Origin of the sequence: Pseudomonas palmensis, from assembly GCF_017848315.1 — a bacterium.
Lineage (GTDB): Bacteria > Pseudomonadota > Gammaproteobacteria > Pseudomonadales > Pseudomonadaceae > Aquipseudomonas > Aquipseudomonas palmensis.
In genome coordinates this window covers 1-111274 of the sequence record NZ_JAFKEC010000005.1, presented here as the reverse complement: position 1 = coordinate 111274, position 111274 = coordinate 1, and the positions used below count along the sequence as shown (strand labels likewise).

Sequence of the window (111274 nt, the reverse complement as noted above, 5' to 3'; positions counted from 1 at the left end):
TGCTCGAAGCGGTTTTCGGTGCGCATCTCCAGCGTGTCGCGAAAACCTTCGGTGGTGATGAACGCAGTGCGCGCGCCGCGGCGCTCGATCAGGGCGTTGGTGGCCAGGGTGGTGCCGTGGATCAGCTGCTCGATATCCGACAGCTTCAGGCCTGCCGCGTCGACGACCGCCTGCACACCCGTGAGGATCGCACGCTCGGGCAATGCGTAGTCCGTCAGAATCTTGGTCGAGTGCAACACCCCGCCGACATCCAGCGCGATATCCGTAAAGGTCCCACCTATGTCCACGCCGACTCGGCATGCTGTAGCAGTCATCGTCGTTCCCCTGAATTCTTGTGCTTGTCACACCCGACTGGTTGGCGGGCTTAATGTAAGTTATATGTTGTCTTACAGGTGGTCAAGCACTAACACCACGCTTTTCCACCCTCGCCCGGGCTGGCGTGCCGATGCGCCGTGCGCACCGGCACCGCCTGCCTCAGCCGAGCGTCTTGACCATCCGCGCGCCGCCCACGGCCTGGGCCGTGGGGAACACCTCCAGACGCGAAACGTCCACCTGCTCGGGCAGGCGCAAGGCCGCCAGCAGCAGCTGGGCGATGTCCTCGGGCATGATCGAGGCGTAGCCGTCATACAGCTCGCTGCCCGCGGCCTGCATGCCCATGGCGGTGCGGTACAGCTGGGTCTGCACGCGACCCGGGGCGATTTCGGTCACCCGCACCCCGCTGCCCAGCAGGTCGCAGCGCAGCGCGTCGCAGAACAGGCTGATGCCGGCCTTCGACGAACCATACACCGCCGCCCCGGGGTGCGGCGCACGCCCGGCACTCGAGCCGATGAAGAACAGGTGGCCATGGCCGCGCTGCACCATGCCCGGCAGCACCTGACGGGTCAGGTGCAGGGGCGCCTTGAGGTTGATGTCGAGCATGGTGTCGATCTCGGCCGGGTCCATGTCCTGGAACGCGGCTCGGCTCGACAGCACCCCGGCATTGTTGACCAGCACGTCCACCGGGTACTGGCTCAGCACCTGGGCAAAGGCGTCGGCCTGGCGCACGTCGGCCTCCACCGTCACCACGCCCTGCTCCTGGCCCAACGCCTGCAGCGCCTCACGGCTGCGGCCCACGGCAATCACCTGCAGGCCGGCATCGCGCAGGGCCAGCACGATGGCCTTGCCGATGCCGCTGGTGGCACCGGTCACCAGTGCACAGCGGTAGGACGCCGGTAATGCGGTTGCTTCAGGCATAGATGTAACCCCCGCTGACAATCACGTTCTCACCCGTGGCATAGCTGTTGCGGCTGCTGCCCATCATCACGATCCATTCGGCGATCTCTGCAGGTTCCGCCGCGCGGCCCAGCGGGTTGGCGGCGGCCAGCTCGCCGAGAAAACCCAGCTGGCGGGCGCGCTCGGTGGCAAAGCCGGCCGGCGCCACCGAGTTGACCAGGATCTGGTCCTTGGCACAGGCCTGGGCGAAGGATTTGGTCAGGCTCACCACCGCCGCCTTGGTGGCGGCATAGTGGGCGTTCTGCGGGTGCGCCTTGAAGGCGTCCACCGAGGTCACGTTGACGATGCGCCCGGTCACCTGCGGCGCCGCGACGAAGCCCTGCATGTGGCGCACGGCGGCGACCATCATGTGGTAGGTGCCCTTGATGTTGACCGCGTTTTCCAGGTCCCACTCTTCGTCGGTGATCTCGAAGATGTCCTGGCGCGGGTAGATCGCCGCACTGTTGACCAGGCAGTGCACCCGCCCCAGTGCCTCGACGACCTGCCCGAAGGCTGCATGGGCGCTGGCCTGGCGCGAAATGTCCGCCGCCGCCGTGGCCACCTCGCAATCCAGGGCGCGCAAGGTGCTTGCCGCCTCGGCCATCAACTGCTCATTGCGATCGATCAAGCCGATTTTTCGTGCCCCACGCTTGACCATCAACCTGGCGGTTTCCAGGCCCAAACCCGAAGCACCGCCAACGATTACGACCGTCTGACCTTCCATAACCACCTCCGCGCATTAGTCTTTACGTAAGATGCCTGTTGTCTTACATTTGGTCAAACCGAATTTGCCCCGTTCGATGCCCATACAGGACTGCGCCATGCCCGCTGCCGCTACTGCCTGCTCGCCCCGGGACCGCCTGCTCGACGCGGCCACCGAACTGTTCGCCACCCGCGGCTACCAGGCCATCGGCCTGCGCGACCTGGCCAGCCATCTGGGCCTGCGTGCCGGCTCGCTGTACCACCACATCGAGAACAAGCAGTGCCTGTTGTTCGAGCTGATCGAGTCGACCCTGGCCGACCTGGTGTTCGACACAAAACGCTGCATGAAAGGCGCCAGAACCCCCGAAGAACGCCTGCAGCGCTTCGTCCAGGCGTTTGTGCGGTTCAACCTGGCCCACGCCCATCGCGTGCAATTGGTGACTCGCGAGTACGTCAACCTGTCCCACGAACAGCAGTTGCAGATCGACGCGCTCAACCGCAGCCATGCGTCGATCCTGAGCGGCATCATTGCTAGCGAGTGTGCACGCGACGGGCGCCAGGGAGGCGCGATCGGCCTCGTCACCCATGCCGTCATCGGCATGCTGTACGGGCACGCGCAGTGGCGCGGGGTGCAGGTCAGCGAACAGGGCCTGACCCAGGCCCTGATCACCTTCGTCACGGGCATCATCGAAAGCGCCAAGAACAATTCCAACATGGCCTGATCTACATGCACCCACAGCGCAAGACCTTGCACAACGAGCTGCACGCCCGCCCCTCGCTGTACTTCGACGAGCCCGCCCACGTCTACCACCTGGCCTTTCTCAGCGACGACGCACGCTGCGAGGCGCTGCTGCAGCAGTGCTGCCCGGAGCCGGTGAGCCCCGGCGCCGTGCAGGGCATCACCCGACTGCAAGGCCACGCCCTGAAATGGGAACGGCACGCCGAGTTCGTCACCCTCACCCTGGTGGTCACCACCACCGAGCAGACGCCGGCCTGGCAGCCCCTGCCCGCGCTGCTGATGGACAGGGTCGATGCCTTTTTGCCGTACCTGATCAATGCCGTGCAGATCATGGTGCACAACGACGCGGCATTTGCAGGCGAGCTGTCGCGCTACGGTTTCAAGGACCCGTGCGGCTCGTGCATTGGCGGGGGCGATGCGCGGGTATGGAGCGATTTTCGCCTGGGCGAGGACGGCACCAACCGCTTCCTGTTCGTCAACAGGCGCCTCAATGCCTACCGCCAGGGCCGCATGATCCGGCGCCTGCTGGAGATCGAGACCTACCGCATGATGGCCTCGCTGTCGCTGGACACCGCCAAGGCCCTGAGCGTGGAGCTCAATGCCTACGACAGAACCCTGGTGAGCCTGTCCGAGCGCAACGCCGACCCGCAGCCGGGCAACGCCAAGGCACTGCTGGGCGACATTGCCGGGCTGTCGGCGCAGATGGTGCGCAGCGCCGCGAAGACCCGCCACCGCTTCAGCGCCACCCAGGCCTATGCGCAACTGGTGTTCGAGCGCCTGGGCGAGCTGCGCGAAAGCCACCTGGGCGATTGCCAGCGGTTGGGTATCTTCATCGAACGGCGCTTCAAGCCCACGGTGCGCTACTGCGCCGTGACCGAACAGCGCCTGGACCAGCTGGCCAAGAGCGTGGCCAACCTGGGCGACCTGCTGCAGGCACGGGTGCAGGTGGAAATGGAGGAGCAGAACGCGGAGATCCTCAAGAGCCTGAGCACCCGCGCCGACACCCAGATCAAGATCCAGCGCGCAGTGGAAGGGTTGTCGATCATCGCCATCACCTACTACCTGCTCAACCTGTTCAAGCTGATCTATTCAGGCCTGACGGTGATGGGGCTGCAGGTCAGCGCACGGGACGCACTGCTGGGCATGGCGCCGCTGGCCATCGGCGTGCTGGGGTTGATTCTGGTGCGGGTGCGCAAGGTCAAGCACAACGATCACTAGCCCTGCGGCCAGCGCTTGAACCTGCATTGCTTAAACCGAGCGCCATGGCCTGCATGCCTTGGCGCCGCTGGCCCGGCAGCGAAACGCAACACGAACGGAAGCCGACCGCAATCAAGCAGCTTTTGATAGTTGGGGAAGGTTGATACGAGAAAAAATGGCAGGGGCGGCTGGATTCGAACCAACGCATGGCAGGATCAAAACCTGCTGCCTTACCGCTTGGCGACGCCCCTGTGATGCAACTGGAAGCCCATGAAAGGCCTCGGCAGGAATGAGCGGAAATGTACCAACTTTCGCTTCGCCAGGGAAGCCCCCACGCTAAAAAATAACGAAAAAACAGGTGGTTACCGCATGGCTTACGGCATATCCGGCTTTTGCGGCCCATTCACGCAGCCAAATCGCGTCTCCTTCGACGGGCCGTACCCATAAAAAGAGGTGTAGCACTTGCTGAAATGGCTGGGCGAAACAAAGCCGCACGCCAGGGCCACATCGATCAACGCCAGGTCCGAGTGCTGCAACAACCGGCGACTCTCGGTAATGCGCAACTCCAGGTAGTAACGGACCGGCGTGGTCCCCAACTGCGACTGGAACAGCCGCTCGATCTGACGCCGGGACAACCCCACATACTGCGCCAACTGCACCTGGCTCAGCGGCTCTTCAAGGTTGGCCCCCATCAGCTTGATCGCCTCGCGCAGCGGCGCACTCATGTTCTGGTGCACGGTCGGCTGCACCCGGCGAAAGCGCGAGGCCTCGTAGGCCAGGATATCGACCACGGCATCCACCAGGCCACGCCCATGACGCTGGCCGATCCATTCCAGCACCATGTTGAACGCCCCCGCCGGGCTGCCCGCCGTCAGGCGGTCTCGGTCCACCGTGTAGCTCTCCCCTGTCACCTGGCTATGCCTGGCCAGCTCGGCCAGCGCCGCACGGTTCTCCGGGTGCACCGCACACTGGTAGCCATCGAGCAGGCCGGCCTGGGCCAGAAACCAGGCACCATTCCACAGCCCCGCCAACGCCACCCCCGCCTGCGCAGCCCGTTGCAGCAACAGGGCCAGCTCCGGCAGCGGGCGCAGCACGGTGCGCAGGCCACCGCACACCACCAGCAGGTCCAGGCCTTCGAGCGTCTTCAGCCCCAGCGGCGCATCCGGGCAGATCACCAGCCCCAGGTCGCTGACCACCGAGGCACCGTCAAGGCTGAAGGTGGTGGTGGCGAAGGCATCGGCCTGGATCAGGTTGGCGGTGACCAGGGTATCGAGCGCCTGGGTGAAGGCCGGCAACGAAAAATGTTCGAGCAGCACAAAGCCCACCCGCGCCCGGGGCCCGCTGCCGTGACCCTGCCCGCCTACAAAACGCAGGTTCGAGCCCTGCAGGGCACCGCTGAACTGCCGCCGTTGCACCACGTTCTGCCTCTTCTGGTTGTTCTGGTAAAGCGTGCAGAGCACGCCGGGTGGCACGGCAATATGCCTTCAAATGCCCCCGCCGCGATAGTCGTCGCCACACTCGACAGTTGAAACTTTCTGCGCGCGCCCCCGGTCCAGACCTCTGACTATCACTTGTAAACGTGAGGGATCGAATGACGACGACAGTGGGCGACTTCCTGGTTGAGCGGCTGTATCAATGGGGCGTGCGACGTATCTACGGCTACCCTGGCGATGGCATCAACGGCGTGTTCGGCGCGCTCGACCGGGCCCGGGGCAAGATCGAATTCATCCAGGCGCGGCACGAGGAAATGGCCGCGTTCATGGCCGCAGCCCATGCCAAGTTCACCGGCGAGCTGGGGGTATGCATCGCCACCTCCGGCCCCGGCGCCTCGCACCTGCTCACCGGTCTCTACGATGCGCGCATGGACCACATGCCGGTACTCGCCATCGTCGGCCAGCAGGCCCGCACCGCGCTGGGCGGCCATTACCAGCAGGAACTGGACCTGTTGTCGATGTTCAAGGACGTGGCCGGCGCCTTCGTGCAGCAGGCCTCCGAACCCTCCCAGGTACGCCACCTGATCGACCGTGCCGTGCGCACGGCGGTGGGCGAGCGCCGCGTCACGGCGGTGATCCTGCCCAACGACCTGCAGGACCTGCCCTATAAAGAACCCGCCCGCGCCCACGGCACCCTGCATTCGGGCGTCGGCTACAGCAAGCCCAGGGTGGTGCCCTACGAGGCCGACCTGCAGCGCGCCGCCGACATCCTCAATGCGGGCAGGAAGGTCGCCGTGCTGGTCGGTGCGGGCGCGCTGAACGCCACCGACGAGGTCATCGCCGTGGCCGAAAAACTCGGCGCCGGCGTGGCCAAGGCGCTGCTGGGCAAGGCCGCCCTGCCCGACGAACTGCCCTGGGTCACCGGCGCCATCGGCCTGCTCGGCACCGAGCCCAGCTACAAGCTGATGCAGGAGTGCGACACCCTGCTGATGATCGGCTCGGGCTTCCCCTACGCCGAGTTTCTGCCCAAGGAGGGCCAGGCCCGCGCGGTGCAGATCGATATCCAGCCCGACATGCTCAGCCTGCGCTACCCGATGGAGGTCAACCTGGTGGGCGATGCGGCCGAAACCCTGAGCGCCCTGCTGCCGCTGCTCGACAGCAAGACCAGCCGCAGCTGGCGCAAGAAGGTCGAAGGCTGGCGCGCCCGCTGGGACAAGACCCTGGAAAAACGCGCACTGGTCAGCGCCAACCCGATCAACCCGCAGCGGGTGGTGCACGAGCTGTCCCCGCGGCTGCCCGACCAGGCCATCATCACCAGCGACTCGGGTTCGTGCGCCAACTGGTACGCCCGCGACCTGAAGATCCGCCGCGGCATGCAGTGCTCGCTGTCCGGCGGCCTGGCCTCGATGGGTGCGGCCGTGCCCTACGCCATCGCGGCCAAGTTCGCCCACCCCGAGCGCCCGGTGATCGCGCTGGTGGGCGACGGCGCCATGCAGATGAACAACATGGCCGAGCTGATCACCGTGGCCAAGTACTGGCGTCAGTGGCAGACCCCGAACTGGATCTGCGCGGTGTTCAACAACGAGGACCTCAACCAGGTCACCTGGGAGCAGCGGGTAATGGAGGGCGACCCCAAGTTCGAGGCGTCGCAGAACATTCCCGACGTGCCCTACCACCTGTTTGCCATCTCCATCGGGCTCAAGGGCATTTTCGTCGAGCGTGAAGAAGACGTTGCCGCCGCCTGGGAGCAGGCCCTGGCCAGCGACTGCCCGGTGCTGATCGAGTTCAAGACCGACCCCAACGTGGCGCCCCTGCCGCCGCACATCACCGTGCAACAGGCGAAGAACTTCGCCACCACCCTGCTCAAGGGCGACCCCGACGAAGCCGGCGTGATCACCCAGACCGCCAAGCAGGTGCTCAGCGCGGTGCTGCCCAAGCGCAAGCGCTGATTGCATGCCCACGCCACTTCGCTGAGGCGGCGTGGGCGTGGGCAGTGTGCCTTCATCCAAACTGCATGATCCGGTGGCCGTTTCGGGCAATTTGCAAGCCTGACGCTGCCCATGCGCTGGCGACGCCGTTGATTCAACGAGGTTTTTCCAGCGGTGCAGGCTGGCATCGTTGATGCAACGACTACCGAGGCGAACACGCCACCGTACCCGCCACCGGAGATCACCATGAATGCCATTGAACTGCTCGAAGCCGATCACAAGCGCGTAAAGGCCCTGTTGGCAAAACTGAGCGCATCCACCGAGCGCGGCGTCAAGACGCGCACCCAGCTGCTTGCCGAACTGGAGATGGAAATCACCGTGCACACCGAGATCGAGGAGCAGATCCTCTACCCGGCGTTCAAGCAGGCCGGCGGCAAGGAACAGGACGTGATGTACTACGAGGCCAAGGAAGAGCACCGCACCGTCGACTCCCTGGTGCTACCCGACCTCAAGACCACCGACCCGTCGACCCCGGAGTTCACCGGCCGCGTGAAGGTGGTGAAGGAGCTGCTCGAGCACCATATCGAGGAAGAAGAGTCCGAGATGTTCCCGCAGGCCCGCAAGCTGCTGAAAAAGGCCGAACTCGAGGCCCTTGGCGAACAGATGCAGGCGTTCAAGGCCAACTACATGAAGGCCCTCAAGAATACCACCAGCCACTGATCCCTTCCCCAGGCCCGCCGCCGGGCGGGCCCGTCCCACCTTTGGTCGTGCCCTTGGCAGTCACCTGTCACTTGCCTTGAACTCTGCCGCCACGTCCATCGTCATCCGCCTGAGAGTCCGTAAAACAGTGCTTGGCAATCAGCGCAGTGTGCCCGGCGTTTATCCGAACGTAAGGGAGAACCACAATGAACGGGACTGATCAGTCGGCCCACGGCGACGCCTCGCAGTCGCCCCAGGGCACCCCGCAGGAACACCTGCACACCCTGGCCGAAGACGCCGGGGCATTGCTCGACGACGCCAGGGAACACGGCGCCAGACAGTACGAGCAGTATCGCGACCTGGCCGCCGAACAGCTCGACTCGCTGGTCGAAGGCGCCCAGTCGGCAGCCTCGGCCCTTGAAGGCAAGGATTCCCTCGGGCTGGCCCAGTACATGGCGCAACTGGCCAGCGGGCTGGGCGATTTTGCCGACCAGGTCCGCGACAACAGCATCGAGGACCTGGTGCACAAGGGCGCGCAACTGGCCCGCGACAACCCCACGCTGTTCCTGGCCGGCAGCGTCGCCATCGGCTTTGGCCTGTCGCGCTTCCTGCGCGCCAGCAGCAGCCACCCGACCGCGTCGGGCACCCCCACGCAGGCCTACGGCGCCAGCACGCCCTACCAGAGCTCGGTACCGCCGCTGCGCGACAACCCCGTGCCCGCCGACCCGCTGGGCCGCACCCTGGCCGATGGCCCCAACACCCAGGACAGCTTCAAGGGAGGTGTGTGATGGAACGCGACCCACTCGATACCCTGCCCCCCGCGCCACCGGGCGAGCACGACAACACCAGCATCGGCAGCCTGCTGCGCCAGCTCACCCGTGAAGTGCCCGAGCTGTTCACCAAGGAGCTGGCACTGGCCAAGGCCGAACTGCAACGCAGCCTGACCACCCTCAAGGCCGGTACAGCCGCCGTGGCCGGCGGCGCCATGGTGCTGCTGGCGGGCCTGATCATCCTGCTGATGGCGGCGGTGTACGGCCTGGCCTACGTGGTCGCGCCCTGGCTGGCGGCGCTGATCGTGGGCGCGGTGACCCTGGTCATCGGCTTCGTGATGCTGCAGGCCGGCAAGAAGCAGTTCGACCCGTCCAACCTCACCCCTGACCGCACCCTGCATGCTCTGCAACAGGACAAGGACGCACTGAAGAGGAAAGTCTCATGAGCACCTCATTCGAAGCCGAATCGCACAAGAGCCCGGAAACCCTGGAGCAGGAGATCGACGCCAAGCGCGCCAGCATCAGCCACCTGGTGGACTCGCTGGAACACCGCCTCACCCCCGGCCAGCTGATCGACCAGGGCATGGCGTACTTCAAGGGCAACGGCGGCGAGTTCTTCCAGAACCTGGGCACCACACTGAAGCACAACCCGGTGCCCACCGTGCTCACCGGCGTGGGCCTGGCGTGGCTGGTGCTGAACCAGAACCGCCCCTTCTCACCCGGCTCGCCGACCTTTGGCGGCAGCGGCCTGGCCGACACGCTGGGCGACGCTGCCAGCGGCATCAAGGGCGCCATGGCCCAGGCCGGCGAGCACCTGCACCACGCCTCGGACGTGGCCCACGACAAGGCGCGCGACGCCGGCGACAGCCTGGGCAGCTCGGCCGACAAGGTGCGCCAGGCCGCGCACCACGCCAGCGACCGGGTGCAGGCCCAGGCCGCGCAGCTCAAGGGCCAGTTCGACCACCTGCTCAAGGACCAGCCGCTGGTGCTGGCCGCGATCGGCATCGCCCTCGGCGCGGCCCTGGGCGCGGCATTGCCCGGCACGCGCAAGGAGGACGAACTGATGGGCGAAACCCGCGATGCCCTGGCCGACAAGGTGACCCGCACCGGCAAGGCGCTGTACGCCGACGCCACCCAGGCCGTGCACAACGCCGACGCCAGCGCGCCGGCAGCTGCCGCGCAGGCCCCCCGCGAGGGGCCTGCCGACCGGTCCGACGGCCTGGGCTTCAGGCCCTGAGTGTCGCCCCGGCGCCCTGTGCGCCGGGGCACGCCCCTCTGTGTTGCACCTACCTACGCGAAGCTGGAGAGACCATGAGAGCACTCACTTACCACGGCGCCCACGACGTCAGGGTCGATACCGTAATCGACCCCATTCTGGAAGAACCCGACGACCTGATCCTGCGGGTGACCGCCACCGCCATCTGCGGCTCGGACCTGCACCTGTACCGCGGCAAGATCCCGGCGGTCGAAGACGGCGACATCTTCGGTCACGAGTTCATGGGCGTGGTCGAGGAAGTCGGCACCGGGGTGACCGCGGTGCAGCCGGGCGATCGCGTGGTGATCCCGTTCGTGATTGCCTGCGGCAGCTGTTTCTTCTGCCAGCAGGACCTGTTCGCCGCGTGCGAGACCACCAATACCGGGCGCGGCGCGATCCTCAACAAGAAGCTCATCCCCTCTGGCGCAGCGCTGTTCGGCTACAGCCACCTGTACGGTGGCGTACCCGGCGGCCAGGCCGAGTACGTGCGCGTACCCAAGGCCAACACCGGGCCGTTCCGCGTGCCCGGCACGCTGAGCGACGAGAAGGTGCTGTTTCTGTCCGACATCCTGCCCACGGCCTTCCAGGCGGTGAAGAACACCGAGATCGGCCAGGGTTCGAGCCTCGCCATCTACGGCGCGGGGCCGGTCGGGCTGCTGTGCGCGGCGGTGGCGCGGATGCTCGGCGCCGAACGCATCTTCATGGTCGACCACCACCCCTACCGGCTGGCCTATGCGCAGCAGGCGTATGGCGTGATACCGATCAATTTCGACGATGACGACGACCCGGCCGATACCATCATCCGCCAGACCCCGGGCATGCGCGGGGTGGATGGTGTGGTCGATGCGGTGGGCTTCGAGGCCAAGGGCAGCACCACCGAAACCGTGCTGGCCGCGCTCAAGCTCGAGGGCAGCAGCGGCAAGGCCTTGCGCCAGTGCATCGCGGCAGCCCGGCGCGGCGGTGTGGTCAGTGTGCCGGGGGTGTATTCGGGGTTCATCCACGGCTTCCTGTTCGGCGATGCGTTCGACAAGGGCCTGACCTTTCGCATGGGCCAGACCCACGTGCAGCGCTACCTGCCCGAACTGCTGGGCTACATCGAAACCGGCGCGCTCACGCCGGAAACCATCATCACCCACCGCCTGTCGCTGGAACAGGCGGCCGAGGGCTACAGGATCTTCGACAAGAAGGAGCAGGAGTGCCGCAAGGTCATCCTCACGCCTGGCGACAGCAGCATCGAGTTGCCGATGGCCATCGTCGACGACGGCGTGGTGGCCTGAGCCCGTGACGCTGGCCGGCGGCCTCGCCGGTCAGCGTCGGGCGGGTTCAGTGGTGGGCGTGCAGCGCTTCGATCAGCTGCGCCTTGGTCATGCTCGAGCGCCCCTTGATGTCCTTGCTGCGCGCCTCCTTGAGCAGGCTTTGCTTGGTCTGGCTGGCCAACGAGGTGGTGGAGGTGCGCGCGTGGCCGGCGCGGGTGCTGGCGGCGCGTTTGGCCGAGTCGGAGGCAGCGGCGTGCTTTTCGCCGGCCGGGGTGCTGCGACCTGAGCCGCCCTTTTTCTCGCCCCCGCCAGACTGCTTGTTCACCGTGGCCCAGGCACGCGCCTCGGCCTCGGCTTTGGGCGTGCCTTTTTGCTCGTAGCTTTCTTCGATGTGCTGCGCCTTGCGTTTCTGCTCGGCGGTGTACTTGGCTTTGCTTCCCTGGGGCATGGTGCTCACCCTCGATCCGGTTGAATGCGGGCCCGTGTCACGGGCCATTCAGGGGGTTTGAGGGCGCGCGTGCGCCAGGGTGCGATTGGGTGGATGAATGGCAGAGGAGCGAAGACCACCGGCCTCTTCGCTGGCACGCCAGTGAACGAGCGCGAAGCGCTCGCCACCTGTCCTACTGGGTAGCCCCGGCCATCTGCCCCGCCGGCTCATCCGCCCCGCCGATCGGCGCCTTGAGCAACAGGAAGTACGCCAGCGCCGAGCACAGCGCCACCACCGCACTGATCATGAACGCGGTATTGAACGAACCCGAATACTGGATGCTGAACCCGGTCACGATCGGCGCCACGGACCCTGCAATGTAGCCGCCAAAGTTCTGGATCGAACCAAACGAGGCCACCCGCGGGCTGTCGACGATGGTGTTGACGATCATCCACGCAGTGGCACTGGCCATGTTGATGCTGAACAGCGCCAGGCACAGCAGTATCACGCACCCGGTCAACCCGCTCACATATGACAGCGGCAAGGTGAACAGCGCCGCCAGCACCAGCCCGGTGATCACGCTGAACTTGCGGCTGGCCAGCACGCTCATGCCACGCCGTACCAGCAGGTCGCAGAACCGACCCGCCACGATGGTGCCCACCGCGCCGAAACCATAGGCCAGCGATACCACCCACGCGGTGTCATACAGGTTCAGCCCATGCTCGCGCTCGAAGTAGCCCGGCAGCCAGGTCAGATGCAGCCACAGCATGTAGATCACGCCCATGAAGCCCAGCACCGCGCCCCAGGTGCTGCGGTGCTTGAACAGGTCGAGCCAGCCGGCAAAGTACGACGCCTTGGGCGCCTGCACCGCGTCAGCCCGCGGCGCCGGCTGTTCGCTTGGCAGCGCCTGGCCCTGCGCCGCCAGTTCGGCCAGGTACCTGGCCTTGCTCTTGTAGAACGACAACCAGCACAGCGCCAGCACGATGCCGATCACGCCGGTGATGATGAACATCCCGCGCCAGCCGAAGTTGACCATGAACAGCGTCAGCAACGGTGGCGCCAGACACGGCCCCAGGCAGGTCGACGACCACACGATGCCGGTCGGCGTGCCCCGCTCGTTGGCGTCGAACCATTCCGACAGCGCCTTGGCCGCCGAGGGGAACATCGGCGCCTCGCCGATCCCCAGCAGCACCCGCAGGCCCATGAAGCCGCCAAAGCTGTTGACCAGCCCGCACAGCGACTGCGCCACCGACCAGGCCAGCAACGAGGCGCCCAGGGCGATCTTGCTGCCCAGTCGGTCGATGATCAGGCCCAGTGGCAACTGCGCAAAGGCATAGGCCACGGAGAAGGCCGACAGCAGGATGCCCATCTGCGAAGGGCTGATGAGCATGTCGCGCTGGATCGAGGTGTTGGCAATCGACAGCGCGCTGCGGTCCAGGTAGTTGACGATGCCGATCAACAGCAGAAACACGACGGTGATGCGTTGGTACTTCTTCAGTGCGTTCATCTGATGGCCTTTATTATTGTTGTTGCAGCGTCAAACGCCGAGGCGATCCTTCATCCACACGTCATCCCTGGAATACGCACGCCCGCTCAGGGCTGGCGTGCAGTCACTGCCACCTCCAGCAAGCCACGACGGCTCAGGCTTTCGATCAGCGCACGCAGGCCGAATGCCCATTGTGGTGCCTGGTCGCTGGTGGTCACGCGGTTGCACAGGCTGCCCAGCAGCGGGTTGCTGATGGTGACCACATCGCCCAGCTTGTGGGTGAAACCGCTGCCGGGCTGGTCACGGTCCTGCTTGGGCGCGAACAGGGTACCCAGAAACAGCACCAGGCCGTCGGGGTACTGGTGGTTCTCGTTGAGGGTCTGCTGCACCAGGTCGACCGGGTCGCGGCTGATCTGGCGCATCGAGCTGCGCCCCTGCAGCACGAAGCCATCCCGGCCTTCGACGCGCAGGTCGACTTCGGCGGCGCGCACGTCCTCCAGGCTGAAGGTCTCGTCGAACAGGCGCAGCAGCGGGCCGAGGGCGGTCGAGGCGTTGTTGTCCTTGGCCTTGGACAGCAGCAGCGCGCTGCGCCCTTCGAAGTCGCGCAGGTTCACGTCGTTGCCCAGCATGGCGCCGTGGATGGTGCCGTTGCTCGACACCGCCAGCACCACCTCGGGCTCGGGGTTGTTCCAGCTGGACTTGGGGTGCAGGCCGATATCGGCGCCGTGGCCGACCGCCGACAACGGCTGGGCCTTGGTGAACACTTCGGCGTCCGGGCCGATGCCCACTTCCAGGTACTGCGACCACATGCCCTGCTCCACCAGCAGCACGCGCAGTTCTTCGGCCTGGGCCGAGCCGGGCACGATACGCGACAGGTCGGCGCCGATGCGGCTGACCAGGGTGTCGCGAATCGCGTCGGCCTTGGCCGGGTCGCCCTTGGCCTGCTCTTCGACCACACGCTCCAGCAGGCTGGCGGCGAAGGTCACGCCGGCGGCCTTGACCGCCTGCAGGTCGATGGGGGCCAGCAACCATGGCAGGCGCGCATCGCGCTGCTGCGGGTCGCTGTTGGCCAGCAGCGCGGGCAGCTCGATCAACGCCTCGCCCAGCGGCAGTGCGCGCAGGTAGGCGGCCGGGTCGGGTTGTTCGAGCAGGGCCGAGACGGTGGCCACATGCGCACTGATGTCATGCACCGCGCCGGCCCTGACCAGCACCACGGCCGGGCCCTGCTCGGGCAGCCACACCCGCCCTACCCAGCTGCCGGTGGCGAACACGGCGAGATCGTTGCTCAGTGCGAGAGGCGCGTGCGCCTGGTTCTGGTTGGTCATGTGTGCACTCTTGTTGTGGTGGTCGGTCATTGCGAAAGCGGCGCAAGTTGCAACTGCGCAGCGGTCTGGTTCAGCGCATCGAGCACCGCCGGCGACAGGCCCAGGCCCTCGCGCAACGCCTGCTCGCGCAGTTTCAGCCCGGCCTGGCCCGGCAGGCGCACCGGGCGCTGCGGGTCGAGCGGACGGCTGGCCAGCACCAACTGGCCAAGGAAGCTGCTCTCGGCGGTAAAGGCCTCAAGCCCGCCGAAGAAGCGCGGGTCGATCACCACTGCGGTGGCCGAGGCGCCCCACTGCTGCGGCGCGTCCTTGCGCCCGTGCCCGGCCAGGCCCGAGGTCAGCGCCTCGACCAGCAGGGCCAGGGCAAAGCCCTTGTGCCCGAAGGCCTGCCCGCCCAATGGCAGCAGGCTGCCCTGGGGCGTGGTGAAGAAGTCGCGCGGGTCGTTGCTCGGCGTGCCGTCGTTACTCATCAGCACGGCGTGAGGCAAGGTGGTGCCGGCATCGCGGCACTGGCCCACCAGGCCCAGGGTGACGCTGGACATGCTCACATCCAGCAGGATCGGCTCGCCCTGGGTCGGAATACCCGCGGCAATCGGGTTGGGGGTGTAGATCGGGTCGATGCCGCCCTGGGCGCACACCAGCCCCACCGACGGGTCGGAGGAATACAGCAGGGCCACCAGGCCACGGTCGGTGTAGGGCTTGAGGTAGGCCGCCAGGCAGCCGATGTGCGAGGCACGGCGCACCACCGAGATGCCGATACCCTGCGCCTGGGCACCCTGCGCGGCGCATGCCAGGGCACGCTCCACGCAGTACGGGCCCAGCACGTAGTGGCCGTCGAACAGCGTGGCGATGCCGCTGCCCTGCAGGTGTTCGAGGTCGGCGGCACGTGCCTTGACCTCACCGCGCTGTACGCCACCGACATAGCGGCTGACCAGGTTCAGGCCGTGGGTGCGGTGCCCCAGCAGCTCGCCCTCGAGCAGCACGCGGGTCACCACCCGGGCCACCTCGGCGTCGGCCCCGGCACCCTCGAACAACTGTTCGACGAACCGGGTCAGCGTGGCCGTGTCGTAGCGCCGGGCTTCAGACATCGCTCAGGCCCTGGCGACTGTACTGGCCATCGACCAGGCGCTGGATACCCAGCGGGTTGGCGTCCTTCAGGGCATCCGGCAGCAGCGCGTCGGGCACGTTCTGGTAGCACACCGGGCGCAGGAAGCGGTCGATGGCCAGGGTGCCGACCGAGGTGCCGCGGGCATCGGAGGTGGCCGGGTACGGGCCGCCGTGCACCATCGCGTCACACACCTCCACACCGGTGGGGTAGCCGTTGACCAGCACGCGGCCGACCTTGTCTTCGAGCACGCCGAACAGCTGGGCGAAGGCCGGCAGGTCGTCACCGTCGGCCAGCAGCGTGGCGGTGAGCTGGCCACGCAGGGCGCTGACGGCGCGCAGCAGCTCGGCGTCGTCGGCCACCTGGATCACGATGGTGCAGGGGCCGAACACCTCTTCCTGCAGCAGTTCGTCGTGTTCCAGCAGCAGGCTGACATCGGCGCCGAACAGCTGCGCCTGGGCCTGGTTGCCGGCTTGTGCCTGGCCGCTCAGGTGCTGGATGCCGGGGTGCGCCAGCAGTGCCTGCAGGCCCTTGCCATAGCTGGCCAGGGTGCCGGCGTTGAGCATGGTCTGCGGCGCCTGTTCGGCCAGGTGGCCGCCCAGTTGCTCGATGAAGGTGGTGAAGGCCGGCGAGCGGATGCCCAGCACCAGGCCCGGGTTGGTACAGAACTGGCCACAGCCCTGCACCACCGAGGCGGCCAGTTCCCTGGCCATCTGCGCACCACGGCTGGCCAGTGCCTGCGGCAGCGCCAGTACCGGGTTGATGCTCGACATCTCGGCAAATACCGGGATCGGCTGCGGCCGCGCCGCCGCCATGTCGCAAAGGGCACGGCCACCCTTGAGCGAACCGGTGAAGCCCACGGCCTGGATGCCGGGGTGCTTGACCAGCGCCTCGCCCACACCGCCACCGAAGATCATGTTGAACACGCCGGCCGGCATGCCGGTTTTGTCGGCCGCACGCAGCAGCGCTTCAGCCACGCGCTCGGCAGTGGCCATGTGGCCACTGTGGGCCTTGAACACCACCGGGCAACCGGCTGCCAGCGCTGCGGCGGTGTCGCCGCCAGCGGTGGAGAATGCCAGCGGGAAGTTGCTGGCGCCGAACACCGCCACCGGGCCCACGCCGATGCGGTACTGGCGCAGGTCCGGACGTGGCAGCGGCGTGCGCTCGGGCAGCGCCTGGTCGATGCGCGCACCGTAGAAGTCGCCACGGCGCAGCACCTTGGCGAACAGGCGCATCTGGCCGCTGGTGCGACCGCGCTCCCCCTGGATGCGTGCGCTTGGCAGCGCGGTTTCGCGGCAGGTCAGCGCCACGAAGTCCTCGCCCAGCGCGTCGAGTTCATCGGCAATGGCGTCGAGAAATTCGGCCCGGCGCACGGCCGGCAGGCTGCGAAACAACGGGAAGGCCGCGCTGGCACCGGCAACGGCGCTGTCGACTTCGCTCAGGGTGGCCTGGTGGAAACCGCCCGGCAGGCGTTCGCCGGTGTGGGCGTCGACGCTGTAGACCAGGGTGTCGCCCAGGGCGCTGCGCTGGCCTGCGATGAAGTTGTGTCCGGAAAAGCTCATGTGCATTTCGCCTCTGTAAGGGTGCGGAAAGGTCAATCAGGTCACGGCGCCGATCTGCCACGGCACGAACTCGTTCTGCCCGTAGCCGTGTTGCTCGCTCTTGCTGCGCTGGCCCGATGCGATGCGCAGCATCTGTTCGAAGATGTAGGCGCCGCGTTCTTCAATGCTGGTGGAACCGTCGGCAATGCCGCCGCAGTTCACGTCCATGTCTTCTTCCTGGTGCTCGAACACCCGGTTGTTGGTGGCCAGCTTGATCGACGGCGCCGGGGCGCAGCCGTAGGCCGAACCGCGACCGGTGGTGAAGGCGATCAGGTTGGCGCCGCCGGCGACCTGGCCGGTGGCCGACACCGGGTCGTAGCCGGGGGTGTCCATGAACACCAGCCCCTTGGCGCGCACGGCCTCGGCATACTGGTACACGTCCACCAGGTTGCTGGAGCCGGCCTTGGCCACGGCGCCCAGGGATTTTTCGAGAATGGTGGTGAGGCCACCGGCCTTGTTGCCGGCCGAGGGGTTGTTGTTGAGCTCGGCGTTCATGCGCTGGCAGTAGTCTTCCCACCAGTGGATGCGCGCGATCAGCTTCTCGCCCACTTCGCGGCTGACCGCACGGCGCGTCAGCAGGTGCTCGGCGCCGTAGATTTCAGGGGTTTCGGACAGGATCGCGGTGCCGCCCGCAGCCACCAGGCGGTCTACCGCATTGCCCAGCGCGGGGTTGGCGGTGATGCCCGAATAGCCGTCGGAACCGCCGCATTGCAGGCCCACGATCAGGTGCCGGGCGCTGACCGGCTCGCGGCGCACCTGGTTGGCGTCGGCCAGCAGCGCCTTGACCTGCTCGATACCGGCGGCGATGGTCTTGGAGGTGCCGCCAATGCCCTGGATGGTGAACGCGCGCAACTGGGCGCCGGCGGTCAGCCCCTGGGTCTGCATCAGGCTTTCGATCTGGTTGGTCTCGCAGCCCAGGCCGATGATCAGCACGGCGGCGAAGTTGGGGTGCACGGCATAGCCGCCCAGGGTGCGGCGCAGCAGGCCCAGGGCTTCGCCGCTGGGGTCGACCGCGCAACCGGCACCGTGGCTCAGGGCCACCACGCCATCGACGTTGGGGTAGTCGGCCAGCGCCTCGGGGTGGATATCTCGGCGAAAATGGTCGGCCACGGCACGGGCAACGGTCGCCGAGCAGTTCACCGAGGTCAGGATGCCCACGTAGTTGCGGGTGGCCACTCGCCCGTCGGCACGCACGATGCCTTCGAAGAAGGCTTCCCTGGCCGGCACGCTGTGGGCGTCTTCGCCAAAGGCGTAGTCACGGGCGAAGTCGCCCATCTCCACGTTGTGCACATGCACGTGTTCGCCGGCCTCGATGGGCTGCGAGGCAAAGCCGATGATCTGGCCATAGCGGCGCAGCGCCTCGCCCTGCTCCACGCGCTGGCTGGCCACCTTGTGTCCCGAAGGGATCGACTGGCGCACGGTGACCGCCTCGGCGTCCAGATGCAGGCCCTCGGGCAGCACCTGGCGGGCAATCAGCACGTTGTCCAGCGGGTTGAGGCGGATGACCGCAGGGTCTTCGCTGCTGCGGGTTCTGGCAATCAGGTGCATGGGACCTCTCAGGGCGCTACGGCAAGCTTCTTGTTATGGCATCACGCCCGTCTTGTGCGGGCGAATCTGCACCAACTGTAAGGAGCCGGCCGGCGTATTCCCAATGAGATGATCCGATCACGCGATAACCCTGGGTTATCGAAGTGCGAATTCTTGTTTCATTTATAGATCGTTTTATGACCCTCGGCCTGACGGCGCTGGCGGGCGAAGTCCAGCAGGATATCGGCGAACACCTGCGCCGAGCCGGTCAGCGGCTGGTCCTTGCGGGTGATGATGCCGTACTCCAGCGGTGCCAGGTGCAGCGGGGTCTGCAGCTCGCGAAACTGACCGCTGGCCAGCTGCGCCGCCACCATCGAGCGCGGCAGCATGGCGATCATCGGCCCCGACTGCAGCAGTTGCAGGAACATCGGCATCGAGATGGTATCCACGCTGTCGGCGGGGGTGGCGATGTTGGCAGCGCGAAACGCCCGCTCCAGGCGGTCGCGGATCGGCGTGCCGACCGGGTACAGCACCCACGGCCAGTCGCCCAGGGCCTCCAGCGGCGTGACCTCGAGCTGGTTGAGCGGGTGGCTGCTGTTGACCACCAGGCAGAAGGGCTCGGGCTCCAGTGCCTGAAAGTCGAACAACTGGGCGAAACGCGGTTCGGTGAAGCGCCCGATCATCAGGTCGAGCTTGTTCTGTTCGAGCATCGCCAGCAGGTAGTCGCTGGACTGCTCCACCACTTCTATCGACAGCAGCGGGCTGCGCGCCTTGATCGCGGCAATGGCCTGGGGCAGCACCACCGAGGTGGCGGCGAAGATGCCGCCCACCTTGATGAAGCCGTGGCCGCCCTTGCGCAGGCGATTGACCTGGTCGACGAAGGTGTGCGAGTCGGCCAGCGCGTTCTGCGCATAGCGCACCACGTACTCGCCCAGCTCGGTGGGCGGCATGCTGCGCGGCAGGCGTTCGAACAGGGCAAAGCCGAACTGCTCCTCGAGGTCGCGCAGCATCTTGCTCAGGGCTGGCTGGCTGAGGTTCATGCGCGAGGCGGTGGCGTGCATGTTGCGCGTGCGCGCCAGGGTGTCGATCAGCACCAGGTGCTTGAAGCGCACCCAGTTGCAGAAGCTGGAATGGGTAATGTCCGAGGGCATCGGCTCAGTGCCTCCTGAAGGTGGCGGCGCAGGTCATGTCATTGCGCCCGCAGGTAATGCAGCAGGGTGTTCAGCGCCACCGAGCGTGGGCGCGAACGCAGGGTCAGCAGGCCCAGGTTGACCATGCTGATGGGCAGCTCCACCGGCAGGATGGCGACCATGCCATAGCGCGCATAATGCTCGGCCACGTCGTTGGGCACCACCGCGATCATGTCGGAGGCTTCGAGCATGGCGGTGGTGGCCAGGATCGAGGCGGTCTCGACGATGTCCAGCGACTGCACCATGCCGCCGGCCTGCAGCGCGCTTTCCACGCGCCGGCGCATGGGGCTGCCGAGCGGGTGCAGGATCCAGGTGAGGCTCACCAGGTCGGCCAGTTGCAGCGCCGCAGCGCCGGCCAGCGGGTGCCCTGCCCTGGCGATCACGCGCATCTGCTCGCCGATGTCGAACAGCTCGATGTCCAGGTCCTGGCTGTCACCCTGGTCGGGCAGGCGCCCGAGCACCACGTCGAAGTCGCCGCGCAGCAGCGCCGGCAGCAAGGTGTCGCTGGTGCCCACCTCGATGCTGATGCGCACCTTGGGGTGGTCGCGCTTGTAGGCCAGCACCGCGCCGGTCAGCAGGCGCGGCACCGGGCCCATCACCGTGCCCACCCGCACCAGGCCCATGGCACCGCGGGCCAGTTCGGCGATCTGCGCCTGGGCGTGCTCGAACTCGTGCAGCGCGCCCTGGGCATAGCGGATCATCACCTCGCCATACAGAGTGGGCTGCATGCCCCGGGGCAGGCGCTCGAACAGGCGTACGCCCAGGCGCTCCTCCAACTGCTGCAACAGCAGGCTCGCCGCCGGTTGGGTGGTGTGCATCGCCGCTGCGGCGCGGCGCAGGTTGCCGAACTCGCCCAGGGCGTTGAGCAAGGTGATCTGGCGGCTGGAAATTTTCAGCGCGCCGAGGCTGCGTGGCAGCAGCGGATCGGCTTCAGGGCTCGCAGACATATCGAATTCGGTATCCCTGGTTAGGAAACCGCGATTATGCACGTATCGCTCGGCAACCTACAGTCGGGTCTCCAAGTGGTCACCGAGAACAAGAGCCCGCCATGAGCATTCGAATTACCCACCTGAGCGTTCGCGATATCCGTTTCCCTACCTCGCTGTCGCTCGACGGCTCCGACGCGATGAACAGCGCACCGGACTATTCGGCGTCCTACGTGGTGCTGCACACCGACAGCCCCCTGGAAGGCCACGGCCTGACCTTCACCATCGGCCGCGGCAACGAGATCTGCGTGGCCGCGATCCAGTCGCTGGCACCGATGGTGGTGGGCCTGACCCTGGAAGAGATCACCGCCGACATGGGCGCCTTCTGGCACAACTTCACCGTGGGCGACAGCCAGCTGCGCTGGCTGGGCCCGGAAAAAGGCGTGATCCACCTCGCCACCGCCGCCATCATCAATGCCGTGTGGGACCTGTGGGCCAAGCACGAAGAAAAACCGGTGTGGAAGCTGCTGGCCGACATGAGCCCCGAGCAGCTGGTGCGCTGCCTGGACTTCAGCTACGTCACCGACGTGATCACCCCCGAGGAAGCCATCGCCCTGCTGCGCCGCAATGCGCCGGGCAAGGCCGAGCGCGAGGCGCAGATGCTGCGCGAAGGCTACCCGGGCTACACCACCGCACCGGGCTGGCTGGGCTACAGCGAAGAGAAGATGCGCCAGCTGACCCGCGAGGCCGTGGCCGATGGCTGGACCCACGTGAAGCAGAAGATCGGCGCCAACCTGGAAGACGACATTCGCCGCGCCGGTATCCTGCGTGACGAGCTGGGCTGGGAACGCACCCTGATGATGGACGCCAACCAGGTGTGGGGCGTGGACGAATCGATCGAGAACATGCGCCGCCTGGCCGCCTTCGCACCGCTGTGGATCGAGGAGCCGACCAGCCCCGACGACATCCTCGGCCATGCCACCATTCGCCAGCGCATCGCGCCGATCGGCGTGGCCACCGGCGAGCACTGCCACAACCGGGTGATGTTCAAGCAGATGTTCCAGGCCGGTGCGCTGGACTTCTGCCAGCTCGACGCGGCGCGCCTGGGCGGGCTGAACGAGGTGCTGATCGTGCTGCTGATGGCGGCCAAGTACGACGTGCCGGTGTGCCCGCATGGCGGGGGTGTGGGTTTGTGCGAATACGTGCAGAATATCGCGCTGTTCGACTACATCGGCGTTTCGGCCTCGCTGCACAACCGCGTGCTGGAATACGTCGACCACCTGCACGAGCACTTCATCGACCCGGTGGTGATCCGCCGCGGCCGCTACATGCCACCGCTGCGCCCCGGCTACAGCATCGAGATGCACGCCGACACCCTGGAGCGCTACCAGTACCCGAACGGCCCGGTGTGGCTGGACATCGCCCGCACCTGATCGACACCCAAGCCCGCCGCCGCGCCCTGCGCGTCGGCGGGCCGCACCATCAATACCGGGGTTAACAATAATGACAATCCTCAATACCGCGACAGCGGCGGCCGCGCCCGCCGTGCCTGCCGAACAACGCCTGAACAGCCTGCTGCTGCGCAAACTGCTGCCGCTGCTGGTCATCGTCTACGTGATGAGCTTTCTGGACCGCACCAACATTGCCCTGGCCAAGGCCAGCATGGGCATCGACCTGGGGCTGTCGGCCGCTGCCTACGGCCTGGGCGCCGGGCTGTTCTTTCTGACCTACGCGCTGGCCGAGGTGCCGAGCAACCTGATCATGCACCGGGTGGGCGCACGTTTCTGGATCACCCGCATCATGATCACCTGGGGCCTGCTGTCGGCGGGCATGGCGTTCGTGCAGGGCGAGACCTCGTTCTACATCATGCGCCTGCTGCTGGGCGTGGCCGAGGCCGGGCTGTTCCCGGGGGTGATGCTGTACCTGACCTACTGGTTCGACCGCGAACAGCGGGCACGCGCCACCGGTTACTTTTTGCTGGGCGTGTGCCTGGCCAACATCCTCAGCGGGCCGCTGGGCGGTGCGTTGCTGCAGATGGACGGCTTGCTGGGCTGGCATGGCTGGCAGTGGCTGTTCGTGATCGAAGGCCTGCCGGCGGTGGCGCTGGCGTATGTGGTGTGGAAGAAACTGCCTGACGGGCCGGCCTCGGCCAAATGGCTGTCGGAGGCCGACAAGCGCGATATCGAGCAGCGCCTGAGCGCCGAAAAAGCCGCCGCACCGCCACAGACCCGCCTGAGCCAGATGTTTCGCGACAAGCAGATCTGGCTGGCGATCGCGGTGTACTTCGTGCACCAGATCACCATCTACACGGTGATCTTCTTTCTGCCGGGCATCATCGGCACCTATGGCAACCTGTCGCCGTTCCAGATCGGCCTGCTGACCTCGGTACCGTGGATTGCCGCCGCCATTGGCGCCGCGACCTTCCCGCGCCTGGCCACCACCCCCACCCGCTGCCGGATGATCATGTTCTTCGGCTTGCTGACCATGGCGGCGGGGCTGGTGATTGCCTCGTTCTCCAACTCGTTCATCGGGCTGGTGGGCTTTTCGCTGACGGCGCTGATGCTGTTCGTGGTGCAGTCGATCATCTTCGTGTTCCCGTCCAGCCGCCTGAGCGGCAGTGCACTGGCGGCGGGGCTGGCGTTCGTGACCATGTGCGGGCTGTTCGGCGGGTTCGTCGGGCCGTCGGTGATGGGGTTGATCGAGCAGACCACCGGTAGCACGCGCAACGGGCTGTGGGTGATCGCCGGCCTGCTGGTGCTGGCGGCGCTGATCAGCACGCGGTTGCGTCAGGGGCAGGAGGAGAAGGTTAAGGCCTGATCGGGTATCGGTAACGCGCTCATTCGCCGGCAAGGCCGGCTCCTACGGGTTGTGCATCTGCATGTAGGAGCCGGCCTTGCCGGCGAATGGCGTTCATATCATTCCGAATGATAGTTACCTTCGCCCCATTCGATTCGTTGTTAATAGTTACAAATCGCAGAATCCGCCCACTCTCAATACATTGGCGGATCTATCCATGGAACACTCACTCAAACCCTTGCGCTATCCCCTTGCTGCCCTGGCACTGGTGGTGATGAGTGCCTGTGGTCGTACCCCGGAGGCCCCGCAAGCGCCCGGTGCGCCGAAAGTCACGGTGGCCAAGGTGCTGGAGCAGCCCATCAACGAATGGGACGAGTTCACCGGCCGCCTCGAAGCCCCCGAAACCGTCGAAGTACGCCCGCGCGTTTCCGGCCAGATCGACCAGGTAGCCTTCACCGAAGGTGCCCAGGTCAAGAAAGGCGACCTGCTGTTCCAGATCGATCCGCGCCCGTTCCAGGCTCAGGTACGCCAACTTGAAGCCCAACTGCAACAAGCCCGCGCCACCGCCACCCGCAGCCAGACCGAAGCCCAGCGCGGCGAGCGCCTGCGCAGCAGCAATGCGATTTCCGCCGAACTCGCCGAGTCGCGCACCAGTGCCGCCGCCGAAGCCCGCGCCGGGGTGGCCGCGATCCAGGCGCAACTGGACCTGGCCAGGCTGAACCTGAGCTTCACCCGCGTGACCGCGCCCATCAGCGGCCGTGTCAGCCGCGCCGAGTTCACCGCCGGCAACATCGTCACCGCCGATGTCACCGCGCTCACCAGCGTGGTGTCCACCGACAAGGTCTACGCCTACTTCGACGCCGACGAGCGCGTGTACCTCAAGTACACCCAGCTGGCCCGCGACGGCCAGCGCGGCCAGAGCACCCCGGTGTACCTGGGCCTGTCCAACGAAACCGGCAACCCGCACCTGGGCCAGATGAACTTCGTCGACAACCAGGTCAACCCCAAGACCGGCACCATTCGCGGTCGCGCGGTGTTCGACAACAGCGACGGCCAGTTCACCCCCGGGCTGTACGCGCGCCTGAAACTGGTCGGCAGCGCCACCTATTCGGCCGTGCTGATCAACGACGAGGCCGTGGGCACCGACCTGGGCAAGAAGTTCGTGCTGGTGATGGACAAGGACAACAAGGCCGATTACCGCGCCGTGGAGCTGGGCCCCAAACTCGAAGGCCTGCGTATCGTGCGCAGCGGCCTGAGCAAGGAAGACCGCATCGTGGTCAAGGGCCTGCAGCGTGTACGCCCTGGCTCGCCGGTCAGCCCTGAAGAAACCCCGATGGCCAGCGACACCACCCTCGCCGCCCTCGCCCAGCAACGCCAGGCCCTGGAAGCCAGCACCCCGAGCAAGCCGGTCACGGTCAAGCTCGCCAGTGCCGCGGCACCACGCGGTTAAGGGACCAGACCGATGAATTTTTCCCAGTTCTTCATTACCCGGCCGATCTTCGCCGCCGTGCTGTCGCTGCTGATCCTGATCGCCGGCAGCATCTCGCTGTTCCAGCTGCCGATCAGCGAATACCCCGAGGTGGTACCGCCCACCGTGGTGGTGCGCGCCAACTTCCCCGGTGCCAACCCCAAGGTGATCGGCGAAACCGTGGCCGCGCCGCTCGAGCAGGCCATCACCGGTGTCGAGAACATGCTGTACATGTCCTCGCAGTCCACCGCCGACGGCAAGATCACCCTGACCATCACCTTCGCCCTGGGCACCGACCTGGACAACGCGCAGGTGCAGGTGCAGAACCGTGTGACCCGCACCCAGCCCAAGCTGCCCGAGGAAGTCACGCGTATCGGTATCACCGTCGACAAGGCCTCGCCCGACCTGACCATGGTGGTGCACCTGACCTCGCCGGACAACCGCTACGACATGCTCTACCTGTCCAACTACGCGATCCTCAACATCAAGGACGAGCTGGCTCGCCTGGGTGGCGTGGGTGACGTGCAGCTGTTCGGCATGGGCGACTACTCGCTGCGCGTGTGGCTGGACCCGAACAAGACCGCCTCGCGCAACCTGACTGCCAGCGACGTGGTGGCTGCCATTCGCGAGCAGAACCGCCAGGTGGCCGCCGGCCAGCTCGGTTCGCCGCCCGCCCCCGGGGCCACCAGCTTCCAGCTGTCGGTCAACACCCAGGGCCGCCTGGTGAGCGAAGAGGAATTCGAGAACATCATCATCCGCTCTGGCGCCGACGGTGAGATCACCCGCCTCAAGGATATCGCCCGGGTGGAGCTGGGCTCCAGCCAGTACGCACTGCGTTCGCTGCTCAACAATCAGCCGGCGGTGGCGATCCCGATCTTCCAGCGCCCTGGCTCCAACGCCATCGAGATCTCCGACGAAGTACGCGCCAAGATGGCCGAGCTGAAGAAGGACTTCCCCGAGGGCATGGACTACAGCATCGTCTATGACCCCACCGTGTTCGTGCGCGGTTCGATCGAAGCGGTGGTGCACACCCTGTTCGAGGCGCTGATCCTGGTGGTGCTGGTGGTGATCCTGTTCCTGCAGACCTGGCGCGCCTCGATCATCCCGCTGGTGGCGGTACCGGTCTCGCTGATCGGCACCTTTGCGGTGATGCACCTGTTCGGCTTCTCGCTCAACGCGCTGTCGCTGTTCGGGCTGGTGCTGGCCATCGGTATCGTGGTGGACGACGCCATCGTGGTGGTGGAGAACGTGGAGCGCAACATCGAGCTGGGGCTCAACCCGCTGGAGGCGACCAAGCGCGCCATGAGCGAAGTGACCGGGCCGATCATCGCCACCGCGCTGGTGCTGTGCGCGGTGTTCATCCCGGCAGCGTTCATCTCCGGCCTGACCGGGCAGTTCTACAAGCAGTTCGCCTTGACCATCGCGATTTCCACGGTGATCTCGGCGTTCAACTCGCTGACCCTGTCGCCGGCGCTGGCTGCGGTGTTGCTCAAGGGCCATCACGCCCCCAAGGACCGCTTCTCGAAACTGCTCGACCGCCTGCTCGGCGGCTGGCTGTTCAAGCCGTTCAACCGCTTCTTCGAGCGTGCCAGCCATGGCTACGTGGGCACCGTGGGCCGCGTGATCCGCAGCAGCGGCATCGCCCTGTTCGTGTACGCCGGGCTGATGGTGCTGACCTGGATGGGCTTTGCCGCCACCCCGACCGGTTTCGTGCCCGCACAGGACAAGCAGTACCTGGTGGCCTTCGCGCAACTGCCGGATGCGGCCAGCCTTGACCGCACCGAATCGGTCATCAAGAAGATGAGCGAGTTCGCCCTCAAGCAACCGGGTGTGGCCGATTCCATCGCCTTCCCGGGCCTGTCGATCAACGGTTTCACCAACAGCCCCAACAGCGGCATCGTGTTCGTCGCACTCAAGTCGTTCGACCAGCGCAAGGACCCCAGCCAGTCGGCCGCGGCGATTGCCGCCACGTTGAACGCGCAGTACGCCGACATCCAGGAAGCCTACATCGCGATCTTCCCGCCACCGCCGGTTCAGGGGCTGGGTACCATCGGCGGTTTCCGCCTGCAGATCGAAGACCGTGGCAACCTGGGCTACGAGGCGCTGTACAAGGAAACCCAGAACATCATCGCCAAGAGCCACAACGTGCCGGAGCTAGCCGGGCTGTTCACCAGCTACCAGGTGAATGTGCCGCAGGTGGATGCCGCCATCGACCGTGAGAAGGCCAAGACCCACGGTGTGGCGATCAACGATATCTTCGACACCCTGCAGATCTACCTGGGCTCGCTGTACGCCAACGACTTCAACCGCTTTGGCCGTACCTACCAGGTCAACGTGCAGGCCGAGCAGCAGTTCCGCCTGGATGCAGAGCAGATCGGCCAGCTCAAGGTGCGCAACAACCAGGGCGAGATGATCCCGCTGGCGACCTTCATCAAGGTCAGCGACACCTCCGGGCCCGACCGCGTGATGCACTACAACGGCTTCATCACCGCCGAGATCAACGGTGGCGCAGCCCCCGGCTACAGCTCCGGCCAGGCCGAACAGGCCATGGCAAAACTGCTCAAGGAAGAGCTGCCCAACGGCATGACCTTCGAATGGACCGAGCTGACCTATCAGCAGATCCTGGCCGGCAACACCGCGCTGTTCGTGTTCCCGCTGTGCGTGCTGCTGGCGTTCCTGGTACTGGCTGCCCAGTACGAGAGCTGGAGCCTGCCGCTGGCGGTGATCCTGATCGTACCGATGACCCTGCTGTCGGCCATTACCGGGGTGATCCTGTCCGGTGGCGACAACAACATCTTCACCCAGATCGGCCTGATCGTACTGGTGGGGCTGGCGTGCAAGAACGCGATTCTTATCGTCGAGTTCGCCAAGGACAAGCAGGCCGAAGGGCTCGACCCGCTGGCTGCGGTGCTGGAAGCCTGCCGGCTGCGGCTGCGCCCGATCCTGATGACCTCGTTCGCCTTCATCATGGGTGTGGTGCCGCTGGTGTTCTCCTCCGGGGCCGGCGCCGAAATGCGCCATGCCATGGGTGTGGCGGTGTTCTCCGGGATGATCGGGGTGACGATTTTCGGCCTGTTGCTGACCCCGGTGTTCTTTGTGTTGATCCGTCGTTATGTAGAGCGCAGCGAGGCCCGCAAGGCGGCCCGCCAGTTGCAGCTGGAGAACCAGGCATGAACCACTTGAAACTGTGGGCACCGAGCCTGCTGGTACTGGCCCTGGCCGCCTGTGCGGTCGGCCCGGACTACCAGGCCCCGCACACCGACGCCGCGCACCTGGCGGCGGCCGATGCGCAGGAGGCCAAGGCGGCCTTCGACCGCACCCGCTTCGATGCGATCTGGTGGCGTCAGTTCGACGACCCGGTCCTCAACCAGCTGGTGAGCCAGTCGCTGGCCGACAACCGCGAGCTGCGCGTGGCGTTTGCGCGCCTGAAAGCGGCGCGGGCGATTCGTGACGATGTGAGCAACGATGCACTGCCCACCGTCACCAGCCGCGCCAGCAGCGACCTGGGCAAGGGTCAGATACCTGGCCAGACCGACCGCCGGGTCAACAGCGAGCGCTACGACCTGGGCCTGGACATGGCCTGGGAGCTTGACCTGTTCGGCCGCATTCAGCGCCAGCTGGAAGCCAGCGAGGCGCAGGAGGCCGCGGCCCAGGCCGACCTGCAACAATTGCAGGTGAGCCTGATTGCCGAGCTGGTTGATGCTTATGGACAACTGCGCGGTGCGCAGTTGCGCGAGAAGATAGCCCTGGCCAACCTCAAGACCCAGCAGGATTCGCGCGGCATTACCGAAACCCTGCGTGATGCAGGGGTTGGCAACGAACTGGACGTGGTGCGCGCCGATGCGCGCCTGGCGGCGGTAGAGGCCAGCGTGCCGCAGCTGCAGGCCGAGCAGGTGCGTGCGCGCAACCGCATCGCCACCTTGCTGGGGCAGCGGCCGGATGCGTTGAGTGTCGACCTGTCGCCGGCGCAGTTGCCGGCGATTGCCAAGGCCCTGCCGATTGGCGACCCGGGCGAACTGCTCAAGCGTCGCCCGGATGTGCGCAGTGCCGAGCGCCAGCTGGCGGCGGCCACGGCGAATGTTGGGGTGGCCACGGCCGACCTGTTCCCGCGGGTGAGCCTGAGCGGCTTCCTGGGCTTTACCGCAGGGCGTGGTTCGCAGTTGGGGTCGAGTGCGGCGCAGGCGTGGGCACTGGGCCCGAGCATCACCTGGGCGGCGTTCGACCTGGGCAGTGTGCGGGCGCGTCTGCGCGGCGCGAATGCCGAGGCCGAGGGTGCGTTGGCGACCTATGAGCAGCAGGTGCTGCTGGCGTTGGAAGAGTCGGAGAATGCGTTCAGCGATTACGCCAAGCGTCAGCAACGGCTGATGGCGCTGCTGCGCCAGAGCGAGGCGAGCCGCAAGGCCGCGGACCTGGCGTCGATTCGTTACCGTGAAGGTACGGTGGATTACCTGGTGCTGCTGGATGCCGAGCGTGAACGGCTCACTGCCGAGGACGCGCAGGCGTTGGGCGAGGTGGACCTGTATCGCGGGATCGTGGCGATCTACAAGGCACTCGGTGGTGGCTGGCAGACCGACAGCGTGGCTGCGGCGAACTGATTCAGAGCTCCTTTGGTTGGTTAGCACCGACCACTTTGCCCCGCCATTGGCGGGGCTTTTTTTTGTGGCCTGAACGCAGTTTGCCTGTCGCCGTACGGCAAATCGCGGGTCAAGCCCGCTCCCACAACGGCTACGGTGATCCTTGTGGGAGCGGGCTTGACCCGCGATTGGGCATAACTGTCAGTAGTAGGCGTTTTCTTTCTGCGAATGGTCGGTCACGTCACGCACGCCCTTGAGCTCCGGAATGCGTTCGAGCAAGGTGCGCTCGATGCCTTCGCGCAAGGTAACGTCGGCCTGGCCGCAACCCTGGCAACCACCGCCGAACTGCAGCACCGCAATACCGTCCTCGACCACTTCGATCAGGTTGACCTGACCGCCGTGGCTGGCCAGCCCCGGGTTGATCTCGGTTTGCAGGTAGTAGTTGATGCGCTCGTTGATCGGGCTGTCGGCATTGACCATCGGCACCTTGGCGTTCGGCGCCTTGATGGTCAGCTGGCCGCCCATGCGGTCGGTGGCGTAGTCCACCACCGCATCCTCCAGAAACGGGATGCTGACCGCATCCAGGTAGGCGGTGAAGGACTTGAGCCCCACCGCTTCGTCTTCCGGCTTTTCTTCACCTGGCTTGCAGTAGGCAATGCAGGTTTCGGCGTAGTTCGTACCCGGCTGGGTAATGAAAATGCGAATGCCAATGCCTGGGGTATTCTGCTTTTCCAGCAGATCGGCCAGGTAATCGTGCGCGGCGTCGGTAATCGTTATGGCGCTCATGTAAGTTCCTCACAGACTTGTGCGCAGTTTACGCCAACACGGCCGGCGAACAAAGTCCTAGTAATTCTGTCGGGAAAGTGCCACCGGCACCGCCGGGCCCAGGCGCGCCTCGAACCAGCCACTCATGCGCCGGTACAGGCCCTTTTCCAGCCAGCGGTAACTGGCCCACGACGCCCCGCCGATCAGCGGCACGCACAGCGCGAACACCAGGTAGGGGTTGAGCCCCAGACGCTCGCTGGCAAACCAGCCGCCGTACAGCACCAGCACATGGATCAAGTACACCGAATAGGAGCAGTCGCCCAGGGCCTTGAGCACCCGGTTGCCCTTGAAATACGGCTCCAGCGAGATGCACGCCAGCACGATCAGCGCGCTCGGCAGGCCCCAGTGCAGCAGGCGTGACGAGGCATCCAGGCGGTAGATCGCCACCGATGCGGCCGCCAGGGTCAGCAACGGCAGCCACAGCCCCTGGGCAATCCAGCCGCGTCGGTAGAGCACGCCGATGGCTACGCCCAGCAGGAACTCGTAGATGATGTTGTTGCTGTAGAACCGCCCCAGCACGCCCAGGCCGGTGAGCACCTCGCTGACCGCGAACAGCGCCAGCGCCACCAGCCACAGGTGATGGCGCTGGCGCACCAGGAACACCAATGAGAACAGCAGGTAGAAGAACATCTCGTAGTTCAGCGTCCAGCCCACGTTGAGCGTGGGGTACAGGCCGTAGCCGCCGGGGTTTTCCGCCGGAATGAACAGCAGCGACAGCAGCAGGTGCGACAGCTCCAGGGTCTGATGCGGCATCCACTGGCTGGCCACCACCAACAGCAGCGCCATCAGGCCGGTATAGAACCAGTAGGCCGGCACGATGCGCAGCACCCGGTTGAGCAGAAAGCGCCGGGGCGCCATGGGTTTGTCGCGGGTCGAGAGGTAGATCACCAGCCCGCTGATGACGAAGAAGATGTCCACCCCGACCGCACCGCGATCGGCCAGAAACTGCCCTACCGGGCCGCTGGCCTTGAAGTCGAAGAAGATCTGCATGAAGTGGTGACAGACCACCACCCAGGCGGCGAGCGCCCTCAATGCCTGAAGCGAAAACAGCATGTCGATTCCCGTCTCTCGTTACCCCACCCTGGCCCCGCACAAATCGGGACCGCTTGCGGGTGGGACTACGAAAGGCCGGGAAAGATCAGCCCGATCTGCCCGGCGGTTGCTTCAGAGGTTCTCGTAGCGGTTCATGTCGAGCACGCCGGCCTCCACCGGATCGGTCTGCTGGATGTAGCGGCTCAGGTCATGAAAGTACTGCCAGAACTGCGGGTGGCTGCGGCGCACGCCCCAGCGCATGACGATGCGCTCGAAGCGGGCCGGATCGTCCCGCGCCGCCTCCATGTCCTCGACCCACTCGGGCACGTCGCTGGCCGGAATGTTGAACATGAAGTTGGGGTAGCTGCTCATCACCCCCGGGTAGAGGGTCAGGGTGTCCAGCCCCGGCTGGTAGCGGTAGGCCTCGCCGAGCATGAACGCCACGTTGCTGTGGGCGCGGTTGCGCAGCAGGCTGTAGACCTTGCGCTGGCCGCCCTGCCCTTCGATGCGCAGCATGGTCGCCTCGGGCAGCTGGCCGATCACCTTGAGCCCGGCCGCCGGGCGCGAGGCCAGCCGGCTCAGGGCCTGCTCCACGTCACGGAACTCCTCGCTGCCGGGCAGCGAGCAGTACGCGCCCTGGCAGCGGTTGATCGGGTCGGGCGCGGCGTTCAGGCTGCCGGTGCGCTCCACCAGCTTGAGGCCGAAGTCGCGCTTGGGGTCGCGCGGGTCGAGCTTGAGGGCGGTCGGGGTCTTGCTGTCGATCGCCTCGTAGTCCAGCCACATCTTGACCTTGCCGCTGTTCTGGTACCAGTCGCCGAGGATGTCGCTGCGCTGCTTGGCCGGCATCAGGCGCAGGAAGTTGACCTCGGCCCCGTTGCGGATCAGGTCGAAGTACAGGCGCGTCTGCGCCTGGTGCGAGACGTTGCCGTACACGTCGAAATTCACCGCCAGCTGGTAATAGGTGCGCTCGAACAGCGGGTAGTCGAACAGCCACAGGGTCTTGGGCACATCACCGATCAGGCCCTTGCTCACCGAGGCGCTGTCGAAGTGGCGGAAGATGGTCAGCAAGGCATTGTCGTTGCCGGCCCACAGGCTCGACCAGCTCGGTGGCGGCAGGTCGGCATAGGCGTCGCGGCGCAGTTTTTCGTACTCGTTGCGCTTGTCGCGGTAGGCGTGCCACAGGGTCAGGATGCTGCCCACGTCGTCGATCTGACCGGGCATCGCCAACAGGGGCGTGGCCTTGCCGCGGTACTCGGCATCGGTGATGTAGCGGTCGTGTGCCGGCTCCTGGAACAGGGTCCAGAAGTTGTCGCGGATCACGTCGGTGGCGATCTGCCCACGGCATACCGGGCCGCGAATGAAGGTGCGCACGAAGTACTCGGCGTTATCGAGCATGAACTGGTAGCGCGCTATCGCCGGGATCGCCTCGAAGGTCTCGAACGGGTTGGCGCGGTGGCGCGGGCCGTAGCCAGGCAAGGCCGTGGCATGCCAGTCGCCGCTGTAGAACAGCTGCTTGACGCGCTTGAGCTTGTTCGGCCCCATCGGGTAGGTGATGTGGGTCTTGTGCACGATCACGCCCTGCACGGGCATCAGGCGGTAGTAGAAGTCGGTGCCGGGCGGATCGTTGGGGCGGCGTGTGGCGATCAGGTCGATCGGCTGGCCGCTGGGCGTGCGCGAGCGCACCCACTGGAAGAAGTGGCCCTGCTCGCCGCCGACAAAGTAGATGTGCGCCAGGAACAGGTGCTCGTACAGCCAGCGCCCCACCAGCGCCTCGGTGGACCCGGGGCGGTTGAGCAGCGCCTCCCATTCGGTGATCTGCGCGGCCTCGCTGGCACTTGGCTGGATCGGGTTGTACTCCACCGGCGCACCGGCGGCGAACCAGCGCTGCAGGGTCTGGTACTCGGCATCGGTAAGGCCGGTGACGGCCAGCGGCATGCCCTCCCTGGGGTGGGCGCCGGCGTAGGCGTCGAACTCGCCGGGCAGCGGGCACATGTTGTTGCGGTTGAGCCCCAGCACGATCTCCTCGGGCAGCTTGGCATTGGGGGTGAGCGGCGTGTTGTGGCCCAGCTCGAGCATGCGCGCCATCAGCGCGGCCTGGCTGCCCTGGCTGTCGAGCACCGAACTGAAGCCCTTGCGCTGCCAGGCCTCGACGCTGTGCGCGTCGTAGAAAAGCCGGGTCGGCGCGACCGCCGTACTGCGGTCGCCCTGATACACAGGCACCTTGGAGGCACCGCGCGCGGCGCCCTCGGCACTGCCCAGGTTCAGCTGGCAGGCCGCGTCGTTGCAGGCATGGCAGGCAACGCACTTCTCGGTGAAGATCGGTTGGATGTCCCGGGTATAGGAAATAGCCGGGCTTGTGACGGGGGCTTGTCCGAGCGCCGCGCCGCTGATGAGCAGTGCGAAGGCGCCGGCAAGTAAACGATGCACCATGTGCCGAATGTCCTGGGTATTGATAGCTTCACGATTCTACCGGTGGCGGCAGCGTGCCAACATGAATCAAATTCATGCAAACCGGCAACACGCCTAAAAACCGCGCAGGTTTGTTATTATTCCGCAACTTTTGTATTTGCCCGACCAGGTAGTCCTATGTCTGACCGCAGCGCCCGTTACCAAGCACTTCAGCAAGCCCTCAAAGAGCGCATACTGATCCTCGATGGCGGCATGGGTACTATGATCCAAAGCTACCGCCTGGAGGAACACGACTATCGTGGCACGCGCTTTGCCGACTGGCCTAGCGACGTCAAGGGTAACAACGACCTGCTGCTGCTTTCGCGCCCCGACGTGATCGCGGCCATCGAGAAAGCCTACCTGGATGCCGGCGCCGACATCCTCGAAACCAACACCTTCAACGCCACCCAGGTATCCCAGGCCGACTACGGCATGGAATCGCTGGTGTACGAACTCAATGTGGAAGGTGCGCGCATCGCCCGCCAGGTGGCCGATGCCAAGACCCTCGAAACCCCCGACAAGCCGCGCTTCGTCGCCGGGGTGCTGGGCCCCACCAGCCGGACCTGCTCGATCTCCCCGGATGTCAACGACCCCGGCTACCGCAACGTCACCTTCGACCTGCTGGTGGAAAACTACATCGAGGCCACCCGCGGCCTGATCGAGGGCGGCGCCGACCTGATCCTGATCGAGACCATCTTCGACACCCTCAATGCCAAGGCGGCGATCTTCGCCGTGCAGCAGGTGTTCGAGGACGACGGCATCGAGCTGCCGATCATGATCTCGGGCACCATCACCGACGCCTCGGGCCGTACCCTCTCGGGCCAGACCACCGAGGCGTTCTGGAACTCGGTGCGCCACGCCAACCCGATCTCGGTGGGCCTGAACTGCGCACTGGGCGCCAAGGACCTGCGCCCCTACCTCGAAGAGCTGTCGAACAAGGCCGGCACCCACGTTTCGGCGCACCCCAACGCCGGCCTGCCGAACGCCTTCGGCGAGTACGACGAGACCCCGGCCGAAACCGCCGCGGTGATCGAAGAGTTCGCCGCCAGTGGCTTTCTGAACATCATCGGCGGTTGCTGCGGCACCACCCCGGGGCATATCCAGGCCATCGCCGAGGCAGTGGCCAAGTACCCGCCACGGGCGATCCCCGAGATTCCCAGGGCCTGCCGCCTGTCGGGCCTGGAGCCGTTCACCATCGACCGCAGCTCGCTGTTCGTCAACGTCGGCGAACGCACCAACATCACAGGTTCCGCCCGCTTCGCGCGGCTGATCCGTGAAGAGAACTACACCGAGGCGCTGGAAGTGGCGCTGCAGCAGGTCGAGGCCGGCGCCCAGGTGATCGACATCAACATGGACGAAGGGATGCTCGATTCCCAGGCGGCCATGGTCAAGTTCCTCAACCTGATCGCCGGCGAACCCGACATCTCCCGGGTGCCGATCATGATCGACTCCTCCAAGTGGGAAGTGATCGAGGCCGGCCTCAAGTGCATCCAGGGCAAGGGCATCGTCAACTCGATCTCGATGAAGGAAGGTGTCGAGGCGTTCAAGCACCATGCCCGCCTGTGCAAGCGCTACGGCGCCGCCGTGGTGGTGATGGCCTTCGACGAGGTCGGCCAGGCCGATACCGCCGCCCGCAAGCGCGAGATCTGCAAGCGCAGCTACGACATCCTGGTCGATGAGGTGGGCTTCCCGCCCGAAGACATCATCTTCGACCCGAACATCTTCGCCGTGGCCACCGGCATCGAGGAACACAACAACTACGCGGTGGACTTCATCGAGGCCTGTGCCTACATCCGCGACCACCTGCCGTATGCACTGACCTCCGGCGGGGTATCCAACGTGTCGTTCTCGTTCCGTGGCAACAACCCGGTGCGCGAGGCGATCCACTCGGTGTTCCTCTACCACGCGATCCAGAACGGCCTGACCATGGGCATCGTCAACGCCGGCCAGCTGGAGATCTACGACGAGATCCCGGCGCTGCTGCGCGAGAAGGTCGAGGACGTGGTGCTCAACCGCACCCCCGACGGCACCGATGCGCTGCTGGCGATTGCCGACGACTACAAGGGCGGCGGCGCGGTCAAGGAGGTCGAGAACGAGGAGTGGCGTTCGCTGCCGGTGGACAAGCGCCTCGAGCACGCCCTGGTCAAAGGCATCACCGCGTTCATCGTCGAGGACACCGAGGAGTGCCGCCAGCAGTGCGCGCGCCCCATCGAGGTGATCGAGGGGCCGCTGATGAGCGGCATGAACGTGGTGGGCGACCTGTTCGGCGCAGGCAAGATGTTCCTGCCCCAGGTGGTCAAGTCGGCGCGGGTGATGAAGCAGGCGGTGGCTCACCTGATCCCGTTCATCGAACTGGAAAAAGGCGACAAGCCCGAGGCCAAGGGCAAGATCCTGATGGCCACGGTCAAGGGCGACGTGCACGATATCGGCAAGAACATCGTCGGCGTGGTGCTCGGCTGCAACGGCTACGACATCGTCGACCTGGGCGTGATGGTACCGGCCGAGAAGATCCTGCAGGTGGCGCGCGAGCAGAAGTGCGACATCATCGGCCTGTCGGGGCTGATCACCCCGTCGCTGGACGAAATGGTGCACGTGGCCCGCGAGATGCAGCGCCAGGACTTCCACCTGCCGCTGATGATCGGGGGGGCAACCACCTCCAAGGCGCATACCGCGGTGAAGATCGAGCCCAAGTACAGCAACGACGCGGTGGTCTACGTGACCGACGCCTCGCGTGCGGTGGGCGTGGCCACGCAGTTGCTGTCCAAAGAGCTCAAGCCGGCCTTCGTGCACAAGACCCGCGAGGACTACGTGGAGGTGCGCGAACGCACCGCCAACCGCAGCGCGCGCACCGAGCGCCTGAGCTATGCGCAGTCGATCGAGGCCAAGCCGAAATACGACTGGTCTGCCTACCAGCCGGTGGCACCAACCTTTACCGGTACCCGCGTGCTGGAGAACATCGACCTCAAGGTGCTGGCCGAGTACATCGACTGGACGCCGTTCTTCATCTCCTGGGACCTGGCTGGCAAGTACCCGCGCATCCTCAACGACGAGGTGGTGGGCGAAGCGGCCACCGCCCTGTTCGCCGATGCACAGGAAATGCTGGCCAAGCTGATCGACGAGAAGCTGATCAGTGCCCGCGCGGTGTTCGGCTTCTGGCCGGCCAACCAGGTGGCGCACGACGACATCGAGGTGTACGGCGATGACGGCCAGCCCCTGGCCCTGCTGCACCACCTGCGCCAGCAGACGATCAAGCCCGACAGCAAGCCCAATTTCTGCCTGGCCGACTTCGTGGCGCCCAAGGACAGCGGCATCACCGACTACGTGGGCGGCTTCATCACCACCGCCGGCATCGGCGCCGAGGAAGTGGCCAAGGCCTACCAGGACAAGGGCGACGACTACAGCTCGATCATGGTCAAGGCCCTGGCCGACCGCCTGGCCGAGGCCTGCGCCGAGTGGCTGCACGAGCAGGTGCGCAAGGAGTACTGGGGCTATGCCAAGGACGAGCACCTGGACAACGAGGCGCTGATCAAGGAGCAGTACGCGGGTATCCGCCCTGCCCCGGGCTACCCGGCGTGCCCGGACCACACCGAGAAGGAAACCCTGTTCCGCCTGCTCGACGGCACGGCGATCGGCGAGACCGGCCCGAGCGGCGTGTTCCTCACCGAGCACTTCGCGATGTTCCCGGCGGCGGCGGTCAGCGGCTGGTACTTTGCCCACCCGCAGGCGCAGTACTTTGCCGTGGGCAAGGTCGACAAGGATCAGGTCCAGAGCTACACCGCGCGCAAGGGGCAGGACCTGGCGGTAACCGAGCGCTGGCTGGCGCCCAACCTGGGGTACGACAACTAAGCGCTGGTGAGGTAAGGGTCTACACTGAGCTGAAGCCTTTTACAGGAGCAGATCATGGAAGACCCGGCCAAACACAAACCGCCGACCTTCTGGCAAATGCTGCACAGCGTGCTGGCTGCAGCCTTTGGCGTGCAGACCGGCAAGAACCGCGCCCGCGACTTCACCCACGGCAAGCCCGCGCACTTCATTGCGCTGGGCACGGCCTTCACGCTGGTGTTCATCCTGGTGCTGATAGGGCTGGTTCAGCTGGCGATGCACCTCACCGCCCGCTGAGGCGACCGCGTTGGCGCCTTCGCCGGCAACGCCGGCTCCTACAGGTCATGTGTGGCCCTGTGGGAGCCGGCCTTGCCGGCGAAAAGGCCGGTACAGCCTCAGGGCTCCAGCCCGATCCCCCGCAGTATCACACTGGTCACCGTCTGCAACGCCCGCTCGAACTGCGGTTCGCTCAGCGGCTGGTGCGCGTTGAGCAGGTTCACCTGGTGGCTGAAGTCGGCATAGTGCTGGGTCGAGGCCCAGATCATGTACAGCAGCCCCGAGGGCTCCACCGGCAGAATCCGCCCGTCCTCGACCCACTGGCGAATCTTGCCCTCCTTGAGCTTGGCCCATCCGTACAGGCTGTCATCCAGCGCCGCCCCCAGGTGCGGCGCACCGTGGATGATCTCGTTCGCCCACACCTTGGAGCCGTGCGGGCGGGTCCAGGAATGGTTCATCTTGGCGCGGATATAGGTGCTGAGCACGATGCGCGGGTCATCGTAGAGCTCGAAGCACAGGGCGTCCTGCTTCCACACTTCCAGCAAGCCGAACAGCACCGCCTGGTACAGCTCGGCCTTGGTGCTGAAGTAATAGTGCACGTTGCTGCGCGGCAGCGCGGCGGCCTCGGCGATGTCGGCCATGGCCGTGCCGGCAAAGCCCTTCTCGGCAAAGACCTTTTCTGCTGCCAGCAGGATGCTGTCGACATTGCGTTGGCGAATGCTGTGCTTGTGCGCGGCCATGGGCGGGTCCGTTGCGGATGACCCTGCAAGGCTACCACCGCCAGGGCGATTCGTGCCGCACGCTCAAAAAAGTTGTGCCGCGGGCGGTGTTTTTCAGCGCCGTGCGCTGTCCGATACTGCGCCTCACCGCATTACATCCCAAAGAAGAGGACGCACTCCATGACTATTCCCCTGCTCGGCCTGGGCACCTTCCGGCTCAAGGACCAGGTGGTCATCGACTCGGTCAGCCAGGCCCTCGAACTGGGCTATCGGGCCATCGACACCGCGCAGATCTACGGCAACGAGGCCGACGTCGGGCACGCCATCGCCGCCAGCGGCGTTGCACGCAACGAGCTGTTCCTGACCAGCAAGATCTGGACCGAGAACCTGGGCGCCGACAAGCTGATACCCAGCCTGAAAGAGAGCCTGCACAAGCTGGGCACCGACTATCTGGACCTGACCCTGATCCATTGGCCGTCGCCCAAGGGCGCCGTGCCGGTGGCCGAGTTCATGGGCGCCCTGCTCGAAGCGAAGCGCCAGGGCCTGACCCGCCAGATCGGCGTGTCCAACTTCACCATCGCCTTGCTGCGTCAGGCCATCGAGGTGGTGGGCGCCGAACAGATCGCCACCAACCAGATCGAGCTGCACCCCTACCTGCAGAACCGCACCCTGGTGGATTTCATGCACGAACAGGGCATCGCGGTGACCTCCTACATGACCCTGGGCTATGGCAAGGTGCTGCACGATCCGCTGATCCAGCAGATCGCCGAACGCCATGGCGCCACCCCGGCGCAGGTGGCCCTGGCCTGGGCGATGCAGCTGGGCTATGCGGTGATCCCCTCCTCGACCCGGCGTGAAAACCTGGCCAGCAACCTGAAGGCAGCGCAGCTGCGCCTGAGCGAACAGGACATGGCGCAGATTGCCGGCCTGGACAAGGGCGAGCGCCTGGTCGACCCCGAGTCGCTTGCACCCGCCTGGGACTGATCAACCGCGGTCGGTGCACACCTTGGCCAGTTTCAGGTACTGCACGGTGTGCTGCCGGCCGGCAGAGTCCACGTAGGTCATGTACGCCTTCACCACGTCGCAGACCTCGGTGGCCGGCTCGTCCAGTTGCACCACGCGCGCCACGTCCAGTGGCATGCCGTACTGATAGACCGTGGTCGTCTGGGCCTGGGCGGCACCGGCCAGCAACAGCGCCAGGGGCAGCAGCGTTCGCAGCGTCATGACAGTTCTCCCGTGAAATGGAAGGCACGCCCGGCACCGGCGCGCGCCGACCCTTTCAGTGTGGTGCCATGCCTGCCCTGGCGTCGCTTTCGCGGATCAACGGCATGCCCATCGCCTGCGCATAGCCGCTGGGGGCGAAGCGCCAGGTCACCAGCAGCATCAGCAGCACCGTCACGCTCAGCAGCAGCCAGGAGGCCTGGAAGTCGCCGCTGACGTCGCGCAACCAGCCGGTGACGTAAGGCACGATGCCGGTGATGATGAAGCCCACGCCCTGCACGAACGCCGCCAGCGCCCCCGCACTGGCGGGGGCCTTGAGGTGCTCGAGGGTCAGCGTGAGGCTGAGGCTGAAGCACGCGCCCAGGCCGAAGCCGATCAGGGCCACCCATAGCCCGGCGATTGCCGGGGCCAGCAGCAGGCCGACAAAGCCTGTCAGTTGCACGGTCAACGCCAGCCACAGGCCGGGGCGCCGATCCACCAGGCGACGCAGCAGCAAGGGCAGCCCGAGGGCGCCGGCCACCTGGAACACGGTCATCAGCCCCACCAGCTCGCCACCGCCCTGGGCACTGCCGCCGACCTGCTGGTAGTAGGCCGGCAGCCACGCCACCATGCTGGTGTAGCCGCCATTGATCAGCCCGAAATAGACCGCCAGCAGCCATGCCCGACGGCTGCCGAACAGGTGCCCGCTGGCACCTGCGCCGCCGACCGCCGCTTCGAGCTGCGGGCGCACCCAGGCCCATACCGCGAACGCCAGCAAGGCCGGCAACAGCCAGATGCCCAGGCCTGCCTGCCAGTGCGAGAACTGCTCGGCCACCCGCGGCCCGAGCACGGCGGCGGCCCCGCCGCCGCTCATCAGGGCTGCCGAATACACACCCATGGCCATGGCCAGGCGGTGAGGAAACCAGCGGTTGACCAGCCCCGGCATCAGCGCCTGAATGCAGGCCACCCCAAGCCCGGCCAATGCTGCGCTGGCGATCAGCGCAGCGGCGGAGTCGAGGGTCAGGCGCCAGGCGCAGGCCAGCGCGATGGCGGCCAGCCCGGCGAGCATCGCGCCCTGCTCGCTGACCCAGCGGCGCAACCAGGGTTGCAGCAAGGGCACCAGCCCCATGCACAGCACGGGCAAGGCGGTCAGCAGCGCGGCCTGCTGGTAGCCGATGCCGGTGCTCTGGCGGATGGCCTCCAGCAATGGGCCGATGCTGGTGAGGATGGGGCGCAGGTTCAGCGCCATCACCACCACCAGCAACAGCAGCAAGGTACTGCGAGCCTGCTCGCGCATCACCCCTGCACCTGCCGCCAGGCGGCGTACAGGCCCTGCTCGCCGGCTGGCTTCAGGGGTGCCAGGGGCAGCGACTGCTGCTGCGGCGGGCGTGCCATCTGCGCGTACACCGCTGCCGTCGACAGGCCATAGGGCTCGCCGTCTTCGTTGCTGTAGGCGAACCAGGCGCGCTCGATACCGCACAGGTGCATGGCGGCCAGGCACATCGGGCAGGGGTGGCCGGTGGCGTAGATTTCGCAGCCCTCCAGGCGCGGGCTGCCGAGCACCTGGCTGGCCAGGCGGATGGCCTGGAGTTCGGCGTGGGCGGTCGGGTCCTGGGTCAGGTGGATCTGGTTGACCGCCTCGGCGATCACCCGGCCCTGGTGCACCAGCACCGCCGCGAACGGGCGGCCGCCGGCCTGGATGTTCGCCCGGGCCAGCCCCAGCGCTTGCTGCATGAAATGTTCGTTGGCCATGGTCAGGCTCCTGTCAGGTTCAATGGGCATCGTGGGCCAGCAGCAACTCGACGATCCGCTGCTGGCCGCGTTCCCGGGCGTGCTGCAGGGGCGTCACGCCCTGGCGGTCGGCAAGGTTGACGTCGGCACCGGCGTCTATCAGCAGTTGCACGATGGCCTGGTGGCGCGGGCCGCCATCGCTGAGCAGGATGGCTTCGAGCAGCCCGGTCCAGCCCAGCGAGTTCACGTGGTCGGGTGCAACGCCGGCGGCCAGCAGGCGAGCGACCACCTCGACATGGCCGCGCTCGCATGCGGGGATCAGCGCCGTGCCGCCATAGCGGTTGGTGCTCTTGAGGTCCGCGCCATGGGCCAGGGTCATCTCCAGGATCTGCAACTGGCCTTCGGCGCCCGCCAGCAGATATGGGCTGTCGTGCATCCAGTTGCTGGCGTTGACGTCGGCGCCGGCGTCGATCAACCGGCGCGCCGCCGCCACATGCCCCCCGGCGGTGGCCAGCAACAGCGGCGTATTGTTGCGCGAGTCGCGCTGATCAACGTCGGCGCCCTGGGCCAGCAAGACGCCGACGCGGGTTGGGTTGCCGTTGGCGGCGGCTTCGAGCAAGGTGTCGGCCGCCCCGGCGGCCCCGGCGATGCCGAGGCTGGCGCACAGCCCGGCAACCCCGTACATCCAGTGTCTGAGCAATGACATGGCGCCTCCTTTGGTGCAATGAAGCGGGATTATCCGAGGCTTGGGGTGTAGCATGAAATTAATTGATTTCATGCATACCAGTGGGTAATCGAATGCTTGACCCCGTACTGCTGCGCAGCTTCGTGACCGTGGTGGAAACCGGCAATTTCACCCGCGCCGCCGAACGCCTGCACCTGACCCAGTCGACCATCAGCCAGCAGATCATTCGGCTGGAGCAGCACCTGGGGGTGCGCCTGCTGGATCGCAGCCAGCGCCAGGTGTGGCCGACCGAAGACGGCGAGCGCCTGCTGGGGTATGCCCGGCGCCTGCTGCGCCTGGACGAAGAGGCGCGCCAGGCGTTCAGCCCGGTGCAGGCGCAACGGGCGCTACGCCTGGGGGTGCCGGAAGACCTGGCCGGGGAAGTGCTGACCGAGCCATTGAGCCAATTCATCGGCGAGCGCCCGCATGTGCGCCTGGAGGTCGAGAGCGGGCTGAGCAGCCCGCTGCTGCGCCTGTACCGTGATGGCGAGCTGGACCTGCTGCTGGTCAAGCAATGGGGCGCGGACCGCGACCGCCATGCCGGCTGGCACGAGCCGTTGTCGTGGGTGTGCAGTGCCGGGCAGACGCAGCTGGCCGACCCGGTGCCGCTGGTGGTGTTTCCGGTGGGGGCGCTGTACCGGCAGGAAATGATCAATGCGCTGGAAGCCCGTGGGCGCAGCTGGCGTATCAGCTATTCGAGCACCAGTCTGGCCAGCCTGGGGGCGGCGGTGAGTGCGGGGTTGGGCGTGAGCCTGATACCGACCCGCAGCGTGTTGCCGACCCATCGGGTGCTGGGTGAAGCGCAGGGGTTTACCCCGGTCCAGGGTCTGGAGCTGGCGTTGTACGGGCGCAAGGGGCTGGATGCCGATGGCCTGGCGCTGCGCGAGCTGCTGCAGGCCCTGTGCGAGCAGCGCGCAGGGTGTCGAGGGGGCCAGCCCCCTACTCCCCCGCCACCCGCGCGCGGTAGCTCCCCGGGCTCTCCCCCGTCCATTTCTTGAACGCGCGATGAAACGCGCTGGGCTCCTGGAAGCCGGTCTGCTCGGCAATCTGCGCCACGCTCAACACACCATCGCGCAGACACTCGAACGCCAGTGCACGGCGCACCTCGTCCTTGATCTGCTGGTACGAACACCCCTCACGCTCCAACTGCCGGCGAAAACTGCTCGGGCTCAGGCCCTCGGCTGCCGCCATGCCCAGCAAGGTTGGCCACTGCCCGTACTGACGCCCGCGCAGATGCCGGTATACCCGCGCCGCCAATCCGTTCTGGTTGCGGTAGCGCACCACCAGCCACTGCGGCGCACTGCGCAGGAAGGTCTTGAGCGCACTCAGATCCTGCACCACCGGCAAGCGCAGGTAGTGCGCCGAGAACTCGACCTGGGTGCGGCCACTGCCCAACTGCAGGTTCGGCCCCCACAGCAACGCGTCGTCCTCCAGCACCGCACGCCCGTCGCGCAGTTCGGTACGGTCGATGGCGATGCGCCGCCCCCCCAGCCAGCACAGCAGGCTGACCACCAGCACCAGGAAGGTCTCCTCGGCATATACCCGAGTCTGCGCATCGTCGAAATGCGACTCCAGGCTGATCACCGCACGCTGCCCGCGCACCACCAGGCGCCCGCGCACGTCACGCAGGAACAGGCCGAAGTTGCTCAGGCACTGGCGCAAGGCCTTTTCCAGCGTCGGCTCCTGGATCAGCCCACGACAGATCAGGGCGAAACTGCCCAGCGGCATGCCGTGGCTGTCGAGGTTGAAGAATTCGTCGCCCAGGTCTTCAATGAGCAGCAGCCACAGCCGTGCGAACGCCCTGGCCGGCACCCGTGCATCGGGTGCGCCCACCACTGCCGGGTCGATGCCCGCCTGCACCAGCAACGCACTGGCGCGCGCCGGCTGTTGGCGCAGTGTGTGCAGCATGATGTGCACGAAGTACACCGCGACCGAATCGTTTTCCCGCATGACTGTTTCCGCTATGCAGCGTAAGAATATGGCAAAAAGTGCCAGCCTCGCTGGGCAGTTATGGCATAGGCCCAGGCGTGGCCTTTGCCTAGACTCGAACCCATCCCGAGCGTGGCCCCGGGCGCCATTCTGGCAGAGCCAGGCAGCGCCCCGCCACGCTTTCGCACACTGGAGTCGCGTATGAACACCCCGCAAATCTATGTAGTGAGCGCCGTTCGCTCGGCCATCGGCACCTTCGGCGGCTCGCTCAAGGACCTGCCCCTGGCCGACCTGGCCACCCAGGTGACCCGCGCCGCCATCGAACGCTCCGGCATTGCCCCCGAACAGATCGGCCACATGGTCATGGGCAACGTGATCCCCACCGAGCCGCGTGACGCGTACCTGGGCCGCGTGGCCGCGATGAACGCCGGCGTACCCAAGGAAACCCCGGCATTCAACGTCAACCGCCTGTGCGGCTCGGGCCTGCAGGCCATCGTCTCGGCCGCGCAGAGCCTGCTGCTGGGCGAGGCCGAGGCGGTGATTGCCGCCGGCGCCGAATCCATGAGCCGCGGCCCGTACCTGCTGCCGCAGGCGCGCTGGGGCGCGCGCATGGGTGACCTGAAGGGTGTCGACTACATGCTGGGCATTCTGCAGGACCCGTTCGAAGGCTTTCACATGGGCATCACCGCCGAGAACGTGGCGGCGAAAAACGGCATCACCCGCCAGATGCAGGACGAGGTGGCCCTGACCAGCCAGCAGCGCGCCGCCCGCGCCATCGCCGAAGGCCGCTTCACCAGCCAGATCGTGCCCATCGAGATCCCGAGCCGCAAAGGTCCGGTACGTTTCGAGGTGGACGAGCATGTGCGTGGCGATGTGAGTGCCGAGCAACTGGCCGGCATGAAGCCTGCCTTCAAGAAGGACGGCACCGTCACCGCCGGCAACGCCAGCGGCCTCAACGACGGCGCCGGCGCCCTGGTGCTGGCCACCGGCGAAATGGTCGAGCGCCTGGGCCTGCGCCCGCTGGCGCGCCTGGTGGCCTATGCACATGCAGGCGTCGAGCCCGAGCTGATGGGCCTGGGCCCGGTGCCGGCCACGCGCAAGGTGCTGGAAAAGGCCGGCCTGAGCGTCGCCGACCTGGACGTGATCGAGTCCAACGAAGCCTTCGCTGCCCAGGCCTGCGCCGTGTCGCGGGAACTGGGCCTGGACCCCGAAAAGGTCAACCCCAACGGCTCGGGCATTTCCCTGGGCCACCCGGTGGGAGCCACCGGGGCCATCATCGCCACCAAGGCGATCCATGAGCTGCAACGTATCCAGGGCCGCTACGCGCTGGCCACCATGTGCATCGGCGGCGGTCAGGGTATCGCCGTCGTGTTCGAACGTGTTTGAGTCGGAGTTAACCGTGAGTATTGAAAACATCGCCGTGATCGGCGCCGGCACCATGGGCAACGGGATTGCCCAGGTGTGTGCAGTGGCCGGCTACCAGGTCACCCTGATCGACGTGTCCGAGGCCGCGCTGGAGCGTGGCCTGGCCACCCTGCGCAAGAACCTGGAGCGCCAGGTCAGCAAGCAGACCCTGCAGGCCGAACAGGCCGAGGCAGCCCTGACGCGCATCGCCACCAGCACCGATTACGCGCAGCTCAAGGGCGCGCAGCTGGTGATCGAGGCAGCCACCGAGAACCTCGCCCTGAAGGTGAAGATTCTGCAGCAGGTGGCCGCCAGCGTGGCCGACGACTGCGTCATCGCCACCAACACCTCGTCGCTGTCGATCACCCAGCTGGGCGCATCGGTGAGCCAGCCCGAACGTTTCATCGGCGTGCACTTCTTCAACCCGGTGCCGATGATGGCGCTGGTCGAGATCATTCGCGGCCTGCAGACCAGCGATGCCACCTACGCCAGCGCCATGGCCCTGACCGAGCGCGTGGGCAAGACCGCCATCAGTGCCGGCAACCGCCCGGGCTTCGTGGTCAACCGCATCCTGGTGCCGATGATCAACGAGGCAATCATGGTGCTGCAGGAAGGCCTGGCCAGCGCCGAGGACATCGACACCGGCATGCGCCTGGGCTGCAACCAGCCCATCGGCCCGCTGGCCCTGGCCGACCTGATCGGCCTGGACACGCTGCTGGCGATCATCGAGTCGTTCCACGACGGCTTCAACGACAGCAAGTACCGCCCCGCTGCCCTGCTCAAGGAAATGGTCGCCGCCGGCTACCTGGGGCGCAAGAGCGGCCGCGGCTTCTTCACCTACTGAGGTACGGGCATGCCGCAGACCTGCGCCGAACGTTGCGCCAACTTTGAAGAACGTCGGGACAAGGCACTCGAACTCTTTGCGGTCAAGGGGTTCGGCCAGGTCAGCATGCGTGAACTGGCCAGCCACCTGGGGCTGACGGCGGGCTCGCTGTATCACCACTTCCCGAGCAAGCAGCACCTGCTGTTCGACCTGATCGAAGAGCTGTTCGAGGAGTTGCTGGCCACCCTGCAGCCCCGTGGGCGCGGCAAGCCCGAGGCCACGGCGTTGAGCCGGGTGATAAAGGCGCACTGGGCGCTGCATGCCGAGCGCCCGTTGCAGTTTCGCCTGGCCGAACGTGACCTGTGCTGCCTGAGCGAGGAACAACAGGCACGCATCGCCCAGCTGCGCCGTGAATACGAAACCCACCTGTTGCAGCTGATCGCCCCTCACGCGGCCCTGCCGCCGCCAGCCCGGGAGGCGACCGGCCATGTCATCGCCACGCTGCTCAACAGCCTGCCCGGCTGGTTGCAGGCCTCACCGCTGGGGCAGCCACAACGCCTGGCGCTGATGGAAAACATGCTGCTGGGGGCGATAGAGCGCACCCTGCAGACCGGTGCGCTGGTCGCTGCCGCTTGAACTCACGCCAACGTCAGGCCTATTTCAGGAGTTCCTGAATCTGGTCGCGCAAGCTGTCCAGGTCGAACGGCTTGGCCAGGATCGGTGCCTTGAACGCGATCGGGCTGCCCGACTCGCGGATCTCGGCCGGGTAGCCACTGATGAAGATCACCTTCAGGTCCGGGCGCAGCTTGACCGCAGGTTCGGCGATCTGTACCCCTGAAATGCCGCCCGGCAGGCGGAAGTCGGTCACGATAAGGTCCAGGTGCGGCTTGCTGGCCAGGATCTTGAATGCCTGCTCGCCATCTTCGGCCACCAGCACGTGATAGCCCTCGCCTTGAAGATAGTCCTTCAGGATCATGCGAATGACCGGTTCGTCTTCGACGACCAGTACTACATCTTGCGCATCTTCACTCATGCCAATGCCTTCAACTCGTATTTGATTCATGGGGGATCGCTATACGACCCCGGCCTCACGCAGAGGTTGCCTGCTGCGCGCCACTTTCTTGCGGGCTGCGTACCAGTGGCAGGCGCACGCTGAATGTCGCGCCCTGGCCCTCGGTACTGCTGACCGTGATGCTGCCGCCATGGGCCAGCACGATCTGTTCGGAAATATACAGGCCCAGCCCCAGGCCGGCACTGCTCTGGTTGGAGCATACCCGCTCGAACTGCTGGAAGATGCGCTGCTGGTTCTCGGCACTGATGCCGATGCCATGGTCGCGCACCTGCACGCAGGCCATGCCCTGTTCCTCGAACACGCGCACCTGCACCGGCGACTTGGCGCCATAGCGCAGGGCGTTGGTGAGCAGGTTGGCGATCACCTGCTCGATACGAAACTCGTCCCAGTAGCCGACCAGTTCGGCGCCGGCCTGCAGGCTGATGCTCGAGTCGACCGCAGCCGCCTGGGCGGCGAAGTTCTCGACCAGGCCGCTGACCAGCTGGCACAGGTCGAACGATGCGGGCCGGATCGACAGCTTGCCGGTACGGATGCGCGACACGTCGAGCATGTCTTCGATCAGCCGGATCAGGCTGTTGATCTGGCGCTCGTCACGCTCGACCATGGCGTGCATCTTGTCCAGGGTGAAGGCATCGGCGTTGTTGCGCGCCAGGTGCAGCTTGCGCAGCTGGGTCTCCAGTATCAGACCGTTGAGCGGTGTGCGCACCTCGTGGGAGACGATCGACATGAAGTCGTCGCGCATGCGTACCGCGTGTTCCAGCTCGCTGCGCGTGACCTGCAGCTGCGCCAGCAGCAGCTCCTGCTCCTGGCGGCTGCGCTCCAGGGCCTCCAGCTGCTGGCCGAGGGCCTTGCGCTGGCGGTACAGGTCGATGAACACCGCCACCTTGCTCTTCACCGCCTGGGTGTCCAGCGGCTTGTGCAGGAAGTCCACCGCGCCGCTCTCGTAGCCCTTGAAGGCGTAGTTCATCTCGCGCGCCGCAGCGCTCACGAACACGATGGGAATGTTCTTGGTCTTTTCCGTACCGCGCATCATCTCGGCCAGTTCGAAACCGTTCATTCCGGGCATCTGGACGTCGAGGATGGCCAGCGCGAACTCGTGCTCGAGCAACAGCGACAACGCATGGTCGGCCGATTGCGCCTGGTACACGTTGCGGTCCGGCCCCTTGATCAGCGCCTCGAGCGCCAGCAGGTTTTCCGGCAGGTCGTCGACGATCAGCAGGTTTGCTTGGATATGGCTTAGCATGCACGTGGTTCCAGCTTGGCGAGCAATTGCCCGATGCCATTCAATGGGAGTATGTGGTCGGGCCGGTGCAGCGCCAGCGCCGCCTCGGGCATGACCGCGACTTGCGCCTCATGCGGGTCTTGAATCAGGGTAGTACCGCCGTGCTCCTTGATGCGCGCCAGCCCGCGCGCACCGTCTTCGTTGGCGCCGGTCAGCAACACGCCGACCAGGCCGTCGCCATAGGCATCGGCGGCCGACTCGAAGAGGATGTCGATCGAGGGCCGGGAAAAGTGCACGCGGTCCTCCTGGCTCAGGGACAGGCTGCGGTCACGCTCCACCGACAGGTGATAGCCGGGGCCGGCCACGTAGATCATCCCCGGCACCACGCTTTCCTTGTCGCGGGCCTCCTGCACGGGGCGCTGCAAGCGGCGGCTGAAGACTTCGGCCAGCTGGCTGTGGCGGTCGTCGGGCAGGTGCAGCACGCACAGCAGCGCAATGGCGTAGTCGGCGGGCAAGGCGGCAAACACCGTGAGCAGCGCCGACACGCCCCCGGCTGAAGCCCCCACCACGATCGCATCGGTGCCTTTCATGACTTTCGGTAGATCCGTTCTGGCTTGACCAGCGCGTCGAAGCGGTTGGCGTAAGCGGAAAAATCCAGGGTTTCCTTGCTGCCCAGCACCAGAAAGCCACGGTGGCACAGCGAGTCGTGAAACAGGCCGAAGGCCCGGTCCTGCAGGGTCTTGTTGAAGTAGATGAGCACGTTGCGGCACGAGATCAGCTGGGTTTCGGAGAACACGCTGTCGGTGGCCAGGCTGTGGTCGGCGAAGGTCACGTTTTCGCGCAGGCTGCTGTCGATGATCGCGTTGCCATAGGCGGCAGTGTAGTAGTCGCTGAAGGCCCGGCGCCCGCCGGCCTTCTGGTAGTTCTCGGTGTACTCGCGCATGTTCTGCATCGAGTAGATGCCCTGCTTGGCCTTTTCCAGCGAGCTGGGGTTGATGTCGGTGGCGTAGATGATGGTGCGTTCGAGCAACCCTTCTTCGCGCAGCAGGATGGCCATGGAGTAGACCTCCTCGCCCGTGCTGCAGCCGGCAATCCAGATCTTGATCGAGGGCCAGGTCTTGAGGTGCGGAACCACCTCCTCGCGCAGCGCGAGGAAGTGACCGGGGTCGCGAAACATCTCGCTCACCGGGATGGTGAGGTACTGCAGCAACTGCATGAACACGCTCGGGTCGTGCAGCACCCGTTCCTGCAGGGCCGACACCGTGGCGCATTCGAACTGGCGCACGGCATGCAGCACCCGGCGCTTGATCGAAGCGCCGGAATAGTCGCGAAAGTCGTAGCTGTACTTGAGGTAGATCGCCTCGATCAGCAGCCGGATTTCAATGTCGGTGTTACGTTCGATACTCAAATTCGCTCCAGTTGCGGCAGCCATACCCGAATCAGGGAGAACAGCCGGTCCAGCTCTATCGGCTTGGCCAGGTAGTCGTTGGCGCCGGCCTGCAGGCAGCGCTCCTGGTCATCCTTCATGGCCTTGGCGGTGACGGCGATGATCGGCAGCTTGCGCCAGCGCGGGTCCTTGCGAATGCGCCGGGTGGCTTCATAGCCGTCCATCTCCGGCATCATCACGTCCATCAGCACCAGGTCGATATCGCTGACCTGCTCGAGTTTTTCGATGGCCTCGCGGCCATTGCGACCGATCTCCACGATCGCGCCCTTGTGCTCCAGCGCACTGGTGAGGGCGAAGATGTTGCGCACGTCGTCGTCCACCAGCAGGATCTTGCGCCCCTCGAACACCTTGTCGCGGCTGCGCGCAGTCTTGAGCATGCGCTGACGTTCATGGGACAGCGTCGACTCGACTTTGTGCAGAAACAGCGTGACTTCATCCAGCAACCGCTCGGGTGAACGCGCGCCCTTGATGATGATCGAGCGCGAGTACTTGAGCAGGTCGGCCTCTTCGTCGCGGGTCAGGTTGCGCCCGGTGTAGACGATCACCGGCGGGAACGAGCGGATATCGTCGGCGGTCATGCGCTTGAGCAGCTCGTTGCCGAGCATGTCGGGCAGCTTGAGGTCGATGATCATGCAGTCGTAGATGTTCTCGCGCAGCAGCTCCAGGGCTTCCTGAGCCATGCCCACCGCGGTGATCTTGATGTCTTCGTCGCCGATCAGGCGGGCGATGCTTTCGCGCTGCAGGTCATCGTCTTCCACCAGCAGGATGTGCTTGAGCTTCTGGGTCAGCTTGGCTTCCAGGCGGCCGAACACGGCCTTGAGCTCCTCGCGGCTGGTGGGCTTGACCGCATAGCCGATCGCGCCCATGTGCATGGCCGCCTCGACACGGTCCTCGACCGAGATGATGTGCACCGGTATGTGCCGGGTGGACGCCTGCTCCTTGAGCCGCTGCAGCACGGTTAGGCCGGAATGGTCGGGCAGGCGCATGTCCAGCAGGATGGCGTCGGGAATGTAGCTGGCCGCCAGTTCGAAGCCTTCGTCGGCGGCCTGGGCCACCAGGCAGCTGTAGCCCAGTTCGTGGGCCAGGTCGAAGAGGATGCGGGCAAAGTTGGGCTCGTCCTCGATCACCAGGATGCAGCGGTTGCTGAACGGTGCCAGGTGACGGTCGTCGGCGAAGCTGGCCGCCGGCCGCGGGGCTTCGGCGGCCGGCAGCACGACGGGGGCCGCCACGGGCAACGGCGCGGCGGCGCGGGCCACCAGTGCCAGCGGCTGCGCCTCGACGCTCGGCTCGTACGACTCGGGCAGTATCAGGCTGAACACGCTGCCCTGGCCCAGTTGGCTTTCGACACGGATCTGGCCGCCCAGCAACTGCGCCAGGTCACGGGAAATCGACAGCCCCAGGCCCGTGCCGCCGTAGCGCCGGTTGGTGGTGCCGTCGGCCTGGTGGAAGGCTTCGAAGATGCTCTGCTGCTGGTCGTCGGCAATGCCGATGCCACTGTCGCGCACCGAGAACACGATGCCGGTGCCGGCCTGGTAGCCGATGGTCAGCGCCACCTGGCCGCGCTCGGTGAACTTCAGCGCGTTGGACAGCAGGTTCTTGAGGATCTGCTCCAGGCGCTGTCGATCAGTGAACAGGGTGGACGGCACCTGCGGCTCTACGGTGACGCTGAAGGCCAGCTGCTTCTGCTGCGCCAGCGGCTCGAACAGGCTGCGCAGGCCTTCGGCCATGCGGCTGATGTGGGTGGTTTCGGCGCGTACATCGAGCTTGCCGGCCTCGACCTTGGCGATGTCGAGAATGTCGTTGATCAGGTTGAGCAGGTCGTTGCCGGCCGAATAGATCGACTCGGCGAACTTGACCTGCTCGGCGCTGAGGTTGTCCTGCGGGTTCTCGGCCAGCAGCTTGGCCAGGATCAGCGAGCTGTTGAGCGGGGTGCGCAGCTCGTGGGACATGTTGGCGAGGAATTCGGACTTGTACTTGCTCGAGCGCTGCAGTTCCTCTGCACGCTCCTGCAACTCGACCTGCACCCGGTTCAGCTCGCCGTTCTTGCGGTCCAGCGCATCGCGCTGCTCGGCCAGCGCGTCGGTACGCTCGGCCAGTTGCTCGTTGGTCTGCTCCAGCTCGGCCTGCTGCGTCTCCAGATGGGCCTGGGACTCCTTGAGCACCCGGGACTGTTCCTCGAGCTCTTCGTTGGCGGTCTTGAGCTCTTCCTGCTGCACCTGCAGCTCTTCGTTGAGCTGCTGGGTTTCGGCCAGCACTTCCTGCAGGCGCTGGCGATAGCGCGCACTCTCGATGGAGGTGCCCAGGTTGTCGGCCAACCGCTCGAGAAACTCGATGTCGCGGTCCTCCACTGCGCGCAGAAAGCCCAGCTCGACCACGCCATTGACCTGGCCGTCGTTGATCGCCGGAATCACCAGCACGTTGCGCGGGCACCCCTCGCCCAGCCCGGAGCTGACCTTGAAGTAGTCCTGCGGCACCTCGTCCAGGCGCATCAGGCGACGCTGCGCCACGGCCTGGGCAAGGATGCCCTCCTGGGCGCCGACGACCTGCTCCTGCCCCTGCTGCTCGCGGGAGAAGCCGTAGCTGGCCACGCGGCGCAGGCTGCCATGCTCGTCGCGCACGTACACGGCCGCCACCACGCTGCCCAGGTAATGGGCGAAGAACTGCAGGATGTTGTTGCCCAGCATCGGCAGGGTCAGTTGCCCCAGCACCTGCTCGGCCAGACGCGATTGCCCGGCGCGCTGCCAGGCCTGCTGTTCGAGGCGCTCGGCAGCGCGCTGCTGAGCCTCCAGGTTGGCCGCGTAGTTGCTGGACAGGTTGAGCAGGTCGCGGCGGCCGATGTAGGCCAGCAATGCGCTGAGCAGCACCACGAAGGCCAGGTAAAGGGAAATGGACCACTTCGTGGTGTTGCTGACCTGATCGTTGCGGGCAAGACGCAGCTGTTGCTCCATCGCGACGAAATCGTCGAACTCCTTGCGGATCTCGTCGGTCAGGCGCTTGCCCTGACCGAGCTTGATGGGCGTGCGGTAGTCGTCATTGGCGCGGCGCAGGGCGATCATGTCCTTGCCGAAGTTGTTCCAGGCGGCCTGCAGGGCTTGCAGGCGGCTCAGGCGGTCGACCTGCTGCGGGTTGTCGGCCACCAGTTCCTTGAGCGTCTCGAGTTCGGCCTGTATGCGTGGCTTGGCCACTTCATAGGGGTCGAGGAACTGCTCGTCGCCAGTGAGCAGGAACCCGCGCATGCCGGTTTCCATGTCGATGGACAGCTTGACCGCCTCGTTGGCGTTGTTGATCACCCGGTCGGTGTGGGCGACCCACTGGATGACCGACAGCAGGTAGGCAATCACGGCGACGAAAACCACCGCACTGATCAGACCGACCCCCAGGGGCAGGCCGATGTTGCGGCTCAGCAGCTTGCGAAAGCTCTGCTGATCGGTCGAGGCTGGTTGACTCATTGGAAAGGCCCGAGCAAGTAGACGAACGAAAGAGTGTGACGGATTTTCGAGCAATTGTTCCAGTTTTCCGCCAGTTCAATGCCCGTAGCGTGGCGCCGTGCCCGTGTTGGCCGGGCGTCGAGCCCGTATTTGAGCCAGTGCTGCGCCAAACGTTCCCTGTTTGGCCAGAGCCCGCTATGCTCACTGGCTGGTACGTTTGACGATCCAGGGAACTAAGCACCGCGTGCTGTTTACAGATAGTGTGTCACCCATTTTCACAGGATCCTGCCATGCCCGATAATCACCCTCTTCTGGTCGTCGAAGACGACGCCATCGTGCGCATGCTGATGGTGGATGTGCTCGATGAACTGGGTTACCAGGTGGTGGAGGCCAAAGATGCCGAACAAGCGCTGCAAGTGCTGGGCAACCCGGACAAACCCCTTGCCCTGATGATGACCGATGTCGGCTTGCCCGACATGGACGGCAAGCAACTGGCGGGCAAGGCCCGCGAACTGCGGCCGCTGTTGCCCATCCTGTTCGCCAGTGGCTATGCCGACAGCTTCGATGTGCCCGAGGGCATGCACATGATCGGCAAGCCGTTCAGCATCGACCAGCTGCGCGACAAGGTGACCTCGATTCTGGCCCTCTAGGCGCGCCAGCTCCCGCACCGCTGTACCTGCGGGAGCCGGCCTGCCGCCGAAGAGGCCGAAACGGGTGGCCTGGATTCTGGTTTAATACGCCTTTTTTGCCCAAAGGCCCGCCCTCCCCATGCACCCAACCGCCCTCCACGTCCTGGTCATCGGCTATGTCTGGCCCGAACCCCGCTCCTCGGCCGCCGGCGGGCACATGATGCAGCTGCTGGAGTGTTTTCTGGAGCGCGGCTGGCGCATCACCTTCAGCAGCCCCGCAGCCATCGGCGAACACAAGGCCGACCTCGCGAACCTGGGCATCGCCGAGCAGGCCATCGAGCTGAACAACGCCAGTTTCGACCGTTTCATCGCCGACCTTGCCCCCGACGTGGTGCTGTTCGATCGCTTCATGATGGAGGAGCAGTTCGGCTGGCGCGTCGAGAAGCATTGCCCAGCGGCCCTGCGCGTGCTCGAGACCTCCGACCTGCAGAGCCTGCGCGATGCCCGTCATCAGTTGCTGCGCCGGCGCCTGGCCGAGGGCCTGGACAGCAACGACTTTCGCGCGCTGTTCAACACCTCGGGCCCCGACCTGTATCGCCAGATGGCCGGTGCCGACCTGGCCCAGCGCGAACTGGCGGCGATCTACCGCAGCGACCTGAGCCTGATGATCTCGGATGTCGAGATAGACCTGCTGGTCAATGGCTTCGGCGTGCCCGAGGCGTTGCTGCACTGGTGCCCGCTGATGCTGGCGCCGCCCACCGAAGCCTTCAGGCCGTTCGCGGAACGCGAGCACTTTCTCAGCATCGGCAACTTCCGCCACGCGCCGAACTGGGATGCGGTGCTGTGGATGAAGCACAGCCTGTGGCCGATGATCCGCCGTCGCCTGCCCAAGGCGCAGTTGCACATCTATGGTGCCTACACGCCGCCCAAGGCCACCGCGCTGCATAATGCTGCCGAAGGGTTTCACGTGATGAACTGGGCTGAGGACGCCCTGCAGGTGATGAGCGGCGCACGGGTGTGCCTGGCCCCGCTGCGCTTTGGCGCGGGCATCAAGGGCAAACTGACCGATGCGATGCTGTGCGGCACGCCCAGCGTGACCACCCCGATTGGCGCCGAGGCCATGCACGGCGACCTGCCCTGGCCAGGCCTGGTGGCCGACACTGCCGAAGGGTTGGCCGATGCCGCGGCGCGGCTCTACAGCGAGCAACCGCGCTGGGAGCAGGCCCAGCGCGACGGGCGCCAGCTGCTGAGCGCCCGCTACGACAGGCGCTGGCACGGCCAGGCCCTGGTGCAGCGCATCGAACACACGCTGGCGCACCTGGATGAACAGCGCCTGTACAACTTCACCGGGGCCATGCTGCGCCACCATCACCACAAGAGCACCCAGTACATGGCCCAGTGGATCGAGGCCAAGAACCGGCCTAGCGGCGGCGCAGCAGATACGTGTCCATGATCCAGCCCTTGCGCGCGCGGGCCTGCTCGCGCTGCGCCAGGATCTGCGCCTTGACCTGCATCAGCGGCCCCTCGATCAGCAGCTCGTCGGCAGTGCCCAGGTAGGCGCCCCAATAGATGTGCAGGTGCGGATCGTCCAGTTCGGCAAAGGCGCATTGCCCGTCCAGCATCACCACCACGTTGTCGATGCCTGACTCATCAGCCAGGCGTCGGCCCGGCAGGATATGCAGCGGCTCGCCGATACGGTTCAGTGCAATGCGGTGAGCGGCCGCCAGGGCCTGGACGCTGCTGATGCCGGGGATGACTTCAAGGCTGAACGCCGGCTGCGCCACCCGCTCCAGAATGCGCAGTGTGCTGTCGTAAAGCGTCGGCTCGCCCCACAGCAGGAACGCACCGCATTGCCCCTCGGCAAGCTCGTCGTGCAGCAGGCGCCCATACAGCGCAGCGCGCTGGCGGTGCCAGTCCTCCACGGCACCGACGTAGTCTGCAGCCGCCGCGTCGCGTTGCGGGTCTTCGACCTGCACCAGGCGATAGGGCCGGGTGACGTGGCGCTCCAGCAGCTCCTTGCGCAGGCGCAGCAGGTCGTCCTTGGCCGCGCCCTTGTCCAGCACGAAGAACACGTCGGCGCGGTTCAGGCTGTCGATGGCTTCGAGGGTGATCTGCCGGGGGTTGCCCGGGCCTATTCCAATCAGCAGCAGGTGTTTCATCGCAAGCTCTCCCTGGGGCGCGCGGCCATTGTCGGCCGGCCCGCGCCACTTGGCAAAGCCTGCGCCTACAGTACGGAGAAGTTGTAGCTGACGATCACCCGGGTCTCATCCATGTCGCGGGCGAATTTCTCGTAGTTGCTGCGGTAGGTTGAGTTGCGCAGGCGCACGCTGACGTCCTTGAAGGTGCCGCTCTGCACCTGGTACTTGAGTTCGCTGTCGCGCTCCCATTCCTTGCCCTGTGCCGGGCTGCCCGGCACCTTGACGTGATCGCCGCTGATGTAGCGGGTCAGGAAGCTCAGGCCTTCGAGCCCTACTGCCTTGAAGTCGTAGTCGTAGCGCACCTGCCAGGACCGCTCCTGGGCCGCAGCGAAGTCGTTGACCTGGGCGTAGTTGACCAGGTAGGGGTTGCTGCCATCGAGGTACGGCATGGCGTTCTCGCCGTACATGCGCTGCCAGCCGGCGCTGAGCTTGTGCCCGCCCAGGCTGTAGCCAAGCATGGCGCTGAAGGCACGGTGGTCGATGTCGCCGGCACGGGCACGACCGATGTCGTCGCTCTTGATCAGGCGCAGGTCGGCCGAGAGGCGGCCCACGCTCAAGGGCTGGCTGGCCACCAGCCCGAGGAAATGCTGGCGATAGATGTTTTCGAGCTTGGCCACCTGGTACTGCGCGCTCAGGTGCTCGTTGAAGCGGTACTCCAGCCCGGCCGTGTCGAAGTGGTCGGCGCGGGTGTCGCAGGCATAGCGCTTGTTCTTGCAGTGCACGCGGATATCTTGCTGGTCGGTCGAATCGCGGGCGGTGTACTTGTCGAGCCGCGCGGCGCTGAAGGTGAGGTTGTCGACCTCTCTGGACGTCAGCATCGCGCCATGGAACATGGTGGGCAACAGGCGCCCGTCGTTGTACTTGAGCAGCGGCATGTCCGGCAGCATGGCACCGTATTTCAATACGGTCTGCGAGTAACGCACCTTGCCGGCCACACCCAGTTTTGCGTACTGATCGGCCGAATGGCGCGGGTTGTGGCCGCTGGAAGGCAGCAGCCCGCTGTTGCTGTCGGCCGGGCTGGAATCGAGTTTGAAACCCAGCATGCCCAGCGCATCGATACCAAAGCCCACGGTGCCCTGGGTATACCCGGACTGCGCGTTGAGTATGAAGCCCTGCGCCCACTCTTCACGTTTCGACGCGCCCTGGGAGGAGGCGGTGTGACCGTCACGAAAGTCACGATTGAAATACACATTGCGCGCCTCGATGTTGACACTGCTGTCTTGCAGGAAACCACTGGCCTGGGCCGAAACAGTAACGAAGGACAACAACGCGCCGACCACCGGGCGTTGGGCAATGAAGGGAGTTGGGGCACGCATGAAAAGCAGTATCCAGAACGAAGGGCAAGGTATCCATCAGCCCCGACGGGGCTGGGCAAGGGCCGCTGCACACAACTAGGCAGCGACCGCTTATTGTCTCCAAAGCGCTCTGGCACGGGCCATTGGACCATGGTCTAGAACAGATGCCGATGCGGTAATTAATTCTTTAGTGTGGCGAGCACTGTGCAATAAGAAAGTTCCGTAGTGTGTTGTCGTAAAAGTTTGATGTTTATCGCAGGGCGATTGACTACACTCTTTTTACTGTGTTGTTTGTTTTCTACCCGGTGACGCGGCATCAATAGCGGCCTCAAGCGGTTGCGCCGCGCACGGCCCTTACCGACCAACAGGAGAGATGACAGTGTCCAGACTTGCAGAGTTTCGTGCTGCCGAAAAAGCCCTTCAGGAACAGCTTGCTCAACTGGAGGCACTGAAAAAAGACGCCGGCCTCAAACGGGAAATCGAATTCGAGCAGAAACTTGTCAGCCTGATGAAAACCTATGACAAGGGCTTGCGCGACATCATCAATATTCTCGACCCGGCGGCCACTACGCGCCGGCCTGCCAGCGCGCCCAAACAACGCCGTGCGCGCGTGGTGAAAGTCTATGAAAACCCGCATACCGGCGAGCTGATCGAAACCAAGGGCGGCAATCATCACGGCCTCAAGGCATGGAAGCAGGAGTACGGCGCACAGACAGTCGACAGCTGGTTGCGCAAGTGAAATAGTACTTCACACTTTTTTCACATGTACTGGCTCAGGATGAAGACTGCTAAAGGATTAGCGCCCCATACGCCCGCTTCGGCGGGCTTCTAATTCTTGCGCCCCGTCAGGCCTGGCCGACGGGGCGCAAACCGTTTGCGCAATCGCTTCAGTTCCGTATCATTGCTCCCTGACTGTTTTGCTGGCGCGCCAAGCGCCGGCCCTATCTGCGGAGTGCCCATGAGCCTGCAAAACCTCGACACCCTCCCCGGCGTCACCGCGCAACCGGATGCCGCGACCCACAACTTCGTGTTCAACCACACCATGCTGCGGGTCAAGGACGTCGCCAAGTCCCTGGACTTCTACACCCGCGTTCTGGGCTTCAGCCTCGTGGAAAAACGCGACTTCCCGGAAGCCGAATTCAGCCTGTACTTCCTGGCGCTGGTGGACAAGGCGCAGATTCCGGCCGACCCGGCCAAGCGTACCGAGTGGATGAAGTCGATCCCGGGCATCCTCGAACTGACCCACAACCACGGCACCGAAAACGATCCCGCGTTCGCCTACCACAACGGCAACACCGACCCGCGCGGTTTCGGCCATATCTGCATTGCCGTACCGGACATCCGTGCGGCCTGCGAGCGCTTCGAACAACTGGGCGTGAACTTCCAGAAGCGCCTGAGCGACGGGCGCATGAAGCACCTGGCCTTCATCAAGGACCCGGACGATTACTGGGTAGAGATCATCCAGCCGACCGAGTTCTGACAGCGGCCCCGGGGGCGCGCTCGTCGGCGCGCCGCCCCGGCGCACCTGGCTGTGGTATACCGGAGCTGATACCGGTTGAAGCCACCACAGCGAGGTAGCGCTCATGCACACCCTTGAATGTGTCCACCGCAACTACACGGTCACGGCAAACGTGGTTCCGCATGCCGGCATTCCCCTGCCGTTCGAAGTCGGATGCCGCATCACCTCCCCAGACAAGCACAGCACCCGGCGATTGTGTGCCCACGCGCCGCTGTTTCTGGCCGACCTGGAAAACGCCCAGCGCGCGTCGATTGCACTGGGCAAGTCGCTGGTCGACCAGCAACTGGACAAGGGCCGGTCGCTGTTCGAATAGGCCACGCAAAAGCCCTGACAGGCTGACCTGTCAGGGCTTTTGCGTTGTTGCACCGTCACAGGCCGGCAAGGCCGGCGATGCGCCTCAGGCCGGAGCGCTGGTACGGATCAGGTGGTCGAACGCTGCCAGCGACGCCTTGGCCCCCTCACCCACCGCGATCACGATCTGTTTGTAGGGCACCGTGGTCACGTCACCAGCGGCAAACACGCCCGGCACGCTGGTCTGGCCCCGCGCATCGACAATGATCTCGCCACGGGGCGACAGTTCGAGGGTGCCCTTGAGCCAATCGGTGTTGGGCAGCAGGCCGATCTGGACGAAGATCCCTTCCAGCGCGATGTCATGCTGCACGTCGCTGTTGCGGTCCTTGTAGCGCAGCCCGTTGACCTTCTGGCCGTCGCCCAGCACTTCGGTGGTCAAGGCGCTGGTGATCACGGTCACGTTGGCCAGGCTGTGCAGCTTGCGCTGCAGCACCGCGTCGGCACGCAACTGGCTGTCGAACTCGATCAGCGTGACATGGGCGACGATGCCGGCCAGGTCGATGGCCGCCTCCACACCGGAGTTGCCACCACCGATCACCGCCACACGCTTGCCCTTGAACAGCGGGCCGTCGCAGTGCGGGCAGTAGGCCACGCCACGGCTGCGGTACTCCTTTTCGCCCGGCACGTTCATCTCGCGCCAGCGTGCGCCGGTGGCCAGGATCACGGTCTTGGCCTTGAGCGTGGCACCGTTGGCCATGCGCACCTGGTGCAGCGCGCCGTCCTGGCCCGGCACCAGCGCATCGGCGCGCTGCAGGTTCATGATGTCGACGTCGTACTGCTTGACATGCTCTTCCAGCGCCGTGGCCAGCTTCGGCCCTTCGGTCTCCTGCACGGAGATGAAGTTCTCGATGGCCATGGTGTCCAGCACCTGCCCGCCGAAGCGCTCGGCAGCCACGCCGGTGCGAATGCCTTTGCGGGCCGCGTAGATCGCTGCTGCCGCGCCTGCCGGCCCACCACCGACCACCAGCACGTCGAAGGCGTCCTTGGCGTTGAGTTTCTCGGCCTGGCGCTCGCTGGTGCCGGTGTCGAGCTTGGCGACGATCTCCTCCAGACCCATGCGGCCCTGGCCGAACACCTCGCCATTGAGGTAGACGCTGGGCACTGCCATCACCTGGCGTGCCTCGACTTCGGCCTGGAACAGCGCGCCGTCGATGGCCACATGGCGCACGCTGGGGTTGAGTACCGCCATCAGGTTCAGCGCCTGCACCACGTCCGGGCAGTTCTGGCACGACAGCGAGAAGTAGGTTTCGAAGTTGAACTCACCCTTGAGCCCGGCGACCTGTTCGATCAGCTCGGCGCTCGCCTTGGAGGGGTGGCCACCGACTTGCAGCAGCGCCAGCACCAGCGAGGTGAATTCGTGGCCCATGGGGATGCCGGCAAAGCGCAGGCTGATATCGCCCCCCGGGCGATTGAGCGAGAACGACGGGCGACGGGCGTCGGCACCGTCCTCGCGCAAGGTAATCAGATCCGACAGGCTGGCGATTTCCCGCAGCAGGTCGTGCATTTCACGGGACTTCGCGCCGTCGTCGAGGGAGGCAACGATCTCGATCGGCTGGGTGACCCGCTCCAGGTAGGCTTTCAACTGAGTTTTAAGCGTGGCGTCCAACATACGGGCGATTCCTTTTCAAACGGTAGAAAAAACAACGCCCGGGCAGAGTCGCCCGGGCGTTTTGCGGGGCGGGACAGACTTCAGGTGCGGTGGCCCGCCCTCGGCTGGTTCACGGTCTTAGATCTTGCCGACCAGGTCCAGCGATGGCGCCAGGGTAGCTTCGCCTTCTTTCCACTTGGCCGGGCAGACTTCGCCTGGGTGGGCAGCGACGTACTGGGCAGCCTTGACCTTGCGCAGCAGCTCGCTGGCATCACGGCCTACACCGCCGTCGTTGAGTTCGACGATCTTGATCTGGCCTTCAGGGTTGATCACGAAGGTACCGCGGTCGGCCAGGCCGGCTTCTTCGATCAGCACGTCGAAGTTGCGCGAGATGACGTGGGTCGGGTCACCGATCAGCGGATACTGGATCTTGCCGATGGTTTCCGAGGTGTCGTGCCAGGCTTTGTGGGTGAAGTGGGTGTCGGTCGACACACCGTAGATTTCCACGCCCAGCTTCTTGAATTCAGCGTAGTTGTCGGCCAGGTCGCCCAGTTCGGTCGGGCAGACGAAGGTGAAGTCGGCCGGGTAGAAGAACACCACGGACCACTTGCCCTTCAGGTCGGCTTCGGAAACAGGGACGAATTCGCCGTTGTGGTAGGCAGTAGCGTTGAACGGTTTGACCTGGCTGTTGATGATAGGCATCGGTGACTCTCCTCAGGGTTGAAAAACTTGATGGGAGAATCCTAACCATTCATCGCCGATAGCGCTCATTGGCAAAGCTGATGCTGGTGATTGGTTTTGGCTATAAAGCTCAGTACAGATAGACGATTTATGTTGATGCGATCGCGGGCCAAGCCCGCTCCCACAAAGACCGTTGCAATCGCTGTGGGAGGGGGCTGGACCCGCGCTGGAAGCACCGCTTAGCGCGTAGGCGTACGCAGGGTCACGAACTCCTCCGCGGCTGTCGGGTGCACACCGATGGTTTCGTCGAACTGCTGCTTGGTCGCCCCGGCCTTGAGCGCGATGCCCAGGCCCTGGATGATCTCGCCGGCATCCGGCCCGACCATGTGACAGCCCAGCACGCGGTCGGTGTCGGCATCGACCACCAGTTTCATCAGGGTCTTCTCCTGCACGTCGGTGAGGGTCAGCTTCATTGGCCGGAAGCGGCTTTCGAAGATCTGCACCTTGTGCCCCGCCTCCAGCGCCTGCTCCTCGGTCAGGCCCACGGTGCCGATCGGCGGCTGACTGAACACCGCCGTCGGGATGTTCCGGTAATCCACCGGGCGATACTGCTCCGGCTTGAACAGGCGCCGCGCCACGGCCATGCCTTCGGCCAGGGCCACCGGAGTGAGCTGCACGCGGCCGATCACATCGCCAATGGCCAGAATCGACGGCTCGTCGGTCTGGTACTGGTCATCGACCTGCACGTAGCCGCGCTTGTCCAGTTGCACTTCGGTGTTCTCAAGCCCCAGGTTGTCGAGCATGGGGCGCCGGCCGGTGGCGTAGAACACGCAGTCGGCAATCAGCTCGCGACCATCCTTGAGGGTCGCCTTGAGGCTGCCATCGGGCTGCTGGTCGATACGCTGGATGTCGCTGTTGAACTGCAGGTCGAGACCGCGTTTTTCCAGCTCTTCCTTCAGGTGCGTGCGCACTGCGCCATCGAAGCCGCGCAGGAACAGGTCGCCCCGGTAGAGCAAGCTGGTCTTGGCGCCCAGCCCCTGGAAGATTCCGGCGAACTCCACCGCGATGTAACCACCCCCCACCACCAGCACACGCTTGGGCAAGGTCTTGAGGTAGAACGCCTCGTTGGAACTGATGGCCAGCTCGCGCCCGGGGATGTCCGGAATCTGTGGCCAGCCGCCGGTGGCGATCAGGATGTTCTTCGCGCTGTAGCGCGTGCCGTCCACCTCGACCTCATGGGGCCCGGTGAGGCGGCCGTGGCCTTCGAGCAGGGTCACGCCACTGTTGACCAGCAGGTTGCGGTAGATGCCGTTGAGCCGCTCGATTTCACGGTTCTTGTTGGCGATCAGCTGTGCCCAGTCGAACTGTGCATCTTCCAGCGACCAGCCGTAGCCTGCCGCCTGCTCGAAGTCATCGGCAAAGTGCGCGCCGTACACCAGCAGTTTTTTCGGCACGCAGCCGACGTTGACACACGTGCCGCCCAGGTAGCGGCTTTCGACCACCGCCACTTTTGCGCCGAAACCGGCAGCAAAACGTGCTGCACGCACACCGCCGGAACCGGCGCCAATCACGAACAGATCAAAATCGTAGGCCATATCAGTCTCCTTGGCAGGCCGCCAGCATACCGCCAGCCAGGCCCATAAACAAAAAAGCCACCCGAAGGTGGCTTTGTGACGCAACCGACCGAGTGAACTCAGTAGGCCTTGCCGGTCTTGTAGAAATTTTCGAAACAGAAGTTGGTCGCGTCGATGTAACCCTCGGCGCCACCGCAGTCGAAACGCTTGCCCTTGAACTTGTAGGCAATCACGCAGCCGTCCTGGGCCTGCTTCATCAGGGCGTCGGTGATCTGGATTTCACCGCCCTTGCCCGGCTCGGTCTCTTCGATCAGCTTGAAGATGTCCGGGGTCATGATGTAGCGGCCGATGATCGCCAGGTTCGACGGGGCGTCTTCCGGCTTTGGCTTCTCGACCATGTTGCGTACACGGTACAGGTCGTCGCCGATCAGGTCGCCGGCGATCACGCCATACTTGCTGGTTTCCTGCGGGTCGACTTCCATGATCGCAACGATGGTGCAGCGGTACTGCTTGTACAGCTTGACCATCTGCTTGAGCACGCCGTCACCGTCGAGGTTGACGCACAGGTCGTCGGCCAGCACCACGGCAAACGGCTCGTCACCGATCAGCGGGCGACCGGTCAGGATCGCGTGGCCCAGGCCTTTCATTTCGGTCTGGCGGGTGTAGGAGAACGAGCACTCATCGAGCAGGCGACGAATACCGACCAGGTACTTTTCCTTGTCGGTGCCCTTGATCTGGTTTTCCAGCTCGTAGCTGATGTCGAAATGGTCTTCCAGAGCGCGCTTGCCGCGGCCGGTGACAATGGAGATTTCGTTCAACCCAGCGTCCAGCGCTTCTTCAACGCCGTACTGGATCAGTGGCTTGTTCACCACTGGCAGCATTTCCTTTGGCATGGCTTTGGTTGCTGGCAGGAAGCGGGTGCCGTAACCGGCTGCCGGGAACAAGCATTTCTTGATCATAAACGTCCTTAACAAGGGGCTGTGCAGTACGAAATTCGGCGCAGTCTAATCAGGCGGCGATGCGCTTACAATGCCCCCGTGGCCCGGCCGAATGAATGATAGAGAAAAACTCAGTGTAGATAGTTCCCGCAGGTTGCAAATAATCCGCGTATCCAGGCCCGCAGGCAGGCCTGGATACGCGGATGGGCGAGCGTTCTAGCCGCCTGTGCCCTGCCCGATCAGCACCCCGTCGACCTTCTGGCCATAGAGGTTGACGCCGTCATTGGCGTGGAACTTGAGCCGGGTTTTTTCCACCGAGCCTTCGACCAGGCGCGGGTCCTGAGGGCGCTCATGCGCGTTGATGAAGGCCGCCACGTCCCAGGCCTGCTGGTCGGTCAGCGTGCCTGGCTTGCCCAGCGGCATGTTGTGCTTGATGAACGAGGCCGCCGTGTTGATGCGGTGCATGCCGGCACCCCAGTTGTAGGAGTCCTTGCCCCACAGCGGTGGCATCACATAGTCCTTGGCCACCTTCTGGCCCTGGCCGCTGTCGCCGTGGCAGATGGCGCACTGCTGCTGATACACCTGGGCACCGCGCTTGATGTCATAGCCCTGCGCAGGCTTGTCGACCTCCGGGTAGCCACGCCCCGGTGTCTCGACGCCGATCGGTGCCTTGCTCGCCAGCCAGTAGGCATACACCGACAACGCCGTCATCTCGGGGCTGTCGGCCGCCGGCGGCTTGCCGTTCATGCTGAACTGGAAGCAGCCCTGGATACGCTCGGCAAAGGTGTTGACCTTGTCGTTTTTCTTGCGATAGGCAGGGTACATCGGGTAAGCCCCCCACAGCGGCGCCGAATGCGCCAGCCGTCCCTGATCCAGGTGGCAGTTGCTGCAGTTCAGGCCGTTGCCCACATACTCGGGGGCCAGGCGCTTGGTGTCGACGAACAGCGCATAGCCGTCGCGCACCATCTTGCCGAAGGCGTTGTCGGGCAACTCGCTTTCGGCGGGGGGCTTGAAGCTGGCCGGCGTGCTGGCCGGCGCCACTTTCAGTTGCGACTGGTCTTCCATGGCGATCGGGGCCGCCTGAACGCCGCCCATGAACAGGGTCAGGGTAGTGAGTAGCAAGCGATTCATTTGGCGGCCTCCTGGCTGGCGCGGGTGGCAAAGTATTCAGCCAGCGCCTTGACCTCGGTATCGGTCAGGGCCTTGGCGACACCGACCATCAACTGGTTAGGGTCGTTGCTGCGCCGGCCGTCGCGCCATGCGTCAAGTTGCCCGGCCAGGTAGCTGGCAGGCTGGTGGGCCAATGGCGGAAAGTGCTCGCCTACCCCCACACCACCCGGCCCGTGACATTGCACGCACCCGGGGATGCCTCGGCTCCAGTCGCCGTAAAGCGCCAGCGACTCGACCGGGTCGGTTGCCATCTGCTGGCGACGGGTATCAGGGGTGGGCGGTACCGGCATTGCCGCCAGCGTGGCGCTGATGGCGCTGATCTCGGCGTCGCTCAGGGCCTTGGCCAGCGGCTCCATGATCGGCTGCTTGCGGCTGCCGTCACGAAAGTCCTTGAGCTGTTTGCTCACATAGGCGGCCGGCAGGCCAGCCAGGCGTGGGAAGCCGGCGGCGGCCATGCCCAGGCCATCGGGGCCATGGCAGCTCATGCAGGCCATGGCAGAGGGGTTCTCCCCTCCCTGGGTGAATATTTTCTGGCCATCGGCGGCAGTGGCGGCTTGCATTGAAAGCAACAGCAGGCTGCCTATCAGGATTCGATCCAGTGGGATCATCACGGACTCCATTTTTCTTGTTATAAGCTTAGACTTATAAAATATAAGCCTACCGATACTAGGCCTATCCGGCCAGCGCTACAACGCGGGCAGGCACAGAAAAATGCAGGGACAACCACTGAATCGTTTAAACGCGGCTCACGCAATCACTTGGAGATGCACACGCTCACAGCCGCTTTGACATCCCCCGGGCGCAGGGGAAAATTGCTCAACCGCTCATGCAACTTGACCGCGCTGCCACTCGAGCGCTCGCTGATCTCCAGCACTGCAGCCGGGGACTTGTCCGAGAGCTTCTGCGGAACCACCACGCGCAGGCCGCTACCCCGCTCCTCGATGGTCAGCGGGCCACGGCTATCAGCCAGTTTTTGCTGAACGCAGGTGGCAAACTCGCGTGGCGACTTGCCCGAGATCACGCTCATGGTCTCGGGGCTCTGTTCGATTTCGGCTACATTGGCACAACCGGTCAGCGCAACTGCCAGCGCTGGTACAACCCATTTCATCGGTACCCCTCCATAAAAAACCGTTGGACCATGGCCAGGCCGATTTGCTCCCTGGATTGGCAGTTTTATCTCTGGCCTTGGCACTCAGCCCCACAGTGTAACCCGACATCGTGCTATCGTTTTGATTTGCCAAAAGATCCCTTGCGGAGAGCGACATGAAATTCGTACACCAGCGCGAGCACCTCAATGAAGACGACATCGTCGTCATCCACTGCTCCCAGCGCTGCAATATCCGCCTGATGAACGATGCCAACTTCCGCAGCTTCAAGAATGGCGGCCGGCATACCTATCACGGCGGCGCCTTCGTCGACTTCCCGGCGAAGATCACCGTGCCCAGCGACGGCTTCTGGAACATCACCATCGACACCGTCGGCCCGCGTGCCCTGTCGGCGGTAAGCAAGCCGACCTTCACCCACACGATCAAGATCATCCGCCGTTCGTCGTCGAAGCTGAGATAACCCCATGAGCGAAAACATCAAGTACGTCATCAAGTACAACCTCGACGGCGAGCGTCGTTTCGACTTCGCCGTGCTCAGCAGCACGGCGCCACAGCAGCTCGAGGAAGCCTTGCGCAAACTGCACGGCGAAGACTTCAGCAAGATCACCGACATCAAGGTAAGCAAGGCGCTGTAACCCACGCCCACACAAGGAGCCCCGCGATGAGCCAATGGCCGGACCCACGTATCCTCGACCTGCTCGGTATCGAGTTGCCCATCATCCAGGCACCGATGGCGGGCGCCACGGGGTCGGCCATGGCCATCGCGGTCAGTAACGCCGGGGGGCTGGGCTCGCTGCCATGCGCGATGCTCACCCCCGAGCAGATACGCCAGGAAATCGCGACCTTCAGCCAGGCCAGTCGCGGCCCGCTCAACCTCAATTTCTTCTGCCATCGGCCACCCGCCGCCGATGGCGAACGTGCAATCCGCTGGAAGCAGGCACTCAAGCCGTACTACGAAGAAGTGGGTGCCGACTTCGGCGCCACCACCCCGGTCTCCAATCGCGCGCCCTTCGACGCGGCGGGCTGTGCGCTGGTGGAAGACTGCAAGCCTGCAGTGGTGAGCTTTCACTTCGGCCTGCCTGCGCCCGAACTTCTGGCACGGGTCAAGGCCAGCGGGGCCAAGGTACTGTCCAGTGCCACCACGGTCGAGGAAGCACGCTGGCTCGAAGCCAATGGCTGCGACGCGATCATCGCCATGGGCTATGAAGCAGGTGGGCACCGCGGCATGTTCCTGAGCGATGACCTCACCACCCAGATCGGCACCCTGGCGCTGGTGCCCCAGGTGGCCGATGCGGTCAAGGTGCCGGTGATCGCGGCTGGCGGCATCGGCGATGCCCGCGGTGTTGTGGCGGCCTTCGCACTGGGCGCCTCGGCCGTTCAGCTGGGCACCGCCTACCTGTTCTGCCCCGAGGCCAAGGTTTCGGCCGCGCATCGCCAGGCACTGCACAGCGCACAGGCCAGCGATACCGCGCTCACCAACCTGTTTACCGGGCGCCCGGCACGCGGCATCAATACCCGCATCATGCGTGAGTTGGGCCCGATGAGCCCCCTGGCCCCTGCCTTCCCCCTGGCCGGCGGCGCCTTGATGCCCCTTCGCGCCATCAGCGAGCCGCAGGGCAACAGCGATTTCAGCAACCTGTGGGCCGGCCAGGCGCTGCGCCTTGGCCAAGCCCTGCCGGCGGCCGAACTGACGCGCCAACTGGCAGAAAAGGCGCTGGCATTGATGTCCCGGTAAAACAGATCTTTCCGTTTGTCGGGCAATCGCTATATATTCCAATGCATAACGATTACCTCATGCACATGGAGCTGTTTGATGAGAATGCGCGCCCCTCGTTTTGCCCTGACCGCCGTATTCGGCATGCTGACCCTCAACAGCGCCTGGGCCGATGAAGTCCAGGTGGCCGTCGCGGCCAACTTCACCGCGCCCATCCAGGCTATTGCCAAGGATTTCGAAAAGGACACCGGCCACAAGCTGGTCGCCTCCTTCGGCGCTACCGGGCAGTTCTACGCGCAGATCAAGAATGGCGCGCCCTTCGAGGTGTTCCTGTCGGCCGACGACACCACCCCCGAAAAACTCGAGAACGAAGGCGAAACCGTCAAGGGCTCGCGCTTTACCTACGCCATCGGCACCCTGGCGCTGTGGTCGCCCAAAGCGGGCTATGTGGATGACAAGGGCGAAGTCCTGAAGAAAAACGACTACAAGCACCTGTCCATCGCCAACCCCAAGGCCGCGCCCTACGGCCTGGCCGCCACGCAGGTACTGGCCAAGCTGAACCTGACCGAGGCCACCAAGGGCAAGTTGGTCGAAGGCCAGAACATCACCCAGGCGTTCCAGTTCGTTTCCACCGGCAACGCCGAGCTGGGCTTCGTGGCCCTGTCGCAGATCTACAAGGACGGCAAGGTCAGCAACGGCTCGGCCTGGATCGTGCCAGCCAACCTGCACGACCCGATCAAACAGGACGCTGTGATTCTCAACAAGGGCAAGGACAACGCCGCCGCCAAGGCGCTGGTCGATTACCTCAAGGGCCCCAAGGCCGCTGAAGTGATCAAGTCGTACGGCTACGAACTCTGATGCCACTGGACGCCAGCGACCTGGGCGCCATCTGGCTGACGTTCAAGCTGGCGTCGCTGACTACCCTGATCCTGCTGCTGATCGGCACCCCGATCGCCTGGTGGCTGGCGCGCACGCGCTCCTGGCTGCGCGGGCCGATCGGGGCGATCGTGGCCTTGCCCCTGGTGTTGCCGCCCACGGTGATCGGCTTCTATCTGCTGATCGCACTGGGCCCCCACGGCTGGCTTGGCCAGGCCACCCAGGCGCTGGGCCTGGGCACCGTGGTGTTCAGTTTCACAGGCCTGGTGATCGGGTCGGTGGTGTACTCGATGCCGTTCGTGGTGCAACCGCTGCAAAACGCCTTCAGCGCCATTGGCGAGCGCCCGCTGGAGGTGGCTGCCACCTTGCGCGCCAGCCCGTGGGACTGCTTTTTCAGCGTGGTGCTGCCCCTGGCCCGCCCTGGCTTCATTACCGCGAGCATCCTGGGCTTTGCCCACACCGTCGGCGAGTTCGGCGTGGTGCTGATGATCGGCGGCAATATTCCCGACAAGACCCGCGTGGTTTCCGTGCAGATCTTCGACCATGTCGAGGCCATGGAGTACATGCAGGCCCACTGGCTGGCCGGCGCCATGCTGGTGTTCTCGTTCCTGGTGCTGCTGGCGCTGTACGCCAGCCGCCGCGGCAAGCCGGCCTGGAGCTGACCGATGAGTGCATTGATCCAGGCCCGGTTGCAGGTGGCCTTCGACGATTTCCGACTGGATGTCGACCTGCAACTGCCCGGGCGCGGTGTCAGCGCCCTGTTCGGCCATTCGGGCTCGGGCAAGACCACCTGCCTGCGCTGCCTGGCAGGCCTGGAGCGGGCCGACCAGGCCTACATCGAGGTCAATGGCGAGGTCTGGCAGGATTCCGCACGCCAGTATTTCATGCCGCCCCACCAGCGCCCCATCGGCTATGTGTTCCAGGAAGCCAGCCTGTTCCCCCACCTGAGCGTGAAGAACAACCTGATCTTCGGCTGGCGACGCATCGCCCAGCACCAGCGCCAGGTCGGCCTGGAGCACGCCTGCGAGCTGCTGGGCATCAGCCACCTGCTCGCGCGCAAGCCGGACACCCTGTCGGGCGGTGAACGACAGCGCGTGGGGATCGCCCGTGCGCTGCTCACCAGCCCCAAGGTGCTGCTGATGGACGAACCCCTGGCAGCCCTGGACGGCCCGCGCAAACGCGAGATCCTGCCGTACCTGGAGCGCCTGCACGACCAGTTGCAGATCCCGCTGATCTACGTCAGCCATGCGCAGGACGAAGTGGCGCGCCTGGCCGATCACCTGGTGCTGCTCGAACAGGGCAAGGTGCAGGCCAGCGGGCCGATCAGCCAGACCCTGGCCCGCCTGGACCTGCCGCTGGCCCTGCAGGAGGACGCCGGGGTGGTCATCGAGGGCGAGGTGGACGCCCACGACGCGGCCTACCAGTTGCTGGACCTGAAACTGCCGGGCAGCGACCTCAGGTTGCGCCTCACCCACGAGGCGCTGGCCCCGGGGGCGCGCCTGCGGGTCAAGGTCCAGGCACGCGACGTGAGCCTGAGCCTGGCCGACGACAGCCGTTCGAGCATTCTCAACCGCCTGCCGGTGCGCGTGTGCGCGCTGCGCGCCGGTGACAACCCGGCGCAGATGCTGGTGAGCCTGGACGCCGATGGCACAGCCCTGCTGGCGCGGGTGACGCGCTACTCGAGCGACCAGTTGGGGCTGCACGAAGGCCAGCAGTTGTGGGCGCAGATAAAATCGGTGGCATTGCTGGGCTAACTTGCGCGAACGGCTGCTGTCCATCGTCAGAGCCCCTACGCGAGCGCCCAGCATGAGTGTCGACCTGCCCCCTTTGCCCAGTGGCCTGCATTACGTGGATGACAGCCGCCCCGGTTTCCATCGGCGTCTGCTGCGCAAGCACTTCGCCTATTTCGACGCCCACGGCCAGCGCATCACCGCACCGGATACCCTGGCCCGCATCAAGGCGCTGGCCATACCGCCGGCCTATACCGATGTATGGATCTGCGCCGACCCGCGCGGCCACCTGCAAGCCACCGGACGCGACGCACGTGGTCGCAAGCAGTACCGCTATCACCCCGACTGGCGCGAACTGCGCGACAGCCACAAGTACGACCGCATGCTGGCCTTCGCCAAACGCCTGCCGAGGCTGCGCAAGCAACTCGACGAGCACCTGGCGCGGCCCGGCCTGGACCGCGAAAAGGTCATGGCACTGGTGGTCAGCCTGCTCGACAACACGCTGATCCGCGTGGGCAACCGTCAGTATGCCCGCGACAACCGCTCCTACGGGCTGACCACGCTGCGCACTCGCCATGTGCAGGTCGAAGGCAGCGCAATACGGTTTCGCTTTCGCGGCAAGAGCGGCATCGAGCACCAGGTGACCCTCAAGGACCGGCGCCTGGCACGCATCGTCAAGCGCTGCCTGGAACTGCCGGGCCAGGACCTGTTCCAGTGGCAGGACGCGCTGGGGCAATGTCACACCGTCGGTTCGGCGGACGTGAACGCCTACCTGCAGCAATTGACCGGTGCCGACTTCACCGCCAAGGACTATCGCACCTGGGCCGGCAGCGCGCTGGCGCTGGAGTTGCTGCGCGAGCTGCAATGGCAACCGGAAACCGAAGCGCGCCGACAGATCGTGGCCATGCTCAAGCAGGTGGCGTCGCGACTGGGCAATACCCCCGCCGTATGCCGGCGCAGCTATGTGCACCCGGCGCTGCTGGAGCGCTTCGTGCTGGGCGAGCTCCACGCGCTGCCACGGCCACGGGCGCGCCAGCGCATGGAGCTGGCCGAGGTGGCCCTGGCACGTTTTCTCATGACATTGAATGCATGCGATACGAATGAAAATCATTAACTAGCACATTAAATAACCCTACTTTTTAAACGCCGCCGTTCCATAGAAAAAAGACATATCCCCCATCAGGCAGAGAAATTTCCCATATGCGTTGAAGCCCCCTATGCTTGCGTCCATGGGCGATACCGGTTGTGCGTAATTGCCCATCTGCCCAATCGGAACCTGTGACTAAAGACCTCAACAGAATCTTGTGCTCGGGGAATTAATTTCCATCGAATGCGTCTTTAATGAAGGGAAAGACGGCTGTGCCACCGCGCACACCCGGCCTGTGCAGCTACCGCCTGCAAGGCATTCAAAGTTACCAAGGAGAAGTACATGCTGATACTCACCCGCAAAGTTGGCGAAAGCATCGTCATCAATGATGACATCAAGGTCACCATTCTAGGGGTCAAGGGGATGCAAGTGAGGATCGGCATCGATGCACCCAAAGATGTCCAGGTGCACCGTGAAGAGATTTACAAGCGCATTCAAGCCGGCAGCCCGGCGCCGGAGAAGGGGGATGATCATCAGTAACCAGGGCTAATCGAGTCGCACGGATGCGCTTGGTCCCGGCAACACGGTTCACTGAAGCTCTGGCGTATCCCGCCCGGCCTCCGCCACACCGATGAATGCCCTGACCCTGGCCACCATGCTGGCAGTATCGAACGGCTTGTCGAACACTGCAGAAAACAGGTCAGGTATGGCTTTGCCGATACTTGCCTGGGCCCCGCTCATGAGAATGACCGGTAGGTCCGCAAACTGCGCATTGCTGCGAATCGCTTTGGCCAACTCCTCGCCATTCATTATCGGCATCATGTAGTCGGTGATGACCAGGTCGATTCGCACCTTCTCCAGCACGTCCAGGGCCGTCTTGCCATTGGGCGCCTTCTCGACCTTGTAGCCGGCGTCCTCCAGGGCATACCCCAGGATATCGGCGATCACATACTCGTCGTCCACGACCAGAATCGTGCTCATGGCTGCCAGCCCAGGGCTTTCATGCCCCTTGCGCCGATGAAGCGGTGCCCGACATCACCGCGCTCGCCTGAACGAACGCCTTGTCGAGCTCGATGCCTGTCGAACGGATGACCAGCTCCAGCAGGGCCGGATCGTATTCACTGTCGCGCACCTTGAGGATCGACAGCAAGCGTTTGAGCTCGGCGTCCAGCTCGACGAAACGCATCAGGAACAGGTTGTCGACGATCGACGACAGCTCCGACGCGGGTGCGTTGATTTCAGAGCCGAACAGGTCGCGCATCTCCCAGGTCGCCAACACCGTCACATCCTCGGCACGCAGCTCGCCCATCAGCGCACGGAAGAACTCGTTGAGCCGCCCCTGGTTGGTGGCGAGCCGGGCAAACGCGCCCAGGCTGTCGATCAGCACCCGTTTGATGCGGTGCTTGCGTACATGGCTGAGCAAACGGGCGCCCACGCCATCGAGCAACCCTTCGGTAGTGGGCTGCCAGGCCAGGTGCACCGCCCCGCTTTTCTCCAGTGCCGGCAGATCGATACCGATGGCCCTGGCCTTGATGCGCAAGCGCTGCGGGGTCTCGTAGAAGCCGAAATGCAGGCCCGGCTCGGCCACTGTGGCACCGGCCAGAAAACTCAGGCCCAGGGAGGTCTTGCCAATACCCGACGGCCCCATCGCCAGTGAGACCGAAGCGCTGGGAAAGCCCCCGCCCAGCAAGCCATCGAGACTGGCCAGGCCCGTGCCGACGCGGGTCAACACCTCGCTGCCCGGGCTGGAGGGGTGGCTGTAGAGTGCTTCAAGGCGCGGATACACCTTCAGCCCCTGCTCGGTGATCTCGCATTCGTGCACCCCGGACAGCGCCCCGCTGCCGCGGGTCTTGCGCAACTGGATGCGTCGCACCGAACGTGCGCCGTACAGGTCCTCGCCCAGCTCGATGACGCCATCGACCATGGTGTGTTCCGGGCTGCCGTCATCCAGGCGCGAACTGGTAAGCAGCAGCAAGGTGCAGCCGGCAAACGCGGCATGGCCTTGCAGCTCTGAAATGAACTTCTTGGTGTCGAGCACGTTTTCGGCGCGTGAACGTGCATTGAGCAGGCCGTCGACAATCAGCAGGGAGGCGCCCTGGCGGCCGATTTCACCGCGCAGCAGCTTGACCACCGCCTCCAGCCCCTCGCTTTCGAGGGTATCGAAGGCACTGACGAACTGCAGCTGGTTGCCCACCAGCGCAGGGTCGAAAAAGCTCAGGGTGGACAGGTACTGGAACAGACGCTCATGGGACTCGCTCAGCAGCGTCGCCACCAGCACCCGCCCGCCCGTGGCCACATGGTTGAACGCCAACTGGTTGGCCAGGATGGTCTTGCCCGAGCCCGGGCGACCCTGGACGATATAGGACGAGCCGGCCACAAGGCCGCCCTTGAGCAGGTCGTCCAGACCTTCGATGCCTGTAGCAAGACGCTTGAGCTGCTCCACGATAGGTTCACTCGCTTTGAAGGTTGTCGGGCTGGGGTGGCTGCCATGCCGGCAGGCACAGGGTCATGCAGGTGCCGCGACCGCTTTCGCTCTCGACCCTGATGCAACCGTTGCTCTGCTTGGCAAAACCGTAGGCCTGGCTCAACCCCAGGCCGGTTCCCTTGCCAAAACTCTTGGTGGTGAAAAACGGTTCGAAGATGCGCGGCAACACCGCAGCATCGATACCACGTCCGGGGTCGCGCACGCTGATGAGCACATGATCGCCAACCAGCCCGTCCCACTCCCCCTGCAGCACCTGGTTGCGTGCAACCAGTTCGATGCGCCCCTCGGCATCCATGGCGTCACGGGCGTTGAAGATCAGGTTGAGCAGCACCATCTGCAACTGGCCGCTGTCCACCTCGATATCCGATACCTCGCCCTGGATATCTACCTGCAATTCGATGCCCTTGGGCAGCGCCTGGGACAGCAACGCCTGGCTCGCCCGGACCAACTGCGCCACATCGACCCGGCTTGTGCTCTGCACCTTGCGCCGGGCAAACCCGAGCAACTGCTGGGTCACCTGGCTGCCGCGTTCGCCGGCATCGACGATATGCTGCAACAGGCGCTCGGTACGCTGCGGGTCGCGAGAGGTCATGGCCAGCTTGGCCGAGCCGATGATGATCGTGAGCAGATTGTTGAAATCGTGGGCCATGCCCCCGGTAAGCTGGCCGAGGGCTTCCAGCTTCTGCGACTGGAACAGCTGCGCACGCATGGCGTCCAACTGTAATGCGGCTTCCCGACGATCGGTGATGTCGCGGGTGATTTTCGCCAGCCCGACCACCTCGCCCTGCTCGTCCCGAATCACATCCAGTGCCGCCAGGGCCCAGAACTGCGTGCCGTCCTTGCGCATGCGCCAGCCTTCGTCCTGTGCCCCGCCGGTGCTCAGCGCACGATTGAGCAACCAGCCAGGCCGGCCTTCGGCGCAATCCTGCGGCGTGAAGAACATCGAGAAGTGCCGACCGATGACCTCGTCGGCGTTGTAGCCCTTGATGCGCTGGGCCCCCAGGTTCCACGACACCACATGGCCCTCGAGGTCGAGCATATAGATGGCGTAGTCCGCAACGGTCTGCACCAACTGCTCATAGCGGCTGGCGTGCATGGTTTGAAGGTCAGAGCGCTGGGAAGAATCCATGGCAAACCCGCAGGCACCGCAGTGAGGACAATGAGAAGGTAGACAACCGGGCGCCTCTGCAATTCCGTAATTTCGAAACAGTCGTATCGACCTGCAGGACGTGAACGATAAATCACTGGCGGAACAGTGGCGCAGTGATTGCCCGGTGTCAACGGGTGCTCACCTATCCGGGCAGTGCCCGGGGAAATCGTTCCGGGCCAGGGGGCAACTTGTTATAGTCCACAGGTGCAAGCGCAACCGGGGGAAGGACGTTGACCACAGATGCAAGGATGAAAGGCATTCACGATGACCTGGAGCACACCGCCGCCAATCTGGAGCAGATCGCGCGCGAAATGGCCGGGCATGCGCGCTACCTGCAGCACTCGGCCCACCCGCAGGATGCCCTGGAAGTGCAGCGCAGCATCAATGGGCTGCAGGCATCGATCGACCAGTTGCGCAGCGTGGCCGACCGCATCGAACCCTAGCCCCGGAGACGCCCATGCTGCCAGAGCGCCCACAGGGCCAACGCGGGCCGCTGACTACCCTCGTCTACAAGCGCCGGGGCCGCGTCGGGTTGTTTTTCGTCGCCGCCCTGTCGGTGCTGGCGGGCATGACCGACGCCATCGGCTTTCTCGCCACCGGCGATTTCGTTTCTTTCATGAGCGGCAACACCACGCGCATGGCCGTCGCCCTGGGCGATGCGCACTGGGCACTGGTGGCCCGCCTGGCCCTGCTGATCGGCGCCTTCATTGCCGGCAACGCGCTGGGGGTGATCATCGCCCGCCTGAGCGCCAAGCGAGCATGGCCGCTGCTCGCCCTGTCGGCGGCACTGCTGCTGGGGGCAGGCCTGTGGGGCGCGCAGGCGCAGTTGCCGGCGCTGCTGGGCGCGATCATCGCCATGGGCATGCTCAATGCGGCGGTCGAAGAGGTGAACGGGCTGCCCATCGGGCTGACCTATGTAACCGGCGCCCTGTCGCGCTTTGGCCGCGGCCTGGGCCGCTGGCTGATGGGGGAGCGGCGTCCGGGCTGGCGCGTGCAACTGGTGCCGTGGTCCGGCATGTTCGGCGGCGCAGTGCTGGGCGGGCTGCTGGAGCACCGCTACGGCCTGGCGGCGCTGATGGCCTGCGGTGGCTTCGCCTTGGCACTGGCCATCGTGTCACTGCTGATTCCGCGTCGCTGGCTGCGGCGTTACATGGCAAAGTAGCGGGTGCGCGAGTTGACTCGAATATAACGATGAGTTATAAAGCCGCCTTGATCCGGAAGGTAAAGTGTCGCACACACCCTGTGCCTGACCTTGCAGCCGGATGATCCGTGCGAGTGTGGTGGAATTGGTATACACAGCAGACTTAAAATCTGCCGGCGTGAGCCTTGCGGGTTCGAGTCCCGCCACTCGCACCATCTTCTGAAAAGCGCCCCTTGGGGCGCTTTTCTGCTTTCTGCGTCCTGCGTTCTCCCTCGCCTTGCCCCTGCCCCTGCGTCCATCTCCCTGCAGCAAAATCTGCAGGGATGAATTGACTTGTACAAATTTCCCTCTAACCTGCAAATATCTTGTACAAATAACAATACGTGTACAACTAAATGACCACAATGGTCATGGGTGCAGGCAATGTCCGAGTATCTCAAACGCTTTGCAGAGCGATTCTGCGCCATCGACGCGCACAACCTGGGTGTGCTGTGCGAGTTGTACAGCGACGATGTCCAGTTCCGTGACCCGCTGCATCAGATCCACGGCATGGCCGCGCTGCAGGATTATTTCGCTCAGCTGTACGCCAACGTCGATCAGGTGCGCTTCGAGTTCCACGGTTATGACCAGGTCGACGACGGGAAGGGCTACCTGCGCTGGACCCTGCACTACCGGCATGCGCGCCTGAACGGTGGGCGCCCGGTTCAGGTACAGGGTTGCTCGCACCTGATGTGGCGCGACAAGGTCTACCTGCACCATGACTACTTCGACGCCGGGGCGCTGCTGTACGAGCACCTGCCGGTGATGGGCAGCGTGATCGGCTGGCTCAAGCGGAGGCTGGCATGAGACGCATCTGGCTGACCGGCGCCAGCAGCGGCATTGGTGCGGCACTGGCCCCCCTGCTGCTGGCCCAGGGGCATCGCCTGGCGGTCAGCGCGCGCAATGTCCAGCCCTTGCAGGCATTGGCGCAGCGCTACCCCGACCAGGTACTGGTGGTACCGGGCGACCTTCGCGAGGGTGACCAGGTGCGCGCGATCGCCCAGCAGATCGCCCAGGCCTGGGGTGGCCTGGACCAGGTGATACTCAACGCCGGCACCTGCGAGTACCTGGACAGCGAAGCCTTCGAAGCCGCCATGGTCGAGCGCGTGGTGGCTTCCAACCTGTTCAGTGCCAGCCACTGCGTGGAGGCTGCCCTGCCCCTGCTGCGCCAGGGCCGACAGCCGCACCTGGTGGCCGTGGCCAGCGCCGTGACCTTTCTGGCGCTGCCCCGCGCCGGTGCCTATGGCGCCTCCAAGGCCGCGGTGCGCTACCTGTTCGAATCGCTGCGCATCGACCTGGCCCGCGAAGGCATTGCCGTGACGCTGGTCAGCCCGGGCTTCGTCGACACCCCGCTGACCCGGCGCAACGACTTCCCCATGCCGCTGTGCTGGCCCGCCGAAAAGGCCGCACGCCATATTGCCCGGCGCCTGCACAAGCGCCCGTACACCATTGCATTTCCGCTCCTGTTCATCGCCGGCCTGCGCCTGGTCGCGCTGCTGCCGGTGAGCCTGCAACTGGCACTGGGCAAGCACCTGTCACGGCCACTGCGCCAGGAACCCCACCCATGAAGATAGCCATCATCGGCAGCGGTATCGCCGGGCTTACCTGCGCCCACCTGCTGCAGCGCCAGCACGCCATCACGCTGTACGAGTCCAGTGACCGGATTGGCGGGCACACCCATACCGTCGACGTGCAGCTTGGCGAGCGACACTACGCGGTGGATACCGGGTTCATCGTGTTCAACGACTGGACCTACCCCAACTTCATCCGCCTGCTCGATCAGCTGGGCATCGCCTCGCGCCCTACCGAAATGAGCTTTTCGGTCCACGACCCGCAGACCGCCCACGAGTACAACGGCAACACCCTCAACAGCCTCTTCGCGCAGCGCCGCAACCTGTTGTCGCCGCCCTTCTGGGGCATGCTCTACGACATCCTGCGCTTCAATCGCCAGGCCCTGAACGACCTGGAGCAGCAGCGAGTCAACGACACCCTTTCGCTGGGCGACTACCTGTACATGAACGGCTACGGCGAGCGTTTCATCGACCACTACATCGTGCCGATGGGGGCCGCCATCTGGTCGATGCCACTGGCGCAGATGCTGGGCTTCCCGCTGCAGTTTTTCGTGCGCTTCTTCAAGCACCACGGGCTGCTGTCGGTCAACGACCGCCCGCAATGGCGGGTAGTGGAAGGTGGCTCGCGCAGTTACCTGGCCCCGCTGTGCGCACCGTTTGCCGAACGCATTCGCCTCAACTGCCCTGTACTGGGCGTGACCCGCGATGCCGACGGTGTCAGCCTGTTCAGCCGAGCAGGCATGGAGCGTTACGACAAGGTGGTGTTCGCCTGCCACAGCGACCAGGCGCTGCTGATGCTGCATGATCCCAGCCAGGCCGAGCGCGAGATTCTTGGCGCGCTGCGCTATGCCGACAACGACGTGGTCCTGCACACCGACACCCGCCTGCTGCCGCGTCGTCCCCTGGCCTGGGCCAGCTGGAACTACCGCCTGGGCGGCTCGCAGTCCCAGCCGGCCGCCGTCACCTACAACATGAACATTCTGCAGGGCATCGATGCCCCGCAGACCTTCTGCGTGAGCCTCAACCAGACCGGCGCCATCGACCCCGGCAAGGTCCTTGGCCGCTACACCTATGCCCACCCGCAGTTCAGCCTGGCCGGGGTACGGGCCCAGGCGCGTCACGCCGAACTGTGCGGTGCCCGACACAGCTACTACTGCGGCGCGTACTGGGGCAACGGCTTTCATGAAGACGGCGTGGTCAGCGCGCTGCGCGTGGCCGCACAATTTGGTGAGCAGTTGTGAACAGCGCGCTCTACCAGGGCTGGGTCAGCCACCGCCGCCCCGCCAGGGGGGATTTCGGCTTTGCCTACCGCATCGGCCTGCTGTACCTGGACCTGGACGAGCAGGCGCAGCTGCCAGCGCTGTCGAGGCTGGCCGGCGGGGGCCGGTGGAGCGCCTTTGCCTTCGACGAGCGGGACTATCTGCCAGCCGCCACTCACCAGGGCACGCCCCTCAAGAGCGCCGTGCTGGACCTGCTCGAACAGGTGCTGCACCACCGCCCCCAAGGGCCGGTGTGCGTACTGACCCAACCCCGCAGCTGGGGCCTGGCCTTCAACCCGGTGAGCTTTTTCTACTGCTTTGAAGGTGACGGGCGTCTGGCTGCGATTCTCTGCGAGGTCACCAACACGCCCTGGCGCGAACGCTTTCACTACGTGTTGCCCGCCGACGGCCCGGGGCCGTGGAACTTCAGCGTGGCCAAGGCGTTTCATGTGTCGCCGTTCCTGCCCGCCGACCTGGAATACCGCATGCACTTCTGCACACCTGCAGCGCGTATCCGTGTGCGCATGGAGGACTGGCAGGCACACACCCGGGTGTTCAGCGCCGTGCTGAACCTGGCGCGCATCGAGTTGGACCGACGCAGCCTGCACCGGCACCTGCTGAGCTTCCCGTGGATGACCGCCAAGACCCTGCTGGCCATCCATTGGCAGGCGTTGCGCCTGCTGCTCAAGCGTCATCGCCTGTTCGACCACTTCGCCGCCCGGGGCACCTGGCGGCGAGCCAAACCGATCAATGCACCCGACAGCGCAAAGGACACCCCCCATGAAGAGCCCTGAGGCAATCCCGGCAAAACGCTTCGCGTCCGCCGGCAACGGCATCGGCGTGATGCTGCTGCGGCGCGCTGTGCTGCGCCAGCTCGAACGCCTGCGCCACGGCGCACTGGTGGTCATCGAAGCCAATGTGGTGCACCACTTCGGCAACGCCGGCGCGAGCCTGCAAGGGCATGTCCAGGTAGTGGACGACGCGCTATGGGGCCTGGTGGCCAGCAACGGCTCGATTGGCGCAGGCGAAGCCTACGTCCACGGCTACTGGACCAGCCCGGACCTCACCGCCGTGGTCCGCGTGCTGGTGGCGAACCTGGAGGTACTCGACGGCCTGGAAGGCGGGCTGACACGCCTGGGGCGCCCGCTGCTGCATGGCCTGCACTGGCTCAACCGCAATACCCGGCGCGGCGCCAGACGCAACATCGCCGCCCATTACGACCTGGGCAACGAACTGTTCGAGCGCCTGCTGGACCCGAGCATGATGTACTCGGCGGCCATGTTTCAGGGGGCCGACGATACCCTGGAACAGGCCCAGCACTACAAGTTGCAGCGCATCTGCCAGAAGCTCGCCCTCACCCGCGACGATCACCTGCTGGAGATCGGCACCGGCTGGGGCGGCCTGGCCATTTACGCGGCACGTCACCACGGCTGCCGGGTAACCACCACCACGGTGTCGGTCGAACAGTTCGCCTATGCCCGTCGACGCATCGACGAAGCCGGCCTGCAGGACCGCATCACCCTGCTGCTGGAGGATTACCGCGACCTGCAGGGCCAGTACGACAAGCTGGTTTCCATCGAGATGATCGAAGCTGTCGGCCATCGCTACCTCAGCAGCTACTTCAGGCAATGCGCGCGGCTGCTCAAGCCCGATGGCCTGATGCTGCTGCAGAGCATCACCATCCGCGAACAGCGCTACGCACAGGCGTGCCGCTCGGTCGACTTCATCCAGCGCTACATCTTTCCGGGCGGCGCCCTGCCTTCGGTAGGGGTGATGCTGCAGGTGATGGGCCGCGACACCGATCTGAACCTGCACCACATGGAAGAATTCGGCCTGCACTATGCGCGCACCCTGCGCTGCTGGCACCAGAACCTGCAGCAGGCGCGCCAGCCGTTGCAGGCGCTGGGTTATGACGACACGTTCTACCGCTTGTGGGAGTTCTACCTGTGCTACTGCGAGGGGGGCTTTCTGGAGCGTGCCATCGGCACCGCCCAGCTGTTGTTGGCCAAGGCCGGCGCACGGCCCGCACCGCTGCTGGGGCAACCAGGCTGAACCGGCGGACAGCGCATTGGGCAGCGGTGCTGGGCAATGCGCTGCTGTTTCAGCTTGGCTGGTTCGCCTGCGTGCTGGGTGCTCGCCACCCCGCCTTGCTGGCAGTGGCAGTGGCCTGCCTGGTGACGCACCTGAGCTGCCTGGCCAAGCCCGGCGAGGTGCGCCTGATCGTCGCCGTCAGCCTGTGCGGCTGGCTGACCGACAGCCTGCTGCTGGCGCTTGGGGTGTTCGAGTTTGGCGGTCATCGTTGGCTGCCGCCGTTCTGGCTGCTGTTGCTGTGGCCGGTGTTCGCCTGCACCTTGCGCCACAGCCTGCACTGGACCGCCAACCCCTGGTGGCGGGCCAGCCTGCTGGGCGCGGTGGGCGGCCCGTTGTCCTACTGGGGCGGTGTGCAGCTTGCCGGTGCCGGGCTGCCATTGGGCACCTGGCCGAGCCTGCTGGTGCTTGCCGCCGTGTGGGCCTTGCTGCTGCCGGTACTGCACCGTCTCGGCCGGCCTACTGCACCTGCTTGCGAAAGAACAAGGTGACCTGCCCGACTTCGATGCCGAACTTGGTCATGTAGGAGCGGTTGGCCAGGGTGTTATCGTCCAGCAGGTACATCCAGTCGTCGAAGCGGATGGCCCAGGTCTTGCCGTCCACCGGTACGTCGAGCACGTACTGCCAGCGCAAGGCGAAACCGGCGTTCTGCCCGCGCGCCTCTTCCACCACATCCCCGGCCGTGCCGCGCCAACGTCCCGGGCCGTCCGGGCGAATGGTCCAGGTGCGTTGCTGCCGGGTGCCGTCGCTGTAGGTGAAGTGCTCGTTCAGCACCACGTTATCGCCTTCGCTGCGCCCTTCGATCAGCACGTGAAAACGCTTGATGACCTCGCCGGAACGCTTCTGCACGATGCCCCAGCCGTCGACGCGGCCGTTGAAGTACTGACGCAGGTCGAACGCCGGTGACTGGTTGCGGTAAGCCTCGACATCGACATTGCCGCAGCCGGCCAACAGCAGGAACACCAACAGGTACCAGGCTTTCATGGGGAAGCTCCAAGGAGTTGCCGACGCAAGTCGGGGTAGCGGCTGCGAGGGTCCAGCCAGATGGCGAAGAACGCACGGGCGAATGCCTGGTCACGCACTTCGTGCTGCAGGCGCTCCCCCACATAAAAGCGACAGCCAAGCCCGGGAACGTACACGCCCGTGATGCGCATACCCGCCTCGACATCCACGAACGCCTGCTGCATCTGCGCCTGCCACTGGTCCCGTTGCGCTGCCGTCAGCGGGGTGGCAGACAGACGCTGGATCTCCTCGAGGCTGACCTTGACCAACCGCTCGCGACTGACCGCGCGCCGGTAGGTGATCTCGAGGGCGAAGCCATCGCCCTCATTCAAGCGTGCACCGGGGGCCCACAATCGCGCCGTATAGATATCCAGGCCCCAGGTCCTGAATTCAGCACTGCCTACCAGAAGCGCATCCGGCAGGTCGGCCCGCCACCCCGCCTGGGCGTAACCGCAGGCCAGCACACCGATCAGCAACAGCAGCCTGCACAGCGCGATGGGTGGCGGTCGCATGCGGTACTCCCTGGCAGGCCCTTGGGCGGGGGGGTGCGGCGATACTTGCACATGGAAAATTTTATGTACAAGTTAATTGCCGTATCTGTACACGCTAGCACAGCCTGCAGAAGTCACTGCTTGACGAACACTACCCACGACGGCGAGGAGTCGATGATCTGCTCCTTGAACTCGATCTGGACCTGTCCTGCCCCGAACAGGCTGATGTCCTTCAGGCCCAGGCCACCCTGAACCACCACCCGTGCATCCTGTGGAAGCCGCGACAAGGCTGCCACCAGCTCGCCAACGGTCTTGTACTGCGCCATATCAACCTCACTGTGCAAAAGCCAATCGGCCATCTTCGCCGAGGCCCGCGAAGCCTCGCAAGGGCGCACCACGTTTTTAAATGGCGCGACGGGAAACCAAACCTTCAGCGCGCGGTCTGAACAGCACCAAAAAATCATCTTGCAGATCAAGTACCTGAGGTTCACATCATGCGTTTCACCCTGCCTACCCTCGCCCTGGGTATCCTGCTGCCCCTGACTGCCGCTGCCGGCGACGGCACCACCGCCATCGGTGGCGGGCTAGGCGGCGCACTGGGCAATGTGGTTGGCCAGCAGATCGGCGGCAGCACCGGCGCCGCCATCGGTGCCGGGCTGGGTGGCGCTGCAGGTAGCGCGGCCGGTGCGCGCAAGGGCAACCGCACCCAGGCCGCCGTGGGCGGTGGCCTGGGGTCGGCCGGCGGCTCGTTGATCGGCAATGCGTTGGGCGGCTCCACCGGTTCGACCGTCGGCGCCGGCCTGGGCGGCGCGGCCGGAGGCGCGGTGGGCAATCATCTGGCAGATGACAACAGGCAAAGCAACAGCAAGCACAAGCGCAAGCACCGCCACCGTTAAGTCGCCTGCCACTACGCAAACGTCCGGCCATGTGCCGGACGTTTGCGTTTTGCATTGCAGCACAGTTGCAGTCAAACCACGCTGTACCACAGCACAAATGCCGCCATTGCGATGCCCTGCACGATCAGCAACACCCGAGCACCATCAGGCCGGAACGCCAACAGCCAATAGGCAAACACCAGTGGCAGGCACAGCAGGTTGGTCAGTGCCAGCGCGAAGATCGCCAGCACCGGGCCCAGCGAGGGGAACATGCTGGCCGGGCTCAACAGGCAGTACAGGGAAGCACAGAGACCAACCGCCGCAATGATGACTGCACAGACAACGCAGAAACGACGCGCGACGTCGCGCTCATCCAGCTCCCCAACCATGCAGCACTCCCTTTACCCGATCCGATCGCACGGATCCTACCACTTTTGCTCCCTCGCGCCGGTGCCTGCAACTGTCGATCAGTTGCCGCGATGGGCGAGCGCCTGCAGCACCTGGTTCACCTTGAGGCTGGCGGTCTCCATGCTGTCCAGCGAGGCCACCACCGCGCTCCAGTCCTTGTGCTGCGCCTGGTGCAGCGCATGGCTGGCCGATTCGTGGCAGATACGGTGGGGGTCGTCGAGCTGGGCGAATGCCCGGTCGTGCTGGTAGATCTGCTGGGTTTCCGGCATCAGGTACCACTTGCCCAGGCGGCAATGCTTGTGGTCCGACAGCTCAAGGTTCGGGTCCTGATTGAACAGGCGCAGGTACACCATCAGCTTGAACAACAGGTGGTCGAGCTTGACCGCCTCGCAGAACGAACTGAGTGCCATGTTCTCGATCAGGGTGGTCATGTGGTCCCCCATCACCACCATTTCGTCCAGGGTCTGCGCCGAGGTCGACACGTCGCCAGCCAGGCGCGTGGCTTCATTGGAGAGGTTGCCGATCGAGTTGCTCGCCGCCGTGGTATCGACATTGATGGCGTCCACCAGCACGCTGATGTCCTGGGTGGCCTGGTGGGTGCGCTGGGCCAGGGCCCGTACCTCGTCGGCCACCACCGCAAACCCGCGCCCCTGCTCACCGGCCCGCGCCGCCTCGATGGCAGCGTTGAGTGCCAGCAGGTTGGTCTGGTCTGAAATGGCCTTGATCAAACCCACGATGCTGCTGATTTCGCTGACCCGCGCCTGCAGGTGGGTCACGCTCTCGACACTGCTCACGCCTTGACCGGCCATGTGCGTGAGCGAGGTGGAGAACGACGAAAGCAGTTCGGACGTCTCGCTGAACACGCCGCTGTTGGCCTTGAGGTGGTCGACCTCCCCGCGCAGGGTTTCGGCCTGGCTGACCACCCCATCACGGGTCTGCTTCATCGACTCGTCGAACATGCCCATCTTGCTGTGCAGATCACATTGGTAACGGCTGTAGGCATTGAGCTCGGCCTGCTCACCCTGGGTTTGCGCCAGCAAATCGGTCAGTTGCTGGTTTTCCTGCTGGAGCGCCAGATTCTGCTGCTTCAGCTCCTGCAACTCACGCGCCTGTGCGTTGACCTGTTCTCGCCACTTTCCACCAAACATTGCCACAACTCCCCGGCACGCAACGCCTATCGATATGTACCTCGATTTTAAAGGCGCAGCAGGGAGGCAACATTGACATCAATCAGCCATCATGCATGAATTGGCCCCTTGCGCACTGCCCAGAGCGTCTACATCGCGTTTTTCGCGCCCTTGAAAATGCCCATGGCCATGGCACAGTGCGTGGGCTGCAGTGTTTTCTCTTCGTTGTCGCAGGTAGCTGTATGGACAAACTCACCACCTTTCGAATGGGCCTCACCCTGGCTGCCGTACTGGGCCTGATGCCCCTGACGCTGCTGTTCATTGCCGGGTGCATCGGTTTTTTCTTCCCGATGTTGGTCATCAGTGAGCAACCGCTGTTCGCGATACCCATAGCCATGGGCCTGATGTCGATTTCGTTGTTCGGCCTCTGGTCGTGCTGGAAGATCTACCTGCTGGCGATGGCTGAAATACCCGTGGTACCCAACCGCCGCCTGCTGATCTGCGGGGTGGCAGTCACACTGATATGGGGCGGCGTGCTGGCCGGCTTCACTCACAAGTTCCCGCAGCTCGTGTATATCTTCATGATGCCCGGCCTGCTGTCGGCCGCCCTGTTGTGGCATACACTGCGGCGGGAACGGCAGGCGGGGTGACGCGCCCCTTCATCCCCCCCTTGGTCAACGGCTTAGCGCTGGTCAGCCCCCAGCGACCTATCGGGCCCGCGCCGCTCGAGGGCGACCGCAAGCCCCGCCAGCAAAATGGCCAGCGCGTAGGCAAAAAGACCAAGGTTGACGCCCAGGATCATCTTCTCCGAACCGTCTGTGAGTACCATCGAGCCGCCGTAGCCATCGCGCAGCCAGTACGCCATCAGGAACCCGCCTGTAACGAACAGGGTCAGCAGGCTCGCCAGCCTCAGGTTATCGCGCCCCCACACCAGCCAGACGCTGTACGCACCAATGGCGGTATTGGTGAAGAGTTGCCAGGTTTCATGCAGGCGCGCGTGTGGCTCCCAGGCCTGATTGAAGACGTGGGTATCATTGATTTCGAGGATCGGTACCACGACGGCGTAAAACACGATACCAACGGTGACCATCAACTTCGCTATCATCGCAAACTTCCTTGTTCAGACCATGACGGGACTATTCGGCACTGTAGCGCCAAGTTGCGTATATCGCGACTTTTATGGATTCAGTGTCCCTGAAGTACACTTCGCGGCATCAAACCGACAAGGCGAGACCATGAGCCTATCTATCAGGCAGGCCCTGGCAGAGGACATCCACCACCTGACAGGCATTGACGCTGTTGCACGCAACGATGAACGCCGCCGCGAGCAGCTTGCGCAGGCCATCCGCGCACGTGAGTGCTGGATTGCCTGCGAAGCGAACGACGCCGCCACCCCCTTGGGTTATGGTTGCCTGGACCGAAGCTTTTTCGGTGAGTACTTCATTCCCCTGGTGGTCGTTTCAGATGCATCCAGGCGCACCGGTGTCGGCCGCCAGCTGATGACACACCTGGAGCGAGTCGCCTCGGCGCAGAAGGTGTTCACATCCACCAACACCTCCAACCTGCCGATGCGCCAACTCCTGGCACAGCTGGGCTATCAACACAGCGGGACAATCGAAAACCTCGACCCGGGCGACCCGGAACTGGTGTTCGTGAAGTTCATGCGTTGAGCGGGCTTGTCGCCAGGCTTCTACAGAACAGAAAAGGATTTCATCGATGGCATTTTCCCCGACAGAACGTACTGCCCTGCTGGCGCTCAAGGGCGTAGGCCCCACCGTCATCACCCGGCTCGAGCAGATGGGCATCGATTCCCTGGCCGAGCTGGGCAGATCGGATGTCACTGACATCCTTGCCCAGGCATCTGCCGCATTGGGCTCGACCTGCTGGAAGAACAGCCCCCAGGCCAGGGCCGCCATTACCGCAGCCGTGGACCTGGCCAGAGGGCTGGCCGACGGTGAGCCCGCGCGCTAGCGAACTCCCCATCGATGGCGGCACCGCCCCGGCGCAGCACTGGCATCGCCCGGGCGAATCTTTCAAAACGAGACTCAGTGCAGGGTAATGAAAACCCTCACCCTGTAGTCTGCAGCGCTAACGCAACAATGATGCAACTACCAGGACCCGTGACCATGAAGTGCAAGTACCTGTTGCCCCTGGTGCTGCTGGCCGGCTGCACCACCCAGCCCAATCATCAGCCCAATCATCAAGGCATCGACTGGGGCCAGGGCACTTGCCCGGCCCCAGACCCGCAGAGCATCTCGCCCAACCACCAACTGGTGATCGAAGATGGCAAGACGCTCAAGTGCCAACTGCGCCCCTACGTGTCGAACATGGCATGCCAGGGCATCGTCGACAGCCAGAATGAAGGCGTCATCTGCCAGGACAACGTGGGCAACCAGATCATCTTTCTGTTCGACGACAAGGGCGTGCTGAGCCTGCATCGAAGCCTGAGATCACGCTAAGCCACCCGGTGCAATGGAACCGCAAATGACCGTATGGAACGCCCTGGGCGCCGCCCTGCTTGTCCTGGCCAGCAGCCACGCTGCGGCTGCCGAAAACGCCAATCCGTTCGACAAGGCGCTGATGTACACCACATTCGTGCCGAGCATCCTGGTGGCGGGCACCACCGCGCTGACCTTCAATGCGCCCGATCTGTTCAAGTCGGCCAGAAGCGACGCGCTGGCCTTCGTTGGCTCGGATGGCCAGATACGCGGCGCACAGTTCGAGCAGGCGTCTCGGCATTATCGTGCGACCGCCCGGCCACCTTTGATGACAGATCGGCAGCTGGCTCAGGCGATCACAGCCACCTACTGACCAGGCGAGGGTTCAGGCACCGGACTCAGGATCGCTCGCAGGCACGTCGCGCGTCTCCTTTCTCCCATCGCCCTGCTCGCGCAATGGCGAGCCCGCATGCGGGTGGTCGTCGCGACTGTGGTTTCCTGCCTCGGGATGCTCGCTCAGTACCGAGTTGCCGGCCTCCACATCGGTCATGTCTTCTTCGACCGCCGCTTCGTCGTCAGGCGGCAGTGGCACCTCTGGCGCCTCGCGCCTTGGATCGTGACCGGTTTCGTTGTCGGTGGTGCGCGTAACGCCCTGCTGTGACCTGTTGCCAGGTGCGTTCTCGTCGATGTCCATGGTGCTCTCCAGGCTGCTGCACGGGATGCCCGCGCATAAGCGTGAGAAGCCTCGCAGGGTGTGGGAGTGCCGGGCACTGGACGAACGGTGCGCACAAGCGCAGGGCACCGGCACCCCCACCGCGCAGTACGGGCTAGAGTTCAGCGCTCGATCGAATGGAGTCAATGAGATGCAGGTACAAGGACGATGTGACGCTGCTTTTGAACCGGTCCGCCAGGCCTTCGCCGCCATCCTGGAAGAGCCCCACGAGCGCGGTGGCGGTGTCTGCATACAGGTCGGCGGCAAGACCGTCGTAGACATCTGGGGCGGCGTGAAGGATGCGCACGGCCATGCACCCTGGCAGCGCGATACCCTGATCAACGCCTATTGCACCATCAAGCCGATCACCGCTGTGGCGGTACTCATGCTGGTGGAACGGGGCCGACTGGGTCTGGATGATCCCGTGGCCAAACACTGGCCTGAATTCGCTCGACACGGCAAAGAACGAATCACCCTTCGCCAGGTGTTGAGCCATACCAGCGGCTTGCCTGCGCTGCGCCTGCCGGATCGCACGCCCCACATGTACGACTGGAACCACATGGCCCAGGTGACAGCAGACGAACAGCCGTGGTGGTCGCCAGGCACACAGGTGGGGTACGGCGCGACCACCTATGGCTGGATCATCGGTGAGCTGATCCGCCGCGTGGACGGTCGCGACGCCGGGGTTTTCATACATCAGGAGATCCTCGAACCCCATGCGCTGGATGTGTTCCTGGGCGTGCCTGCCGATCAGTTCAAGCGTATCGCTCACTTCGAGCATGCGCCCGGCCGAGTGGGTGACCGGTTCGCACAGGACCTGCGCACCCTCATTATCAATGAGCCTGCGCATGTGGCGACCCTGGCATTCACCAACCCCAGCCTTTCACCCACCCGTACGGGTAATCCGCGCTGGTGGGGCTACCACCAGCCGGGCGTCTGCAGCCATGGCAACGCCCATGGCCTGGCGGGCTTCTACAGTGCCCTGCTGCAAGGCAAGTTGTTGGGGCCACAACTGTTGAAGGCGTTCGGCACAGAGCAAAGTGCAGGGTTCGACCAGACCCTGCGGCGCCCCATGCGCTATGGCCTGGGCTGCATGATGGAACATGCCGCCGACCCTGACGCGTCCTATTGCATGGGGCCGCAGGCATTCGGTCATGTTGGGCTGGGCGGGCCGGTGGCGTTCGCAGACCCAGACCGGGAGATGAGCTTTGGTTTCGTGACCACCACCATGGGCAGCCATGTGCTGATGGACCCTCGCGCCAGAACGCTTGCGGCACTTGCCTTCGCAGCGGTTGAGTGACGCATCGTGCCAGCGCTTACCGGGCGCTGGCGTTTCAGTCCTGATCGGCCAGTTCGCAGACGCCATTCGCACGATTCTTGCCGGTGTACGACACATCCGGCGAGCCGTCGGGCCTGATGGTGAGCGACACGGTTATCCCGCTGCCCTTGGCTTCGAAATAGTTGTCGTTGAATTTCTTCAACGTGGCCTCTTTGCCATTGATATAGATCGGCCCGCCTTCATCGGCGTGAACCTCGATGTTGCCTGGGCAGGTGGCGTTAAGCAGCGGGATGTCCGCATGGGCAATGCCGGCAGCGCTCACCAGCAAGGCGCCCAACAGTAGCTGTTTCATCGAATTGTCTCCTGAGTCGGCCAGGTGCCGAAACATCAGCAATAGCTCACTTCAACGGTGCACGCCACCCTGGTGCAGGGGCGGATGAATCGAATGCGCTACCACAGCGATGGATTCAAGATGAAAAGAGCCCCTCTCGGTCAACCAGCAAAGTGGCTGCAAGCAAAATGCCACCAAGTGCAAGAATGTTCGGAGCTGTTTTAAAATGCGCACTTTGTCATTTCAAAGGAATGAACTAGTGGTAAGTCACAATGCCGTCGCGTGCCCACACTGTCACGGGCAAAATGTTCAACTGCTGTCCGTTATCCATGCCGCAGGCACCTCCCGCATCAAAACCACTCATCAAGTGCAATCCGGAGTAGGGCCAAGTGTTACGGTCGAGACGACGGGTAAACATCAGACTGACCTGGCCGCCAGCGTCTCTCCCCCACCAGGCAAACGCTTGCTGGGGCCCGTCATACTTACGATCGTGGGCTCCATCATCCTGTATGACGGCCTTAAACTCATGAACACCTGGTGGGGAGTCGATTGGACCAGGTTCTTCATTGGCGTTGCGTTCATTGCAATCGGCGTGATCGGTTTTGTTCGTCATTGGCGGTTCAACGTCGCGCAATACGACAAGTTGGAAGTCTGGCGCCGTAGTTGGCTGTGTCATGCTTGCGGCACCCGATTTGAGCCCTCATAACGTGTGAGGTCACTGTCCCGACGCATACTTGAGCCCGTCTAGCGCGGGCTTTTTTTGAGCCATTTTTCTGCATGAGCATAATTTAAGGGCCGCCAGCTTCTGGTTGCACTCGTCGAGGCTCATGCCGCAGGCGCTATCACTGTAGTTATTGGCCAGGTTCAGCTTTTGCTGGTTGATCCGGTCGGCGATGGTGGCGGCATCGGTCTGCTCATCACGCACCTGGACGTTGAAATAATGGTGAGTTGCCGGTATTGGTGAACATCAAGTCATCCGCAAGGCAAATCATGCAGCTAACGTTCCGACATCTCAGCGATGTTTCAACCGATGACATCATGGCGCTTAACAACAATCCAGATGTCTTACGCCAGATGCCCTTGGGCCGCCCCGACTTTGACGAAAAAAAATGCAAGGCATGGGTCGCCCAAAAAGAGGCCCAATGGGTCCTTAACGGATATGGGCCCTGGGCCTTCTTCGTCGAGAATGAATTTGCCGGTTGGGGTGGGCTACAGAAAGAGGGCGACGACGCCGATCTTGCCTTGGTGCTCCATCCACACTACTGGGGATTGGGAAAGGTAATTTTCAATGAAATCGTACGGCGCGCTGTTCAGGAGTTGAGGCTGGAGTCGATTACCCTACTGCTTCCACCAACCAGAGTTCGAATCAAAGGTGTACTGCGCCTAGGGTTTCGCCCTGACGGAGAAGTTGATATCGACGGTACGCACTTCAGGCGCTATCGGCTCCTTGTCGGTCCAAGCGCACAGCACCCGTAACCCTCCAACTCGCATCCAGAGGAGCAAGCGCGCCGCCTGTAAAGCCTGATGCGAGCTTCTAATAGATCGAGCTTAATCCAGCACTCCATTTATCACTTCGTAGATGATGCCAGTGGCAATAGCAACGAGAATCAAGTCTGTGCCAGCTTGTTGCCACTCATAGCCATCGTAGCGCGGTAGATGGCCGATAAGTCTTGCGTCGAGCTTTTTCGCGATGCCAGGAGGGAGCGGTTTTCCTCGTGCCAAGTTCTTCTGGATGCCAGGCGGTAGTGCTGGGCCTGGGGCCCAATAATTGTGGTAACTGTTCAGAACGTTCAGGACGCTGCCACGATCAATGTTCGGGCCGTGGTCCCAGTCATTTTGCCCTGAACGCGTTCCCTTAGCCCCGCTCCCCTGGTTGCCGTGGCCTTGAGCATTGTGAGCGTTACCCTTTCCGTTGCCTTGCCCTTTTCCATTACCGGGGTCAGCGCATGCGCCGACCGAGCCTGTAACTAAAACAAGGCTTGATAGCACTGAGATCAACGTTTTCGATTTGAGCATGGCCGTACTCTCAGAAAGGGGATAGCCCCTCCAATGTAGACGACGCTGTATGAAAAGGTTCATTCACCCCCATGCCGCATCCGGCCACGGAGGGCCACCAGAGTCACCATCTGCCTGCCAGGTAGAACATGCCTCCTGCAAACACAGTCAAGATGATGCCGTCCAGTACATCGCCAAATGCGGCGTTATCTGAACGCCATGCTTCGAGCTGTGCGGCTAGAAAGAAGATCGCAATGAACAACACGACGCCCGCGATGCGCCGCTGAACCTTGAACCTGGCTTTGTCGGTTCCGAACCACAGCATTCACGCCTCCTTCAGTAATCCATCCATAACCCCACGATAACTTTCGTAGGCGCTCAGGTCACGGAGGGCGGCGCATGCCGCCGCGAAGCATTACGTCTTGCCCCACCTGAATGCGCTCCCGCATTGACCCTGTTCCGACCGGTTGATGTTGGTATTGGGCCTCACTACACGGTGCAGGTGCTCGATGAAGATAGACCCGCGACCTTCGCCGAATTTATCAAGGCCGGGGACTACGGCCTGATGGAAAGCTTCACTGCGCACAAGCGCACCCTGAACCAGTTCAGGCGCTACACCGGTCGAGCAGAGGGTTTGTCGATCAGCTTCGAGCCTCACTTGCTCGGCTCCAAGATTGAGTTCGACCAGGACAGCAGCAGCCTGACTATCCGCAACCTGCCAACGCAGCTTACTGATCAACTGAAGCGCCGCGCGGCCTGCCCCTTCGGCGCCGCCCGCCAGTGCCTCAGCGCTTGTCATGGAGCTCGGGAGGCCAACCGCTCATGAACCACATCATTCCGGGAATCATCACGTAGATCCAGTGCTTGCCAGGGTAAACACAGATGCCGACAGTCCAGATGACGAGCAACGTACCGCCCGCTCGCCGACGCCGCCGCGGCGTGAACCATTCCTGAAATACCTTATGCTTTTCCCGCAGTTTCACTACCACTCTCCCTGTTTGGTAAGCGGCGAAGCATAACACCAGCAGCGCTGCCCGCCAGCGCCTTCCCCCCATACGAAAACGCCGCCTGATGAGGCGGCGCTGACTGTAACGGACGTTACCAGGTCTTTGGCTCTGACTTTTTGTACGAGCCACCAGTCATGCACTTCTCGACCAGGGAAAGAGGAAATCACCAAGCGTGTTTATCGCCGAGTCGGCGAAGTGGTCAGCCCGACCAAGTAGAGGGCTGATGCGGAAACGATGCCTCAAGATGCGGAAACGATCAGGTTTTCTATCGCCCAAAGAAAAACCCCGCAGACGTTAATCTGCGGGGCTTTCAATAATGGAGGCCGAGGTCGGAATCGAACCGGCGTAGACGGATTTGCAATCCGGAGCATAACCACTTTGCTACTCGGCCTCAAATGACTGAACCCTCTGAAGCAGCTCAATCACGTACAAACTGTAGAGATTTGCATCTCATTGAAAACGTTGAGATTTTTATTTCTCGTCGCTTTCGATGGACGCCATTATGTCCGCATTCGGGAGGGCTTGCAACCCCCTGATTTAAAAAGATTTGGGGTGGGTTTTCGCCAACGGGGTCATGCGGCGGCAGGCTCTCCTGCCCCGCGGCTGACTTCGAACACGCCCACCAGCTTCTGCAGCTTGTTCGCATTCAAGCGCACGGTCTCGGCACTGGTGTGCAGCACTGTCACGGTCTGGCGCATTTCCAGTGACGCCTGATCGACCTCCTTGATGGTGCGCCCGTACTCGAGGCTGCGCTGGTTGAGCTGCTGGATGATGCCGAACATGTTCTCCACGGCCCGGTGCAATTGCACGTTCTCGGACGAGGCCTGCTCGGCCAGGCGCAAGCTGTCATCCACGTCCTGCACGCCGCTCTGCATGAAGCCCACGGCCTGCTGCGTCTCGCTGTGCAAACCGTCGACCATCGTACGGATATCGTCGGCCGCCCGTGCCGTGCGCGCCGCCAGGCTGCGCACCTCGTCGGCCACCACCGCAAAGCCGCGACCATGCTCGCCGGCACGCGCCGCCTCGATGGCGGCATTGAGCGCCAGCAGGTTGGTCTGGCTGGTGATGTCGCTGATCAGCCCGGTGATGTTGCCGATCTCGGCCATGCGGCTGTCCAGCAACCTGACACTGGACGATGAACGCTGCACCACATCGCGTATCGACTGGGTGCCCGCCTGCACGGTCAGGAACTGCTCCCGCGCCCGGCTGACCACCTCGTCCATGGCCTGCTTCATCTGCTCGGCGCCGGCCGAGGCCTGCTGGATCTCGCCCAGTTGCTCCTCCACGATCACCATCATGCGGTGCACGGCATCGGCCACCTCCTCGGAGGTGAGGCTGGCGGCCTGGCTGCGCCCCAGCATCATCTGGTTGGTGGTGCCCACGCTGTGGCTGGCCTTGATCACCTGCCCCACCACCGCGTCCAGATGGTCGATGAAGCTGTTGATCCAGCGCCCCATGTCGCCGGTCTCGTCATTGGCCATGCGCGTGGTGTCCAGGCGCTGGCGCAGGTTGCCCTCGCCTTCGGCGATGGCCCTGATCACGCCGGTCATCTCGCTCAGGCGCGCGGCGAGGCGCCGCGGCCCCAGCACGCTGAACACCAGCGCGGCCAGCAGCAGGCTCACGCCCTCGCACGCATCGATCAGGCCCTGGTCGAGGCCGCTGTAGTGCTGCACCAGGTAGTTGCTGACGAACAGGCCGAGCATGGTCGCCAGGTACGGCTTCATCAGGCCGTAGCTCAGCGAGCGCCGCCGGTACACCTCCTCCAGGTCGGCTTCGCACATCATGCCCCAGCGGTCCGGCGAACCGGGCAACTGAAAGGTCACACCCTTGCCCACCACGGGAATGTGGCGGTAGTCCGAGTAGCCGGGGTAGCTCACGAACAGGTTGGCGCCGGTGCGGATGGTTTCGCGCACGCCAGGGTGCAATTGCCCGGTGGCCGGGTCGGTGAAGCGCAGCTCAAGCTCGGTGTGGCGCTGCACCTGCACGGTCTTCCACGGGGTGTGCACGCCGCTCTTGAGGTTCTCGCCGTGGCTGAAGGTGCCGTCCTCGAAGCGCGAGCGCGACAAGGCCACCCCCGGCTGCAGGCCGGGGTCGAAACGCGACTGCACCATGAACAGGTAGTTGTCCCCGGACTCGGCAAAGATATGCCCGGCCTCGCGCTGGATCAGGTCGCCCAGTACGTCGTTGGGCACCCGTGCGCACAGGCAGCCCACCACCTGGCGGTCGACCTTGATCGGCTGGTAGAACATCAGCGTCACTTCATCATGAAAGCTGGAGGTCGACGGGCCGATCGCCAGGGTCAGCGGGTCGCTGTAGGGCCCATGCAGAAACGGCGCCTTCAGCCCCTCGGCCAGCGGCCGTGGGTCGATGCGCGGGCGCGTGCCCTGGCCGCGCCAGGTCGAGGCAAGCACCTCGCCCGCCGCATCCACCACGAACAATTCGGAAAAGTCTTCGGCCTGCGCCAGCTTCTGCTGCAAGACCTGCCCATCGAGGCTGCGGATGTCGTTGCCGGCACTGGCGGCCAGCTCCGCCAGGTGCTCCCACTGCTCCTGGGCCCAGCCCTGCAGCAACTTGACGCGGGTATGCGCAATGGCTTCGAAGGTCTGCCCGATCACCGGGTACGCCGATCGGTTGAGGCGGCAGGCCCAGCCCATGGCCAGTTTGCCGGTCTTGCCAAACCATGGCAGCCAGCGCTTTTCTGCGGCGGACAGTTGCATGCAATTGTTCGATAGCGACATTTACATCTCCCGATACGACATTCCTTTGTCCATTCGGCAGGCAACTACCAGGCCAACGCAAAAAACCACCTTGAAAACCGACGCGCAAGCCAGCCAGATAGCACTCTGCCAGCCCCTTCCATGCCCCCTGCGAACCCACCTTTTCTGCGCCCCGAAACGGCGCATGAACGCGCTTGTGTGCACCGCAGGAGTGCGCAGATGAAATGTCCTACAATCCTTGCCTTTGCTGCTCAAGCGGCCGCTCGCCACGCCGATAACCCGACCAGACGAAACAACAATTAAACGGCGTCAGCGGAGCGGATATGAACATCAAACAGAAACTCACGTGGGGCTTCGCGACCATCGCCTGCGTACCGATACTGGTCGTCGCTACGCTGGTGATACTCAACATCCGCCTGGAAGCGCGGGAGAACTTCGTCGACGGCAGCGACCGCGAAATTCGACAGGTGGCCAATGCCATGCAGTTGTTCTTCGACGGCATCAGCCAGAACATCGAATTTCTCAGCAAGCTGCCCATGCTGCAGAACACCGACGCCAGCCTGAAGAAGTACATTTCGCCCGACGCCCCCACGCTGCCGATGGGGCCGCAGGACAAACCGGTGTTCGACTACTTTGCCCGCCTCGGCGCCAGCCACCCGGCCTATGGCTACATCTCCATCGGCACCACCGAGGGCGGCTACATCTCATGGCCCGAAGACCCCAGCCTGGCCAACTACGATCCGCGCCAGCGCCCCTGGTTCAAGATGGCCCAGGCCAACCCGGGCAAGACCCTGCGTACCGCCGCCTACTACTGGGCCAACGACGACGCGGTGCTGGTCAGCACCGTGCGCAGCCTGCCCAACGCGCTGGGCGCCAACGGCGGCGTGGTGAGCGTGGATGTGTCGCTCAAGCAACTGACCGAGATCATCAAGCAGCTCAAGCTGGGTGAAACCGGCTACGTGATGCTGCTGGAGCAGAGCGGCAACATCCTGGTCGACCCCAAGCAGCCGGCGCACAACTTCAAACAGCTCGACAGCCTCGGCCAGGGCTATGCGCAGCTGGCCAAGACTACCCAGGGGCTGGTGGAGATCGAGCTCGACGGTGAGCGCTACATGGCCAACGTGTGGCCTTCCGAGCAACTGGGCTGGCGCTTCATCGGCCTGGTCAAGCAGAGTGAAGTGATGGCCTCGGCCACTCGCCTCACCTGGCTGATCGTCGGCATTGCCGCCGCGCTTGGGCTGCTGTTCGCCTTCGTCGGTGCCAGCTTTGCCAAGGTCATCGTGCGCCCGATCAACGACGTGTCCCACGGCCTGGAAGGCATCGCCCAGGGCGAAGGCGACCTGACCCGCAACCTGCATGTGCGCGGCAACGACGAAACGGCCCAGCTCTCGGGCTGGTTCAACCAGTTCCTGGGCGCGATCCGCAGCCTGATCCAGCACATCATGCACGCCGCCGACGGCATCCTGACCAACTCCCACAGCGCCACCAGCGTGTCCAACGAAATGGCCGACGCCGCCAGTCGCCAGCGCGAGGCCGTGGACATGGTGTCGACCGCCTTCCATGAAATGGTCGCCACCGCCAACGAGGTCGCGCGTTCGTGCAGCCAGGCCGCCGAGTCGGCCGACAACGGCCAGCGCCAGGCTTCCGAGGGCCAGCAGCAGATCGACGCCGCCGTGGGCAGCGTCGACCAGCTCAGCCAGGAAATCGCCCAGTCGGCGCAATCCATGCAGCAGCTGGAGCGCGACAGCAACGCCATCCAGTCGATCCTCAGCACCATCCGCTCGATTGCCGAGCAGACCAACCTGCTGGCCCTGAACGCGGCCATCGAGGCGGCGCGGGCCGGCGAGCAGGGTCGCGGCTTTGCCGTGGTGGCCGACGAAGTGCGCGCGCTGGCCAAGCGCACCGCCGACTCCACCGCCGAGATCGACGGCATGCTCGCCAACCTGGCCCGCGGCACCAGCCAGGTCGCCGCACAGATGAACACCAGCCTGAGCCTGTCGCAGGACTCGGTCAGCCGCATCGGCGAGGCACGCACCCGCTTTGGCCAGATCCGCGAGTCGGTGGACATGATCCGCGACATGAACACCCAGATCGCCACCGCCGCCGAAGAGCAGCACCAGGTGGCCGAAAGCATCAACCAGCACATCAGCCAGATCCACGGCGATGCGCAGCGGGTGGCGCAACTGGCCAGTGAAGCCAAGAGCGATGCGTTCAACCTGACCCAGCTGTCCAACGAAATGAACACGCTGGTACGGCGCTTCAAAACCTGAAAAAAAGGCGCTGCACGATTTATTTTGCAGCGCCTCTGTCACTTTTTGTTTCTCGTGCGGCAACAGGGTTACTGAGAACCATTCACATCAGGAACCTGACCCCATGTCCGTTGCCGCCCCTACGCCCCGCCCTCACCTGCTGGCGCTTGCGATTGCCTGCGCCGGTATCGCCACGCCGCTGCTGGCCGCCGATGAACAGGCTGTGCCCCAAGCCCGGCTGAACCTGCCGCAAACCGACGTCAACGCCACCCGCATCGCCGACGGCAGCGCCGAAGCCGGCTACCTCACCGACTCGCTGAAGAACGTCGGCGCCCTGGGCGGCATGGCCCTCAAGGACACGCCCTATTCGATCAGCGTGGTGTCCAGCGAGCTGATCCGCAACACCCAGGCCACCTCCACCGACGACATCTTCAAGCTCAGCCCCTTCACCCAGTTCACCTCGCCCTCGGGCGCCGGCTATGCCAGTTCGGTGGCGATCCGCGGTTTCAACGACCTGGGCAATCTCAACATCGCCAACGACGGCCTGCGTTTCAGCAATGGCTCCGACAGCGGCAACTTCGTCGAGGAGATGGAGCGCCTGGAGATCGTCACCGGCCTCAGCGGCTTCCTGTATGGCCCCGGCAGCCCGGGCGGGCTGGTCAACTACGTGCTCAAGCGCCCCACCTACGAGCGCTACAACAGCGTGACCCTGGGCAACGCCGGCGGCGAGAACGCCTATGTGCACGGCGACTTCGGCGGCCCGATCGACGATCAGGGCGTGCTGGCCTACCGCGTCAACGTGCTGGCCCAGGACGGCGAGACCGCCATCGACCTGCAGAACCGCCGTCGCAAGATGGTCAGCCTGGCGCTGGACTGGAACGTCAGCGACGACCTGCTGGTGCAGTTCGACGCCTCGTACAAGAAAAACCAGACCCACGGCCTGACCAGCTACTGGTACTTCGCCGACCAGCGCCTGCGCCCCGACGCCGATCAGTTGGACAACGACAAGCTCTACAGCCAGCGCTGGGCGTTCTCCGACAGCGAGCACGAGCGCGTCGGCAGCCGCTTCAACTGGCGCCTGAACGAGGTGTTCAGCCTGCGCGGCGCGGTGGCCCACGACCGCAACCGCACCCAGTACGCCTACACCGGCCCCACCGTGACCTCGCCCGGGGTCTACAGCCAACCGCTGTACGCCTTCGCCCCGGTCGAGCGCGAGGAAACCTCGGCCTACCTGTTCGCCGACGCGGCCTTCGACACCGCCAGCATCGGCCACAAGGTCACCTTCGGCTATCAGGGCAACGTGGCGCGGGTACGCGACTACACCGACTACATTCCCTTCCCGGGCCCGCAGTACCAGCCGGTGGGCGGCAACGGCTCGATCCCGCTGGATGAAACCCCGCAGTACGCCAAGCCCGACTACTCCATCGGCCACGGCGACCAGCGCCTGTCCTCGCGCACCCAGGCCGACAACCTGCTGCTGGGCGATGTGATCACCTTCAACGGACAATGGTCGACCATCCTCGGGGTCACCCGCACCCGCATCAAGACCTTCAGCGACAACTTCGTGTGGGCCGAATCGCTCGGCACCCCGAGCCAGATCGACAACTACAACCAGAGCAAGACCTCGCCCAACGTCTCGCTGATCTACAAGCCGCTGCCCTGGCTGACCACCTACGCCACCTACATCGAAGGCCTGCAGGCCGGCGGCATCGCGCCCAACACCGCACTCAACGCCGGCCAGGCCATGGCCCCGGCCATCAGCGAGCAGTACGAGGTGGGGGTCAAGGCCGAAGTGGGCGAAGCCCTGCTGACCCTGGCACTGTTCAACATCGACAAGCCCAATGGCTACACCAACCAGCAGCAGATCTACGTGCAGGACGGACGCCAGGAGAACAACGGCCTGGAGTTCGGCATCACCGGCAAGGTCACCCCGCAGCTGACCCTGGTCAGCGGCCTGACCCTGCTCGACCCCCAGGTGAAGAAGGCGGCCAACGCCAGCATCGAGGGCAACAAGCCGGTGGGCGTGGCCAGCCAGCTGGCCAAGGTGTACGCCGAATACGACCTGAACGGCGTGCCCGGATTCGCCGTGACCGGCGGCGCCTATTACACCGGCAAGCAGTACGTGGATGAGGCCAACCACTACAGCCTGCCGTCGTTCACCACCTTCGATGCCGGTGCGCGTTATCGCCTGCCGCTGGCGGACAACGCCCTGACCCTGCGCGCCAACGTCAGCAACCTGACCAACAAGGCGTACTGGCTGAGCGACCACTTCCTGGGCGCGCCGCGTACCCTGACGTTCTCGGCACAGCTGGAGTTCTGAGCCCCTTCGCCGGCATTGCCGGCTCCTGCACGGGCGCACGCAGCCTGCAGGAGCCGGCGTTGCTGGCCAAATGCCCACCTCGCGCCGCGCAAATCCCTGAGCGCCGCCAAAATCAGTACCAAAGAACCATTGCCGTTCGCATCCGGCCCTGATATTGAGTGTGCCGCTTTGCGCACCCGCGCCTTTCGTTTCCTCTTGCCCACCCCGCTGGCTTCATCCCCACGCGATCCGAGATGCCGACATGATTGAAAACTCCGATGTAATGTATCGCCTGCTGGTACAGAGCGTGATCGATTACGCGATCTACATGCTGACCCCGGAGGGTGTGGTCAGCAACTGGAACGCCGGGGCGCAGCGGGCCAAGGGGTATACCGGCGAAGAGATCATCGGCGAGCATTTCTCGGTGTTCTACAGCGCCGAGGAGCGCGCCACGCAGTTGCCGCAGAAAAACCTGCAGACCGCCCGCGACCAGGGCCGCTTCGAGGCCGAGGGCTGGCGCCTGCGCAAGGACGGCAGTGCGTTCTGGGCGCACGTGGTGATCGACGCGGTGCATGACGACGACGGCCACCTGGTCGGCTTTGCCAAGGTTACCCGCGACTGCACCGAACAGCGCCGCGCCCTGCTCGAACAACGTGAACAGGAGCGTCACTTCCGCCTGCTGGTACAAGGCGTGAACGACTACGCCATCTACATGCTCGACCCGCTGGGCCATGTGATCAACTGGAACGCCGGCGCCGAGCGGGCCAAGGGCTACACCCACGACGAGATCGTCGGCCAGCATTTCTCGGTGTTCTACACCCCGGCGGACCGCGCCGCCGGCCTGCCCGCCCAGTGCCTGGACGCCGCACGCCAGACCGGCCGCTTCGAGGCCCAGGGCCTGCGCCAGCGCAAGGACGGCTCGCACTTCTGGACCAACGTGGTGATCGAAGCCATCCACGACGACGATGGCCAGCTGCTGGGGTTTGCCAAGATCACCCGCGACATCACCGAGCGCCGCCAGTACGAACTCGACCTGCTGGCAGCCAAGGAGCTGGCCGAGGCGCAGAGCGAGAAAATGGCCGCGCTGTCGCAGTTTCTCGACTCGGTGATCAGCAACATCCCGTCCAGCGTGATGGTGCTGGACGTGGCCTCGCGCCAGATCCTGCTGGCAAACCCGCAGGCCGAGAAGCTGTTCTCCAGCCAGCAGTGCGCCCTGGTCGGCAGTACCCCGCAGCAGAGCCTGGTGCCGGTGATGGCTGGCTACCTCGAACACCTCACCGAACATTGCCTGAACCATAACGGCCTGCACCTGACCGAAGACCACCTCGACACCCCGCTGGGCCGACGCACCCTGCGCTCACGCACCCTGCTCAGCCGCAACCCGCAGGTGGGTGCGGGCCACTATGTGCTGCAGATCGCCGACGACGTCACCGACGAGATCGCCGCGCACGCGCAGATTCACCACATGGCGCACCACGACGAACTCACCGGCCTGCCCAACCGCACGCTGTTCCACAACTGCCTGGAAGAGGCGCTGGCCGACGGGCAGGCGCGCCAGCACATGACTGCGGCGCTGTGTCTGGACCTGGACAATTTCAAGAACATCAACGATGCCCTGGGGCATGCCTTCGGCGACCGCCTGCTGCGCGCCCTGGGCCAGCGCCTGCGCAGCGTGCTGCGCGACCAGGACACCCTGGCGCGCCTGGGCGGTGACGAGTTCGCCGTGGTGCTGCCGCACCTGGCGCGCCTCGAGGATGCCCAGCGCACCGCCACGCGCCTGATCGAGGCAGTGGCGCCGGCGTTCCTGATCGACGGCCACAGTTTCTCGGTGGGCCTGAGCGTGGGTATCGCCATCGCGCCGGTCGACCACCACAAGGCCGACCAGTTGCTGCGCTACGCCGACATGGCCCTGTACGAGGCCAAGCGCAACGGGCGCAACCGCTACGAGCTGTTCCACCCCGAGCTCGACGAAGCCGCGCGGCGCCGCCGCATCATGGAAACCGACCTGCGCACCGCGCTGCACCTGGGCCAGCTGCACATGCACTACCAGCCGATCATCGGCAACGACGGGCAGATCACCGGCTACGAGGCGCTGATGCGCTGGCAGCACCCGGTCAAGGGGCAGGTCATGCCGATGGACTTCATCCCGATTGCCGAAGAGACCGGGCTGATCCACGAGGTGGGTACGCGGGCGCTGAACCTGGCCTGCCAGGAGGCCGCCAGCTGGGCCACCGAGCAATCGGTGGCGGTCAACCTGTCGCCGGTGCAGTTCAAGAACAGCGACCTGGTGGAAGTGGTGCAGCTTGCGCTGACCGACGCCAGGCTCGACCCGTCGCGCCTGGAACTGGAGATCACCGAATCGGTGCTGCTGGAGAACAGCGACGGCAACCTGCGTACCCTGCAGGCGCTCAAGGACATGGGCGTGCGCATTGCCCTGGACGACTTCGGTACCGGCTACTCCTCGCTGGGCTACCTGCGTTCGTTCCCGTTCGACCGGATCAAGATCGACAAGTCGTTCGTGCACGACATGGGCGAAAGCCGCGAGGCGATGTCGATCATCCGCGCCATTACCGGCATGAGCAGCAGCCTGCTGATCAACACCACCGCCGAGGGGGTGGAGACCGAGGCGCAGTTCAAGCAGTTGCAGGCAGAAGGCTGCTCGCATTTTCAGGGGTATCTGTTCGGGCATCCGCAGCCGGCTGACAAGCGCCAGAAGGGAGGCCGGTAGAGCAGCGAGCGCGCAGGCCGTTTCGCCGGCAAGGCCGGCTCCTACACGACGGTGCGGGAGCCGGCCCTGCCGCCACCTGATCGTACAGCCGCCGCAGCCGCTGCACTGCCGCCTCGATCTCGCCCACCTTGACCCCGCCGTACCCCAGCACCAGCAGGTTGTCGTCATCGGCGTCGGGCTCCACGCTGTAGCCGCCGCGCAGCACCAGCCCATGTGCCGGGGCCTGCGCCAGCATCTTGCGCGCCGTGCCCGGGGCACCGATGCGTACCGCCAGGTGCAACCCCGCCTGCCCCGCCGAGTACCCGATCAGCGCCCCGAACGCCTCGTCCAGGCACTGCTGCAGGCAACTGCGGCGCTGGGCGTACTCGGCGCGCATCTTGCGGATGTGCCGGGCGAAATGCCCTTCCTGGATGAAGTCGGCCATCGCCGCCTGAATCGACAGGTACCCTGGCCGGTACAGCTGGATCAGGCCCTTGCCGAAGGCCTCGGCCAGCCCCTCGGGCACCACCAGGTAACTCAGGCGCAGCCCCGGGAACATCACCTTGCTGAAGGTGCCCAGGTAGATCACCCGGTCTTCGCCACCGAGCCCCTGCAGCGACGGCATCGGCTCGATGTCGTACCGGAACTCGCTGTCGTAGTCATCCTCCACCACCCACAGGTTGTTGGCCTGGGCATACGCCAGCCAGTCACGCCGGCGCTGCAGCGACATGATGTTGCCGGTGGGGTACTGATGCGACGGCGTGACGAACGCCAGCCGCGGCGCAGCAGCCGGCACTGCCGAGGGCAGGCAGGCGCCCTGTGCATCGATCGCCAGCGGCGCGCAGTGCAGCCCCGCCGCCGAAAACACCACCGGCGCACCCCAGTGGCAGGGGCTCTCGACCCACACGGTGTCCCCCGGGTCGCCCAGCAGCTTGGCCACCAGGTCCAGCGACTGGTGGGTGCCCTGGGTCACGATCACCTGCGCCGGGCTGCAACGGACTGCGCGGGCCGCATACAGGTAGGCACTGAGCGCCTCGCACAGCGGGCGGTAGCCGCCCTGATCCACGTAGCCGGCCAGGTGCGCCTGGCGCTTGCTCAGGTAGCGGTTGTGCAGGCGCTTCCAGATATGAAACGGAAACAGGTCGGCGTCCGATACGCCGCCCACGAAGGCGCCCTCGGCCCGCGCCACTGCGCCGAAGCGCGCGTTGATCGCCTTGCCCCGGGCCGACAGCGGCGCCTGGTCGGGCGTATCGGGGGCCGGCACGCCGGTATTCACCTGGGGCAAGGTGTCGGCCACGAAGGTGCCGCTGCCGGGCCGGGCGTACAGGTAGCCTTCATCGAGCAGACGGTCGTAGGCCAGCGACACGGTCAGGCGCGAGACCAGCAACTGCTCGGCCAGCGCCCGGGTGGAGGGCAACTTGTGGTTGACCGGCAGGCGCCGCTGCAGGATCGCCGCCTGGATCGCCTGGTACAACTGGCGCTGCAGGGTCACGCCGCCGTCGCGGTCCAGCGTGCCGACCAGCAGGTCGTGGAGAAGCGATGCCATCGGGTGCCTCACTGCAGGGGCGGGATCGGAACCGCGAGCATACAAGTGGCCTTAACAACTGATCAACTCTGGATATAACCGATATAGCCAAACAGGCCTATGTTCGAACCAGTGCTGGCCTGACACCCCAGCTTTCCCGGCAATCGACAGAGTGATGTTCAGTGACCCTTCACACACCCCCTGCCTTCGACGCATTGCTGGTCGCAGCTCCGCCCAAGGTTTCGGCCGAACAGGCGCAGGCCGTGGCAGCGCAGTACTTCGGCCTGCACGGCGCGTGCCGCCTGCTCACCGGCGAGCGTGACCTCAACTTCCAGATCACCTGCGCCGACGGCGCCCAGTACCTGCTCAAGGTCTCCAACGCGGCCGAAGACCCGCAGGTGGCCGACTTCCAGAACCAGGCGCTGCTGCACATCCAGCACTGCGACCCGACCCTGGCGGTGCAGCGCATCTACCCCAACACCAGCGGCAGCTACCAGATCCCGCTGATGTTCGATGGCCAGCCGCTGCTGGTGCGGTTGTTCTCGTTCGTCGACGGGATCTGCCTGCACCGCGTCGAACACCCCGACGTGGCGCTGCGCAGCAGCCTGGGCGAGCACCTGGCCCGCCTGGGGCTGGCCCTGCGCGGCTTCTTCCACCCCGGCGCCGGGCACGAGCTGCTGTGGGACCTCAAGCACGCCTCGCGGCTGAGCGACAAGATCGGCCTGATCCAGGACCCTGAAGAGCGCCAGCTGGCCCAGCACTTTCTGGACAACTTCGAGCGCCACGCACAACCGCACCTCAAGGGCCTGCGCGCCCAGGTGATCCACAACGACCTGAACCCGCACAACGTGATCGTCGATGCCAGCCAGCCGCACCCGGTGCGCAACATCCTCGATTTCGGCGACATGGTGCATGCCCCGCTGGTCAACGACCTGGCCGTGGGCGCCGCCTATCAACTGGGCAGCCAGGGCGACCCGCTGGAACACGCTGCACCGTTCATCCGCGCCTACCACCGCATCGCGCCGCTGGAGCCGCTGGAACAGGAACTGCTGGTGGACCTGATCGCCACCCGCCTGGTGCTGACCGTGACCATCACCAACTGGCGCGCTGCGCTGTACCCGGAAAACCGCACCTACATCCTGCGCAACGCGCCGTCTGCCTGGCGTGGCCTGAAGGCCCTGGCTGACGTGCCGCGCGAGGTCGCGCAGCAACAGATTCGTCGTATCTGCTCCGAGGAGACGCTGTAAATGACCATGATCAATGGCTTCACCGCCGAAGATGCCGCACGCCTTAGCGAAACCGAACGTGCCCTGATCGAGCGCCGTGCGCGCGTGCTGGGCCCGGCCTACCGCCTGTTCTACGAACACCCGCTGCACCTGGTCAAGGGTGAAGGCGTGTGGCTGTACGACGCCGACGGCAAGCGTTACCTGGATGCCTACAACAACGTGGCCTCCATCGGCCACTGCCACCCCAAGGTGGTCGAGGCGCTGTACGAGCAGGCCAAGGTGCTCAACACCCACACCCGCTACCTGCATGAAGGCATCCTCGACTATGCAGAGAAACTGCTGGCCACCTTCCCGCCCGAGCTGGACCAGGTGATGTTCACCTGTACCGGCAGCGAGGCCAACGACCTGGCCCTGCGCATCGCCCGTCAGTACACCGGCGGTACCGGCCTGATCGTGACCCAGCTGGCCTACCACGGCGTGACCGACCAGATCGCCGCCGCCTCGCCTTCGCTGGGTGCGGGCGTGCCGGTGGGTGACTTCGTGCGTACCGTGCGGGCTCCCGACGCCTACCGCCTGGGCGCCGAGAACGTGGCACAGATCTTCGCCGACGACGTGCGCGCCGCCATCGCCGACCTGCGCCGCTGCGGCATCAAGCCGGCAGCACTGCTGCTCGACGGCATCTTCGCCAGCGATGGCGTGCTGTCCGACCCGCCCGGCTTCCTGCAACAGGCGGTGGCCGTGGCCCGCGAAGAGGGCCTGCTGTACATCGCCGACGAGGTGCAATCGGGCTTTGGCCGTACCGGCTCGCACATGTGGGGCTACCAACGCCATGGCGTGCAGCCCGACATCGTCACCATGGGCAAACCCATGGGCAACGGCCAGCCGATTGCCGGGGCGGTGTTCCGCGGCGAGGTGCTCGATGCGTTCGGTCGCACCGCCCGCTACTTCAACACCTTCGGCGGCAACCCGGTGTCATGTGCAGCAGCCAACGCGGTGCTCGACGTGATCCAGGGCGAAGGCCTGATGGCCAACTGCGCGGCGGTGGGCGAATATTTCAAGGCGGGTCTTCAAGGGCTTGCCGAGCGCTACCCGCTGATTGGCGACGTACGCGGGGCCGGGCTGTTCGTGGGGGTCGAGCTGGTAACCGATCGTGCCAGCAAGGCGCCGGCCACCGAGGCAACGGCACGGGTGGTGAACGGCATGCGTGAACGTGGCGTGCTGATCAGTTCGGCGGGGCCGGCGGCCAACATCCTCAAGATCAGGCCGCAGTTGATCTTCCAGCGCGAGCATGCCGATCTGTTCGTGCAGACGCTGGAGGCGGTGCTGAAGTCGCTGAACTGACAGCGAGAGGCATTGACGGTTGTGCCCCTTTCGCCAGCAAGGCTGGCTCCTACAACGATTGGTGCAGGAGCCAGCCTTGCTGGCGAAGGGGTTCACTCACTTGGTCTTGGCAACCCAGGCATTGAAGCGCTGCTCGAGGTCTTCGCCGTTGTTGACCCAGAACTCGCTGTCCATCGGGATGGCCTGCGCCAGGTTGTCCGGCGCGGTGTTCAACTGCGCCGCCAGTGCAGGGTCAAGCAGCCCGGCGGTATGCAGGTTGGTCGACCCATAGCCCAGCTTGGTGGTGTGGATCTTCTGGTTTTCCGGGCGCAGCGAAAACGCGATGAAGTCCTCGGCCAGGGCCTTGTTCTTGCTGCCCTTGGGGATCGCCCACGAGTCGATGGCGTAGATGCTGCCATTCCATACCGTGTGCACATTGGCGCCGGCCGCCTGTGCGGCGAATACCCGGCCGTTGAACGCGGTGCTCATCACCACGTCGCCGCTGGCCAGGAACTGCATCGGCTGCGCACCGGCCTCCCACCACTGGATGTCTGGCTTGATCTGGTCCAGCTTGCGGAATGCACGCTCCACCCCTTCCGGCGTCGACAACACCTTGTACACGTCGGCATACGGCACGCCATCGGCCATCAGTGCCGCTTCCAGGGTGTACTTGGCGCCCTTGCGCAGGCTGCGCTTGCCCGGAAACTTCTTGGTGTCCCAGAAATCGCTCCAGCCGGTAGGCGCCTGCTTGAGCTTGTCGCCGTTGTAGGCCAGCGCCATCGACCATACCAGCAGGCCGCCGCCGCAGTCCGACAGGGTGCCGGGCACAAAATCCGCTTCCTTGCCGATACGGTTGAGGTCCAGGTGTTCGAACAGGCCCTCCTCGCAGCCACGGATCAGTTCGGCGCTCTCGACCTGCACCACGTCCCAGTTGACGCTGTTGGTGTCGACCATGACCTTGATCCGGCCCATTTCGCCGTTGTATTCACCCGCTACCACCTTGCTGTGGCTGGCGGCGGCAAAGGGGGCGTAGAAGGCCTCGGTCTGTACATCCTTGCTGGCACCGCCAAACGAAATCACGGTGATTTCGGCAGCAAGGGCGTTGGCGGCAAAAGCACTGAGCAACACGGCGGCAATGGTGGTTTTTTTCATGTCTACCTCTGTAATTTATTGGTTTTGGCAGAGTTGATACACGCTGGGCGTCCTTTCGGGTGGTCGCACTTCAGCTTCGGTAATCCACCTGATCACCACTGATCAGGCGCAAGGCGGCGGTCCAGGCCAACAGGTGGAGTTGCTGATCGAATTCGGCGTCGGACTGCTGCGCGGTCAGCTCGCAGACCGCTTCGTCCGGCAGGCGCAGCGGCGGGTTGCCCGCCAGTGCCTGTACCTGCGCCTGGCAGGCACGCTCCAGGAAGTAGATCTGGTTGAAGGCCTCGGCAATGCAGCGCCCGGCGGCCAGCAGGCCATGGTTGCGCAGGATCATCGCCATGTGCGGGCCCAGGTCCCTGACCAGGCGCTCGCCTTCGGCCGGGTTCAGCGCAATGCCCTCGTAGTCGTGGTAACCCAGGCGGCGATAGAACTTCAGCGCATGCTGGGTGATCGGCAGCAGCCCCTGCTCCTGGGCCGACACGGCCATGCCGGCAGCGGTATGGGTGTGCACCACACAGGCCAGGTCCGGACGTGCGGCGTGGATCGCCGAATGGATGTTGAAGCCGGCACGGTTGACGCTGCCGGCGTCATAGCCAGGGTCGATGGTGTTGCCGTGGTGGTCGATCTTGATCAGGTCCGAAGCGCGCATTTCATGAAACAGCACGCCGTAGCGGTTGATCAGGAAATGCCCCGGCTCGCCGGGGACACGGGCCGAGATGTGCGTGTCGATCAGATCGGTCATGCGAAAGTGGGCCAGCAGCCGGTACAGCGCTGCCAGGTCGCAACGGGTCTGCCACTCTTCGGGCGAAACCTGCTGCGCGTCGATCCGCGGGGTGTTGGGGTGCATCGCGCCTCCTTGTTCATGGTATGTTTCGGGCACTTGGCCCGCCGGCATGCAGGGATGTTGCAGCAGCCCCCGGCGGCCCACCATGCACAGAACGCGCTGGTTGTGCCGGCCCTGTTATGGTGTTTTCACCAGTACACCCACCGCCACACCCTCGCCTGACGGATGTTTTCTATGATGTTGTTGGATGCCAGCTCGTCGCAGTCGCTGGTCAACCAGATCGTTGCGGGCATCACCCTCGCGATCAACGAACAGCGCTTGCGCCCGGGCACCAAGCTGCCCTCCATCCGCAAGTTCGCGCAAACCCACAAGGTCAGCCATTTCACCGCCGTCGAGGCTTATGACCGGCTGGTGGCCCTGGGTTACCTGACGGCGGTGCGCAATGCCGGCTTCTATGTACGCAGCGCCCCCGACACCCCCGCCCCGCCGCCGATGCCCAGTGCCAGCGACGATGCCTTCGACTTCGACGCCTACCTGCTGCTGCAGAAGGTGTTCCAGCCGCTGGGCATGGACCTGCGCCCGGGCATCGGCCTGCTGCCCGAGCCCTGGAGCGACGATGACGGGGTGCAACGCAGCCTGCGCGCCCTGAGCCGTCGCGACCCGAGCGAGTTCACCGGCTACGGCCATGCCAAGGGGTGCGCCAACCTGCGCGCCCGGCTGGTGGAGAAGCTGCTCGATACCCGGGTCAACGCCCACCCCGAGCAGATTCTGCTGACCAGCGGCGCCAGCCATGCGCTGGACCTGCTGGTGCGCTACCTGGTGCACCGCGGCGACAGCGTGCTGGTGGACGAACCGGGCTACCACAACCTGTTCCTCAACCTGCGCCTGCAGGGGGCCCGCCTGCTGGGGGTGCCACGCACCCGCGACGGCATCGACCTGGACGTGCTCGAGGCGCAGATCCGCGAACACCGGCCCAAGGTGTTCTTCACCAACACGCGCCTGCAATGCCCCACCGGCACCAGCCTGACACTGGCGGTGGCCCACCGTCTGCTGCAACTGGCGGAAAAGTACGACTTCCTGATCGTGGAGAACGACATCTACGCCGACCTCGACCCGTCCGACCAGCAGGCGCTGGCAGGCATGGACCAGCTGGCGCGGGTGATCTATGTGGCCAGCTTCTCCAAGAGCATCGCGCCGTCGCTGCGGGTGGGGTTCGTTGCCGCGCACCGCGACCTGATCGACGAACTGGTGCCACTGAAGATGGCCAGCGGCCTGACCACCTCGGCAATTGCCGAGGAACTGGCACTGGAGGTGCTGCTGCAGGGGCGCCACCGCAAGCACGTCAAGCAGTTGCAGGCCAACCTGGCCCTGGCCCATGAACAGGTGGCGCGCAAGCTCGAGGCGGTGGGCATGGAGATCTTCGTCAAGCCCCATGCGGGGTTGTTCCTGTGGGCCCGTCACCCCCAGGTCGAAGACGCCACGGCACTGGCCATGGACGCACGCGAACACAAGATTCTGCTCGCGCCCGGGCAACTGTTCATGCCCGATGCGCGGGTGGTGCCGTGGCTGCGTTTCAATGTGGCGCACGCGCAGGATGAGCGGATCTACCGGCTGTTGGAGCAGGCCGCGCACTGACCGGATTCGACTCGCCTCTTCACCAGTAGGCGCCGGCCTTGCCGGCGAAGCGGCC

General features: G+C 64.8%; 107 protein-coding genes, 3 tRNA genes and 5 pseudogenes (1 of these 115 cut by a window edge). 58 read left to right on the top strand and 57 right to left on the bottom strand.

Going from position 1 to position 111274, the window contains the following annotated elements; genetic code table 11:
- The 3 genes from JZZ72_RS05045 to JZZ72_RS05035 form a co-directional block, all read right to left on the bottom strand.
- On the bottom strand, nucleotides 1-314 hold the start of the coding sequence (locus tag JZZ72_RS05045) for a hydantoinase/oxoprolinase family protein (RefSeq protein ID WP_043864054.1). The gene continues 1762 nt to the left of window position 1, outside the view; 314 of the gene's 2076 nt are visible here — the first part of the coding sequence; the start codon lies at nucleotides 312-314; the stop codon falls past the left edge of the window.
- Between the two features lie 160 nt (nucleotides 315-474).
- A complete protein-coding gene (locus JZZ72_RS05040) occupies nucleotides 475-1233 on the bottom strand; it encodes an SDR family oxidoreductase (protein WP_210014116.1) in 759 nt (252 codons plus the stop codon).
- A complete protein-coding gene (locus JZZ72_RS05035; RefSeq protein ID WP_043864056.1) occupies nucleotides 1226-1975 on the bottom strand; it encodes an SDR family NAD(P)-dependent oxidoreductase in 750 nt (249 codons plus the stop codon). The genes JZZ72_RS05040 and JZZ72_RS05035 overlap by 8 nt, the downstream gene beginning before the upstream one ends.
- A gap of 97 nt (nucleotides 1976-2072) precedes the next feature.
- Here JZZ72_RS05035 and JZZ72_RS05030 point away from each other — a divergent pair, with 97 nt between their 5' ends.
- Together JZZ72_RS05030 and JZZ72_RS05025 are read left to right on the top strand one after the other, a co-directional pair.
- Entirely contained in the window at nucleotides 2073-2675 is a 603-nt protein-coding gene (locus JZZ72_RS05030; protein ID WP_054914335.1) for a TetR/AcrR family transcriptional regulator, read from the top strand.
- 5 nt (nucleotides 2676-2680) lie between these two features.
- On the top strand, nucleotides 2681-3910 hold the full coding sequence (locus tag JZZ72_RS05025) for a DUF3422 domain-containing protein (protein ID WP_054914334.1): 1230 nt from the start codon (nucleotides 2681-2683) through the stop codon (nucleotides 3908-3910).
- A 155-nt stretch (nucleotides 3911-4065) separates the two neighbouring features.
- On the opposite strand, the gene JZZ72_RS05020 is transcribed toward JZZ72_RS05025, so the two are convergent.
- Nucleotides 4066-4140, bottom strand: a tRNA-Gln gene (locus tag JZZ72_RS05020).
- A gap of 123 nt (nucleotides 4141-4263) precedes the next feature.
- Nucleotides 4264-5304, bottom strand: a complete 1041-nt coding sequence (locus JZZ72_RS05015) for a GlxA family transcriptional regulator (protein WP_229590272.1) — start codon at nucleotides 5302-5304, stop codon at nucleotides 4264-4266.
- 176 nt (nucleotides 5305-5480) lie between these two features.
- Here JZZ72_RS05015 and JZZ72_RS05010 point away from each other — a divergent pair, with 176 nt between their 5' ends.
- The 6 genes from JZZ72_RS05010 to JZZ72_RS04985 all read left to right on the top strand — a co-directional run bounded on the left by JZZ72_RS05010 (nucleotide 5481) and on the right by JZZ72_RS04985 (nucleotide 11251).
- On the top strand, nucleotides 5481-7271 hold the full coding sequence (locus JZZ72_RS05010; RefSeq protein WP_043864059.1) for a thiamine pyrophosphate-requiring protein: 1791 nt from the start codon (nucleotides 5481-5483) through the stop codon (nucleotides 7269-7271).
- Between the two features lie 225 nt (nucleotides 7272-7496).
- Nucleotides 7497-7970: a hemerythrin domain-containing protein gene (locus tag JZZ72_RS05005; RefSeq protein ID WP_043864060.1), complete on the top strand. Its 474-nt coding sequence runs from the start codon at nucleotides 7497-7499 to the stop codon at nucleotides 7968-7970.
- A 185-nt stretch (nucleotides 7971-8155) separates the two neighbouring features.
- Nucleotides 8156-8737 (top strand): hypothetical protein, encoded by a 582-nt coding sequence (locus JZZ72_RS05000; RefSeq protein WP_116053692.1) that lies wholly within the window; start codon nucleotides 8156-8158, stop codon nucleotides 8735-8737.
- A complete protein-coding gene (locus JZZ72_RS04995; protein WP_080922937.1) occupies nucleotides 8737-9165 on the top strand; it encodes a phage holin family protein in 429 nt (142 codons plus the stop codon). The genes JZZ72_RS05000 and JZZ72_RS04995 overlap by 1 nt, the downstream gene beginning before the upstream one ends.
- Nucleotides 9162-9956 carry a DUF3618 domain-containing protein gene (locus JZZ72_RS04990; protein WP_210014115.1) on the top strand — a complete coding sequence of 265 codons (795 nt, stop codon included), beginning with the start codon at nucleotides 9162-9164 and terminating at the stop codon, nucleotides 9954-9956. The genes JZZ72_RS04995 and JZZ72_RS04990 overlap by 4 nt, the downstream gene beginning before the upstream one ends.
- Before the next feature lie 74 nt (nucleotides 9957-10030).
- Nucleotides 10031-11251, top strand: coding sequence for a zinc-dependent alcohol dehydrogenase (locus JZZ72_RS04985; protein ID WP_058540342.1), 1221 nt, complete (start codon nucleotides 10031-10033; stop codon nucleotides 11249-11251).
- 46 nt (nucleotides 11252-11297) lie between these two features.
- Here the strand turns inward: JZZ72_RS04985 and JZZ72_RS04980 are convergent, their stop codons facing one another.
- From JZZ72_RS04980 to JZZ72_RS04945, 8 genes are all read right to left on the bottom strand, one after another.
- A complete protein-coding gene (locus JZZ72_RS04980) occupies nucleotides 11298-11678 on the bottom strand; it encodes a hypothetical protein (protein WP_043864065.1) in 381 nt (126 codons plus the stop codon).
- Nucleotides 11679-11850: 172 nt separating this feature from the next.
- Nucleotides 11851-13164 carry an MFS transporter gene (locus JZZ72_RS04975; protein WP_058540343.1) on the bottom strand — a complete coding sequence of 438 codons (1314 nt, stop codon included), beginning with the start codon at nucleotides 13162-13164 and terminating at the stop codon, nucleotides 11851-11853.
- Nucleotides 13165-13250: 86 nt separating this feature from the next.
- Nucleotides 13251-14468: a fumarylacetoacetate hydrolase family protein gene (locus JZZ72_RS04970; RefSeq protein WP_123753253.1), complete on the bottom strand. Its 1218-nt coding sequence runs from the start codon at nucleotides 14466-14468 to the stop codon at nucleotides 13251-13253.
- A 26-nt stretch (nucleotides 14469-14494) separates the two neighbouring features.
- Nucleotides 14495-15553, bottom strand: a complete 1059-nt coding sequence (locus tag JZZ72_RS04965) for an Ldh family oxidoreductase (protein WP_054914328.1) — start codon at nucleotides 15551-15553, stop codon at nucleotides 14495-14497.
- Entirely contained in the window at nucleotides 15546-17132 is a 1587-nt protein-coding gene (locus JZZ72_RS04960) for an aldehyde dehydrogenase (NADP(+)) (protein WP_408004340.1), read from the bottom strand. The genes JZZ72_RS04965 and JZZ72_RS04960 overlap by 8 nt, the downstream gene beginning before the upstream one ends.
- A 36-nt stretch (nucleotides 17133-17168) precedes the next feature.
- On the bottom strand, nucleotides 17169-18719 hold the full coding sequence (locus tag JZZ72_RS04955) for a UxaA family hydrolase (RefSeq protein WP_210014113.1): 1551 nt from the start codon (nucleotides 18717-18719) through the stop codon (nucleotides 17169-17171).
- A gap of 158 nt (nucleotides 18720-18877) precedes the next feature.
- Complete coding sequence (locus JZZ72_RS04950) at nucleotides 18878-19849, bottom strand: LysR family transcriptional regulator (RefSeq protein WP_054914326.1); 972 nt, start codon at nucleotides 19847-19849, stop codon at nucleotides 18878-18880.
- A 38-nt stretch (nucleotides 19850-19887) separates the two neighbouring features.
- On the bottom strand, nucleotides 19888-20835 hold the full coding sequence (locus tag JZZ72_RS04945; RefSeq protein WP_054914325.1) for a LysR substrate-binding domain-containing protein: 948 nt from the start codon (nucleotides 20833-20835) through the stop codon (nucleotides 19888-19890).
- Between the two features lie 101 nt (nucleotides 20836-20936).
- Between JZZ72_RS04945 and JZZ72_RS04940 the strand changes: the two genes are divergently transcribed.
- From JZZ72_RS04940 to JZZ72_RS04920, 5 genes are all read left to right on the top strand, one after another.
- Nucleotides 20937-22247, top strand: coding sequence for an L-fuconate dehydratase (locus tag JZZ72_RS04940; RefSeq protein ID WP_043864071.1), 1311 nt, complete (start codon nucleotides 20937-20939; stop codon nucleotides 22245-22247).
- A 70-nt stretch (nucleotides 22248-22317) separates the two neighbouring features.
- Complete coding sequence (locus JZZ72_RS04935; RefSeq protein ID WP_058540344.1) at nucleotides 22318-23631, top strand: MFS transporter; 1314 nt, start codon at nucleotides 22318-22320, stop codon at nucleotides 23629-23631.
- A 196-nt stretch (nucleotides 23632-23827) separates the two neighbouring features.
- A complete protein-coding gene (gene mexE, locus JZZ72_RS04930; protein WP_043864073.1) occupies nucleotides 23828-25060 on the top strand; it encodes a multidrug efflux RND transporter periplasmic adaptor subunit MexE in 1233 nt (410 codons plus the stop codon).
- Nucleotides 25061-25072: 12 nt separating this feature from the next.
- Nucleotides 25073-28252, top strand: a complete 3180-nt coding sequence (locus JZZ72_RS04925; RefSeq protein WP_054914324.1) for an efflux RND transporter permease subunit — start codon at nucleotides 25073-25075, stop codon at nucleotides 28250-28252.
- Complete coding sequence (locus tag JZZ72_RS04920; RefSeq protein WP_043864075.1) at nucleotides 28249-29673, top strand: efflux transporter outer membrane subunit; 1425 nt, start codon at nucleotides 28249-28251, stop codon at nucleotides 29671-29673. The genes JZZ72_RS04925 and JZZ72_RS04920 overlap by 4 nt, the downstream gene beginning before the upstream one ends.
- A 180-nt stretch (nucleotides 29674-29853) precedes the next feature.
- On the opposite strand, the gene nfuA is transcribed toward JZZ72_RS04920, so the two are convergent.
- From nfuA to JZZ72_RS04905, 3 genes are all read right to left on the bottom strand, one after another.
- Nucleotides 29854-30438, bottom strand: a complete 585-nt coding sequence (gene nfuA / locus JZZ72_RS04915) for a Fe-S biogenesis protein NfuA (protein ID WP_058540345.1) — start codon at nucleotides 30436-30438, stop codon at nucleotides 29854-29856.
- A 57-nt stretch (nucleotides 30439-30495) separates the two neighbouring features.
- Entirely contained in the window at nucleotides 30496-31530 is a 1035-nt protein-coding gene (locus JZZ72_RS04910; RefSeq protein WP_058540346.1) for an acyltransferase family protein, read from the bottom strand.
- 111 nt (nucleotides 31531-31641) lie between these two features.
- Nucleotides 31642-33939: a fatty acid cis/trans isomerase gene (locus JZZ72_RS04905; protein WP_054914322.1), complete on the bottom strand. Its 2298-nt coding sequence runs from the start codon at nucleotides 33937-33939 to the stop codon at nucleotides 31642-31644.
- Nucleotides 33940-34095: 156 nt separating this feature from the next.
- On the opposite strand from JZZ72_RS04905, the gene metH reads away from it, so the two are divergent.
- Nucleotides 34096-37803, top strand: a complete 3708-nt coding sequence (metH, locus tag JZZ72_RS04900) for a methionine synthase (protein ID WP_058540347.1) — start codon at nucleotides 34096-34098, stop codon at nucleotides 37801-37803.
- A gap of 54 nt (nucleotides 37804-37857) precedes the next feature.
- On the top strand, nucleotides 37858-38076 hold the full coding sequence (locus JZZ72_RS04895; protein WP_100632581.1) for a DUF2970 domain-containing protein: 219 nt from the start codon (nucleotides 37858-37860) through the stop codon (nucleotides 38074-38076).
- A 98-nt stretch (nucleotides 38077-38174) separates the two neighbouring features.
- Here the strand turns inward: JZZ72_RS04895 and JZZ72_RS04890 are convergent, their stop codons facing one another.
- The gene (locus JZZ72_RS04890) at nucleotides 38175-38795 is read right to left on the bottom strand and encodes a TetR/AcrR family transcriptional regulator (protein ID WP_043864081.1); all 621 of its coding nucleotides are present in this window, start codon (nucleotides 38793-38795) and stop codon (nucleotides 38175-38177) included.
- 159 nt (nucleotides 38796-38954) lie between these two features.
- Here JZZ72_RS04890 and dkgB point away from each other — a divergent pair, with 159 nt between their 5' ends.
- On the top strand, nucleotides 38955-39758 hold the full coding sequence (gene dkgB, locus JZZ72_RS04885; RefSeq protein WP_043864082.1) for a 2,5-didehydrogluconate reductase DkgB: 804 nt from the start codon (nucleotides 38955-38957) through the stop codon (nucleotides 39756-39758).
- On the opposite strand, the gene JZZ72_RS04880 is transcribed toward dkgB, so the two are convergent.
- The 4 genes from JZZ72_RS04880 to JZZ72_RS04865 are packed head-to-tail and all read right to left on the bottom strand — an operon-like array spanning nucleotide 39759 to nucleotide 42411.
- Entirely contained in the window at nucleotides 39759-39998 is a 240-nt protein-coding gene (locus JZZ72_RS04880) for a DUF2790 domain-containing protein (protein WP_078481167.1), read from the bottom strand. It lies immediately after the preceding gene.
- A gap of 55 nt (nucleotides 39999-40053) precedes the next feature.
- Nucleotides 40054-41271, bottom strand: a complete 1218-nt coding sequence (locus JZZ72_RS04875; RefSeq protein ID WP_210014112.1) for a cyanate transporter — start codon at nucleotides 41269-41271, stop codon at nucleotides 40054-40056.
- A complete protein-coding gene (locus tag JZZ72_RS04870; protein WP_054914318.1) occupies nucleotides 41271-41726 on the bottom strand; it encodes a nucleoside deaminase in 456 nt (151 codons plus the stop codon). Before JZZ72_RS04870 ends, JZZ72_RS04875 begins: the two co-directional genes overlap by 1 nt.
- A gap of 19 nt (nucleotides 41727-41745) precedes the next feature.
- Nucleotides 41746-42411 carry an ankyrin repeat domain-containing protein gene (locus JZZ72_RS04865; RefSeq protein WP_408004339.1) on the bottom strand — a complete coding sequence of 222 codons (666 nt, stop codon included), beginning with the start codon at nucleotides 42409-42411 and terminating at the stop codon, nucleotides 41746-41748.
- Between the two features lie 92 nt (nucleotides 42412-42503).
- On the opposite strand from JZZ72_RS04865, the gene JZZ72_RS04860 reads away from it, so the two are divergent.
- A complete protein-coding gene (locus JZZ72_RS04860; RefSeq protein ID WP_210014111.1) occupies nucleotides 42504-43427 on the top strand; it encodes a LysR substrate-binding domain-containing protein in 924 nt (307 codons plus the stop codon).
- On the opposite strand, the gene JZZ72_RS04855 is transcribed toward JZZ72_RS04860, so the two are convergent.
- Nucleotides 43369-44379: an AraC family transcriptional regulator gene (locus JZZ72_RS04855; RefSeq protein ID WP_210014110.1), complete on the bottom strand. Its 1011-nt coding sequence runs from the start codon at nucleotides 44377-44379 to the stop codon at nucleotides 43369-43371. The genes JZZ72_RS04860 and JZZ72_RS04855 overlap by 59 nt on opposite strands.
- Before the next feature lie 180 nt (nucleotides 44380-44559).
- Here JZZ72_RS04855 and JZZ72_RS04850 point away from each other — a divergent pair, with 180 nt between their 5' ends.
- From JZZ72_RS04850 to JZZ72_RS04840, 3 genes are read left to right on the top strand one after another with little or no spacing between them, the layout of a single operon-like run.
- Complete coding sequence (locus tag JZZ72_RS04850; protein WP_043861759.1) at nucleotides 44560-45744, top strand: acetyl-CoA C-acyltransferase family protein; 1185 nt, start codon at nucleotides 44560-44562, stop codon at nucleotides 45742-45744.
- A 13-nt stretch (nucleotides 45745-45757) separates the two neighbouring features.
- On the top strand, nucleotides 45758-46606 hold the full coding sequence (locus JZZ72_RS04845; protein ID WP_043861758.1) for a 3-hydroxybutyryl-CoA dehydrogenase: 849 nt from the start codon (nucleotides 45758-45760) through the stop codon (nucleotides 46604-46606).
- A 9-nt stretch (nucleotides 46607-46615) separates the two neighbouring features.
- On the top strand, nucleotides 46616-47221 hold the full coding sequence (locus JZZ72_RS04840) for a TetR/AcrR family transcriptional regulator (protein ID WP_210014109.1): 606 nt from the start codon (nucleotides 46616-46618) through the stop codon (nucleotides 47219-47221).
- A gap of 19 nt (nucleotides 47222-47240) precedes the next feature.
- Here the strand turns inward: JZZ72_RS04840 and JZZ72_RS04835 are convergent, their stop codons facing one another.
- Genes JZZ72_RS04835 through JZZ72_RS04815 form a run of 5 tightly spaced genes read right to left on the bottom strand, consistent with a single transcriptional unit; the run spans nucleotide 47241 to nucleotide 53775 of the window.
- Nucleotides 47241-47618, bottom strand: coding sequence for a response regulator (locus JZZ72_RS04835; protein ID WP_043861756.1), 378 nt, complete (start codon nucleotides 47616-47618; stop codon nucleotides 47241-47243).
- A 55-nt stretch (nucleotides 47619-47673) separates the two neighbouring features.
- A complete protein-coding gene (locus JZZ72_RS04830; protein ID WP_043861755.1) occupies nucleotides 47674-48900 on the bottom strand; it encodes a hybrid sensor histidine kinase/response regulator in 1227 nt (408 codons plus the stop codon).
- Nucleotides 48894-49469, bottom strand: a complete 576-nt coding sequence (locus JZZ72_RS04825) for a chemotaxis protein CheB (RefSeq protein ID WP_043861754.1) — start codon at nucleotides 49467-49469, stop codon at nucleotides 48894-48896. The genes JZZ72_RS04830 and JZZ72_RS04825 overlap by 7 nt, the downstream gene beginning before the upstream one ends.
- Entirely contained in the window at nucleotides 49466-50287 is an 822-nt protein-coding gene (locus JZZ72_RS04820) for a CheR family methyltransferase (protein ID WP_043861753.1), read from the bottom strand. The genes JZZ72_RS04825 and JZZ72_RS04820 overlap by 4 nt, the downstream gene beginning before the upstream one ends.
- On the bottom strand, nucleotides 50284-53775 hold the full coding sequence (locus JZZ72_RS04815; protein WP_210014108.1) for a response regulator: 3492 nt from the start codon (nucleotides 53773-53775) through the stop codon (nucleotides 50284-50286). The genes JZZ72_RS04820 and JZZ72_RS04815 overlap by 4 nt, the downstream gene beginning before the upstream one ends.
- Nucleotides 53776-54044: 269 nt before the next feature.
- Between JZZ72_RS04815 and JZZ72_RS04810 the strand changes: the two genes are divergently transcribed.
- Both JZZ72_RS04810 and JZZ72_RS04805 read left to right on the top strand, forming a co-directional pair.
- On the top strand, nucleotides 54045-54404 hold the full coding sequence (locus tag JZZ72_RS04810; RefSeq protein WP_054914313.1) for a response regulator: 360 nt from the start codon (nucleotides 54045-54047) through the stop codon (nucleotides 54402-54404).
- Nucleotides 54405-54522: 118 nt separating this feature from the next.
- Entirely contained in the window at nucleotides 54523-55836 is a 1314-nt protein-coding gene (locus tag JZZ72_RS04805) for a glycosyltransferase (RefSeq protein WP_043861750.1), read from the top strand.
- On the opposite strand, the gene cobF is transcribed toward JZZ72_RS04805, so the two are convergent.
- A complete protein-coding gene (gene cobF / locus JZZ72_RS04800) occupies nucleotides 55805-56542 on the bottom strand; it encodes a precorrin-6A synthase (deacetylating) (RefSeq protein ID WP_043861749.1) in 738 nt (245 codons plus the stop codon). The genes JZZ72_RS04805 and cobF overlap by 32 nt on opposite strands.
- A 65-nt stretch (nucleotides 56543-56607) precedes the next feature.
- The gene (locus tag JZZ72_RS04795; RefSeq protein ID WP_043861748.1) at nucleotides 56608-57897 is read right to left on the bottom strand and encodes an OprD family porin; all 1290 of its coding nucleotides are present in this window, start codon (nucleotides 57895-57897) and stop codon (nucleotides 56608-56610) included.
- A gap of 358 nt (nucleotides 57898-58255) precedes the next feature.
- On the opposite strand from JZZ72_RS04795, the gene JZZ72_RS04790 reads away from it, so the two are divergent.
- From JZZ72_RS04790 to JZZ72_RS04780, 3 genes are all read left to right on the top strand, one after another.
- Nucleotides 58256-58615 (top strand): histone-like nucleoid-structuring protein, MvaT/MvaU family, encoded by a 360-nt coding sequence (locus tag JZZ72_RS04790; RefSeq protein WP_043861747.1) that lies wholly within the window; start codon nucleotides 58256-58258, stop codon nucleotides 58613-58615.
- 219 nt (nucleotides 58616-58834) lie between these two features.
- Nucleotides 58835-59356: a lactoylglutathione lyase gene (gene gloA / locus JZZ72_RS04785; RefSeq protein WP_043861746.1), complete on the top strand. Its 522-nt coding sequence runs from the start codon at nucleotides 58835-58837 to the stop codon at nucleotides 59354-59356.
- A 103-nt stretch (nucleotides 59357-59459) separates the two neighbouring features.
- Nucleotides 59460-59708: a hypothetical protein gene (locus JZZ72_RS04780; RefSeq protein ID WP_054914310.1), complete on the top strand. Its 249-nt coding sequence runs from the start codon at nucleotides 59460-59462 to the stop codon at nucleotides 59706-59708.
- Nucleotides 59709-59792: 84 nt separating this feature from the next.
- Here the strand turns inward: JZZ72_RS04780 and ahpF are convergent, their stop codons facing one another.
- The 7 genes from ahpF to JZZ72_RS04745 all read right to left on the bottom strand — a co-directional run bounded on the left by ahpF (nucleotide 59793) and on the right by JZZ72_RS04745 (nucleotide 66805).
- Nucleotides 59793-61355 (bottom strand): alkyl hydroperoxide reductase subunit F, encoded by a 1563-nt coding sequence (gene ahpF / locus JZZ72_RS04775; RefSeq protein ID WP_078481836.1) that lies wholly within the window; start codon nucleotides 61353-61355, stop codon nucleotides 59793-59795.
- 117 nt (nucleotides 61356-61472) lie between these two features.
- Entirely contained in the window at nucleotides 61473-62036 is a 564-nt protein-coding gene (gene ahpC / locus JZZ72_RS04770; RefSeq protein WP_043861743.1) for an alkyl hydroperoxide reductase subunit C, read from the bottom strand.
- A 218-nt stretch (nucleotides 62037-62254) separates the two neighbouring features.
- Nucleotides 62255-63610 (bottom strand): glutathione-disulfide reductase, encoded by a 1356-nt coding sequence (gorA, locus tag JZZ72_RS04765; protein WP_054914308.1) that lies wholly within the window; start codon nucleotides 63608-63610, stop codon nucleotides 62255-62257.
- A gap of 98 nt (nucleotides 63611-63708) precedes the next feature.
- Entirely contained in the window at nucleotides 63709-64548 is an 840-nt protein-coding gene (gene galU / locus JZZ72_RS04760) for a UTP--glucose-1-phosphate uridylyltransferase GalU (RefSeq protein WP_043861741.1), read from the bottom strand.
- Between the two features lie 195 nt (nucleotides 64549-64743).
- Entirely contained in the window at nucleotides 64744-65592 is an 849-nt protein-coding gene (locus tag JZZ72_RS04755; protein ID WP_370409331.1) for a c-type cytochrome, read from the bottom strand.
- Nucleotides 65593-65654: 62 nt separating this feature from the next.
- Nucleotides 65655-66305 carry a c-type cytochrome gene (locus tag JZZ72_RS04750; RefSeq protein ID WP_043861739.1) on the bottom strand — a complete coding sequence of 217 codons (651 nt, stop codon included), beginning with the start codon at nucleotides 66303-66305 and terminating at the stop codon, nucleotides 65655-65657.
- Nucleotides 66306-66451: 146 nt separating this feature from the next.
- Entirely contained in the window at nucleotides 66452-66805 is a 354-nt protein-coding gene (locus JZZ72_RS04745; protein WP_043861738.1) for a hypothetical protein, read from the bottom strand.
- Between the two features lie 155 nt (nucleotides 66806-66960).
- Between JZZ72_RS04745 and JZZ72_RS04740 the strand changes: the two genes are divergently transcribed.
- The 8 genes from JZZ72_RS04740 (at nucleotide 66961) to csrA (ending at nucleotide 72750) form a co-directional block, all read left to right on the top strand.
- Entirely contained in the window at nucleotides 66961-67263 is a 303-nt protein-coding gene (locus JZZ72_RS04740; protein WP_043861737.1) for a DUF1883 domain-containing protein, read from the top strand.
- A 4-nt stretch (nucleotides 67264-67267) separates the two neighbouring features.
- Nucleotides 67268-67438 (top strand): hypothetical protein, encoded by a 171-nt coding sequence (locus JZZ72_RS04735; RefSeq protein WP_210014107.1) that lies wholly within the window; start codon nucleotides 67268-67270, stop codon nucleotides 67436-67438.
- 26 nt (nucleotides 67439-67464) lie between these two features.
- Nucleotides 67465-68538 (top strand): NAD(P)H-dependent flavin oxidoreductase, encoded by a 1074-nt coding sequence (locus JZZ72_RS04730; protein WP_210014106.1) that lies wholly within the window; start codon nucleotides 67465-67467, stop codon nucleotides 68536-68538.
- A 78-nt stretch (nucleotides 68539-68616) separates the two neighbouring features.
- On the top strand, nucleotides 68617-69375 hold the full coding sequence (modA, locus tag JZZ72_RS04725) for a molybdate ABC transporter substrate-binding protein (RefSeq protein WP_100632574.1): 759 nt from the start codon (nucleotides 68617-68619) through the stop codon (nucleotides 69373-69375).
- On the top strand, nucleotides 69375-70055 hold the full coding sequence (modB, locus tag JZZ72_RS04720) for a molybdate ABC transporter permease subunit (RefSeq protein WP_054914304.1): 681 nt from the start codon (nucleotides 69375-69377) through the stop codon (nucleotides 70053-70055). The genes modA and modB overlap by 1 nt, the downstream gene beginning before the upstream one ends.
- 3 nt (nucleotides 70056-70058) lie before the next feature.
- Complete coding sequence (gene modC, locus JZZ72_RS04715; protein ID WP_078481840.1) at nucleotides 70059-71147, top strand: molybdenum ABC transporter ATP-binding protein; 1089 nt, start codon at nucleotides 70059-70061, stop codon at nucleotides 71145-71147.
- 52 nt (nucleotides 71148-71199) lie between these two features.
- Entirely contained in the window at nucleotides 71200-72237 is a 1038-nt protein-coding gene (locus JZZ72_RS04710; protein ID WP_054914302.1) for a DNA topoisomerase IB, read from the top strand.
- A 315-nt stretch (nucleotides 72238-72552) separates the two neighbouring features.
- Complete coding sequence (gene csrA / locus JZZ72_RS04705; protein ID WP_043861731.1) at nucleotides 72553-72750, top strand: carbon storage regulator CsrA; 198 nt, start codon at nucleotides 72553-72555, stop codon at nucleotides 72748-72750.
- Nucleotides 72751-72798: 48 nt separating this feature from the next.
- Here csrA and JZZ72_RS04700 read toward each other — a convergent pair whose 3' ends face one another.
- From JZZ72_RS04700 to JZZ72_RS04690, 3 genes are read right to left on the bottom strand one after another with little or no spacing between them, the layout of a single operon-like run.
- The gene (locus JZZ72_RS04700; protein ID WP_054914301.1) at nucleotides 72799-73191 is read right to left on the bottom strand and encodes a response regulator; all 393 of its coding nucleotides are present in this window, start codon (nucleotides 73189-73191) and stop codon (nucleotides 72799-72801) included.
- A 19-nt stretch (nucleotides 73192-73210) separates the two neighbouring features.
- Nucleotides 73211-74656 (bottom strand): ATPase domain-containing protein, encoded by a 1446-nt coding sequence (locus JZZ72_RS04695; protein ID WP_043861729.1) that lies wholly within the window; start codon nucleotides 74654-74656, stop codon nucleotides 73211-73213.
- Between the two features lie 4 nt (nucleotides 74657-74660).
- The gene (locus JZZ72_RS04690) at nucleotides 74661-75824 is read right to left on the bottom strand and encodes a two-component system sensor histidine kinase NtrB (protein WP_043861728.1); all 1164 of its coding nucleotides are present in this window, start codon (nucleotides 75822-75824) and stop codon (nucleotides 74661-74663) included.
- A gap of 269 nt (nucleotides 75825-76093) precedes the next feature.
- Here JZZ72_RS04690 and JZZ72_RS04685 point away from each other — a divergent pair, with 269 nt between their 5' ends.
- The 9 genes from JZZ72_RS04685 to JZZ72_RS04645 all read left to right on the top strand — a co-directional run bounded on the left by JZZ72_RS04685 (nucleotide 76094) and on the right by JZZ72_RS04645 (nucleotide 82434).
- The gene (locus JZZ72_RS04685; protein WP_210014105.1) at nucleotides 76094-76288 is read left to right on the top strand and encodes a hypothetical protein; all 195 of its coding nucleotides are present in this window, start codon (nucleotides 76094-76096) and stop codon (nucleotides 76286-76288) included.
- 14 nt (nucleotides 76289-76302) lie between these two features.
- Complete coding sequence (locus JZZ72_RS04680; RefSeq protein ID WP_043861726.1) at nucleotides 76303-77007, top strand: YoaK family protein; 705 nt, start codon at nucleotides 76303-76305, stop codon at nucleotides 77005-77007.
- 109 nt (nucleotides 77008-77116) lie between these two features.
- A tRNA-Leu gene (locus JZZ72_RS04675) sits at nucleotides 77117-77201 on the top strand.
- A gap of 208 nt (nucleotides 77202-77409) precedes the next feature.
- On the top strand, nucleotides 77410-77832 hold the full coding sequence (locus JZZ72_RS04670) for a nuclear transport factor 2 family protein (protein ID WP_210014104.1): 423 nt from the start codon (nucleotides 77410-77412) through the stop codon (nucleotides 77830-77832).
- A complete protein-coding gene (locus JZZ72_RS04665) occupies nucleotides 77829-78593 on the top strand; it encodes an SDR family NAD(P)-dependent oxidoreductase (protein WP_043861724.1) in 765 nt (254 codons plus the stop codon). The genes JZZ72_RS04670 and JZZ72_RS04665 overlap by 4 nt, the downstream gene beginning before the upstream one ends.
- On the top strand, nucleotides 78590-79837 hold the full coding sequence (locus JZZ72_RS04660; RefSeq protein WP_043861723.1) for an NAD(P)/FAD-dependent oxidoreductase: 1248 nt from the start codon (nucleotides 78590-78592) through the stop codon (nucleotides 79835-79837). Before JZZ72_RS04665 ends, JZZ72_RS04660 begins: the two co-directional genes overlap by 4 nt.
- Nucleotides 79834-80649: a DUF1365 domain-containing protein gene (locus tag JZZ72_RS04655; protein ID WP_210014103.1), complete on the top strand. Its 816-nt coding sequence runs from the start codon at nucleotides 79834-79836 to the stop codon at nucleotides 80647-80649. Before JZZ72_RS04660 ends, JZZ72_RS04655 begins: the two co-directional genes overlap by 4 nt.
- Complete coding sequence (locus JZZ72_RS04650) at nucleotides 80636-81907, top strand: SAM-dependent methyltransferase (protein ID WP_210014102.1); 1272 nt, start codon at nucleotides 80636-80638, stop codon at nucleotides 81905-81907. The genes JZZ72_RS04655 and JZZ72_RS04650 overlap by 14 nt, the downstream gene beginning before the upstream one ends.
- A 26-nt stretch (nucleotides 81908-81933) precedes the next feature.
- Nucleotides 81934-82434, top strand: coding sequence for a DUF2878 domain-containing protein (locus JZZ72_RS04645; protein WP_210014101.1), 501 nt, complete (start codon nucleotides 81934-81936; stop codon nucleotides 82432-82434).
- Here JZZ72_RS04645 and JZZ72_RS04640 read toward each other — a convergent pair.
- The 3 genes from JZZ72_RS04640 to JZZ72_RS04630 form a co-directional block, all read right to left on the bottom strand.
- A complete protein-coding gene (locus tag JZZ72_RS04640) occupies nucleotides 82403-82927 on the bottom strand; it encodes a DUF3833 domain-containing protein (RefSeq protein WP_043861719.1) in 525 nt (174 codons plus the stop codon). The two genes, JZZ72_RS04645 and JZZ72_RS04640, sit on opposite strands and share 32 nt — an antisense overlap.
- Nucleotides 82924-83457 (bottom strand): chalcone isomerase family protein, encoded by a 534-nt coding sequence (locus JZZ72_RS04635; RefSeq protein ID WP_078481844.1) that lies wholly within the window; start codon nucleotides 83455-83457, stop codon nucleotides 82924-82926. The genes JZZ72_RS04640 and JZZ72_RS04635 overlap by 4 nt, the downstream gene beginning before the upstream one ends.
- Before the next feature lie 113 nt (nucleotides 83458-83570).
- A complete protein-coding gene (locus JZZ72_RS04630) occupies nucleotides 83571-83762 on the bottom strand; it encodes a hypothetical protein (RefSeq protein ID WP_043861717.1) in 192 nt (63 codons plus the stop codon).
- 168 nt (nucleotides 83763-83930) lie between these two features.
- On the opposite strand from JZZ72_RS04630, the gene JZZ72_RS04625 reads away from it, so the two are divergent.
- Nucleotides 83931-84332 carry a glycine zipper domain-containing protein gene (locus JZZ72_RS04625; RefSeq protein ID WP_210014100.1) on the top strand — a complete coding sequence of 134 codons (402 nt, stop codon included), beginning with the start codon at nucleotides 83931-83933 and terminating at the stop codon, nucleotides 84330-84332.
- Between the two features lie 71 nt (nucleotides 84333-84403).
- Here the strand turns inward: JZZ72_RS04625 and JZZ72_RS04620 are convergent, their stop codons facing one another.
- The 3 genes and pseudogenes from JZZ72_RS04620 to JZZ72_RS28215 all read right to left on the bottom strand — a co-directional run.
- On the bottom strand, nucleotides 84404-84700 hold the full coding sequence (locus tag JZZ72_RS04620) for a hypothetical protein (protein WP_043861715.1): 297 nt from the start codon (nucleotides 84698-84700) through the stop codon (nucleotides 84404-84406).
- A 78-nt stretch (nucleotides 84701-84778) separates the two neighbouring features.
- The gene (locus JZZ72_RS27740) at nucleotides 84779-85129 is read right to left on the bottom strand and encodes a CZB domain-containing protein (protein WP_268968920.1); all 351 of its coding nucleotides are present in this window, start codon (nucleotides 85127-85129) and stop codon (nucleotides 84779-84781) included.
- Between the two features lie 45 nt (nucleotides 85130-85174).
- A pseudogene (locus tag JZZ72_RS28215) lies at nucleotides 85175-85450 on the bottom strand (methyl-accepting chemotaxis protein); the annotation flags it as partial.
- 638 nt (nucleotides 85451-86088) lie between these two features.
- Between JZZ72_RS28215 and JZZ72_RS04610 the strand changes: the two are divergent.
- Nucleotides 86089-86496 (top strand): hypothetical protein, encoded by a 408-nt coding sequence (locus JZZ72_RS04610; RefSeq protein WP_078481846.1) that lies wholly within the window; start codon nucleotides 86089-86091, stop codon nucleotides 86494-86496.
- 32 nt (nucleotides 86497-86528) lie between these two features.
- On the opposite strand, the gene JZZ72_RS04605 is transcribed toward JZZ72_RS04610, so the two are convergent.
- The gene (locus tag JZZ72_RS04605) at nucleotides 86529-86951 is read right to left on the bottom strand and encodes a hypothetical protein (protein WP_116053622.1); all 423 of its coding nucleotides are present in this window, start codon (nucleotides 86949-86951) and stop codon (nucleotides 86529-86531) included.
- Here JZZ72_RS04605 and JZZ72_RS04600 point away from each other — a divergent pair.
- The 4 genes from JZZ72_RS04600 to JZZ72_RS04585 all read left to right on the top strand — a co-directional run bounded on the left by JZZ72_RS04600 (nucleotide 86929) and on the right by JZZ72_RS04585 (nucleotide 88657).
- Nucleotides 86929-87516, top strand: a complete 588-nt coding sequence (locus JZZ72_RS04600; protein ID WP_282361326.1) for a GNAT family N-acetyltransferase — start codon at nucleotides 86929-86931, stop codon at nucleotides 87514-87516. The genes JZZ72_RS04605 and JZZ72_RS04600 overlap by 23 nt on opposite strands.
- 46 nt (nucleotides 87517-87562) lie before the next feature.
- Nucleotides 87563-87817 (top strand): hypothetical protein, encoded by a 255-nt coding sequence (locus JZZ72_RS04595; protein ID WP_054914290.1) that lies wholly within the window; start codon nucleotides 87563-87565, stop codon nucleotides 87815-87817.
- Nucleotides 87818-87972: 155 nt separating this feature from the next.
- Nucleotides 87973-88305 carry a hypothetical protein gene (locus tag JZZ72_RS04590; RefSeq protein WP_043861710.1) on the top strand — a complete coding sequence of 111 codons (333 nt, stop codon included), beginning with the start codon at nucleotides 87973-87975 and terminating at the stop codon, nucleotides 88303-88305.
- 25 nt (nucleotides 88306-88330) lie between these two features.
- The gene (locus tag JZZ72_RS04585) at nucleotides 88331-88657 is read left to right on the top strand and encodes a DUF2388 domain-containing protein (protein ID WP_043861709.1); all 327 of its coding nucleotides are present in this window, start codon (nucleotides 88331-88333) and stop codon (nucleotides 88655-88657) included.
- A 129-nt stretch (nucleotides 88658-88786) separates the two neighbouring features.
- Here JZZ72_RS04585 and JZZ72_RS28060 read toward each other — a convergent pair.
- Nucleotides 88787-88978: pseudogene (locus JZZ72_RS28060) on the bottom strand (hypothetical protein); the annotation flags it as partial.
- A 169-nt stretch (nucleotides 88979-89147) separates the two neighbouring features.
- Between JZZ72_RS28060 and JZZ72_RS04575 the strand changes: the two are divergent.
- The gene (locus JZZ72_RS04575; protein WP_210014146.1) at nucleotides 89148-90296 is read left to right on the top strand and encodes a serine hydrolase domain-containing protein; all 1149 of its coding nucleotides are present in this window, start codon (nucleotides 89148-89150) and stop codon (nucleotides 90294-90296) included.
- Nucleotides 90297-90330: 34 nt separating this feature from the next.
- Here the strand turns inward: JZZ72_RS04575 and JZZ72_RS04570 are convergent, their stop codons facing one another.
- The 3 genes from JZZ72_RS04570 to JZZ72_RS04560 form a co-directional block, all read right to left on the bottom strand.
- Nucleotides 90331-90627 carry a hypothetical protein gene (locus JZZ72_RS04570; RefSeq protein WP_043861706.1) on the bottom strand — a complete coding sequence of 99 codons (297 nt, stop codon included), beginning with the start codon at nucleotides 90625-90627 and terminating at the stop codon, nucleotides 90331-90333.
- Nucleotides 90628-90862: 235 nt separating this feature from the next.
- Nucleotides 90863-91282, bottom strand: coding sequence for a hypothetical protein (locus JZZ72_RS04565; protein WP_143516626.1), 420 nt, complete (start codon nucleotides 91280-91282; stop codon nucleotides 90863-90865).
- A gap of 39 nt (nucleotides 91283-91321) precedes the next feature.
- On the bottom strand, nucleotides 91322-91531 hold the full coding sequence (locus JZZ72_RS04560) for a hypothetical protein (protein WP_210014098.1): 210 nt from the start codon (nucleotides 91529-91531) through the stop codon (nucleotides 91322-91324).
- Between the two features lie 65 nt (nucleotides 91532-91596).
- Here JZZ72_RS04560 and JZZ72_RS04555 point away from each other — a divergent pair, with 65 nt between their 5' ends.
- Nucleotides 91597-92082, top strand: coding sequence for a GNAT family N-acetyltransferase (locus JZZ72_RS04555; RefSeq protein WP_210014097.1), 486 nt, complete (start codon nucleotides 91597-91599; stop codon nucleotides 92080-92082).
- A gap of 72 nt (nucleotides 92083-92154) precedes the next feature.
- Here the strand turns inward: JZZ72_RS04555 and JZZ72_RS04550 are convergent, their stop codons facing one another.
- Nucleotides 92155-92622: an anti-virulence regulator CigR family protein gene (locus tag JZZ72_RS04550; protein WP_082405690.1), complete on the bottom strand. Its 468-nt coding sequence runs from the start codon at nucleotides 92620-92622 to the stop codon at nucleotides 92155-92157.
- A 103-nt stretch (nucleotides 92623-92725) separates the two neighbouring features.
- Nucleotides 92726-92926, bottom strand: coding sequence for a hypothetical protein (locus JZZ72_RS04545; RefSeq protein WP_100632513.1), 201 nt, complete (start codon nucleotides 92924-92926; stop codon nucleotides 92726-92728).
- A 174-nt stretch (nucleotides 92927-93100) separates the two neighbouring features.
- Here JZZ72_RS04545 and JZZ72_RS04540 point away from each other — a divergent pair.
- Nucleotides 93101-93427 (top strand): annotated as a pseudogene (locus tag JZZ72_RS04540) (nucleoid-associated protein); the annotation flags it as partial.
- Nucleotides 93428-93925: 498 nt separating this feature from the next.
- Here the strand turns inward: JZZ72_RS04540 and JZZ72_RS04535 are convergent.
- Nucleotides 93926-93999, bottom strand: a tRNA-Cys gene (locus tag JZZ72_RS04535).
- A 181-nt stretch (nucleotides 94000-94180) separates the two neighbouring features.
- Nucleotides 94181-96346 carry a methyl-accepting chemotaxis protein gene (locus tag JZZ72_RS28450; RefSeq protein WP_100632511.1) on the bottom strand — a complete coding sequence of 722 codons (2166 nt, stop codon included), beginning with the start codon at nucleotides 96344-96346 and terminating at the stop codon, nucleotides 94181-94183.
- Nucleotides 96347-96648: 302 nt separating this feature from the next.
- Between JZZ72_RS28450 and JZZ72_RS28205 the strand changes: the two are divergent.
- The 4 genes and pseudogenes from JZZ72_RS28205 to JZZ72_RS04510 all read left to right on the top strand — a co-directional run.
- Nucleotides 96649-97737: pseudogene (locus JZZ72_RS28205) on the top strand (cache domain-containing sensor histidine kinase); the annotation flags it as partial.
- A 30-nt stretch (nucleotides 97738-97767) separates the two neighbouring features.
- Complete coding sequence (locus JZZ72_RS28200; protein ID WP_370409200.1) at nucleotides 97768-98595, top strand: methyl-accepting chemotaxis protein; 828 nt, start codon at nucleotides 97768-97770, stop codon at nucleotides 98593-98595.
- 208 nt (nucleotides 98596-98803) lie between these two features.
- A pseudogene (locus tag JZZ72_RS04520) lies at nucleotides 98804-100894 on the top strand (TonB-dependent receptor); the annotation flags it as partial.
- Between the two features lie 241 nt (nucleotides 100895-101135).
- Nucleotides 101136-103601 (top strand): sensor domain-containing protein, encoded by a 2466-nt coding sequence (locus JZZ72_RS04510; RefSeq protein ID WP_058540378.1) that lies wholly within the window; start codon nucleotides 101136-101138, stop codon nucleotides 103599-103601.
- Here JZZ72_RS04510 and pdxR read toward each other — a convergent pair.
- Entirely contained in the window at nucleotides 103507-105126 is a 1620-nt protein-coding gene (gene pdxR / locus JZZ72_RS04505) for a MocR-like pyridoxine biosynthesis transcription factor PdxR (protein WP_210014096.1), read from the bottom strand. The genes JZZ72_RS04510 and pdxR overlap by 95 nt on opposite strands.
- 161 nt (nucleotides 105127-105287) lie before the next feature.
- On the opposite strand from pdxR, the gene JZZ72_RS04500 reads away from it, so the two are divergent.
- Together JZZ72_RS04500 and JZZ72_RS04495 are read left to right on the top strand one after the other, a co-directional pair.
- A complete protein-coding gene (locus JZZ72_RS04500) occupies nucleotides 105288-106352 on the top strand; it encodes a phosphotransferase (RefSeq protein ID WP_054914279.1) in 1065 nt (354 codons plus the stop codon).
- Complete coding sequence (locus JZZ72_RS04495; protein ID WP_210014095.1) at nucleotides 106353-107672, top strand: aspartate aminotransferase family protein; 1320 nt, start codon at nucleotides 106353-106355, stop codon at nucleotides 107670-107672.
- A 96-nt stretch (nucleotides 107673-107768) separates the two neighbouring features.
- On the opposite strand, the gene JZZ72_RS04490 is transcribed toward JZZ72_RS04495, so the two are convergent.
- Both JZZ72_RS04490 and JZZ72_RS04485 read right to left on the bottom strand, forming a co-directional pair.
- Nucleotides 107769-108803 carry an ABC transporter substrate-binding protein gene (locus JZZ72_RS04490; RefSeq protein WP_058540381.1) on the bottom strand — a complete coding sequence of 345 codons (1035 nt, stop codon included), beginning with the start codon at nucleotides 108801-108803 and terminating at the stop codon, nucleotides 107769-107771.
- Between the two features lie 70 nt (nucleotides 108804-108873).
- Complete coding sequence (locus JZZ72_RS04485; protein ID WP_043861694.1) at nucleotides 108874-109647, bottom strand: class II aldolase/adducin family protein; 774 nt, start codon at nucleotides 109645-109647, stop codon at nucleotides 108874-108876.
- Nucleotides 109648-109818: 171 nt separating this feature from the next.
- Here JZZ72_RS04485 and JZZ72_RS04480 point away from each other — a divergent pair, with 171 nt between their 5' ends.
- Nucleotides 109819-111219, top strand: a complete 1401-nt coding sequence (locus tag JZZ72_RS04480) for an aminotransferase-like domain-containing protein (RefSeq protein WP_043861693.1) — start codon at nucleotides 109819-109821, stop codon at nucleotides 111217-111219.
- Nucleotides 111220-111274 lie beyond the last annotated feature (55 nt).

Bases quoted from the DNA above. Each gene is read 5' to 3' on its own strand.
- JZZ72_RS04740 (WP_043861737.1), top strand. From the start codon at position 66,961: ATGAAATTCGTACACCAGCGCGAGCACCTCAATGAAGACGACATCGTC.
- modB (WP_054914304.1), top strand. From the start codon at position 69,375: ATGCCACTGGACGCCAGCGACCTGGGCGCCATCTGGCTGACGTTCAAG.
- JZZ72_RS04895 (WP_100632581.1), top strand. From the start codon at position 37,858: ATGGAAGACCCGGCCAAACACAAACCGCCGACCTTCTGGCAAATGCTG.
- gorA (WP_054914308.1), bottom strand. From the start codon at position 63,610: ATGGCCTACGATTTTGATCTGTTCGTGATTGGCGCCGGTTCCGGCGGT.
- JZZ72_RS04970 (WP_123753253.1), bottom strand. From the start codon at position 14,468: ATGACCAACCAGAACCAGGCGCACGCGCCTCTCGCACTGAGCAACGAT.
- JZZ72_RS04555 (WP_210014097.1), top strand. From the start codon at position 91,597: ATGCAGCTAACGTTCCGACATCTCAGCGATGTTTCAACCGATGACATC.
- JZZ72_RS04565 (WP_143516626.1), bottom strand. From the start codon at position 91,282: ATGACACAGCCAACTACGGCGCCAGACTTCCAACTTGTCGTATTGCGC.
- galU (WP_043861741.1), bottom strand. From the start codon at position 64,548: ATGATCAAGAAATGCTTGTTCCCGGCAGCCGGTTACGGCACCCGCTTC.
- JZZ72_RS04830 (WP_043861755.1), bottom strand. From the start codon at position 48,900: ATGCTAAGCCATATCCAAGCAAACCTGCTGATCGTCGACGACCTGCCG.
- modC (WP_078481840.1), top strand. From the start codon at position 70,059: ATGAGTGCATTGATCCAGGCCCGGTTGCAGGTGGCCTTCGACGATTTC.
- JZZ72_RS04960 (WP_408004340.1), bottom strand. From the start codon at position 17,132: ATGAGCTTTTCCGGACACAACTTCATCGCAGGCCAGCGCAGCGCCCTG.
- pdxR (WP_210014096.1), bottom strand. From the start codon at position 105,126: ATGGCATCGCTTCTCCACGACCTGCTGGTCGGCACGCTGGACCGCGAC.
- JZZ72_RS04850 (WP_043861759.1), top strand. From the start codon at position 44,560: ATGAACACCCCGCAAATCTATGTAGTGAGCGCCGTTCGCTCGGCCATC.
- JZZ72_RS04680 (WP_043861726.1), top strand. From the start codon at position 76,303: ATGCTGCCAGAGCGCCCACAGGGCCAACGCGGGCCGCTGACTACCCTC.
- JZZ72_RS04995 (WP_080922937.1), top strand. From the start codon at position 8,737: ATGGAACGCGACCCACTCGATACCCTGCCCCCCGCGCCACCGGGCGAG.
- JZZ72_RS04510 (WP_058540378.1), top strand. From the start codon at position 101,136: ATGATTGAAAACTCCGATGTAATGTATCGCCTGCTGGTACAGAGCGTG.
- JZZ72_RS04480 (WP_043861693.1), top strand. From the start codon at position 109,819: ATGATGTTGTTGGATGCCAGCTCGTCGCAGTCGCTGGTCAACCAGATC.
- JZZ72_RS04965 (WP_054914328.1), bottom strand. From the start codon at position 15,553: ATGTCTGAAGCCCGGCGCTACGACACGGCCACGCTGACCCGGTTCGTC.
- JZZ72_RS04920 (WP_043864075.1), top strand. From the start codon at position 28,249: ATGAACCACTTGAAACTGTGGGCACCGAGCCTGCTGGTACTGGCCCTG.
- JZZ72_RS04815 (WP_210014108.1), bottom strand. From the start codon at position 53,775: ATGAGTCAACCAGCCTCGACCGATCAGCAGAGCTTTCGCAAGCTGCTG.
- JZZ72_RS04810 (WP_054914313.1), top strand. From the start codon at position 54,045: ATGCCCGATAATCACCCTCTTCTGGTCGTCGAAGACGACGCCATCGTG.
- JZZ72_RS04935 (WP_058540344.1), top strand. From the start codon at position 22,318: ATGACAATCCTCAATACCGCGACAGCGGCGGCCGCGCCCGCCGTGCCT.
- JZZ72_RS04490 (WP_058540381.1), bottom strand. From the start codon at position 108,803: ATGAAAAAAACCACCATTGCCGCCGTGTTGCTCAGTGCTTTTGCCGCC.
- JZZ72_RS04665 (WP_043861724.1), top strand. From the start codon at position 77,829: ATGAGACGCATCTGGCTGACCGGCGCCAGCAGCGGCATTGGTGCGGCA.
- modA (WP_100632574.1), top strand. From the start codon at position 68,617: ATGAGAATGCGCGCCCCTCGTTTTGCCCTGACCGCCGTATTCGGCATG.
- JZZ72_RS04840 (WP_210014109.1), top strand. From the start codon at position 46,616: ATGCCGCAGACCTGCGCCGAACGTTGCGCCAACTTTGAAGAACGTCGG.
- JZZ72_RS04635 (WP_078481844.1), bottom strand. From the start codon at position 83,457: ATGCGACCGCCACCCATCGCGCTGTGCAGGCTGCTGTTGCTGATCGGT.
- JZZ72_RS04875 (WP_210014112.1), bottom strand. From the start codon at position 41,271: ATGCGCGAGCAGGCTCGCAGTACCTTGCTGCTGTTGCTGGTGGTGGTG.
- JZZ72_RS04710 (WP_054914302.1), top strand. From the start codon at position 71,200: ATGAGTGTCGACCTGCCCCCTTTGCCCAGTGGCCTGCATTACGTGGAT.
- cobF (WP_043861749.1), bottom strand. From the start codon at position 56,542: ATGAAACACCTGCTGCTGATTGGAATAGGCCCGGGCAACCCCCGGCAG.
- JZZ72_RS04870 (WP_054914318.1), bottom strand. From the start codon at position 41,726: ATGGCCAACGAACATTTCATGCAGCAAGCGCTGGGGCTGGCCCGGGCG.
- JZZ72_RS04855 (WP_210014110.1), bottom strand. From the start codon at position 44,379: ATGCGGGAAAACGATTCGGTCGCGGTGTACTTCGTGCACATCATGCTG.
- metH (WP_058540347.1), top strand. From the start codon at position 34,096: ATGTCTGACCGCAGCGCCCGTTACCAAGCACTTCAGCAAGCCCTCAAA.
- JZZ72_RS04690 (WP_043861728.1), bottom strand. From the start codon at position 75,824: ATGGATTCTTCCCAGCGCTCTGACCTTCAAACCATGCACGCCAGCCGC.
- JZZ72_RS04735 (WP_210014107.1), top strand. From the start codon at position 67,268: ATGAGCGAAAACATCAAGTACGTCATCAAGTACAACCTCGACGGCGAG.
- JZZ72_RS05010 (WP_043864059.1), top strand. From the start codon at position 5,481: ATGACGACGACAGTGGGCGACTTCCTGGTTGAGCGGCTGTATCAATGG.
- JZZ72_RS04865 (WP_408004339.1), bottom strand. From the start codon at position 42,411: ATGTCATTGCTCAGACACTGGATGTACGGGGTTGCCGGGCTGTGCGCC.
- JZZ72_RS05000 (WP_116053692.1), top strand. From the start codon at position 8,156: ATGAACGGGACTGATCAGTCGGCCCACGGCGACGCCTCGCAGTCGCCC.
- JZZ72_RS04835 (WP_043861756.1), bottom strand. From the start codon at position 47,618: ATGAGTGAAGATGCGCAAGATGTAGTACTGGTCGTCGAAGACGAACCG.
- JZZ72_RS04910 (WP_058540346.1), bottom strand. From the start codon at position 31,530: ATGCTGTTTTCGCTTCAGGCATTGAGGGCGCTCGCCGCCTGGGTGGTG.
- JZZ72_RS04685 (WP_210014105.1), top strand. From the start codon at position 76,094: ATGAAAGGCATTCACGATGACCTGGAGCACACCGCCGCCAATCTGGAG.
- JZZ72_RS04485 (WP_043861694.1), bottom strand. From the start codon at position 109,647: ATGCACCCCAACACCCCGCGGATCGACGCGCAGCAGGTTTCGCCCGAA.
- ahpC (WP_043861743.1), bottom strand. From the start codon at position 62,036: ATGCCTATCATCAACAGCCAGGTCAAACCGTTCAACGCTACTGCCTAC.
- JZZ72_RS05035 (WP_043864056.1), bottom strand. From the start codon at position 1,975: ATGGAAGGTCAGACGGTCGTAATCGTTGGCGGTGCTTCGGGTTTGGGC.
- JZZ72_RS04610 (WP_078481846.1), top strand. From the start codon at position 86,089: ATGGACAAACTCACCACCTTTCGAATGGGCCTCACCCTGGCTGCCGTA.
- gloA (WP_043861746.1), top strand. From the start codon at position 58,835: ATGAGCCTGCAAAACCTCGACACCCTCCCCGGCGTCACCGCGCAACCG.
- JZZ72_RS04660 (WP_043861723.1), top strand. From the start codon at position 78,590: ATGAAGATAGCCATCATCGGCAGCGGTATCGCCGGGCTTACCTGCGCC.
- JZZ72_RS04495 (WP_210014095.1), top strand. From the start codon at position 106,353: ATGACCATGATCAATGGCTTCACCGCCGAAGATGCCGCACGCCTTAGC.
- JZZ72_RS04750 (WP_043861739.1), bottom strand. From the start codon at position 66,305: ATGATCCCACTGGATCGAATCCTGATAGGCAGCCTGCTGTTGCTTTCA.
- JZZ72_RS04700 (WP_054914301.1), bottom strand. From the start codon at position 73,191: ATGAGCACGATTCTGGTCGTGGACGACGAGTATGTGATCGCCGATATC.
- JZZ72_RS04730 (WP_210014106.1), top strand. From the start codon at position 67,465: ATGAGCCAATGGCCGGACCCACGTATCCTCGACCTGCTCGGTATCGAG.
- JZZ72_RS04860 (WP_210014111.1), top strand. From the start codon at position 42,504: ATGCTTGACCCCGTACTGCTGCGCAGCTTCGTGACCGTGGTGGAAACC.
- JZZ72_RS28450 (WP_100632511.1), bottom strand. From the start codon at position 96,346: ATGTCGCTATCGAACAATTGCATGCAACTGTCCGCCGCAGAAAAGCGC.
- JZZ72_RS04780 (WP_054914310.1), top strand. From the start codon at position 59,460: ATGCACACCCTTGAATGTGTCCACCGCAACTACACGGTCACGGCAAAC.
- JZZ72_RS04590 (WP_043861710.1), top strand. From the start codon at position 87,973: ATGAAGTGCAAGTACCTGTTGCCCCTGGTGCTGCTGGCCGGCTGCACC.
- JZZ72_RS04985 (WP_058540342.1), top strand. From the start codon at position 10,031: ATGAGAGCACTCACTTACCACGGCGCCCACGACGTCAGGGTCGATACC.
- JZZ72_RS04825 (WP_043861754.1), bottom strand. From the start codon at position 49,469: ATGAAAGGCACCGATGCGATCGTGGTGGGGGCTTCAGCCGGGGGCGTG.
- JZZ72_RS04755 (WP_370409331.1), bottom strand. From the start codon at position 65,592: ATGGAAGACCAGTCGCAACTGAAAGTGGCGCCGGCCAGCACGCCGGCC.
- JZZ72_RS04550 (WP_082405690.1), bottom strand. From the start codon at position 92,622: ATGCTCAAATCGAAAACGTTGATCTCAGTGCTATCAAGCCTTGTTTTA.
- JZZ72_RS04545 (WP_100632513.1), bottom strand. From the start codon at position 92,926: ATGCTGTGGTTCGGAACCGACAAAGCCAGGTTCAAGGTTCAGCGGCGC.
- JZZ72_RS04805 (WP_043861750.1), top strand. From the start codon at position 54,523: ATGCACCCAACCGCCCTCCACGTCCTGGTCATCGGCTATGTCTGGCCC.
- JZZ72_RS04980 (WP_043864065.1), bottom strand. From the start codon at position 11,678: ATGCCCCAGGGAAGCAAAGCCAAGTACACCGCCGAGCAGAAACGCAAG.
- nfuA (WP_058540345.1), bottom strand. From the start codon at position 30,438: ATGAGCGCCATAACGATTACCGACGCCGCGCACGATTACCTGGCCGAT.
- mexE (WP_043864073.1), top strand. From the start codon at position 23,828: ATGGAACACTCACTCAAACCCTTGCGCTATCCCCTTGCTGCCCTGGCA.
- JZZ72_RS04605 (WP_116053622.1), bottom strand. From the start codon at position 86,951: ATGATAGCGAAGTTGATGGTCACCGTTGGTATCGTGTTTTACGCCGTC.
- JZZ72_RS05040 (WP_210014116.1), bottom strand. From the start codon at position 1,233: ATGCCTGAAGCAACCGCATTACCGGCGTCCTACCGCTGTGCACTGGTG.
- JZZ72_RS04640 (WP_043861719.1), bottom strand. From the start codon at position 82,927: ATGAAAGCCTGGTACCTGTTGGTGTTCCTGCTGTTGGCCGGCTGCGGC.
- JZZ72_RS04745 (WP_043861738.1), bottom strand. From the start codon at position 66,805: ATGAAATGGGTTGTACCAGCGCTGGCAGTTGCGCTGACCGGTTGTGCC.
- JZZ72_RS04890 (WP_043864081.1), bottom strand. From the start codon at position 38,795: ATGGCCGCGCACAAGCACAGCATTCGCCAACGCAATGTCGACAGCATC.
- JZZ72_RS04905 (WP_054914322.1), bottom strand. From the start codon at position 33,939: ATGGTGCATCGTTTACTTGCCGGCGCCTTCGCACTGCTCATCAGCGGC.
- JZZ72_RS04990 (WP_210014115.1), top strand. From the start codon at position 9,162: ATGAGCACCTCATTCGAAGCCGAATCGCACAAGAGCCCGGAAACCCTG.
- JZZ72_RS04650 (WP_210014102.1), top strand. From the start codon at position 80,636: ATGAAGAGCCCTGAGGCAATCCCGGCAAAACGCTTCGCGTCCGCCGGC.
- JZZ72_RS04570 (WP_043861706.1), bottom strand. From the start codon at position 90,627: ATGAAACAGCTACTGTTGGGCGCCTTGCTGGTGAGCGCTGCCGGCATT.
- JZZ72_RS04595 (WP_054914290.1), top strand. From the start codon at position 87,563: ATGGCATTTTCCCCGACAGAACGTACTGCCCTGCTGGCGCTCAAGGGC.
- JZZ72_RS04975 (WP_058540343.1), bottom strand. From the start codon at position 13,164: ATGAACGCACTGAAGAAGTACCAACGCATCACCGTCGTGTTTCTGCTG.
- JZZ72_RS04950 (WP_054914326.1), bottom strand. From the start codon at position 19,849: ATGCCCTCGGACATTACCCATTCCAGCTTCTGCAACTGGGTGCGCTTC.
- ahpF (WP_078481836.1), bottom strand. From the start codon at position 61,355: ATGTTGGACGCCACGCTTAAAACTCAGTTGAAAGCCTACCTGGAGCGG.
- JZZ72_RS04795 (WP_043861748.1), bottom strand. From the start codon at position 57,897: ATGCGTGCCCCAACTCCCTTCATTGCCCAACGCCCGGTGGTCGGCGCG.
- JZZ72_RS04670 (WP_210014104.1), top strand. From the start codon at position 77,410: ATGTCCGAGTATCTCAAACGCTTTGCAGAGCGATTCTGCGCCATCGAC.
- dkgB (WP_043864082.1), top strand. From the start codon at position 38,955: ATGACTATTCCCCTGCTCGGCCTGGGCACCTTCCGGCTCAAGGACCAG.
- JZZ72_RS28200 (WP_370409200.1), top strand. From the start codon at position 97,768: ATGCACGCCGCCGACGGCATCCTGACCAACTCCCACAGCGCCACCAGC.
- JZZ72_RS27740 (WP_268968920.1), bottom strand. From the start codon at position 85,129: ATGGCACTCAGTTCGTTCTGCGAGGCGGTCAAGCTCGACCACCTGTTG.
- JZZ72_RS05030 (WP_054914335.1), top strand. From the start codon at position 2,073: ATGCCCGCTGCCGCTACTGCCTGCTCGCCCCGGGACCGCCTGCTCGAC.
- JZZ72_RS04940 (WP_043864071.1), top strand. From the start codon at position 20,937: ATGAGCATTCGAATTACCCACCTGAGCGTTCGCGATATCCGTTTCCCT.
- JZZ72_RS04955 (WP_210014113.1), bottom strand. From the start codon at position 18,719: ATGCACCTGATTGCCAGAACCCGCAGCAGCGAAGACCCTGCGGTCATC.
- JZZ72_RS04945 (WP_054914325.1), bottom strand. From the start codon at position 20,835: ATGTCTGCGAGCCCTGAAGCCGATCCGCTGCTGCCACGCAGCCTCGGC.
- JZZ72_RS04630 (WP_043861717.1), bottom strand. From the start codon at position 83,762: ATGGCGCAGTACAAGACCGTTGGCGAGCTGGTGGCAGCCTTGTCGCGG.
- JZZ72_RS04575 (WP_210014146.1), top strand. From the start codon at position 89,148: ATGCAGGTACAAGGACGATGTGACGCTGCTTTTGAACCGGTCCGCCAG.
- csrA (WP_043861731.1), top strand. From the start codon at position 72,553: ATGCTGATACTCACCCGCAAAGTTGGCGAAAGCATCGTCATCAATGAT.
- JZZ72_RS04925 (WP_054914324.1), top strand. From the start codon at position 25,073: ATGAATTTTTCCCAGTTCTTCATTACCCGGCCGATCTTCGCCGCCGTG.
- JZZ72_RS04625 (WP_210014100.1), top strand. From the start codon at position 83,931: ATGCGTTTCACCCTGCCTACCCTCGCCCTGGGTATCCTGCTGCCCCTG.
- JZZ72_RS04620 (WP_043861715.1), bottom strand. From the start codon at position 84,700: ATGGTTGGGGAGCTGGATGAGCGCGACGTCGCGCGTCGTTTCTGCGTT.
- JZZ72_RS05025 (WP_054914334.1), top strand. From the start codon at position 2,681: ATGCACCCACAGCGCAAGACCTTGCACAACGAGCTGCACGCCCGCCCC.
- JZZ72_RS04585 (WP_043861709.1), top strand. From the start codon at position 88,331: ATGACCGTATGGAACGCCCTGGGCGCCGCCCTGCTTGTCCTGGCCAGC.
- JZZ72_RS04880 (WP_078481167.1), bottom strand. From the start codon at position 39,998: ATGACGCTGCGAACGCTGCTGCCCCTGGCGCTGTTGCTGGCCGGTGCC.
- JZZ72_RS05005 (WP_043864060.1), top strand. From the start codon at position 7,497: ATGAATGCCATTGAACTGCTCGAAGCCGATCACAAGCGCGTAAAGGCC.